The sequence below is a fragment of the Streptomyces sp. NPDC002994 genome (genome assembly GCF_040611155.1).
GTDB lineage: Bacteria > Actinomycetota > Actinomycetes > Streptomycetales > Streptomycetaceae > Streptomyces.
This window is the reverse complement of record NZ_JBEXNQ010000028.1, coordinates 1-112,402: the sequence shown is the minus strand read 5'-3', so window position 1 is coordinate 112,402 and position 112,402 is coordinate 1. Positions and strand designations below refer to the sequence as shown.

96 protein-coding genes, 1 tRNA gene, 1 other RNA gene and 3 pseudogenes are annotated in these 112,402 nt (G+C 70.1%); 32 read left to right on the top strand and 69 right to left on the bottom strand.

Going from position 1 to position 112,402, the window contains the following annotated elements; all coding sequences use genetic code 11:
• Both ABZX79_RS30255 and ABZX79_RS30250 read right to left on the bottom strand, forming a co-directional pair.
• Positions 1 to 155: pseudogene (locus tag ABZX79_RS30255) on the bottom strand (IS5/IS1182 family transposase); the annotation flags it as partial.
• 92 nt (positions 156 to 247) lie between these two features.
• Positions 248 to 676 (bottom strand): VOC family protein, encoded by a 429-nt coding sequence (locus ABZX79_RS30250; RefSeq protein ID WP_355264629.1) that lies wholly within the window; start codon positions 674 to 676, stop codon positions 248 to 250.
• Positions 677 to 737: 61 nt separating this feature from the next.
• On the opposite strand from ABZX79_RS30250, the gene ABZX79_RS30245 reads away from it, so the two are divergent.
• Positions 738 to 1,709, top strand: a complete 972-nt coding sequence (locus ABZX79_RS30245; protein ID WP_355264626.1) for a DJ-1/PfpI family protein — start codon at positions 738 to 740, stop codon at positions 1,707 to 1,709.
• On the opposite strand, the gene ABZX79_RS30240 is transcribed toward ABZX79_RS30245, so the two are convergent.
• The 4 genes from ABZX79_RS30240 to clpS all read right to left on the bottom strand — a co-directional run bounded on the left by ABZX79_RS30240 (position 1,693) and on the right by clpS (position 4,923).
• The gene (locus ABZX79_RS30240; protein WP_355264623.1) at positions 1,693 to 2,109 is read right to left on the bottom strand and encodes a M67 family metallopeptidase; all 417 of its coding nucleotides are present in this window, start codon (positions 2,107 to 2,109) and stop codon (positions 1,693 to 1,695) included. The genes ABZX79_RS30245 and ABZX79_RS30240 overlap by 17 nt on opposite strands.
• 83 nt (positions 2,110 to 2,192) lie before the next feature.
• The gene (locus ABZX79_RS30235) at positions 2,193 to 3,647 is read right to left on the bottom strand and encodes an amino acid permease (protein WP_355264620.1); all 1,455 of its coding nucleotides are present in this window, start codon (positions 3,645 to 3,647) and stop codon (positions 2,193 to 2,195) included.
• Positions 3,648 to 4,006: 359 nt separating this feature from the next.
• The gene (locus tag ABZX79_RS30230) at positions 4,007 to 4,609 is read right to left on the bottom strand and encodes a DUF2017 domain-containing protein (RefSeq protein WP_355264617.1); all 603 of its coding nucleotides are present in this window, start codon (positions 4,607 to 4,609) and stop codon (positions 4,007 to 4,009) included.
• Positions 4,609 to 4,923 carry an ATP-dependent Clp protease adapter ClpS gene (clpS, locus tag ABZX79_RS30225; protein ID WP_214969284.1) on the bottom strand — a complete coding sequence of 105 codons (315 nt, stop codon included), beginning with the start codon at positions 4,921 to 4,923 and terminating at the stop codon, positions 4,609 to 4,611. Before clpS ends, ABZX79_RS30230 begins: the two co-directional genes overlap by 1 nt.
• An 82-nt stretch (positions 4,924 to 5,005) precedes the next feature.
• On the opposite strand from clpS, the gene ABZX79_RS30220 reads away from it, so the two are divergent.
• The gene (locus ABZX79_RS30220) at positions 5,006 to 6,334 is read left to right on the top strand and encodes a nicotinate phosphoribosyltransferase (protein ID WP_355264614.1); all 1,329 of its coding nucleotides are present in this window, start codon (positions 5,006 to 5,008) and stop codon (positions 6,332 to 6,334) included.
• Between the two features lie 218 nt (positions 6,335 to 6,552).
• A complete protein-coding gene (locus ABZX79_RS30215) occupies positions 6,553 to 7,137 on the top strand; it encodes an isochorismatase family protein (RefSeq protein ID WP_355264611.1) in 585 nt (194 codons plus the stop codon).
• 173 nt (positions 7,138 to 7,310) lie between these two features.
• On the opposite strand, the gene ABZX79_RS30210 is transcribed toward ABZX79_RS30215, so the two are convergent.
• Both ABZX79_RS30210 and ABZX79_RS30205 read right to left on the bottom strand, forming a co-directional pair.
• Positions 7,311 to 7,625 carry a hypothetical protein gene (locus ABZX79_RS30210; protein WP_355264608.1) on the bottom strand — a complete coding sequence of 105 codons (315 nt, stop codon included), beginning with the start codon at positions 7,623 to 7,625 and terminating at the stop codon, positions 7,311 to 7,313.
• Between the two features lie 122 nt (positions 7,626 to 7,747).
• Positions 7,748 to 10,108: an immune inhibitor A domain-containing protein gene (locus tag ABZX79_RS30205; protein ID WP_355264652.1), complete on the bottom strand. Its 2,361-nt coding sequence runs from the start codon at positions 10,106 to 10,108 to the stop codon at positions 7,748 to 7,750.
• A gap of 417 nt (positions 10,109 to 10,525) precedes the next feature.
• On the opposite strand from ABZX79_RS30205, the gene ABZX79_RS30200 reads away from it, so the two are divergent.
• Positions 10,526 to 10,804, top strand: a complete 279-nt coding sequence (locus ABZX79_RS30200) for a hypothetical protein (RefSeq protein ID WP_355264605.1) — start codon at positions 10,526 to 10,528, stop codon at positions 10,802 to 10,804.
• Here ABZX79_RS30200 and ABZX79_RS30195 read toward each other — a convergent pair.
• Both ABZX79_RS30195 and ABZX79_RS30190 read right to left on the bottom strand, forming a co-directional pair.
• A complete protein-coding gene (locus tag ABZX79_RS30195) occupies positions 10,793 to 11,617 on the bottom strand; it encodes an RDD family protein (RefSeq protein WP_355264602.1) in 825 nt (274 codons plus the stop codon). The two genes, ABZX79_RS30200 and ABZX79_RS30195, sit on opposite strands and share 12 nt — an antisense overlap.
• A gap of 71 nt (positions 11,618 to 11,688) precedes the next feature.
• Entirely contained in the window at positions 11,689 to 13,287 is a 1,599-nt protein-coding gene (locus ABZX79_RS30190) for an RDD family protein (protein ID WP_355264599.1), read from the bottom strand.
• Between the two features lie 267 nt (positions 13,288 to 13,554).
• Between ABZX79_RS30190 and ABZX79_RS30185 the strand changes: the two genes are divergently transcribed.
• Positions 13,555 to 14,031 (top strand): SsgA family sporulation/cell division regulator, encoded by a 477-nt coding sequence (locus ABZX79_RS30185; protein ID WP_355264596.1) that lies wholly within the window; start codon positions 13,555 to 13,557, stop codon positions 14,029 to 14,031.
• 17 nt (positions 14,032 to 14,048) lie between these two features.
• Here ABZX79_RS30185 and ABZX79_RS30180 read toward each other — a convergent pair whose 3' ends face one another.
• Both ABZX79_RS30180 and ABZX79_RS30175 read right to left on the bottom strand, forming a co-directional pair.
• The gene (locus tag ABZX79_RS30180; protein ID WP_355264593.1) at positions 14,049 to 14,432 is read right to left on the bottom strand and encodes a VOC family protein; all 384 of its coding nucleotides are present in this window, start codon (positions 14,430 to 14,432) and stop codon (positions 14,049 to 14,051) included.
• A 93-nt stretch (positions 14,433 to 14,525) separates the two neighbouring features.
• Positions 14,526 to 15,893, bottom strand: a complete 1,368-nt coding sequence (locus ABZX79_RS30175; protein ID WP_355264590.1) for an FAD-linked oxidase C-terminal domain-containing protein — start codon at positions 15,891 to 15,893, stop codon at positions 14,526 to 14,528.
• 97 nt (positions 15,894 to 15,990) lie between these two features.
• Between ABZX79_RS30175 and ABZX79_RS30170 the strand changes: the two genes are divergently transcribed.
• The gene (locus ABZX79_RS30170; RefSeq protein ID WP_355264587.1) at positions 15,991 to 17,388 is read left to right on the top strand and encodes a tetratricopeptide repeat protein; all 1,398 of its coding nucleotides are present in this window, start codon (positions 15,991 to 15,993) and stop codon (positions 17,386 to 17,388) included.
• Positions 17,389 to 17,668: 280 nt separating this feature from the next.
• On the opposite strand, the gene nthA is transcribed toward ABZX79_RS30170, so the two are convergent.
• The 5 genes from nthA to hppD all read right to left on the bottom strand — a co-directional run bounded on the left by nthA (position 17,669) and on the right by hppD (position 21,052).
• Entirely contained in the window at positions 17,669 to 18,262 is a 594-nt protein-coding gene (gene nthA / locus ABZX79_RS30165; RefSeq protein ID WP_355264584.1) for a nitrile hydratase subunit alpha, read from the bottom strand.
• Positions 18,259 to 18,543 (bottom strand): SH3-like domain-containing protein, encoded by a 285-nt coding sequence (locus ABZX79_RS30160; protein WP_355264581.1) that lies wholly within the window; start codon positions 18,541 to 18,543, stop codon positions 18,259 to 18,261. Before ABZX79_RS30160 ends, nthA begins: the two co-directional genes overlap by 4 nt.
• A complete protein-coding gene (locus ABZX79_RS30155; protein WP_214969307.1) occupies positions 18,536 to 18,817 on the bottom strand; it encodes an SH3-like domain-containing protein in 282 nt (93 codons plus the stop codon). The genes ABZX79_RS30160 and ABZX79_RS30155 overlap by 8 nt, the downstream gene beginning before the upstream one ends.
• 9 nt (positions 18,818 to 18,826) lie before the next feature.
• Complete coding sequence (locus ABZX79_RS30150) at positions 18,827 to 19,759, bottom strand: Teichoic acid biosynthesis protein C (Precursor) (protein WP_355264577.1); 933 nt, start codon at positions 19,757 to 19,759, stop codon at positions 18,827 to 18,829.
• A gap of 144 nt (positions 19,760 to 19,903) precedes the next feature.
• On the bottom strand, positions 19,904 to 21,052 hold the full coding sequence (hppD, locus tag ABZX79_RS30145) for a 4-hydroxyphenylpyruvate dioxygenase (RefSeq protein WP_355264574.1): 1,149 nt from the start codon (positions 21,050 to 21,052) through the stop codon (positions 19,904 to 19,906).
• Between the two features lie 154 nt (positions 21,053 to 21,206).
• On the opposite strand from hppD, the gene ABZX79_RS30140 reads away from it, so the two are divergent.
• From ABZX79_RS30140 to ABZX79_RS30115, 6 genes and pseudogenes are all read left to right on the top strand, one after another.
• Positions 21,207 to 21,692, top strand: a complete 486-nt coding sequence (locus ABZX79_RS30140) for an Lrp/AsnC family transcriptional regulator (protein WP_214969326.1) — start codon at positions 21,207 to 21,209, stop codon at positions 21,690 to 21,692.
• Between the two features lie 40 nt (positions 21,693 to 21,732).
• Positions 21,733 to 21,948 (top strand): annotated as a pseudogene (locus tag ABZX79_RS30135) (ABC transporter permease); the annotation flags it as partial.
• A gap of 9 nt (positions 21,949 to 21,957) precedes the next feature.
• Positions 21,958 to 22,172 (top strand): annotated as a pseudogene (locus ABZX79_RS30130) (glycine betaine ABC transporter substrate-binding protein); the annotation flags it as partial.
• 66 nt (positions 22,173 to 22,238) lie between these two features.
• On the top strand, positions 22,239 to 22,808 hold the full coding sequence (locus tag ABZX79_RS30125) for a winged helix-turn-helix domain-containing protein (protein WP_355264569.1): 570 nt from the start codon (positions 22,239 to 22,241) through the stop codon (positions 22,806 to 22,808).
• Between the two features lie 16 nt (positions 22,809 to 22,824).
• Positions 22,825 to 23,016, top strand: coding sequence for a hypothetical protein (locus ABZX79_RS30120; RefSeq protein ID WP_355264567.1), 192 nt, complete (start codon positions 22,825 to 22,827; stop codon positions 23,014 to 23,016).
• On the top strand, positions 23,013 to 24,323 hold the full coding sequence (locus ABZX79_RS30115; protein ID WP_355264564.1) for an MFS transporter: 1,311 nt from the start codon (positions 23,013 to 23,015) through the stop codon (positions 24,321 to 24,323). The genes ABZX79_RS30120 and ABZX79_RS30115 overlap by 4 nt, the downstream gene beginning before the upstream one ends.
• Here ABZX79_RS30115 and ABZX79_RS30110 read toward each other — a convergent pair.
• From ABZX79_RS30110 to ABZX79_RS30085, 6 genes are all read right to left on the bottom strand, one after another.
• Entirely contained in the window at positions 24,259 to 25,050 is a 792-nt protein-coding gene (locus ABZX79_RS30110) for a S16 family serine protease (protein WP_355264561.1), read from the bottom strand. The genes ABZX79_RS30115 and ABZX79_RS30110 overlap by 65 nt on opposite strands.
• 123 nt (positions 25,051 to 25,173) lie before the next feature.
• Positions 25,174 to 25,815: a helix-turn-helix domain-containing protein gene (locus ABZX79_RS30105; RefSeq protein WP_214969334.1), complete on the bottom strand. Its 642-nt coding sequence runs from the start codon at positions 25,813 to 25,815 to the stop codon at positions 25,174 to 25,176.
• Between the two features lie 325 nt (positions 25,816 to 26,140).
• A complete protein-coding gene (locus ABZX79_RS30100) occupies positions 26,141 to 27,922 on the bottom strand; it encodes a DEAD/DEAH box helicase (protein WP_355264649.1) in 1,782 nt (593 codons plus the stop codon).
• 169 nt (positions 27,923 to 28,091) lie between these two features.
• Positions 28,092 to 28,475 carry a type II toxin-antitoxin system death-on-curing family toxin gene (locus tag ABZX79_RS30095; RefSeq protein ID WP_355264558.1) on the bottom strand — a complete coding sequence of 128 codons (384 nt, stop codon included), beginning with the start codon at positions 28,473 to 28,475 and terminating at the stop codon, positions 28,092 to 28,094.
• Positions 28,472 to 28,672: a CopG family transcriptional regulator gene (locus tag ABZX79_RS30090; RefSeq protein ID WP_355264555.1), complete on the bottom strand. Its 201-nt coding sequence runs from the start codon at positions 28,670 to 28,672 to the stop codon at positions 28,472 to 28,474. Before ABZX79_RS30090 ends, ABZX79_RS30095 begins: the two co-directional genes overlap by 4 nt.
• Before the next feature lie 42 nt (positions 28,673 to 28,714).
• On the bottom strand, positions 28,715 to 30,175 hold the full coding sequence (locus ABZX79_RS30085) for an MFS transporter (protein ID WP_355264552.1): 1,461 nt from the start codon (positions 30,173 to 30,175) through the stop codon (positions 28,715 to 28,717).
• 178 nt (positions 30,176 to 30,353) lie between these two features.
• Here ABZX79_RS30085 and ABZX79_RS30080 point away from each other — a divergent pair.
• Positions 30,354 to 30,425 (top strand) — tRNA-Cys (locus ABZX79_RS30080).
• A gap of 12 nt (positions 30,426 to 30,437) precedes the next feature.
• On the opposite strand, the gene ABZX79_RS30075 is transcribed toward ABZX79_RS30080, so the two are convergent.
• From ABZX79_RS30075 to ABZX79_RS30030, 10 genes are all read right to left on the bottom strand, one after another.
• Positions 30,438 to 31,595, bottom strand: a complete 1,158-nt coding sequence (locus ABZX79_RS30075) for a lactonase family protein (protein ID WP_355264549.1) — start codon at positions 31,593 to 31,595, stop codon at positions 30,438 to 30,440.
• A 724-nt stretch (positions 31,596 to 32,319) separates the two neighbouring features.
• Positions 32,320 to 34,647 (bottom strand): xanthine dehydrogenase family protein molybdopterin-binding subunit, encoded by a 2,328-nt coding sequence (locus ABZX79_RS30070; protein WP_355264546.1) that lies wholly within the window; start codon positions 34,645 to 34,647, stop codon positions 32,320 to 32,322.
• Positions 34,644 to 36,332: a 2Fe-2S iron-sulfur cluster-binding protein gene (locus ABZX79_RS30065; RefSeq protein ID WP_355264543.1), complete on the bottom strand. Its 1,689-nt coding sequence runs from the start codon at positions 36,330 to 36,332 to the stop codon at positions 34,644 to 34,646. The genes ABZX79_RS30070 and ABZX79_RS30065 overlap by 4 nt, the downstream gene beginning before the upstream one ends.
• The gene (locus tag ABZX79_RS30060) at positions 36,329 to 37,228 is read right to left on the bottom strand and encodes an FAD binding domain-containing protein (protein WP_355264540.1); all 900 of its coding nucleotides are present in this window, start codon (positions 37,226 to 37,228) and stop codon (positions 36,329 to 36,331) included. Before ABZX79_RS30060 ends, ABZX79_RS30065 begins: the two co-directional genes overlap by 4 nt.
• 290 nt (positions 37,229 to 37,518) lie before the next feature.
• Positions 37,519 to 39,192 (bottom strand): beta-N-acetylhexosaminidase, encoded by a 1,674-nt coding sequence (locus tag ABZX79_RS30055; protein ID WP_355264537.1) that lies wholly within the window; start codon positions 39,190 to 39,192, stop codon positions 37,519 to 37,521.
• 4 nt (positions 39,193 to 39,196) lie between these two features.
• The gene (locus ABZX79_RS30050; protein WP_355264534.1) at positions 39,197 to 40,030 is read right to left on the bottom strand and encodes a carbohydrate ABC transporter permease; all 834 of its coding nucleotides are present in this window, start codon (positions 40,028 to 40,030) and stop codon (positions 39,197 to 39,199) included.
• Entirely contained in the window at positions 40,027 to 40,932 is a 906-nt protein-coding gene (locus ABZX79_RS30045; protein WP_355264531.1) for a sugar ABC transporter permease, read from the bottom strand. Before ABZX79_RS30045 ends, ABZX79_RS30050 begins: the two co-directional genes overlap by 4 nt.
• Entirely contained in the window at positions 40,929 to 42,254 is a 1,326-nt protein-coding gene (locus tag ABZX79_RS30040; protein WP_355264528.1) for an extracellular solute-binding protein, read from the bottom strand. Before ABZX79_RS30040 ends, ABZX79_RS30045 begins: the two co-directional genes overlap by 4 nt.
• A 228-nt stretch (positions 42,255 to 42,482) precedes the next feature.
• Complete coding sequence (locus tag ABZX79_RS30035; RefSeq protein ID WP_214969355.1) at positions 42,483 to 42,794, bottom strand: DUF3039 domain-containing protein; 312 nt, start codon at positions 42,792 to 42,794, stop codon at positions 42,483 to 42,485.
• Positions 42,795 to 42,824: 30 nt separating this feature from the next.
• A complete protein-coding gene (locus tag ABZX79_RS30030; protein WP_355264646.1) occupies positions 42,825 to 43,385 on the bottom strand; it encodes a YqgE/AlgH family protein in 561 nt (186 codons plus the stop codon).
• A 253-nt stretch (positions 43,386 to 43,638) separates the two neighbouring features.
• Between ABZX79_RS30030 and murA the strand changes: the two genes are divergently transcribed.
• The gene (gene murA / locus ABZX79_RS30025) at positions 43,639 to 44,979 is read left to right on the top strand and encodes a UDP-N-acetylglucosamine 1-carboxyvinyltransferase (protein ID WP_215133448.1); all 1,341 of its coding nucleotides are present in this window, start codon (positions 43,639 to 43,641) and stop codon (positions 44,977 to 44,979) included.
• Between the two features lie 107 nt (positions 44,980 to 45,086).
• Here murA and ABZX79_RS30020 read toward each other — a convergent pair whose 3' ends face one another.
• The 14 genes from ABZX79_RS30020 to ABZX79_RS29955 all read right to left on the bottom strand — a co-directional run bounded on the left by ABZX79_RS30020 (position 45,087) and on the right by ABZX79_RS29955 (position 62,176).
• Positions 45,087 to 45,248, bottom strand: a complete 162-nt coding sequence (locus tag ABZX79_RS30020) for a hypothetical protein (protein ID WP_355264523.1) — start codon at positions 45,246 to 45,248, stop codon at positions 45,087 to 45,089.
• Positions 45,249 to 45,498: 250 nt separating this feature from the next.
• On the bottom strand, positions 45,499 to 45,780 hold the full coding sequence (locus ABZX79_RS30015; protein ID WP_028815325.1) for an HU family DNA-binding protein: 282 nt from the start codon (positions 45,778 to 45,780) through the stop codon (positions 45,499 to 45,501).
• 337 nt (positions 45,781 to 46,117) lie between these two features.
• The gene (locus ABZX79_RS30010; protein WP_355264519.1) at positions 46,118 to 47,551 is read right to left on the bottom strand and encodes an NAD-dependent malic enzyme; all 1,434 of its coding nucleotides are present in this window, start codon (positions 47,549 to 47,551) and stop codon (positions 46,118 to 46,120) included.
• A gap of 372 nt (positions 47,552 to 47,923) precedes the next feature.
• Positions 47,924 to 50,326 carry a UvrD-helicase domain-containing protein gene (locus tag ABZX79_RS30005; RefSeq protein ID WP_355264643.1) on the bottom strand — a complete coding sequence of 801 codons (2,403 nt, stop codon included), beginning with the start codon at positions 50,324 to 50,326 and terminating at the stop codon, positions 47,924 to 47,926.
• 126 nt (positions 50,327 to 50,452) lie between these two features.
• A complete protein-coding gene (locus tag ABZX79_RS30000) occupies positions 50,453 to 51,211 on the bottom strand; it encodes a zf-HC2 domain-containing protein (protein ID WP_355264516.1) in 759 nt (252 codons plus the stop codon).
• Positions 51,208 to 51,837 (bottom strand): sigma-70 family RNA polymerase sigma factor, encoded by a 630-nt coding sequence (locus ABZX79_RS29995; protein WP_355264513.1) that lies wholly within the window; start codon positions 51,835 to 51,837, stop codon positions 51,208 to 51,210. The genes ABZX79_RS30000 and ABZX79_RS29995 overlap by 4 nt, the downstream gene beginning before the upstream one ends.
• Before the next feature lie 48 nt (positions 51,838 to 51,885).
• Positions 51,886 to 52,476, bottom strand: coding sequence for an ABATE domain-containing protein (locus tag ABZX79_RS29990; RefSeq protein WP_355264510.1), 591 nt, complete (start codon positions 52,474 to 52,476; stop codon positions 51,886 to 51,888).
• 84 nt (positions 52,477 to 52,560) lie between these two features.
• Positions 52,561 to 53,073, bottom strand: a complete 513-nt coding sequence (locus ABZX79_RS29985) for a GNAT family protein (protein ID WP_355264640.1) — start codon at positions 53,071 to 53,073, stop codon at positions 52,561 to 52,563.
• Positions 53,074 to 53,711: 638 nt separating this feature from the next.
• The gene (locus tag ABZX79_RS29980) at positions 53,712 to 54,881 is read right to left on the bottom strand and encodes a uroporphyrinogen-III synthase (RefSeq protein ID WP_355264637.1); all 1,170 of its coding nucleotides are present in this window, start codon (positions 54,879 to 54,881) and stop codon (positions 53,712 to 53,714) included.
• A gap of 113 nt (positions 54,882 to 54,994) precedes the next feature.
• Positions 54,995 to 56,326, bottom strand: coding sequence for a nitrate/nitrite transporter (locus ABZX79_RS29975; protein WP_355264507.1), 1,332 nt, complete (start codon positions 56,324 to 56,326; stop codon positions 54,995 to 54,997).
• 106 nt (positions 56,327 to 56,432) lie between these two features.
• Positions 56,433 to 57,629: an acyltransferase gene (locus tag ABZX79_RS29970; RefSeq protein ID WP_355264634.1), complete on the bottom strand. Its 1,197-nt coding sequence runs from the start codon at positions 57,627 to 57,629 to the stop codon at positions 56,433 to 56,435.
• A gap of 323 nt (positions 57,630 to 57,952) precedes the next feature.
• Positions 57,953 to 60,076, bottom strand: coding sequence for a glycosyltransferase (locus tag ABZX79_RS29965; RefSeq protein WP_355264632.1), 2,124 nt, complete (start codon positions 60,074 to 60,076; stop codon positions 57,953 to 57,955).
• Positions 60,077 to 60,186: 110 nt separating this feature from the next.
• The gene (locus ABZX79_RS29960; RefSeq protein WP_355264504.1) at positions 60,187 to 61,053 is read right to left on the bottom strand and encodes a hypothetical protein; all 867 of its coding nucleotides are present in this window, start codon (positions 61,051 to 61,053) and stop codon (positions 60,187 to 60,189) included.
• A gap of 157 nt (positions 61,054 to 61,210) precedes the next feature.
• On the bottom strand, positions 61,211 to 62,176 hold the full coding sequence (locus tag ABZX79_RS29955) for a LysR family transcriptional regulator (RefSeq protein WP_355264501.1): 966 nt from the start codon (positions 62,174 to 62,176) through the stop codon (positions 61,211 to 61,213).
• Between the two features lie 83 nt (positions 62,177 to 62,259).
• On the opposite strand from ABZX79_RS29955, the gene ABZX79_RS29950 reads away from it, so the two are divergent.
• Positions 62,260 to 63,582 (top strand): MFS transporter, encoded by a 1,323-nt coding sequence (locus tag ABZX79_RS29950; protein WP_355264498.1) that lies wholly within the window; start codon positions 62,260 to 62,262, stop codon positions 63,580 to 63,582.
• Positions 63,583 to 63,769: 187 nt separating this feature from the next.
• Here ABZX79_RS29950 and ABZX79_RS29945 read toward each other — a convergent pair whose 3' ends face one another.
• The 6 genes from ABZX79_RS29945 to ftsE form a co-directional block, all read right to left on the bottom strand.
• Positions 63,770 to 64,123: a hypothetical protein gene (locus tag ABZX79_RS29945; protein WP_355264495.1), complete on the bottom strand. Its 354-nt coding sequence runs from the start codon at positions 64,121 to 64,123 to the stop codon at positions 63,770 to 63,772.
• A gap of 121 nt (positions 64,124 to 64,244) precedes the next feature.
• Positions 64,245 to 64,615: a transfer-messenger RNA gene (ssrA, locus tag ABZX79_RS29940) on the bottom strand.
• Between the two features lie 107 nt (positions 64,616 to 64,722).
• Entirely contained in the window at positions 64,723 to 65,208 is a 486-nt protein-coding gene (smpB, locus tag ABZX79_RS29935; RefSeq protein WP_214969401.1) for an SsrA-binding protein SmpB, read from the bottom strand.
• An 18-nt stretch (positions 65,209 to 65,226) separates the two neighbouring features.
• Complete coding sequence (locus ABZX79_RS29930) at positions 65,227 to 66,393, bottom strand: S41 family peptidase (protein ID WP_355264492.1); 1,167 nt, start codon at positions 66,391 to 66,393, stop codon at positions 65,227 to 65,229.
• A gap of 68 nt (positions 66,394 to 66,461) precedes the next feature.
• A complete protein-coding gene (gene ftsX, locus ABZX79_RS29925; RefSeq protein WP_355264489.1) occupies positions 66,462 to 67,379 on the bottom strand; it encodes a permease-like cell division protein FtsX in 918 nt (305 codons plus the stop codon).
• 9 nt (positions 67,380 to 67,388) lie between these two features.
• On the bottom strand, positions 67,389 to 68,078 hold the full coding sequence (gene ftsE / locus ABZX79_RS29920; protein WP_028815006.1) for a cell division ATP-binding protein FtsE: 690 nt from the start codon (positions 68,076 to 68,078) through the stop codon (positions 67,389 to 67,391).
• Positions 68,079 to 68,334: 256 nt separating this feature from the next.
• Between ftsE and ABZX79_RS29915 the strand changes: the two genes are divergently transcribed.
• Positions 68,335 to 68,529, top strand: coding sequence for a hypothetical protein (locus ABZX79_RS29915; protein WP_355264485.1), 195 nt, complete (start codon positions 68,335 to 68,337; stop codon positions 68,527 to 68,529).
• Positions 68,530 to 68,669: 140 nt separating this feature from the next.
• Here the strand turns inward: ABZX79_RS29915 and ABZX79_RS29910 are convergent, their stop codons facing one another.
• The 4 genes from ABZX79_RS29910 to ABZX79_RS29895 form a co-directional block, all read right to left on the bottom strand.
• Complete coding sequence (locus ABZX79_RS29910) at positions 68,670 to 69,539, bottom strand: hypothetical protein (RefSeq protein WP_355264483.1); 870 nt, start codon at positions 69,537 to 69,539, stop codon at positions 68,670 to 68,672.
• A 267-nt stretch (positions 69,540 to 69,806) separates the two neighbouring features.
• Positions 69,807 to 70,913 carry a peptide chain release factor 2 gene (gene prfB, locus ABZX79_RS29905; protein WP_355264480.1) on the bottom strand — a complete coding sequence of 369 codons (1,107 nt, stop codon included), beginning with the start codon at positions 70,911 to 70,913 and terminating at the stop codon, positions 69,807 to 69,809.
• A gap of 71 nt (positions 70,914 to 70,984) precedes the next feature.
• Positions 70,985 to 72,241 carry a serine/threonine-protein kinase gene (locus tag ABZX79_RS29900; RefSeq protein ID WP_355264478.1) on the bottom strand — a complete coding sequence of 419 codons (1,257 nt, stop codon included), beginning with the start codon at positions 72,239 to 72,241 and terminating at the stop codon, positions 70,985 to 70,987.
• Between the two features lie 137 nt (positions 72,242 to 72,378).
• Positions 72,379 to 73,998, bottom strand: a complete 1,620-nt coding sequence (locus ABZX79_RS29895; protein WP_355264475.1) for a serine/threonine-protein kinase — start codon at positions 73,996 to 73,998, stop codon at positions 72,379 to 72,381.
• Positions 73,999 to 74,416: 418 nt separating this feature from the next.
• On the opposite strand from ABZX79_RS29895, the gene ABZX79_RS29890 reads away from it, so the two are divergent.
• The 4 genes from ABZX79_RS29890 (at position 74,417) to ABZX79_RS29875 (ending at position 81,412) form a co-directional block, all read left to right on the top strand.
• Entirely contained in the window at positions 74,417 to 77,626 is a 3,210-nt protein-coding gene (locus ABZX79_RS29890) for an FtsK/SpoIIIE domain-containing protein (RefSeq protein ID WP_355264472.1), read from the top strand.
• 229 nt (positions 77,627 to 77,855) lie between these two features.
• Positions 77,856 to 79,172 (top strand): ABC transporter substrate-binding protein, encoded by a 1,317-nt coding sequence (locus ABZX79_RS29885; protein WP_355264469.1) that lies wholly within the window; start codon positions 77,856 to 77,858, stop codon positions 79,170 to 79,172.
• Positions 79,173 to 79,184: 12 nt separating this feature from the next.
• Entirely contained in the window at positions 79,185 to 80,540 is a 1,356-nt protein-coding gene (locus ABZX79_RS29880; protein ID WP_355264466.1) for a sugar ABC transporter permease, read from the top strand.
• Positions 80,537 to 81,412, top strand: a complete 876-nt coding sequence (locus ABZX79_RS29875; RefSeq protein ID WP_355264464.1) for a carbohydrate ABC transporter permease — start codon at positions 80,537 to 80,539, stop codon at positions 81,410 to 81,412. Before ABZX79_RS29880 ends, ABZX79_RS29875 begins: the two co-directional genes overlap by 4 nt.
• An 83-nt stretch (positions 81,413 to 81,495) precedes the next feature.
• On the opposite strand, the gene ABZX79_RS29870 is transcribed toward ABZX79_RS29875, so the two are convergent.
• Positions 81,496 to 82,110 (bottom strand): TetR/AcrR family transcriptional regulator, encoded by a 615-nt coding sequence (locus tag ABZX79_RS29870; protein ID WP_355264461.1) that lies wholly within the window; start codon positions 82,108 to 82,110, stop codon positions 81,496 to 81,498.
• A gap of 117 nt (positions 82,111 to 82,227) precedes the next feature.
• Here ABZX79_RS29870 and ABZX79_RS29865 point away from each other — a divergent pair, with 117 nt between their 5' ends.
• The 3 genes from ABZX79_RS29865 to ABZX79_RS29855 are packed head-to-tail and all read left to right on the top strand — an operon-like array spanning position 82,228 to position 85,084.
• A complete protein-coding gene (locus tag ABZX79_RS29865) occupies positions 82,228 to 83,103 on the top strand; it encodes an ABC transporter permease (protein WP_355264458.1) in 876 nt (291 codons plus the stop codon).
• Positions 83,096 to 83,815, top strand: a complete 720-nt coding sequence (locus ABZX79_RS29860; RefSeq protein WP_355264455.1) for an ABC transporter ATP-binding protein — start codon at positions 83,096 to 83,098, stop codon at positions 83,813 to 83,815. Before ABZX79_RS29865 ends, ABZX79_RS29860 begins: the two co-directional genes overlap by 8 nt.
• A gap of 27 nt (positions 83,816 to 83,842) precedes the next feature.
• Positions 83,843 to 85,084 (top strand): glycosyltransferase family 87 protein, encoded by a 1,242-nt coding sequence (locus ABZX79_RS29855; protein WP_355264452.1) that lies wholly within the window; start codon positions 83,843 to 83,845, stop codon positions 85,082 to 85,084.
• A gap of 64 nt (positions 85,085 to 85,148) precedes the next feature.
• On the opposite strand, the gene ABZX79_RS29850 is transcribed toward ABZX79_RS29855, so the two are convergent.
• Positions 85,149 to 90,110, bottom strand: a complete 4,962-nt coding sequence (locus tag ABZX79_RS29850; RefSeq protein ID WP_355264449.1) for an NAD-glutamate dehydrogenase — start codon at positions 90,108 to 90,110, stop codon at positions 85,149 to 85,151.
• Positions 90,111 to 90,527: 417 nt separating this feature from the next.
• On the opposite strand from ABZX79_RS29850, the gene ABZX79_RS29845 reads away from it, so the two are divergent.
• A complete protein-coding gene (locus ABZX79_RS29845; RefSeq protein WP_355264446.1) occupies positions 90,528 to 91,094 on the top strand; it encodes a DJ-1/PfpI family protein in 567 nt (188 codons plus the stop codon).
• Positions 91,095 to 91,229: 135 nt separating this feature from the next.
• Here ABZX79_RS29845 and ABZX79_RS29840 read toward each other — a convergent pair whose 3' ends face one another.
• Together ABZX79_RS29840 and ABZX79_RS29835 are read right to left on the bottom strand one after the other, a co-directional pair.
• Positions 91,230 to 91,895, bottom strand: coding sequence for an HAD family hydrolase (locus ABZX79_RS29840; RefSeq protein WP_355264443.1), 666 nt, complete (start codon positions 91,893 to 91,895; stop codon positions 91,230 to 91,232).
• Positions 91,896 to 91,949: 54 nt separating this feature from the next.
• Complete coding sequence (locus ABZX79_RS29835) at positions 91,950 to 92,456, bottom strand: hypothetical protein (protein WP_355264440.1); 507 nt, start codon at positions 92,454 to 92,456, stop codon at positions 91,950 to 91,952.
• Between the two features lie 278 nt (positions 92,457 to 92,734).
• On the opposite strand from ABZX79_RS29835, the gene ABZX79_RS29830 reads away from it, so the two are divergent.
• On the top strand, positions 92,735 to 93,241 hold the full coding sequence (locus tag ABZX79_RS29830; protein ID WP_355264437.1) for an Rv3235 family protein: 507 nt from the start codon (positions 92,735 to 92,737) through the stop codon (positions 93,239 to 93,241).
• Between the two features lie 76 nt (positions 93,242 to 93,317).
• Here the strand turns inward: ABZX79_RS29830 and secA are convergent, their stop codons facing one another.
• Positions 93,318 to 96,152, bottom strand: coding sequence for a preprotein translocase subunit SecA (gene secA / locus ABZX79_RS29825; RefSeq protein WP_355264434.1), 2,835 nt, complete (start codon positions 96,150 to 96,152; stop codon positions 93,318 to 93,320).
• A 238-nt stretch (positions 96,153 to 96,390) separates the two neighbouring features.
• Between secA and ABZX79_RS29820 the strand changes: the two genes are divergently transcribed.
• Both ABZX79_RS29820 and ABZX79_RS29815 read left to right on the top strand, forming a co-directional pair.
• Positions 96,391 to 97,014: a GNAT family N-acetyltransferase gene (locus tag ABZX79_RS29820; RefSeq protein WP_355264431.1), complete on the top strand. Its 624-nt coding sequence runs from the start codon at positions 96,391 to 96,393 to the stop codon at positions 97,012 to 97,014.
• A 9-nt stretch (positions 97,015 to 97,023) separates the two neighbouring features.
• Positions 97,024 to 98,196 (top strand): crosslink repair DNA glycosylase YcaQ family protein, encoded by a 1,173-nt coding sequence (locus ABZX79_RS29815; protein WP_355264428.1) that lies wholly within the window; start codon positions 97,024 to 97,026, stop codon positions 98,194 to 98,196.
• On the opposite strand, the gene ABZX79_RS29810 is transcribed toward ABZX79_RS29815, so the two are convergent.
• The 7 genes from ABZX79_RS29810 to mtnA form a co-directional block, all read right to left on the bottom strand.
• Entirely contained in the window at positions 98,189 to 98,944 is a 756-nt protein-coding gene (locus tag ABZX79_RS29810) for a response regulator transcription factor (protein ID WP_355264425.1), read from the bottom strand. The genes ABZX79_RS29815 and ABZX79_RS29810 overlap by 8 nt on opposite strands.
• A gap of 222 nt (positions 98,945 to 99,166) precedes the next feature.
• Positions 99,167 to 99,856 carry a ribosome-associated translation inhibitor RaiA gene (raiA, locus tag ABZX79_RS29805; RefSeq protein ID WP_214969517.1) on the bottom strand — a complete coding sequence of 230 codons (690 nt, stop codon included), beginning with the start codon at positions 99,854 to 99,856 and terminating at the stop codon, positions 99,167 to 99,169.
• Positions 99,857 to 100,171: 315 nt separating this feature from the next.
• Positions 100,172 to 100,900 carry a ComF family protein gene (locus tag ABZX79_RS29800; protein WP_355264421.1) on the bottom strand — a complete coding sequence of 243 codons (729 nt, stop codon included), beginning with the start codon at positions 100,898 to 100,900 and terminating at the stop codon, positions 100,172 to 100,174.
• Positions 100,901 to 100,972: 72 nt separating this feature from the next.
• On the bottom strand, positions 100,973 to 102,868 hold the full coding sequence (locus ABZX79_RS29795; RefSeq protein ID WP_355264418.1) for an LpqB family beta-propeller domain-containing protein: 1,896 nt from the start codon (positions 102,866 to 102,868) through the stop codon (positions 100,973 to 100,975).
• Positions 102,858 to 104,849 carry an MtrAB system histidine kinase MtrB gene (gene mtrB, locus ABZX79_RS29790; RefSeq protein ID WP_355264415.1) on the bottom strand — a complete coding sequence of 664 codons (1,992 nt, stop codon included), beginning with the start codon at positions 104,847 to 104,849 and terminating at the stop codon, positions 102,858 to 102,860. The genes ABZX79_RS29795 and mtrB overlap by 11 nt, the downstream gene beginning before the upstream one ends.
• 1 nt (position 104,850) lies before the next feature.
• Complete coding sequence (gene mtrA / locus ABZX79_RS29785; protein ID WP_187281934.1) at positions 104,851 to 105,540, bottom strand: two-component system response regulator MtrA; 690 nt, start codon at positions 105,538 to 105,540, stop codon at positions 104,851 to 104,853.
• Positions 105,541 to 105,544: 4 nt separating this feature from the next.
• Positions 105,545 to 106,699, bottom strand: a complete 1,155-nt coding sequence (gene mtnA / locus ABZX79_RS29780; protein WP_355264411.1) for an S-methyl-5-thioribose-1-phosphate isomerase — start codon at positions 106,697 to 106,699, stop codon at positions 105,545 to 105,547.
• A gap of 140 nt (positions 106,700 to 106,839) precedes the next feature.
• Here mtnA and ABZX79_RS29775 point away from each other — a divergent pair, with 140 nt between their 5' ends.
• The 5 genes from ABZX79_RS29775 to ABZX79_RS29755 are packed head-to-tail and all read left to right on the top strand — an operon-like array spanning position 106,840 to position 112,248.
• Positions 106,840 to 108,078 (top strand): glycerophosphoryl diester phosphodiesterase membrane domain-containing protein, encoded by a 1,239-nt coding sequence (locus ABZX79_RS29775; protein ID WP_355264408.1) that lies wholly within the window; start codon positions 106,840 to 106,842, stop codon positions 108,076 to 108,078.
• A gap of 4 nt (positions 108,079 to 108,082) precedes the next feature.
• Complete coding sequence (locus ABZX79_RS29770; RefSeq protein WP_355264405.1) at positions 108,083 to 108,772, top strand: DUF4129 domain-containing protein; 690 nt, start codon at positions 108,083 to 108,085, stop codon at positions 108,770 to 108,772.
• Positions 108,769 to 109,953, top strand: a complete 1,185-nt coding sequence (locus tag ABZX79_RS29765; protein ID WP_355264402.1) for a DUF4350 domain-containing protein — start codon at positions 108,769 to 108,771, stop codon at positions 109,951 to 109,953. Before ABZX79_RS29770 ends, ABZX79_RS29765 begins: the two co-directional genes overlap by 4 nt.
• Positions 109,950 to 110,924 carry a MoxR family ATPase gene (locus ABZX79_RS29760; RefSeq protein WP_355264399.1) on the top strand — a complete coding sequence of 325 codons (975 nt, stop codon included), beginning with the start codon at positions 109,950 to 109,952 and terminating at the stop codon, positions 110,922 to 110,924. The genes ABZX79_RS29765 and ABZX79_RS29760 overlap by 4 nt, the downstream gene beginning before the upstream one ends.
• 13 nt (positions 110,925 to 110,937) lie before the next feature.
• Complete coding sequence (locus ABZX79_RS29755; RefSeq protein WP_355264396.1) at positions 110,938 to 112,248, top strand: DUF58 domain-containing protein; 1,311 nt, start codon at positions 110,938 to 110,940, stop codon at positions 112,246 to 112,248.
• Positions 112,249 to 112,402: the final 154 nt, after the last annotated feature.

The window sequence follows — 112,402 nt, the reverse complement described above, 5'->3', positions numbered from 1 at the left end:
AGAGTGTCATGCCTGCGTAGGTACACGAGGCCGACCAGGGCACGCTGGTGCGGCGGGAGCTTGCAGCGGCGGTCACCCTCGCGGGTGACGATGAGCATGGTGACCCACTCGACCAAAGCATGGGACAGGTCGAGTGCGGCAGGATAGGGAACCAACGTGGCTCCTGGGCCGATGAGTTGAGAAGTCGAACACCTCTCTCAACGGCACGGGAGCCTCGTGCGTTGCAGACACCGACCCCTTCACCCGATCAGTGGCCACTCTGAAAGAGCTCATTGCCCTCCGGGTCGACCATCACAATGTGGTGCCCGTCGAACTCCTCCAGGACGATCCCGCCCGCCTTCACCAGCCACTCAGACTCGGCCCTGATCCGCGCCCACCGCTCATCGGGGCTGCCTTGTCCTGGCACCCTGACGTCGATATGCAGTCGGTTCTTCGCCGTCTTCGGCTCGGGGACCTTGAGGATGGCGAGCCGGAGGCCGACGCCGTTGGGATCGCACAGCCACGCTCCGTCGCCCACCAAGTCGTCCTCCGGCAGGTTGAAACTCGCGTGCCACTCCTCGCGGGTTCTGAAGGGAGCGGGCGGCGGCTCGTCGACATAGCCCAGCGCCGTCTTCCAGAACTCGCCGAGGCGCTTCGCGTCCTTGCAGTCGAGGGTCAGACTGATTCTGGTTGCCATGACGGGACCGTACTGCGCACCTCTGACAGTACGGCGGAGCCAACGCGCCTAACCTCGCAGGATGACTCACTCCGTGGTGGTGTTCGCGTTCGACGGTGTGCGGCTCATGGATGTTTCCGCTCCGCTTGAGGTCTTCACCACCGCCGGGAACGGCTACGCCGTGCGCGTCTGCACGCCCGACGGGCGTGACGTCACCACCTCCACCGGGCTGCGGATCGGCGCGGACCTCGCCGCCGGGGACGTGGGCCGGGCCGACACCCTCGTCGTGCCGGGGGCCGCCGATATAGACGGGTTCCTCCGTACGCCGGGGCCCGTCGGCCAAGTCGCCTCGCTCGCAGCAGTGTCGGGGCGGGTCGCCGCCGTCTGTACGGGCGCTTTCGCGCTTGCCGCCGCCGGGCTGCTCAAAGGGCGGCGGGCTACCACGCACTGGCAGCATGCCGCCGAGCTCGCCCGCCGGTTTCCCGAGGTCGCGGTCACGCCGGACGCCATCTATGTCCAGGACGGGCCGGTCTTCACCTCGGCCGGGGTGACCGCCGGCATAGACGTGTGCCTGGCCCTGGTCGAGCAGGACCGGGGGCCCGAGGAGGCCCGGCGCGTGGCGCGCGACCTGGTGGTGTTTCTGCAGCGGCCGGGCGGGCAGTCGCAGTTCTCCGCCGCGTCCCGTACGCCGCCGACCCGCCATCCGCTCGTACGCCCGCTGCTCGACGCCGTGGTCGCCGACCCGGCGGCCGATCACAGCCTGCGGGCGATGGCGCGCAGCGCCGGCGTGAGCACGCGCCACCTGACGCGGCTGTTCCGGGACCAGACGGGTACCTCGCCCGCCGGGTTCGTGGAGGGCGTACGGCTGGAGGCGGCGCGCATCCTGCTGGAGGGCGGCGCCGGGGTCACCGGGGCGGCCGCGCGCAGTGGTATCGGCAGCGACGAGAGCCTGCGCCGGGCTTTCGCCCGGCACTTCGGGGTGACCCCGTCGGCGTACGCCGCGCGCTTCCGCGGTACGGGCGTAAACGCCGTATCCGCTACTCCCCGACCTTGACCTCTTCCTCCGTGATCACGCCGTCCACGATGCGGAACGAGCGGAACTGGAAGGGACCCGCGTCGTCCTTGTCGGCGGTGGAGACCAGGACGTAGTGGGCGCCGGGTTCGTTCGCGTAACTGATGTCCGTGCGCGACGGGTAGGCCTCGGTCGCCGTGTGCGAGTGGTAGATGACCACGGGCTCTTCGTCCCGGTCGTCCATGTCGCGGTACAGCTTCAGCAGGTCCGACGAGTCGAACTCGTAGAACGTGGGCGAGCGGGCGGCGTTCAGCATCGGGATGAAGCGCTCGGGGCGCCCGGACCCTGCCGGACCCGCGACCACACCGCACGCCTCGTCGGGGTGGTCGGCGCGGGCGTGCGCGACGATCTGGTCGTACAGGGCCTGGGAAATGGTCAGCATAGGCCCCAGGATAAGCAGACAGTCCCGCCCGTACCGAAGGATGGTACGAACGGGACCGAATGCTGGACTCGCAAGCGGAGCGGTTACGCCTTGGGTGAGGCGCTCTGCGACGCGGTGGTGGCCCGCTTCTTCAGGACCAGCCACGAGACGCCCAGCAGCAGCGCCCACAGCGGCGCGCAGTAGAGGGAGATTCGCGCGTCCCTGTCGATGCCCATCATCACGATGACCATGCCGATGAAGCACAGGGCGAACCAGCTGGTGTACGGCGCTCCCGGCGCCCGGAAGCTGGACTTCGGCAGCTCGCCGCGGTCGGACTTGGCGCGGTAGCGGATCTGGCTGACCAGGATCATGATCCAGGCCCACATGCCGGAGATGGTCGCGAAGGAGACGACGTAGTTGAACGCCTCGCCGGGCCACTGGTAGTTGATCCACACGCCGACCAGCATCAGGGCGGCGGAGAAGGACGTGCCCGCCAGCGGCAGGCCGTTCTTGGTCAGCTTGGTGAAGAACTTCGGGCCCTGGCCGTTGAGCGCGAGGTCGCGCAGCATGCGGCCGGTGGAGTACATGCCCGAGTTGCAGGAGGACAGGGCGGCGGTGAGGACCACGAAGTTGACGATGGCCGCGCCGACGCCGAGGCCCATCTTCTCGAAGGCCGCCACGAACGGCGAGACGCCCGGCTGGAAGTGGGTCCACGGGACGACCGACAGGATCATGATCAGCGCGCCGACGTAGAAGACGGCGATGCGCCACGGGACGGTGTTGATGGCCTTCGGCAGGACCGTCTTCGGGTCCTTGGCCTCGCCCGCCGTGACGCCGACCAGCTCGACGGCGAGGAAGGCGAACATGACCAGCTGGAGGGTCATCAGCGTCTGGCCGATGCCGTTGGGGAAGAAGCCGCCCTGGTCCCAGAGCATGGTCACCGAGGCGGTGTCGCCGGCGTCGGAGAAGCCGAGGGTGAGGATGCCTGCGCAGATCAGGATCATGCCGACGATCGCGGTCACCTTGATCATCGAGAACCAGAACTCCAGCTCACCGAAGAGCTTGACCGAGATCAGGTTCACGCAGAAGAGGAGGACCGTGAAGATCAGAGCGAAGACCCACTGCGGCTGGTCGGTCCAGCCGTCCGTGTTCTTGGTCCAGTACTGCATGTACTCGGAGGCCGCGGTGACCTCGGTGATGCCGGTGACGACCCAGAAGAGCCAGTACGTCCAGCCGGTCACGAAGCCCGCGAAGGGGCCGACGAACTCGCGGGCGTACTCCGAGAAGGACCCGGAGACCGGGCGGTACATGAGGAGCTCGCCGAGCGCCCGCATGATGAAGAAGATGACGAGGCCGGCCATGGCGTAGGCGAGGATCAGGCTGGGGCCGGCGATGGAGATGCCCTTGCCGGCGCCGAGGAAGAGGCCGGTGCCGATGGCGCCGCCGATCGCGATCATCTGGATCTGGCGGGCGCCGAGTCCGCGCTGGTAACCCTCGCCGGATGTCGCGCCTTCGGCCTCACTGCCGTCGTGCTTGTTGTCGACCTGCACTGAGGTCATGGTGTATCGCGCCTTTCTCCATGCCGATCCGGCCTTCAGCGGCTCGGATCGACTGTGACGATCCTTTGAGGGGCGGAGACCCCCGGATGTGGAATGGAGTGCGTGCCGGCGGTCAGCCGACGTCAGCGCCCCCGGGGACAGGGGTGGCGTCCCCGGGCGGTCGTGAAGATCTATCACGCTCGCGACAGTGATCCACTGCGCCCAATGTGGCGCACGCCACGGCGAAATGGGGACAAAAAACGCCTGGGGCTGCAAAGGAGCCCCAAGCGTTAATGCGATCGTTATCCGGATTTGAGTGTCCGTTGAGCGAACGCCATGATCAATTCGTGATCGATATGTCCGGACAGGTCAGGTCATAGTCACGGCATAAGCGTTTCGACGAGGCTCTCCTGGAGCGCGCCGAGCCACAGATACGCCATCACCATGGGCTTCCGCGGGTCGGAGTCCGGCAGCCGGTAGAGCTCGCCGGTCTCATCCTCGTCGGTGACCTCCAGGCGGGTCCCGATCGTCAGCCGCAGATCGTTGAGTGTGCCGAGCCAGCGCTTGCACTCGTCGTCCGTGAGCTTGAGTACGGCGCCGCCCTCACCGGCGGTGGTCAGCGAATCGAGGCTGCGTACGACCGCGAGGGCGTCCTCGCGCTTGCGCTCGCGCAGGTCGTTCTCGGTGAAGCGCCGGAACTCGGCCGAGTTGGCGCGCACCTCGCGCTCGTGCGCGTCGTCGGGATCGGCCTGCGGATCGCCGTACGCGTCGGGGAAGAGCCGCGCCAGGGCCGGGTCGGAGGGTGCCTCGCTCGGCCCCTGCGCGAACAGCGCGGCCAGCGGGTCGCCGCCCGCCGTCGGCTGCTCGCCGGGTCCGACCAGCTCAAGCAGCTGTACGGCCAGACTGCGCAGGATCGAGACCTCGACCTCGTCGAGCACGACGGCCGCGCCGCCGCCCGGGATCTCCTCGAAGAGCCCGGCCATCAGCCGCGGTCCTGCGTGAGCGTCGCCCAGAGTCCGAAGCCGTGCATCGCCTGCACGTCGCGCTCCATCTCCTCGCGGCTGCCGCTGGATACGACCGCGCGGCCTTTGTGATGGACGTCGAGCATCAGCTTGTGCGCCTTGTCCTTGGAGTAGCCGAAGTAGCTCTGGAAGACGTACTCGACATAGCTCATGAGATTGACGGGGTCGTTGTGGACCAGCGTCACCCAGGGGACGTCCGGTTCGGGGACGGCGGAGGTTTCCTCGGCCGACTCTGGGCGTTCGATCTCTACGGGAGCCGTACTCACTTGTCCCATGGTGCCACCGGTCAGGGGCCATCGCACAAACGACGGCCTAGAAATCGTCACTCTGACGAGATGAGGAGGTAGCATCCTCTGCATGAACACTGCGGACCTTGGGCTGCCGGTGGATGTGCCGTCGACAGCGCTCTTCACCGACCAGTACGAGTTCACGATGCTGCAGGCCGCCCTCAGGGCCGGCACCGCCGACCGGCGCTCGGTCTTCGAGGTCTTCACCCGCAGACTGCCCGAAGGGCGCCGCTACGGCGTCGTCGCGGGCACCGGGCGGGTCCTGGACGCCGTGGAGAACTTCCGCTTCGACGCGGGCGTGCTGGGCTTTCTGCGCGAGTACGCGATCGTCGACGAGCCGACGCTGGAGTGGCTCGCCTCGTACCGCTTCTCGGGCGACATCTGGGGCTATCCCGAGGGCGAGGTCTACTTCCCGGGCTCTCCGATCCTGCGGGTCGAGGGCAGCTTCGCCGAGTGCGTGCTGCTGGAGACCGTGATCCTTTCGATCCTCAACCACGACTCCGCCATCGCGGCCGCGGCCTCCCGGATGGCCGCCGCGGCGGGAGACCGGCCGCTGATCGAGATGGGCGCCCGGCGTACGCACGAGCTGTCCGCCGTGGCCTCGTCGCGCGCGGCGTACGTCGGCGGCTTCAGTTCGACCTCGGACCTCGCGGCCGGTTTCCGGTACAACATCCCGACCGTCGGCACCAGCGCGCACGCGTTCACCCTGCTGCACGACAGCGAGCGTGACGCCTTCCAGGCGCAGGTCGCCTCGCTCGGCAGCGGTACGACGCTGCTGGTCGACACGTACGACGTCGCACAGGCCGTCCGTACTGCCGTGGAGGTGGCCGGGACGGGCCTGGGCGCGGTCCGTATCGACTCGGGTGACCTGCTGCTGGTCGCGCACCGGGTGCGGCAGCAGCTGGACGAGCTGGGGGCCACCGGGACCCGGATCGTGGTGACCAGCGACCTCGACGAGTACGCCATCGCCTCGCTGGCGGCGGCTCCGGTCGACGCGTACGGCGTGGGCACGCAGCTGGTCACGGGCAGCGGGCACCCCACCTGCTCCATGGTCTACAAGCTGGTCGCCAGGGCCGACTCGGCGGACCCGAACGCTCCGCTCCAGCCGGTCGCGAAGAAGTCGACGGGCGGGAAGACGTCGATCGGTGGCCGCAAGTGGGCGGCGCGGCGGCTGGACGCGCACGGCGTCGCGGAGGCGGAGGTCGTCGGCACCGGCCTTGTGCCGCCCGAGCTGGCGGACCGGCAGCTGCTGGTCGAGCTGGTCAAGGGCGGCGAGGTCGTGGCGCGCGAGCCGCTGGACGACGTACGGCAGCGGCATATCGCGGCGCGCGGGGCCCTGCCGATGTCCGCGGTGCAGCTGTCCAGGGGCGAGCCGGTGATCCCCACGGAGTACGCATGAACGCGGGGTGAGCGGGCAGCGGGAAGCGAGAGGGCGGGCGACGGGGGTCCGGTCGGCCCTCGCCGGTCCACGCTGACCCTCGCCCCGGCCCTCGCTGACCGTCGTCGGCCGCCTAGCAGCCAAAGGCCCCCTGCCGCAAGGCCGTTGGAATCTCTACTCTCGAACCATCACCCCACAGCGGACACCCGCCCGCCGAACCCCCACCGAAGGGCCCCGCCATGCACCGCGCCTTGATCGTCGTGGACGTTCAGAACGACTTCTGCGAGGGCGGGAGTCTCGCGGTGGCGGGCGGCGCCGATGTCGCCGCCGCCGTCACCGACCTGATCGGCGAGGCCCCGGCCGGCTACCGCCACGTCGTCGCCACCCGCGATCACCATGTCGATCCCGGCGACCACTTCTCGCCCAACCCGGACTACGTCCACTCCTGGCCGGTGCACTGCGTCGCCGGTACGGAGGGCGTGGGCTTCCACCCGAACTTCGCGCCGGCCGTCGCGTCGGGCGCCATCGCCGCCGTGTTCGACAAGGGCGCGCACGCGGCGGCGTACAGCGGCTTCGAGGGAGCCGACGAGAACGGCGTCGGGCTGGCCGACTGGCTGCGGGCGCGCGGCGTCACCGAGGTCGACGTGGTCGGCATCGCGACGGACCACTGTGTGCGGGCGACCGCGCTGGACGCGGTCCGCGAGGGTTTCACGACGCACGTACTGCTCGACCTGACGGCGGGCGTGTCGGAGGCGACGACGGAGCGGGCGCTGGAGGAGATGCGCGAGGCGGGGGTCGAGCTGTCCGGCAAGCCGGTGGTCTAGGCGCGGGCGCGGGCTCCGCTGCGCGGGCCTTTCCGAACGCCGGACGGGCTGGATGTGCCGCGCAGCGGCAACTCTCAGCCCCTCCGGCGTTTGAGGAGCGGGGTCTCTGGGGCAGCGCCCCAGAGGCCCCGCGCAGCGGCCCACCCGCCCGCACCCGCCGCCTACGCCTACGCCTACGCCGGGCGTACAGGCCTGAGCAGCGCCCGTATCGGATGCCAGAGCTCCGCCGTCTCCTGCGGCGCCGTGCGCCACAGCAGGCCGTCCGGATGGTGCAGGACCGCCGTGATCTCGTCCAGCGTCGGCGGGTGGGCGTTGCCCCGCAGGTAGACCGCCCGCAGGCCGAGGTTGCGCAGCCGCGTCAGCGCGCGGGCCCGGTTCAGGGAGTGGACCAGGACGCGGACCTTGTGGCCTTCGGCCGTCGGGCTGGGCAGCGTGAGAGCTACCACCACACTGCCGCCGGGCAGCCGTACGAAACCTCCACCGGACATGCCGATCAATCCCCCATAAGACGTGGTGTCAACAAGAGCTGGTCAAGAGGCATCTAAACGTGAACGGCCGCCGCCCGCTAGAGGGCGACGGCCGATCATGCTCTGACCTGCGGTGTTACGAATTACTTACCGGAGGGACCGACCTTCACCGTGATCGTCGAGCCGCTCTTCGGCTCGCTCACGATCGAGATCTTGGTGTTGGTGTCAGTGACCTGCACCCCACCGGTCGGGTTCTCCTTGTACCAGTACGTCCCCTTGCGGTCGTCGAAGACCGAGACGCCCTTCTGCGACGCCAGCTTCAGCGGCACGTCCGCGTTGTGCAGCGTGAAGCCGTCCGTGCGGTAGCGGCTGAAGGTGGAGTCGAAGGACTGGATCTTGTTCCGCAGCAGCTTGCCGTCCGCCCACTTCAGCGGCTTGGCGTGCGCGTCGACCGGCAGGATCAGGCCCTTGCCGTGGTGCTGGCTGGTGTTGTTGTCCTTCTGGGAGGTGTCCCAGAGCCAGACCATCAGGCCGTTCTGGTACGGGTAGTGCTCGACCCAGCTGGGACGGGTCGTGGCGAAGCCGAAGTTGTACGGGCCGACGGCGAGCGTCTTGTCGTACGACACGTACTGGCGGTTCTCGGCCAGGTAGTACTGCTCGTACTCCTTGGTGAAGGACTCACCGATGCGCGAGAAACCCTTGGCGGTCCAGCCGTTGTCGTCGGCGCCCTCGGCGTTGTCCGTGAAGAGCGGAGCGCCGTCGGCCGTCACCGTGATCGCGTCGGCCGCGAAGCCCTTGCCGCCCGCGCCGCCGTCCGTCTGGTAGCGGAAGCGGAGGTCGACCTTCTTGCCGGCGTACGCGTCGAGCGGGAAGGCCAGCTTCTTGTACGCGCCGCCCACACCGGTCAGCCCCGGGTTGCCGGCGGCGTCGCGCGCGAGCGCCTTGCCGTCGGCCGTGCCGTCGACGACGGTCCACGTCTTGCCCGCGTCGGCCGAGACCTCGGCGTACAGCCAGTCGTACTCGGCCTCGATGTCCCACCAGCCCTGGAGCGACAGCTCCGCCTTGGCCTTGCCGGTGAGGTCGACCGACCGGGTGAGGGTGTTCTTGAGGTCGTCACCCATGCCGCTCCACCACTGCTTGGAGCCCTCGGCGGGCTTCACGACAGAAGTGGTGACGGCCTTCTTGGGCAGCTCGACGACGAGCGCCTGCGGGTTCTTGGTGTTGTACGCCGAGACGCCCAGCTTGTGCTTCGACTTCGTCGCGGCCTTGGCCTTGTCGTAGTCGAGCCAGCCCAGCTGGAGCTTGTCCCAGGCGGTCATGTCACCGGGCAGGTCGCCGATTTCGTTCTTGCCCTTGCCGAGCCAGGAACCGGCCGACATCAACGACCAGAAGCCGACGCCGTTCTCGCCGCCGCCGGAGGTGTCGTACAGGTCGGGCAGGCCGAGGTCGTGGCCGTACTCGTGCGCGAAGACACCGAGGCCGCCGTTCTCCGGCTGCATGGTGTAGTCGCCGACCCAGATGCCGGTCTTGCCGATCTGGGCGCCGCCGGCCGGGTTGCCAGCGGGGCCGGTCTTGCCGGCGTCCGTGCCGTACGCGTACCAGCGGTGCGCCCACAGGGCGTTCTCGCCCTGGTCGCCGCCGCCCGCCGACTCGTCCTCGCCCGCGTGGACGATCTGGAAGTGGTCGATGTAGCCGTCGGACTCGTTGAAGTTGCCGTCTGAGTCGAAGTCGTAGCGGTCCCACTGGTCGTAACCGGCGAGCTGCGCCTTGATCTCGGCGTCCGTCTTGCCCTTGGCCTTCTGGTCGGCGGCCCAGGCGGCCACGCCGTCGCGGACGGTGTCCCACACGTTGGAGCAGTTGCTGCTGCCGCAGTAGTTGGAGCCGTAACGGGCCTCGTTGTAGTCGACCTTGACCCAGTCGGAGACTTCGCCGTCGACCGAGTAGCGGCCGGACGAGGTCTTCTCGTAGTACGTCTTGAGGGAGTCCTTGCCCTTGCCCTCGCCGAAGTACAGCTCCTGGAAGTGCTTCTGGTCGTAGTCCTTCTGCCAGGCCGTGGAGTTGTCCTCTCCACGGTCCGGCTCGGCTATCCGGTTGTGCGCCGGGCCGGGCTCGCCGCCGTACTTCTTCACCGGCGGCTTCGGGCCGTCGCCGTCCGGGTCGAACATGGTCGTGCTGTCGACCTTGTCGCCGAACTCCACCAGGATCGTGAAGATCTTGTCGGTCTTCTCCCGGCCCAGTTCGACGTACTTCTTGTCGTCGAGCTTCACGACCTTGGAAGCGCCGCGCTTTTGCACCGTGGCGTCGCCGGCTATGACCTGTTCGAGCGCCGCCTTGCGCTCCAGTTCCTGCTGCTTGCTGAACGGGCCTTCGAGATCGTGCTCGACATGGCCCTTGGCGGGCGCCGGGTCGCGGCGCTCGATGTTGGCCTTGCCCCCTGTGCCCGTCGGCTTCTCGTCAGCCTGGGCCGTGGCGAAACCGGATGCCGTCGCGGCGGTCGCGGCCATGGCCACGACTACGGCGGCGGCTCTGATCCGCCCTCTGTTGGTGGTCACTTGATGATGTCCTCCCCCGCGGGCCGCGTCAGCACGGAAGAGGGTGAGGGGTATCCGGGCGCGGCGCGCGTCTCAAGTGACGACATTCGACCGGAGTTACCGAAGAAAAGACAGATCTTGACTTGAGCAGCTCAAGTGCACTATGTAGTTGTTCGGTTCCGGATAGCGGACACTCCCGATGGGCAGGCAGGCGCGTCGATCTCACCTGATGAGATACGGAATGACTCCGTGCGCCCCCGATGCACCGGCACCGTGGGTTAGGTCACGCTTACTACCCGTTCCGTGCGGGCACTCACCGTCGTAGAGTCGCCTGCAGTGCGACCTGGTTGAGAGAGACCCCCTATCGCTGCTCCGAGGACGGAAATCGCCATGCCGCGTCCGACTGCCGCACAGTTCGCATACGGTTCAGCCACCGTCGTCTTCTCGACCCTCGCCATGCTGCTGCTGTCCCAGACGGCGTCGGGCATCGGCGTCGCGATCATCGCCCTCGCCGCGCTCGCGCTGGGGCTGCTGGTCGCGCTGACGGTGCCGATGCCGAAGACGGCGCGCACGGTTCGTCGTACGAACGATGCGGCCGTCTCCGAGACGGTCACCGCGCGGCCCTCGCGGGCCCACTCCACGGTCGGCGGGCACTCGCTACGTGGTTGAGACCACCACCGTCTTTGCCGCCTTGTCGTGCAACCCCTGTCTGTAGGGCTTGTCGACCAGGATCATCACCAGGTTGATGAGCCACCACAGGCAGAAGCAGCAGATCAGAGCCGGCACCCACAGGACCACGGCGCGCAGCAGCGACGCGTTCATCTCCGGGACCATGCCGTTGTTGAGCATCGCGACGCGCAGGTTCATCAGCCGCTTGCCGACGGTCTGGCCGTCCTTGGCCGTCAGGTAGGTGTCGTAGCCGATGTACACGACCATGCTGACGAGCTGCCAGGTCAGCGACTTGCCGTCGGACATGGTCGAGACTTCGTCCCAGTCGTCGCTGTTGTAGCTGCCGAACATGCCGAGCGCCCAGCCGATGAGCCCCAGCGGGATGCCGACGATCAGTGCGTCGATGATGCGGGCCGCGATGCGCTTGCCGGTGGGGGCGAGCGGTGGCATCCCCGCGAGAGGGTCGGCGGCGCCGCCGCTGTAGGGCGGGGGCGGGGTGCCGTACGGGCCGCCGCCGTACGGGGAGCCACCGTAGGGGGAGCCGGGGCCGGGTGGGGTGGGGCCGCCGGGATCACCGGGGCCGCCCGGACCGCCGGTGCCGCCTTCCCCGTACGGTCCGCCGCCGGGCGGGGTCGGGCCGCCGGGCTGACCAGGTTCCGCCGGCCCGCCCGGACCGCCGGTGCCGCCTTGCCCGTACGGTCCGCCACCGGACGGAGGTGGCGGCGGCGGCGTCGACGGCGGCTCCTGCGGCGGCTTCTTGCGGAACGGGTCGTCATCGGGCGGCGGACCGGTCGGCGGCTGATCGTTGCTCATAACCGCAGTCGACCGCGCCCGCCCGCCGCCCGCATCCGGTCGGGTGCCGTTCGGGGGACCTTGCGGGTCCCTCAGTCCCCCGCCACGAACGTACGGGCCGCCTTGTCGTGCCAGCACTGCCGCCACGGGCGGTCGAACAGGCACCACGCGGCGTTGACGATCCCGATGGCGAGGACGCCGAGCACCCCGTAGACCAGCCAGCGGCGCAGCGCGGCGCCGAACGTCGGGGGTTCGTGCGCCTCGATGTCCCGCACGTGCATCCGGCACAGCTTCTTGCCGAGCGTACGGCCCCACTTGGCGGTCGGCAGCACCTCGTACACCACTCCGAGGAGGAGGTACGCGCCGAGCACGATGCCGAAGTACCCGGCGGTGGTTCCGTCGAGGAGCCATACGGTCACGGTCTCGCCGGAGAGCTTCGCCGCCTCGATCTTGTCGTCGATGTGCGCGAGTGCGGCGGATACCAGCGGTACGGCGACCGCGCTGACGCCTGCGCCGAGGACGACGGTGTCGATCAGCCGGGCGGCCAGCCGCTTGGCGAGGCCGGCGGGCCTGGCCGCGGCCTGGGCCTGGGCGGCTTGTAGGAACGGATCGCTGACCGGCGGCTTCCAGGGCACGACGGGCGGCGCGCCGGCCTCGTCCTGGTCCGGCTGCGCGAGCTGGTGCACCTGCTGCGCCCAGGACGCGGCCCCGCCGCCCGCCCCGGAAGAAACAGGAGCGGGAGCGGCAGCGGCAGCGACCCCACCGCCGGCCTGCGGTCCCGGCGCACCCGGCGCCTGGCCCTGGCCGGGGCTCTGGGCCCGCCCGGGAGCATGCGGCTGCGCGGGCGCCTGGCCCTGGGACTGCGCTTGAGCGGGGGCGGGTGCCTGGGGGGCGCCAGGTGTTTGTCCCTGGCCCGGGCGGGTCTGGCCCGGGACTTGGGGGCGGCCGGCTCCCGGGGTCATGGTCCTGATGGCCATGGTGCCGTCGGCCTGGGCCGTGCGCGGGGACTCCGCGTCGCCGCGGCGCAGGGCGCGGATGGTGACCGTGCCGTCGTGGGGAGGCGGCGTACGGACGCCGGGAAGCGCACCGCCGCTGGGGTCCGCGCCGCCGGTGCCGCGCGGGCCGGTCTCGGCCGGGGCTGCGGGCGTACCGCCACGGGGTGCCGCGCCCGAGGCGGCTTCCGGCGCGGAGCCGCCCGTACGCCGGAGGTCGATCCCGCCGCCTCCGCGGCGCTGATCGCCCGATGCCTCACCCGGCGCCGCCGCAGCGCGCCGGGGGTCCTCCGACATACCGCCGACGGCCGGAGGTGTGGTGCCCGGGGCGGGGTCCGGCTGGGGGGAGCCCCACGAGACGCGGCGGTCGCGTTCGCCGCCGAAGCCGGTCTGGCGGGACGTGTCCGCCTGCCACGCCGACGCAGGTTCCGGGGGGCTGCCGTGCAGGTGCGCGCCCTCGGGTTCCTCGTCGAAGAAGAGCGGACCGGTCTCCTCGACGGAGGCAGTGGGGGCAGGGGCGGGGGGCGCCGTGGCCGCGGGCGCGGCCGGCAGTCCCTCGCCGTCCGACGGGGCGGGGCGACTGGTTCCGGGCACCCATGAGGCCCCGTTCCAGAACCGGACGTAACCGGGGATGGACGGGTCGGGATAGTAGCCAGGAGTGGGGCTGCTGTCGCCGCTGGCCGGGGTGGGGGCGCTCATCACCGTGTCCCGTATCTAGTCGATGGCCTCGTTATCGAGGTCCACATCTATCAGACCGCCGCGACGCGCCGGGCCGGTCCCAATGGAAGCACTTCTTTCCGGGCATCCCCACACCCTCCCCGTGGCCTCCCCCGGGCCTCCCCACGGCCGCCCGAAAGACTTTGAAGTCATGGAGGAAAGTCGCGTAATGAACCGCCGCAAAGTCCCTCTCTCCCTCTGAGGCCCGCTCGAAGGCGCAGGCCCGTACCTGGAGAGAAAGGCACCCTCATGCACACCGTGGTGGAACGCGAACTCGAACTCAACCTGGTGCTGTCGCCCGAGCGCAGCGTCGCCGTCCCGGCCCGGCTGACCTACCGCACCCAGGACCCGTACGCCGTGCACATCAGCTTCCACATCGGCTCGGACTCCCCGGTGAACTGGACGTTCGCCCGCGAGCTGCTCGTCGAGGGCGTGTTCCGGCCGTGCGGCCACGGTGACGTCCGGGTCTGGCCGACCAAGATCGACTCGCGCAGCGTGCTCTGCGTGGCCCTGACGTCGCCCGACGGCGACGCCCTCCTGGAGGTACCGTCCCCGGCCGTGTCCGCCTGGCTGGAGCGGACGCTGCGCGCGGTCCCGCCCGGGACGGAGTCCGGGCGCCTCGGGATGGACGAGGCGCTGGCCGAACTGCTGACGCCGACCCCGGCCGACGACCTGTGGCTGCGCGACCCGTGGCCGTCGGACGAGTCGAAGGACGGCGAGGCATGACCGAGGACCAGAGAGCTTCAGTCGCTCACGTACGTATGGGTGATGAACTCGACGGAGTGGCCGTCGGGGTCGTCGATGTAGAACCCGCGCCCCTGGAAGAGGTGGTTGATCTGCTGCGACGTCTCGTGGTGCGGGTCGGCCCAGTAAGGAAGTTCGCGCTCCTTCACCCGCGCGAGGATCTCGTCGAATTCGCTGTCCGGCACCAGGAACGCCAGATGCTGCGAGACGATCCGCGCGCTGTCGGAGTCCATGTAGTCGAGCGTGACGCCGTTCTCCAGCGGCACGCTCGCGAAGGGGCCGAAGGGCTTCGGCTCCGGGGCGCCGATCAGCTCCGTGAGGAACCGGGCGGCGGCGAAGCGGTCGCGGCTGTGGACGATGGTGTGGTCGAGGCGCGCGGGCACGGTTCCTCCTCGTTGAGGCTGCTTGACCTGCCTCCCCACGCTATGCGCAGCACCGCGCCCGGGCCATCGGGCTTTGGCCGTACGTCTCGGGCCTCAGAGGACCTTGCCCGGATTGAGGAGCCCGAGCGGATCGAAGGCCGCCTTGACGGCCTGCTGCAACTCGACTCCCACAGAGCCGAGTTCGCGCGCCAGCCATTCCTTCTTCAGTACGCCGACACCGTGCTCGCCGGTGATCGTGCCGCCGAGTTCCAAGCCGAGCGCCATGATTTCGTCGAAGGATTCACGGGCGCGCCGCGACTCGTCCTCGTCCAGATGGTCGAAGCACACCACGGGATGCGTATTGCCGTCACCCGCGTGCGCGCACACCCCGATGACGAGGTCGTACTTCTCGGCGATGACAGCCGTCCCCTCCAGCATCGCGCCGAGCTTCGAGCGCGGCACGCACACATCGTCGATCATCGTCGCGGACTTCACGGCTTCCAGCGCCGTAAGGGACATCCGCCGCGCCTTCAGCAGCAGTTCGGACTCGGCGACGTCGTCGGCGGGGACGACCCCGGAAGCGCCGGCCGCGGTGCACAGCTCACCGACCACCGCCAGGTCGGCGGCCGGGTCCGGGGTGTCGAAGGCGGCCAGCAGCAGCGCCTCGGTGGACTCGGGAAGACCCATGTTCGCCATCTTGTTGACGGCGCGCAGTGTCGTACGGTCCATGAGCTCAAGCAGCGAAGGGGCATGCCCGCGCGCCATGATCTCGCAGACGGCGTCGCAGGCGGCGGCCACGGTCGGGAACTCGGCGGCGAGGACGAGCTGGCGCGGTGGTGCGGGCTTCAGCGCGAGCACCGCCTTGACAACGATGCCGAGGGTGCCTTCGGAGCCGACGAAGAGCCGGGTGAGGTCGTAGCCCGCGACCCCCTTGGCCGTGCGCCGCCCCGTCGTGAGAAGCCTCCCGTCGGCAAGCACGACATCCAGCCCCAGCACGTACTCAGCGGTCACGCCGTACTTCACACAGCACAGCCCACCGGCAGCCGTGCCGATGTTGCCGCCGATGGTGCACATCTCCCAACTCGACGGATCCGGCGGGTAATAGAGCCCTTCCTCACCCACAGCACGCGACAGCACCGCGTTGATCACCCCCGGCTCGACCACGGCGATCCGATCAACCGCACTGATCTCCAGAATCCGGTCCATCTTCACCAGCGACAGCACGATGCAGCCGTCCGTCGCGTTGGCGGCGCCGGACAGCCCCGTCCGCGCGCCCTGCGGCACGACGGGGACGCGCAGCGCGGTCGCGGTGCGCATGACGTGCTGGACCTGCTCGACGGTGCGCGGCAGGACCACCACGGCCGGGGCTCCGGCCTCGCAGAATCCGGCCATGTCATGGGCGTACGACGCCATGATGTCCGGGTCGGTGATCAAAGCCTCGGCCGGGAGGCCCGCGCGCAGCTGTACGAGAAGATCGTCCATGGTCCCAGCGTGGCACTCGGGGCCATCGGTGTGAACCCGTCTGCGATCCACTTCGCGCGTCCGGACGAGCTCCTGGCGCTGGCGCACAGTGAGCGGCATGCGGAAGGAATTGCAGGTGAAGCGGCGGTGGCCCCGGGTCGCCGCGTTCACGGTCACGGTGGTGCTCGCGGCCGGCGCCGCAGGGGTGCTCACGTCGGGGTGGCTGGACGAGGAAGCGCCGGCGCCGGGCCCCGTCGGGCGGGCGATGGCCGCCGTCGAGGCCGTGGGCGCCGGGGTGCCGGCCTCCGCCGCCGACCTGACCGCACTCATCGGCGACCGCGAGTCGTGGCTGCGCGCGCACCCCGAGGACGACCATTCCTGGTCGGTGCTCGGCTCGGCGTACCTGGAGCGGGGCCGCTGGACGGCCGACCCGGAGGACTTCCCCCGCGCGGAGATGGCGCTGCGGCACTCGCTGTCCGTACGCCCCGAGAAGAGCGGCAATCCTGACGCCCTGGTCGGTCTCGCGGCGCTCGCCCATGCCCGGGGGGACCACCGTGCGGCGAAGAAGTGGGGCGAGGCGGTACGGAAGCAGTCCCCGAGGCGCTGGACGGCGTACCCGGTGCTGATCGGCGTGTACACGCGGCTGGGCGACCAGAACGCGGCCGCCGAGGCGCTGAAGAAGCTGGAGGCGCTGCACCCCGGCCCCTCGGTGCGGCGGCTCGCGGCGGAGGTGTACCGCGACCGGGGCTGGCGGGAGGACGCGGCGGCGACTCTGGCCGACGCGACGGCGCGTGCGGGCTCCGCCGCGGAGAAGGTGACCGGGCTTCACCTGATGGGTGAGCTGGCGTGGGAACGGGGCGAGCTGGAGGAGGCCCTGAGCCACTACGAGGCGGCCCTGCGGACGGACCCCGGCTACGCGAGAGCCCAGGCGGGGCGTGCCCGGGTCCTGGCGGCGCTGGGCCTCACGGCCGACGCGGAACGCGATTACCAGACCGCGCTGGCGGTCACCCCGCTTCCTGAGCTCCACCTGGAGTACGGCGAGCTGTTGCAGTCCCTGGGCCGCGAGGCGCAGGCGCAGGCGCAGTACACCCTCGTACGGGAAGGGGTGGCCCTGCGGCAGCGTCGCGGGGGCGGCGGGAACGAACTCCTCCTCGGGCAGCTCGACGCGGATCACGGTGATCCGGCCTCGGCGGTGCGGCGGTTGCGGGCGGAGTGGCAGCGGCATCCGAACGCGCATGTCGCGGACGCGCTGGCCTGGGCCCTGTTCCGGTCCGGTGAGAAGCGCACCGAGGCCCTCAAGTACGCCCGGAAAGCCACGAACTACGGCTTGCGCAACGCGCAGTTCTTCTACCACTTGGCCACGATCGAACGAGACGTGCGCAAGTACGGCGCGGCCAGGCGCCACTTGGAGGAGGCGTTGCGCATCAACCCGGCGTTCTCCCCGCTGCTGGGGCCGAAGGCGCGGGAGGCGCTGAACGCCCTGGGTGAGCCCTCGGGGGTTGGGCTCCGCCGCTGAGCGCTTCGCAGGCCACGGTGCCAGGAGGGGCCGTGTCGGGGCGCTCCCCGCAGGGTGTCGAACGCAACGCGCCCGAACGTGCCCGGTGCCCGAACGTTCGGCACCCGAGGAGACGCCCCGGCGCGGCACCGACCCCCCAGGGGTGGCAGAGCGGTGGCGCCCCCGGCGGAGTGGGGCTCCGCCCCAGACCCCGGTCCTCAAACGCCGGACGGGCTGAATGCGGCCGGACGGGCTGGAAGGGGCCGGAGGCAGGGGCTGCGGCGGCGGTAGGGGCCGGGAGCTAGAGCGCTGCCGTGCCGATCAGGGCGTTGCGGGTGATCAGGGCTGCCAGGGACGGTTCGTCCAGGCCCTCCGTGCCCGCCGGCCGACGCGGCAGGACCATGTAGCGCGTCTCCGACGTGGAGTCCCACACCGTCACGGCGACATCATCCGGCAGCACCAGGCCGAATTCCGCCAGCACCGCCCGCGGCTCCCGCACCACCCGCGACCGGTACGCCTCGCTCTTGTACCAGCTCGGCGACGGCCCCAGCAGCCGGATCGGGTAGCAGGAGCAGAGCGTGCAGACCACGACGTTGTGCGTGTCGGCCGTGTTCTCGACGACGCGCAGCCGCTGCGGCTGCACTCCCCCGGCCGACAGCCCCAGCTCCGCGACGGCCGTGGTCCCGTCGGCCAGCAGCCGCGCCCGAAACTCCGGGTCCGTCCACGCCCGGGCCACGACGCGCGCGCCCCCGGCCGCCGAGGCGCCCGTAAGAAACGCGTCGATGGCTTCGTCGACCGCGGCGCCGGTGACGATGCCACGGTCCTCCAGCAGCGTCTCCAGGCGCCGCACCTGGCGGGAGATCAGCGCATCGGAGTGGGAGGTGGTTCCGGTCACGACTGGTCGTCCTCCAAGTAGCTTTCGAACAGGTCCAGAACCACGTAATGATCACCTTCACCCCACAGGTCCCGCGCCGCGAACCGCACCGCGTACACCTGCTCCACGGGACAGTCCGTACGCCCCTGGGAGCGGACATCGGCCAGCGGCGCCCGCCCCTCCGGCTCGATGACCGTGCCGCGCTTGCCGCGGGCGTACCGCGGCAGGCGGGTGTGGTGAGGAGGGTCGTGGTGGACGGTACGGACACGCGCGCCCGGCGCGTAGCGGTCGGCGTCAGTCATCCAGCTCGCCCGCCGCGACAACGCCCTTGCGCTCCAGGAGCGTACGGATGGCGAAGAACCACCGCTCGTAGTACGACGCCGCGAGGTACTCCGCGGGCGGCATCGTCTCGACGGCGTCGCGGAACTCGTCGAGGTTGTAGACCTTCTGGGCGATGAGTGCGCCGTTGAGGGCGAAGACCCGCGCCTCCCAGTCGGCATGGAAGGGCTCTGTGTCGTCGGTGGTGTCGACGGGCCCGAAGCCCTGCATGCCGCCCACGTCGTTGATCCTGGCCATGCCAGGAGCTTATGCGTGCTGCTTGTAGTAGATCGAGTACCTGCGCGCGCCCGGCTCCCCCGAGGCGAAGCCCATGCACAGCTGCGGCTTGCTGGTGCGCCGTACGGCGAGGCCTTCCGGCTCCCGGTAGTCGAGGGAGTAACCGGCCTCGGTGCGGCTCCGCTGGACCAGGCTGCCGGTGCGGATGTCGATGCAGGAGACGTACGTGTTGCCGTGCCCGGAGGGCGGATTGGTGGTTCCGTACGGCTCGCCGGCCAGCTGGTACAGGTAGTTGCCGTGCAGCGCGAAGCCCTGGAAGTCGACGTCCGCGTCGGGGTGCGCGGCGGGCTGCGCGAAGTCGTGCAGGGGCTTCGAGAAGTTGCCCGCGACGGCGTGGGACAGGGAGAAGACGCGGTAGCGGACCTTGCCGCCGATGCGGTGGCGGACGGCGATCCGTTTGCGGCTCATGTCCACGGACGGCTGGTTGGCGGTGGACCCGGGGACGGGGTAGCGAGTGGATTCCGCCGAGCTGCGGCGTACCTTCCGGTCCACGAACCGGAACCGCGCGATGCCGCGCCCGAACGCCCCGGACTCGGCGACCCGCCCGTCCGACTCGGTCCAGATCCAGGTCGCCCCGGCCGCGTCCCGCTCGACGCCCATGCCGACGCCGTGCCCGTGCCCCAGCAGGTACATGTGCCCCAACCGGGTGCCGCTGAGGTCCAGTTGGTTGAGGCACATGTCGCCGCGCTGTCGCCGCTCCGTGCCGCTGTACGCCCGGGACTCGCCCGGAAGCTTGATTCCGCCCTGCATCACCTGGACGACGTACAGCCGCTTGCGGGAGTCGTCGAAGGCGAAGGACTGGAGGACGGTGGTATGTCTGAGCTGCTTCTTCCAGTGCCATCTCTTCGACGGCACGGCTAAGTTGATGCGCTCGTCACTCGTGCTCGCGCTGATACTAGTCATGGCCATGACTCACGATAGCGACCCTGCGCCCCCATGGTCAGGGGCGCGCAGGGCCGCGCACGCAGCACACGCAGTGCACGCAGCACGCGCAGCACACGCGGCACGCGCGGCACGCACGGCGCGCGCACTCACCCGCGGGCAGGCTCAGAGGTTGCCGCGCTTCTCCTGCTCGCGCTCGATCGCCTCGAAGAGCGCCTTGAAGTTGCCCTTGCCGAAGCCCATCGACCCGTGCCGCTCGATCATCTCGAAGAAGACGGTCGGCCGGTCCTGGACGGGCTTGGTGAAGATCTGCAGCAGGTAGCCGTCCTCATCGCGGTCCACCAGGATCTTCAGCTCGCGCAGGGTCTCGACCGGCACCCGGGTCTCGCCCGCCCAGTCGCCGAGGGTGTCGTAGTACGAGTCGGGCGTGTCCAGGAAGGAAACGCCCGCCGCCCGCATGCTGCGCACGGTCGCGACGATGTCGTTCGTGGCCAGCGCGATGTGCTGGACGCCGGCGCCGCCGTAGAACTCCAGGTACTCGTCGATCTGCGACTTCTTCTTCGCGATCGCGGGCTCGTTGATCGGGAACTTCACCTTCAGGGTGCCGTCCGCGACGACCTTCGACATGAGCGCGGAGTACTCGGTGGCGATGTCGTCGCCCACGAACTCCTTCATGTTGGTGAAGCCCATGACCTTGTTGTAGAAGGCGACCCACTCGTTCATCTTGCCGAGCTCGACATTGCCGACGCAGTGGTCAATCGCCTGGAAGGTGCGCTTGGCCGGCGGCTCGACGATCGGCTTCGCGGCGACGAAGCCGGGGAGGTACGGGCCGTCGTAACGGGACCGCTCGACGAGGGTGTGCCGGGTGTTGCCGTACGTCGCGATCGCGGCCAGGACGACAACCCCGTGATCGTCCTTGACCTCGTGCGGCTCCTCGAGGCCGCGCGCTCCGTGCTCGACGGCGTAGGCGTACGCGGCACGGGCGTCCGGGACCTCGATGGCGAGGTCGACGACGCCGTCGCCGTGCTCGGCCACGTGGTCGGCCAGGAAGCGCCCGCGGTCCGTGGAGGGCTTGATGACGGAGGTGAGGACGAACCGCGCGGCGCCGTTGGCCAGGACGTAACTCGCGGTCTCGCGGCTGCCGTTCTCCGGTCCGGAGTAGGCGACGAGCTTCATGCCGAAGGCGGTCGAGTAGTAGTGCGCGGCCTGCTTGGCATTGCCGACGGCGAAGACGACCGCGTCCATTCCCTTGACCGGGAAGGGATCGGCCTCACGCGCGGTGCTGGGGGTGGTGTGATGCGTGGTCTCAGTCATATCGGCAGAGTCTCTCCGTATCGCAAGCTGCGCAATAGTTCGCTGAAAGGCTGGGCAATATGCCCACTGATTCGCGAGAATGAGCGAGCGATCTGTACAGGATGCTCAGGGTCGTCGCGAGGCATCGGAAGCATCAGAAGGCGGGGGGTACCCCATGTCCACGGACGGTATCGACGAACTCGACGGCCGGCTCATCGTGCTGCTGGCGCGCGAGCCGAGGATCGGGGTGCTGGAGGCGTCGCGCCGCCTGGGCGTGGCGCGCGGGACCGTACAGGCGCGGATGGACCGCCTTCAGTCCAATGGAGTCATCCGCGGGTTCGGCCCGGACGTCGATCCGGCCGCGCTCGGCTATCCGGTGACGGCGTTCGCGACGCTGGAGATCAAACAGGGCCAGGGGGCCGACGTACGGGCGCATCTGACGACCGTCCCGGAGGTCCTGGAGCTGCACACCACCACCGGGCACGGCGACATGCTCTGCCGCCTCGTCGCCCGCTCCAACGCCGATCTTCAACGTGTGATCGACCGCGTTGTCGGTTTTGATGGCATTGTGCGGGCCTCCACGGCGATCGTCATGGAGAACCCCGTGCCGCTGCGGATCATCCCGCTGGTGGAGCAGGCCGCGGCGGACCGACCGGGCTGACCGGCCCGACCGGGCCGACGAGGGAGCACGAGGAGCACGCGTGAGCTTCTGGGAGTACCTGGGAAACCGGCACCAGCAACTGCTCACCGACGCCCTCCAGCACGTCAGCGCGGTCTTCCAGTGCATGGTGATCGCCACCGTGCTGGGCATCGCCATCGGCGTGCTCACCTACCGCAGCGACTGGGCCGGAAATCTGGCCATCACGTCCACGGCGACCGTCCTCACGATCCCCTCCCTCGCACTGATCGGCCTGCTGGCGATCAGCGACGCCGGGATCATCTACACCCAGGTCTCCGAGTCGGGGTCGTGCCTGCTGGGCGAGGTGTTCACCACCGACGGCCGGATCGAGGCGAACTGAGCGCGCGCCTGAACACCGAGGTCGCGCGGGAGCTGAACGGCAAGGTGGACGTGGACGGCGAGGACCCGCACGCGGTGGCGAAGGACTGGCTGGTGAAGGAGGGCTTCATCAGGGAGGGCTGAGAGTTGCAAAGGAAATATTGCAACGAACCACTTGCAAAGCATTCTTTGCAAGCCTAGGGTCAGGTCATGCCTGAGGCACCCAACCCCCGTATCCTCGACGCCCGTTCACTGCGCGGCCTCGCCCACCCCCTCCGCATCCAGCTGCTGAAGTCCCTCCGCCACGACGGCCCCGCCACCGCCTCCCAGCTGGCCGACCGGCTGGGCGAGTCCAGCGGCGCCACCAGCTATCACCTGCGCCAGCTCGCCGCGCACGGCTTCGTCGAGGACGACCCGGAGCGCGGCAAGGGCCGCGAGCGGTGGTGGAAGGCGGCACAGGAAGGGACCACCTTCAGCAGGGAGTTGCACCGCAGCCCCGATCCCGCCGTACGCGGAGCCGCGGACCTCTTCCTGCACGAGATCGCGAACATTCACACCCAGGAGCTCGGCACCTGGCTCGCCACCTCCCGCGAATGGCCCGAGGAATGGGCCGGCAGCTCGGACATGAGCGACTTCACACTCCAGCTCACCCCTGAGCAGCTGAAGGAGCTGAACGAGAAGATGCACGCGCTCATCAACAGCTACCACGGACGCTCCGACGAAGGCTCCGCCCAAGTCCGCCTGCATACGCACTCGTTCCCCCGCCGCCCCACGGACTGAGAGGAACCCGCCCACCATGCACCCCGACACACACCTCCATCTCCACCACCAGCGCGCCGCCGAACTGCACGCCCAGGCAGCCGAGTACGCCCGCATCCCCCGCCCCGCACCCCGCCGCGCCCTGCGCACCCGCCTCGGCTGGACCATGGTCGAGATCGGCCTGCGCCTCGCCCAGCACCCTCCCGCCCGGTCGGCCCGTATCGCATGACCGCCCAGGGGGGACGAAAACCATTCGCCGCCGTACTGGCGGCCAACACCATCTCCATAGCCGGTACTTCACTCACCATGATCGGCGTCCCGTGGTTCGTGCTCGAGACCACGGGCAGTGCCGGCCGCGCCGGTGTCGTCGCCTTCTGCGCGACGCTGCCGGTCGTCGTCTCCGCGCTCGTCGGCGGCCCCCTCATCGACCGGATCGGCCGTCGCCGGGTCTCCGTCGCCTCCGACCTGGTGTGCGGCCTCGCCGTCGGCGCGATCCCGCTGCTGCACTACGCCGGCGCGCTGGAGTTCTGGATGCTGTGCGCCCTGATGGCGCTCGGCGGCCTCGCCCATACGCCCGGCATGACCGCCCGTTACGTCCTGGTCCCCGACCTCGCCACCCACGCCGGCACCACCCTCGCCCGCGCCGCCAGCCTCTTCGAGGGCGTCTCGCGCGGGGCCCGCATGATCGGGGCCGCGCTGGCGGGCGTACTGATCGCGCTGTTCGGCGCCGAGGCGGTGCTGCTGCTCGACGCGGCGACGTTCGCGGTGTCCGCACTGCTGGTCGCGGCGGGGGTACGGGGCGTACAGGCGGCCGAGCCGCAGAAGGCGGCGGCGCCGGTGTCGTTCACGACGTACCGCACGGAACTCCGCGAGGGGTACGTCTTCCTCCTCCGCCACCGCCTCCTCCTGGCCATGGTGCTGATGGTGATGCTCACCAACGGCCTCGACCAGGGCTGGAGTGCGGTCCTCCTGCCCGTGCACGCCAAGGACAACCTGGGCGGCGCGACCGACCTCGGCCTGCTCGCCGCGGTCTTCGGCGGCTGCGCGCTGCTCGGCGCCCTGCTCTACGGCGCGGTCGGCGAGCGTTTCCCGCGCCGGGTGGTCTTCACGGTCGCGTTCCTGCTCTGCGGGCTGCCGCGCTTCGTCGTCGCCGCGCTCGTGGACGGAACGGCCGCGCTGGCCGTGACGATGGCGGCGGGCGGTCTGGCCGCCGGGATGCTCAACCCGATCCTGACGACGGTGACGTACGAACGCGTCCCGCAGGAGCTGCGCAGCCGCGTCGGCGGCGTCGCCACGGCCGGCTGCGAGCTGACGATGCCGCTCGGCGGGCTCGCGGCGGGCCTGCTGGTCGAGGAGGCAGGGCTGGTGACGGCGCTCCTGGTGGTCGGCGGGGCGTACTTCCTGGCGACGCTGAGCCCGGTGGTCTTCCCGTCCTGGCGGACGATGGACGACGTAAAACCACCAACGGCTGCTAGCAGCTCGGAACCTTCCCGCCCCTCTTCTCCAGCTCCACCAGAGCCCGCACCGCGTCCTTGAGCGTCGTGACGGGCACGAGCCGCAGCCCGTCCGGCAGCTCGGCCTGAGCCTGCGAGCACTCGTCCTTCGGCACGAGGAAGACCGTCGCCCCGTCGCGCCTGGCCGCCTGCGTCTTGAGCGGTACGCCGCCGACGGGGCCCACGTCTCCGCCGGAGGTGATCGTGCCCGTACCGGCGATGTTGCGGCCGCCGGTGAGGTCGCCGCCCGAACCGTCGCCGTCCAGCTTGTTCACGATGCCGAGCGAGAAGAGGAGTCCGGCGCTGGGGCCGCCGATGTCGGCGAGGTTGAGATCGACCTTGACCCGGTCGGGGCTCTTGCCGAGGTAGCCGAGCGCCGCGTCGACGGCGGTCTCCTGCGACTGCTCCATCTCCGCGACGTTGTGCTTCTCGATCTCGGCGTCGGTGCCGCCGGTCGGGTAGACCGCTTCCTTCGGCAGGACGGCCCGGTCGGTCCTGAACCACGCGTCGGCGACCTGCCCCAGGTCGACGTCGACGGACGGTCCGGTCGCCACGATCGTCGTCATCCGCAGCTGCCCGGTGGTCTCGCGGACCGGCGCCCCGGTGATGGTGATCACCGGCTTGCCCTTGTCGTCGCCCAGGACGTTCGCGGTACTGCCGGGCTGCGCGAGGACGTACGGCAGCGGCGCGAACCCGGCCACGGCGAGGAGCGCGAGCACGGAGGTCCCGCAAAGGGCGAGGACGCGGGGACGGGAGAGACGTGAGAGCACGCCCCTAATCTAGTGGGCTCGCACCCCTCTCCCCCGTGCACCGCTCCTCCCCCGTGCACCACTCGCACCGCTCCGCGGGCTTCGAGGCGCTGCGCCGGCCTCCGGCCGCCGGGCGCGCACCTCTCACCTCAGCGCGTCGGCGACCTCCCGCGCGGCGTCGACCACACGCGGCCCGACCCGCTCCGGGACGGAGTCGGCGAGCATGACGACCCCGACGCTGCCCTCCAGCCCGGTTATGCCGACCAGGGGTGCGGCCGCGCCGCTCGCGCCCGCCTCCAGTTCGCCGTGCGTGAGGGTGAAGCCGTCGACCGCCAGCGCGCCCTGACGGGCCGCGAGGATGGCCTTGCCGGCCGCACCCCGGTCGAGCGGATGACGAAACCCTGTGCGGTACGCCACGTGATAGTCGGTCCACGTCGGCTCGACGACCGCGACCGCGAGCGCCTCCGCGCCGTCGACCAGGGTCAGGTGCGCCGTGGCGCCTATGTCCTCGGCGAGCGAGCGCAGCGCGGGCAGGGCGGCTTCCCGTACGAGCGGATGGACCTGACGGCCCAGGCGCAGCACGCCGAGGCCGACGCGGGCACGTCCGCCCAGGTCGCGGCGTACGAGTGCGTGCTGCTCGAGGGTGGCGAGCAGCCGGTAGACGACGGTCCGGTTGACCCCGAGCTTGTTGGAGAGCTCGGTGACGGTCAGACCGTGGTCCGTGTCGGAAAGCAGCTTGAGGACACGAAGTCCTCGGTCGAGCGTCTGGGAGGTTTCCGCGGTCACGACGCCCACTCCTCTGTGGTGAGTGCGGCGGCTCTCTCACGCTGTGCGTCGCCAGTCCCTTCGGCGGCGCGCGCTGAGGCCGCCGGCAGGCCATGGCACCGGCTGCGCTCCGAGGCGGGTCTGCCACGGGGCGTATGCGTTGCGGGAAAGGTAGCGATCGACTCCGCTCAGCGGAAGACCTCGTCCAGAATCCGGGCGCCGGAGGAGAGTTGATCCCCATTCGGGACCAATCCCGCGCAGGCCCGGAACTGGAGCTACGGACACCAACAGCCGAGCGGGGCCCGGAGACAATCCTCCAAGCCCCGCTCCCCACCTCATTGGGGCGTCACCGCATCCGGGTGGCCCACTCCTGAACCTTCTTGATGCGTTCCTGGAGCTGCCCGGCCGTGGCCTCCGCGCTGGGCGGCCCGCCGCAGACGCGCCGCAGCTCGGTGTGGATCACGCCGTGCGGCTTGCCGGTCTGGTGGACGTACGCGCCGACCATGGTGTTCAGCGACTTCCGCAGCTCCAGCAGCTGCTTGTGCGTGACGACGGGCCGCGATTCGGCGGGCTTCTCCAGCAGGTCCGCCTCCGCCGCCGGCTTCTGCCGACTGTGCGCGATCTGCCGCGTCTGCCGCTTCTGAAGGAGGAGCTGCACCTGATCGGGCTCGAGCAACCCAGGAATCCCGAGGTAGTCCTGCTCCTCCTCACTCCCCGGGTGGGCCTGCATGCCGAATTCGGCGCCGTCGTACAGCACCCGGTCGAAAACCGCGTCGGACTCAAGAGCCTCGAAGGGCAACTGCTCCTCGGTCTCCTCGTCCTCCAGCTTCTCGGCATCGGCGAGAAGCTTGTCCTCCTCGCTGAACGGGTTCTCGTCCTCTCCAGCCTTCTTGGGCTTGTCGAGGACGTGATCCCGCTCGACCTCCATCTCATTGGCGAACTCAAGAAGCATCGGAATCGTAGGAACGAACACAGAAGCGGTCTCTCCCCGCCTCCTCGATCGCACGAATCGCCCGACGGCCTGGGCGAAGAAGAGCGGCGTCGAAATGGTCGTCGCGTACACCCCGACAGCGAGCCGCGGTACGTCGACGCCTTCCGACACCATCCGCACAGCGACCATCCAGCGCGATTCGTCCGCACTGAACTGGTCGATTTTCTTCGAGGCGGCCTTCTCATCAGAGAGAACAACAGTCGGCCGGTCCCCGGTGATCTTCTTCAGAATCTTGGCGTACTCGCGCGCGCTGTCCTGGTCGGAAGCGATCACCAGCCCGCCGGCGTCCGGAATCCCCTTCCGCACCTCGGTCAGCCGGGTGTCGGCGGCCGCCAGCACATTCGGGATCCACTCGCCCGTCGGCGCGAGCGCCGTCCGCCAGGCCTGCCCGATCGCGTCCCGGGTCATCGGCTCGCCGAGCCGGGCGGCGATCTCGTCACCAGCCTTGGTGCGCCAGCGCATGTTGCCGCTGTAGGACAGAAAGATGACGGGCCGCACGACACCATCGGCAAGGGCATTCCCATACCCATACGTGTAATCGGCGGAAGACCGCCGAATCCCGTCATTCCCTTCCTCATACGCAACAAAAGGGATGGGATTGGTGTCGGACCGAAACGGCGTACCCGTCAGGGCGAGCCGCCGGGTCGCCGGGTCGAACGCCTCCTGGCAGGCCTCGCCCCAGGACTTCGAGTCACCGGCATGGTGAATCTCGTCCAGAATCACCAGCGTCTTGCGCTGCTCGCACCGGTTCCGGTGGAGCATCGGGCGTACACCGACACCGGCATAGGTGACGGCGACCCCGTGGTACTCCTTGCTGAGCGGCCCGGCGCTGTAGTCCGGGTCGAGCTTGATGCCTATCCGGGCCGCGGCCTCCGCCCACTGCTTCTTGAGGTGCTCGGTCGGCGCGACGACGGTGATCTGCTGCACGACGTGGTGGTGCATCAGCCACGAGGCGAGCGTCAGCGCGAAGGTCGTCTTTCCGGCGCCGGGCGTCGCGACCGCGAGGAAGTCGCGCGGCTGGTCCTGGATGTACTTCTCCAGCGCCCCCTGCTGCCAGGCACGCAGCTTGTTGGCGGTGCCCCAGGGGGCGCGGCCGGGGAAGGCGGGTGAGAGGTGGTGGGAGGCGGTAGTAGTCACGGTCTCCGGTGGAATCCTAGGGGCCGCGCGCAGCGCGTCGGGCAGGGCGGCGGCGGGCGACGGGTGGGCTCTCGGGGGGCGGTAAGACAACCGGGCCACCCTACCGGCGCGCAGCATACGGGCCCGGCCGAACTCGGCCGGGCCCGCCGCAATTGCGATCCAGCTCACATCATGGGAGTGCCAGCTCCCGCAGGGCTTGCGAGATCATCTTCACTTCCTCCAGCTCCCCGGTGGCCACGGTGATCACGAGACGCTCGGCCGTGTCGATGTCCGGGCGCAGCTGCACGTCGTTCATGGCCAGAAAGACGACGCAGGACACCCAAGCGGTGCGCTTGTTGCCGTCGACAAAGGGATGGTTGATGACCAGCGACTGGAGCAGCGCGGCCGCCTTGTCGAACAGGTCGGCGTACGCCTCCTGCCCGAACATGGACGCCGACGGACGGTGCACAGCCGATTCCAGGAGCCCCGCGTCACGCACGACGACGACTTGGTCGTCCACGGCATCCTCGGCAATGGCCAGCACGTCCTCGGAATCCAGGTAGACGTACGTCACTTCAGCCGCTCCAGCAGCTCGGCCCACTTGGCGACCTGCTCCTTGGACGTCTTGCGGACGATGGCCTGGTGGGCTGTCCTGGCCAGGTAGTCGTCCACGGCCTTGAGCAGTATGGCGTGCATGCTCGTCCCCTCCTCCTCGGCGCGCTGCTTGAGAGCTTCGGTCTGGTCGTCGCGGAGACGCAGGTTCATAGCCATACCAAAACGGTACCAGCCGCTGGTGCCGAAGTGGTACCACATTCACTCTTCCGGGTTCACCCGCAACCGCGTAGCCACCCAAGCCCCCACCAGCGCCACCCCCGCCATCGGCAGGAACACCGCCGCGAAGGCCGCCGGATGTGATCCAGACGCCCCCGAGGCCGCCACGTGGCCCACCGCTCCGCCACCGAGCGCCGCGAAGACCGCACCCCCGATCGCCAGCAGCATGACATTGGACAGCCCGTCGGAGATCTGGAGGGCGGCGGAGTTGGCGCCCGCCTCCTTCGGCGGCGAGAGCTTGAGCAGCAGCACACTCGTCGAAGCGATGACCGTGCCCATACCGAAGCAGCCGACGCCCCAGGCGACCGCCACCACCCACACCGGGACGCCGGGAATGAGCACGCTCGGCGCGGTGGCGATGGCAGCCGCGACCAGCACCATGCCCCCGGAAACCATCCGCTCCCGGTACGGCTCCACGCGCGGCCGCGACTGTACGTACGACCCGAGCGCCCACGTCGCACCGCCGACCGCGAGCGAGAGCCCGGCCATGGTCGGCGACATCCCGCGCTGCGTAACCAGCATGAGCGGTACGAACGACTCGGCGGCAATGAACGAGCCGGCAGCGATCCCCCGCAGCAGCACCACCGAAGGCAGCCCGCGCGCCGCGACATACGTGCCACGCGGCAACAGCCCCAGCACGGCCGGCACGAGCAGCGCACCCCCCACCACCGCCGGAACCAACGACAGCCACCGCAGCTCCTGTCCGGCGTACTGAAGCAGCCCGGCCCCCAGCGAGATACCGAGCGCGAGCCGGATCCGCCGCCGGTCGAAGGCCGGAACGGGAGCACCGGCGTCAGCAGGGCCGCCCGCCATCCGCCGTATGGCGGGCAGAGCAAGAGCAAGCGGAAAAACAACCAGCACCGGAATACCGACAAAAACCCACCGCCACCCCAGCTGCTCCGTAACAGTCCCGGACACCAACGGCCCGACAACCGACGGCACAACCCAACTCGCGGCGAAGGCAGCCAGGATCGCCGGCTGCAACCGAGCCGGATACGCCCGGCTGACGACGACGTACAGCGCGACGATCACCAGCCCACCCCCCAGCCCCTGGACGGCCCGCCCAACGATGAACAGCCACATGGCATCCGCCGTGCCGGAGAGCAGCAGCCCAACCCCGAACGCACTGATACCGGCAGCGAGCGGCCCAAGCGGACCCCTCCGGTCGGCCCACTGCCCGGACAGGACCATGGCGAAGAGGCTGGTGGTGAAGTACGAGGAGAAGGCGAAGGCGTACAGCGAAACACCCCGCAGCTCCCGCGCGGCGACGGGCATGGCCGTACCGACGGCGGTCGCTTCGAACGCGATGAGCAGGACGACGGCGATGATGCCGATGCTGAGCGCGCGATGGGTCTTGCCAAGAACGCCGCTCTGATCTGCGGGTACGCCAGGTATCTCGGCTTCGGGCGCGACCTCGGCGTCGCGCGGCTCCAGGGCGGTCATCCGCCAAGAGTAAGGGGCGTAGCTCGCAATGACCCCTGTCTGAAGGAGGTCCCGCCGTCGGCCATTGGCCCTACGCCCGAGGTCGGCATATGAACACAACATGGCAGTCACATTGCGCCCCGACCTGATCCCTTGAAGTCGCGGACGCCACCGCCTTACGGTCGTGACATCACCACACGGCCGTGTACCCGAGTGGCTCAGGGACTTGCCTGCAAAGCAAGCGACGTCGGTTCGATTCCGATCACGGCCTCCCATCCCGCAACTAGACGGGCAGCACGCACACCGGAACCGGCGCGGCAAGCACCGCCCCCGCCGGCGAGAGCCGCCCTGTCCCCCGGTCCACGCGGAAAACCGCAACCGTGCCCGACTTCTGATTGGCGGCGAACAACAACACACCGGACGGGTCCAGAGCGATGTGCCGCGGGTACGAGCCCCCCGACGGCACCACAGACACCAGCCGCAGCGCCGCGCCCCCGCGCTCAACGCCGAAGACGGCGATGCTGTCGTGCCCCCGGTTGGAGACGTACACGAACCGCCCGTCGGGCGAAACGAGCACCCCCGCCGGGTAGTTGCGCTCGTCGAGCTCAGTGCCGGGCCCCAGAGTGGACTGGGGAGCGCCGGGGGTCAGGACCCCACTGCGCCGCTCGTAACCGCACACGACCACCGAGCTGTCCAGCTCGTTGACGACGTACGCGTGCCGCCCGGAGGGATGAAAGGCGAGGTGGCGAGGCCCGGCTCCGGGCTTCATCGCGGCGCGTTGACGCTCCCGGAGCTTTCCGCTGCGCGGGTCGAGCCAATAAGTGTGGACGGTGTCCGTACCCAGGTCGACGGCGACGACGTACCGTCCGCCGGGATCCGTGACGACCATGTGCGCGTGAGGCCCCTCCTGCCGCCCGGGGTCGGGCCCGGACCCCGTGTGCCGTACGACATCGGCGACCTCCCCCAGCACGCCCCCACGCCCAATGGGGTGTACGGACAAGCTGCCGCCGGTGTAGTTGGCGGTCAGCAGGAACCGCCCGTCGGGGTGCACGGACAGGTGGCAGGGATCAGCGCCCCCCGTGCCACGGGCACGCCCCAGCACCTCGGGCGCCCCGCCCCCGACGCGCACGGCGGCAACCGCACCCTTGGCGCGCTCGTCGACGGCGTACAGGGTCCGGCGGTCGGGCGAGAGCGCGAGGAAGGAAGGATTCTGCACACCGGTGAGCACCCCGGTGGAGGCCAACTGTCCGCTGCGCGGCCGGTACGACGCGAGCCCGATGCCGGTGCCACCGCCGGGCTGGGTGGTGTACGTACCGAGGTACGCGCGGCGTACAGCAGGTGCGGTGGCCAACGCATCACCTCTAGTGAGCGCGACGGCAGCCCCCGCACCGGCGAGCAGCCCGAACCCTCGTCGGCTCACGCCACGCGTCGCATCACTCATGAGGCCCCTCACGCATCCGAGAGTTCGAGAGTCGGCACTGCGCTCGCATAGTCGCCCGGCCCAATACACCGACACAAGGGGCCGCGCGGACTTACCCCCCATCCCCTTGAACACTCACCCCGCTGCTCGGGTACTGCGACGAACCCCGCACATGACGCAAATCCAAGCCACCCAAATACCTCAAAGCCGGGCAAATCAGCCGCCCCTCTTCGCCATCTGCTGGTTTCGTCCCACCCACCAGGACCAGCCACGCGCCTGCGGCCCAACCAACCACCAGCCGGGGCGGACGCCACACCCACCCGAGTCCCCCCATCCAACTCACGCGCCCCACCCGCAGACCCATGAGTGTGCAGGTCGACCCGCCAGCCTCGCCGTCCGCTCACCTGGGTGCTCGCGTGCGCAGGAATGGGAATGCCGCACCAACGACCGTCCCCGCACCCGCCGAGACTGGGGCCGAGCCGCCCCCTAGACCTGCCGCGCCCCACCCACTCACCCGACAGCCACCGAGCCGACCCGCGCCCATCCCGCACCTAGCGTGCAGGGCGTTTTTCTTTGGGCCGTCCCCGTACAAGCGTTAGCGGTGGGCCGGGGCGGCGGGTCAAGGGGAGCCCGAAGGGCTCTCGCGCAGCGACGCGACCGTAGGGAGCGCCCTTGACGCGCCGCCCCGGCCCACCGACACTCGAGCGCTCGGGACGGCCCGCCCCCCAGAAGCAAGCCTTGGTTGTTACCCCCCCGCCACCGCAACCGCCGCCTGCGGCCTGATCGGCAGCCGGTTCACCGGGCGGCCCGTAGCCGCCCGCACCGCCGAGGCCACCGCCGCCGGGGATGTCACCACCGGCACCGCGCTGACCGGCTTCGCGCCGAACGGGGCCACCACGTCCCGCTCCTCCACCAGCTTCACGATCCGGATGTCCGGTGCGTCCAGCGCCGTCGGCAGGGCGTAATGCGTGAGGTCCGGATGCCGGATCAGCCCCCTCGGCGTACGCAGGTTCTCCGTCAGTGCCGCCCCCACGCCCTGCGTGACGCCCGCCTCGATGCGGGTCGCCAGCTGCGCCGGGTTCAGGACGCGTCCCACATCCTGCGCCACCGCCATCTCGACCACCCGAATCGAGCCCAGCTCAATATCGACGTCCACGATCGCGCGGATCGCACAGAACGCCAGCCCCACAAACGCGTCCCCCTGACCCGCATCGTCCAGCGGCTCGGTCGGATGCGGCCGGCACTGCGCCGTGGCCCACAGCTCCTTGCCCTCCATCGCCTCCATCACCGTCGTCGACAGGACTCCGTCGTACGACGTGATCTTGCCGTCCGCGATCTGGAGCAGCTCGGTCGACATCCCGAACTTGTGCGCCAGCGGCTGGAGCAGCTGCGTACGCACCATCTTCGCCGCCCGCTCCACCGCGCCGCCCGACACCCACGTGTGGCGTCCATGCGTCGCGGGGCCCGCCGGAGGCTGGTCGGTGTCCACCGACGCGACGTGCACCTCTTCGACGCCCAGGACCTCCTGGACGATCTGGCGCGCCAGCGTCGAAAACCCGCCGCCCGTCTCGACCGCCGCGCAGATCACCGTAGCGACCCCGCCCTGGACCTTCACCGTGGCCGTCGAGACCTCGTCCGTCCCCTCCGCGCCCAGCATGTGCACCATGCCGACCGCGTATCCGACTCCCCTACGCACCGCGCTCGGCTCGCCCGCGCCCTCCGGGCCGCCCGGCAGCAGCCACTCGTCCTGGGGGGTGTCCTTGGGCAGCGCGGGAAGCGGGAAGTCGCGTACCGACCGCAGCAGCTCGGCCACCGGGGCCGGGCACGTCACCGTCTGCCCCGTAGGCAGCAGATCACCCGTCGCCAGCACATTGCGCAGCCGCAGTTCCGCCGGGTCGAGCCCGAGCTTCGCCGCGAGCTTGTCCATCTGGCCCTCGTACGCCGCGCACACCTGGAGGGCGCCTTCACCACGCACGTGTCCCGACGGCGGGTTATTCGTACGGACGGCCCAACCCTCAATAAATGCGTGCGGCACGACGTACGGACCGCACGCGAATGCCACCGCCGCCGCCAGCGATTCCGACGAGGCGTCGGCGTACGCACCCGCATCCAGAAGAATCTGCGCCTCCACCTTCACCAGCCGGCCCTCCGCGTCCGCGTGGTGGCGGTAGCGCAGCAGAGTCGGGTGCCGGTGAGCGTGGCCGAGGAAAGACTCCTCCCGCGTAGCTGCCAGCTTGACCGGGCAGCCGGTCTTCAAAGCAAGCAGCCCCAGCGGGATCTGGAAGCTGCCGTCCTCACGATCACCCGTCGCGCCCGGAACTCCCGTCACCACGACCTTCACGCGCTCCGGCTCCAGCCCGAAACAGGCCGCCGCGCGGTCGCGATCCGTATGGGGATCCGTCGACGCCGTATAGATCTCCACGCCACCGTCCGGGCGCGGGACCGCGAGGCCGGCCTCGGCGCCGATGGGCGCCGGGTCCTGGCGGCCGATGCGGTACAGGCCCTCGACGATCACCTCGCCCGCGACCTCCGGGTCGCCGTAGCTCAGCGGGATGTGCCGGATCAGGTTGCCGTCGGGGTGCAGCGGCTCCGCCGCGAAGGCCTGCTCGGGGTCGGTGACCGGTTCGAGGATCTCGTACTCGACCGCGATGGCGGCGGCGGCCAGGCGAGCCGTGTCCGGGTGGTCGGCGGCCACGGCGGCAATGGCCTCGCCGTGGTGGCGGACCAGGTCTGAGGCGAAAACGGGGCGGTCGGCGACGCTGCGGCCGTGGGCGGGGTCGCCCGGCACGTCCTGGTGGGTCACTACAGCCCGTACGCCTGGCATTTCGGACGCTGCGGACGTGTCGATGGAGGCGATACGGGCGTGGGCGTGCGGCGAGCGCAGTACGGCGGCCCACAACAGGCCCTCCGCCCACAGGTCGGCCGCGTACGGGAACGTGCCCTCCGTCTTCGCGCGCGCGTCGGCCGGGGCGAGGGACGCGCCGAGGCCGTGGCTGGGCGCGTCGGGGCGGTGCTCGGGCTGGATGCCGTCGACCGCCGTGGTACTGGTCGCGGTGGCCGCGTCGTTGCTCACGCCATGCCTCCGTCGTGCGGGTTCTCGCGGGGGTGCTCGTGGGGGTGCTGGTGGGGCTGCTGGACGCTGCCGGCGCCGGGGGGTGCCTGGTGCGGGATGCGGGCTTCTTCCGACGCGGCGGTCGCTTCGCGCTCGGCCACGACCTCGCGTACCGCTTCCAGCACACCCCGGTAGCCGGAGCAGCGGCAGAGGTTGCCGCACAGCGCCTGGCGGGTCTCGAGCTCGCTCGGGGCGTGGTTGCCTTCGAGCAGATCGTGGACGGTCATCGCCATGCCGGGTACGCAGAAACCGCACTGGACCGCGCCGCAGTTGGCGAGGGCGCGCTGGACGTCGGACGGTTCGCCGTCGGTGGCCAGGCCTTCTACCGTACGGACCTCGCTGCCGGCGGTGGTGGCGGCGGGCACGAGGCAGGAGGCGACCAGGCGGCCGTCGACCTGGACGGCGCAGGCGCCGCATTCGCCCTGGGAGCAGCCGTCCTTGGCGCCGGCCAGGCCGAGGCGCTCGCGCAGGACGTAGAGGAGGGACTCGCCGATCCAGGCGTCCGTGACGGGGCGGTCGGCGCCGTTCACCCTGAGGACGTAGGAGGCATGGGGGTGCTCGCTGTGGGCGTCTTCCGGGGTTTCCGGAGCGTCGGCGACGGCGTCGGGACCGGCACCCAGAGCATCGGGACCGGTGCCGGGGGCGTCGGAATCCGTGTCCTGACCGTCGGGCTCGCTGCCCAGGGCGGCGGGCTCGGTGCCAGTGCCAGTGCCAGTGCCGGTGCCCAGGGCGCCGGGCTCGGTGCCAGTGCCAGTGCCCGGGGCGTCGGGCTCGGTGCCGGCGTCGGGCTCAGTGCCCGGGGCGTCCGGGTCGGTCCCGCCCCGTGGCGTCTCCTCGGGCGTCGAACGTTCGGGTACTGCGTTTTCTTCGGGTTCTTCGGGCTCGTTGCGTTCAACGCCCTGCGGGGAGCGCCCCGGTACGTCCCCTCCTGGCACCGTGGACTGCGAGGCGGCGTCCGTCGCGTCCTGCGGGGCGATGGGCTGCGGCTCGAAGTCGTGCGTCAGGTGGGACGCCTGTGGCGGCTGCGCCGCCCATGGGGCGGGGGCGCCACCCGGCAGGGTCGGGCTCGCCTCGGTCGTGTTCGCCCAGGGGGCCGCCGCGCCGCCCGGCAGGGTCGCCGGGGGGTGGGTGCTGCTCCAGTGGGACGCCAGGGCGGAGGTCGTGAACTCGCCGGATTCGTCCGGGAGGTCCCCGTCCGCCACCGGGATCGTCCACTGGCCCGTGAGCTCGGACGCGACCGGCGGCGTCGGCTCCGGGGCCGATTCGAAGCTCCACTGGCCCGTCGTCCCGGGCTCGTGCGCCGGTGCGGGCGCCTGCGGGCTTTCCGGTTCCGGCCAGCGCATTTCGCCCGGCGCCGAAGCCGGCACGGTCCAGGTCCCGGTCGCGCCGGGGTCGGTCGCGGCCGCGCTCGACGGCGTCTGTGGGATCTGCGGGGTTACGTGCGGAGCGATCTGCGGCGGTACGTAGTCGTGGCCGGGCGCGGCCAGTGGGTCGCCGTAATCGCCGTAGCCACCGAAGTCCGTCATGCCCTCGGGCAGCTGCACGAACGCCGTGGCCTCCGCGTCGTACTCACCGCCCTGCGGGATCGGCTGCCAGCCGCCGGGGTTCGTACCGGCGTTCGTACCGGGGTTCTCGTTCTCGCTCACGACAGTGCCCTCCCCAGCGCTCGTCGGGCCAGCGCGGCGACCGTGCGCCGCAGGTGCAGAACGGCGGGCGGCAGGGCGGGGACCGGCTCCGCCCCGTCCGGCGCCGGAGCCGGGTCCGGGATGCAGGCGGCGGCGACGTACTCGCCGAACGCCGCACACGCGTCGGGCGCCAGCTTGCGGTCCGCGTCCCACTCGATCAGCGAGGCGATCCAGCGCTCCGCCTCCAGGGGCCGCAGCGGCATCGGCGCGATGGCGCCCACCGCGCACCGCACCTCGCGCCGCGCCGGGTCGAGGACGAGTGCCACGGACGCGGTCGCGCGGCCGGGGCCGGTGCGTCCGGTGGCCTTGAAGAAGACCTGGGGGGCGTGCAGCAGCGGTACGCGCACGAAGCCGATCAGCTCGCCGGCGCCCAGCATGTCGCGGCCGGCGAGGAGGTGGGAGACGGGCGTCTCGCGGCGTGCGCCGCCCGGTCCCGCGATCACCAGCGTCGCTTCCATCGCGGCCAGTACGGGCAGGGTGTCGCCGGTGGGCGCGGCGGTGACGATGTTGCCGCCGAGCGTTCCGGCGTTACGGATCTGGGGCGGGCCCGCGGCGCGCGCGGCCGCGGCGAGGGCGGGGATGAGCGCCGCGAAGTCGGGGCGGCCCATCCGGGCATGGGTGAGGCCGGCGCCGAGCAGGGCGTTTCCGTCCTGGTACTGCCAGCCCCTGATCTCACTGATCCGGCCCAGCCCGACCAGGGCGGCGGGCCGCAGTTGCCCGGAGTTCACGGATGCCATCAGGTCCGTACCGCCCGCGACGGGCACGGCGGCAGGCATGGCGGTGAGTGCCGCCACGGCCTCGTCGAGCGAGGCCGGGAGCGTCACGGACTGCGCCGCCCGCGGTGCGTGCGTGGTCAACCCAGCTGCCCCTTCCCGGTGTCCCGGCTGTCCCGTCTGCTGCGCCGTACGGTACGTGCTCACAGTCCGGACGAGGCAACTCTGGCACATCTTGCGAACCGGCCGACGCGAGGGTCCACTAGGGGCCCCTCGTCCCCGGCCAGGGCATTGGTCCGCTTTCGTGCATCATTGGTGCTGAGTTCGGATTGACACTCTTCAGCGCCTCTTGGGTGACTTACGGCTTATGCCGAGCCGGGGCTCTTCCACGCTCCCAGGCCCGGCACAGCGCGGCACGCTCCTTCCCTCACGGCTCACACGTTTGGGGGCGACCCGTCGATCGGGCGTCCGAGCGTGGCTGGATTTCCGTCGGGCGACGGGCGCTTGTGCCAGGGCAACGGACCGCCCGGTGGCCGGTAGTCGACCCCCAGAGCATCAAGCCGCCGGTAGTGCGCCGCCATTCGCGCCTCGAAACCGGCGAAGTCCCGTTCGGCAGGTGCCGGCAGGTCCGCCCAGGCGACCTCGGCGAACGCCGCCAGGCGGGGGAACGTCTGGTAGTCGACGCGGCTCTGGTTCTCCATCACCTCGGTCCAGACGTTGGCCTGGGTGCCGATGACGTGCCGCGCCTCCTCGGGGGTCAGCTCCGCCGGTACGGGCTCGAAGCGGTAGACGTCCTCCAGCGTGCGGACGTACCCGATGGGCATCGGCTCGTCCGGGCCACCGTCCTGGCGGTGGTCCAAGTACACCTCCTGCTGGGGGCACATGACGACGTCGTGGCCGGCTTTGGCCGCGGCGATTCCGCCCGCGTAACCGCGCCAGGACGAGACCGCCGCTCCCGGCGCGAGGCCGCCCTGGAGGATCTCGTCCCAGCCGATGAGGCGGCGGCCGCGGGCGGTGAGCCACGTGTCGAAGTGGCCGATGAACCACGACTGGAGCTCTTCCTCGTCGGCCAGGCCGAGTTCCTTGATACGTGCCTGTGCCGTCGGGGATTCCTTCCACTGGACCTTCAGAGCCTCGTCGCCGCCCACGTGGATGAAGGTGGAGGGGAAGAGGTCGAGGACCTCCTCGAAGACGCCTTCGAAGAAGCGGAGGGTGTTGTCAGTGGGGGCGAGTACGTTCGTGTTGATGCCCCAGGTGTCCCAGACGGAAAGGGTGGTCGTGTCAATGACGTCTGTATTGCCCAGCTCCGGATACGCGGCGATCGCGGCCTGGGAGTGGCCCGGGATGTCGATCTCCGGGACGACGGTGATGTGCCGCTCGGCGGCGTACGCGACGATCTCGCGGATGTCGTCCTGCGTGTAGTAACCGCCGTGCGGTGCCTCGGTCCACAGGTCCGACGACCGGTGGCCGTATTTGGTGCGCGCCCGCCACGCACCGGTCTCCGTCAGTTTCGGGTGGCGTTTGATCTCGATCCGCCAGCCCTGATCGTCAGTGAGGTGGAAGTGGAAGACGTTGAGCTTGTGCGCGGCGAGGAGGTCCAGATAGCGCAGTACGCCGTCCTTGGGCATGAAGTGGCGTGACACGTCGAGCATCAGGCCGCGCCAGGCGAAGCGCGGCTTGTCCTCGATGGCCACCATCGGTACGGACCACTGGCGAGTCGGGTCGATGGGCGCCCGCCGGAAAGCGTCCGGGCCGAGCAGCTGACGCAGCGTCTGCGCGCCCCAGAAGACGCCCGCCGTGCTGCCGCTCTCGATGAGGACGAGGTAGCCGTCGACGACCAGGCGGTAGCCCTCCGGGCCGAGGTCCTGCCCGATCTCGGGGTCGATGCGCAGCTCGATGCGGTTGCTGCCGCTGTCGCGTTCGTTGTCGCTGTCGGTGCCGTCCGCCAGCGGCAGCCCGGTGGCGGCACCGACCGTGGCGCGCAGCCAGCGGGCCACGGCCTCGGTGCCGGGGCGGGCGAACAGGGCGGTGTCGCGGCCGATGGGGTAGTGGCCCTGGGCGGGCGGCGCCCAGGCGGCGGCTCCGGGAGCCGGTACCAGATCGAGCATGGCGTCAGTCCTTAACCGCTCCGCCCAGTCCGGAGACCAGGCGTCGCTGTACGAGTACGAAGAAAACCAGCACCGGGACAGTCATCACCGTCGAGGCTGCCATGATCCCTCCCCAATCGTTTTCCTCCGGCTTGAAGAAAACCAGCAATGCCATGGGGAGTGTCGACTGTGAGGTGTCGCTGATGATGAAGGACTTGGCGAAGAGGAAGTCGTTCCACGTCGAGATGAAGGAGAAGACGCTCGTCGCGACCAGCCCCGGGAAGACGAGCGGGAAAAGGATCTGCCACAGGAAGCGGGAGCGGCTCGCGCCGTCGATGTACGCCGCCTCCTCCAGCGCCTCGGGAACGGCCTTGACGAAGCCGCGCAGCATCCACACCGCGAACGGCAGCGAGAAGGCGATGTGCGGCAGGATCAGCGAGCCGAGCGTATTGAGCTGTCCGAAGTCCCTCATCAGGAAGAACAGAGGGATCGTCAGCGCCTCGATCGGCACCATCTGGGCGACCAGGAACATGATCAGGAGTGTGGTGCGGAACGTGAAGCGGAAGCGGGTTACCGCTGTCGCCGCCAGGAATGCGATCAGTGCGGAGGCGATCACCACGACGGACGCGACCAGCAGGCTGTTGAGGAAATAGCGGCCGAATTCCTGCTGCTCGAAGACGCGCCGGAAGGAGTCGAGCGACGGCGAAAGCGTCCATGGCCTGGCCTCCGTGGACTGGATCTCGCCCGCCGGTTTGAAGGCGGAAAGGACCATCCAGTACAGCGGGAAGGCCACGGCCGCGGCGATCAGCAGCGCCGCCGCCTCCGCGGCCAGGCGCCATGGGCGGCGTACAAGAGTCATAGTTCTTCTGCTCCCTGACGTCGCAGCAACCGCAAGTACACGAGCGTGACCGCGAGCAGAATCACCAGCATCACGACGCCGATCGCCGAGCCCAGGCTGTACTGCGAGGACGCGAAGGCCTTCTGGTAGGCGTAGACGTTGAGGACGAGGTTCTGGCCGGCGATGCCGCCGCCGTTGGTCATGACGTAGATCTGGGTGAAGATCTTGAAGTCCCAGATGATCGACTGGATGGTGACGACCACCAGGATCGGCCGCAGCATCGGCGCCGTCACCGACCGCCAGATCCGCCACTGCGAAGCCCCGTCGAGGGACGCCGCCTCCAGCACCTCCCCCGGGATCGCCCTGATGCCCGCGTAGACCGTCACCATCACGAACGGGAACGAGCACCACACCACTTCGAGGAGTACGAGCGCGAAGGCGCTGTAGCGGTCGTACGTCCACGAGTAGTCGCCAAGGCCCAGGAGTTTGTTGACCGGGCCGAAGTCCGGGTCGAAGAGAAACACCCAGACGGTGGACCCGGTGATCGCCGGAGTTGCCCACGCGCCGAGCGCCGCCATCATCAGCGCGAGCCGCGGCACGGCCCGTACGCGGGTCAGCAGCACGGCGAGCGCGCAGCCGAGCGACAGGGTGGCGATGACGCAGGCCGCCGCGAAGACGACGGTCGCGAGGAGCACCTGACAGAACTGCGGGTCGCCGAAGAGCGTGGCGTAGTTCCCCAGGCCCTTGAAGGTGGTCGGCTCACCGCCGCTGACCTGCGCCTGGGTGTACTCCAGGAAGGAGATCAGGCCGAGCTGGTAGATCGGGTAGACGAGCAGTCCGCCGAGTACGACGAGGGCGGGCGCGAGGTAGAGCCACGGCGTCCAGCCGGAGCCTCGCCGCAGGCTCGCGCTCGACGCGCTCAACCCGCCGCGCCGAACGCGTCGTTCATCTTCTTCGCCGCGTCGCCGGATGCCGCCGCCACGTCCTTCCGGCCGCTGACGACTTCCTGGAACATCGTCGGAAGTACGAGGGAGGAGTCGATCTGCGCCCAGCCCGGCGAGGCCGGAGCCGCCTTCGCACCCGCCGCGAGCGTCTTGATGAAGGGCTCGATGAACGGCTCCTTCTTCGCCGCCGCCTCCCGCACATCGGTGTACGTCGGCAGGAACCCCATCGCGTCGAAGAACTCCGCCTGCGTCTTCTTCCCCGCCAGCTCCTTCATCAGGTCGACAGCGAGGGTGCGGTGCGAACTGCTCTTCAGCACGCCGATGTTGTTGCCGCCCGCGAAAGCCGGCGCGATCTCGCCCGCCTTCACGCCGGGCAGCGGCACCACCGCGTACTTGCCCTTCACCTTGCCCGCCTCGACCGCCGCATGGCTGAAGTCGCCGCCGATCGCCATGCCCGCCTTGCCGGACGCGAAGGCGGTGACGGTGTCGTTGCCGCCCATCTCGGCGCACTTGGCGGCCGGGCAGTTGTCGGAGCCGAAGAGCGAGGTGTACGCCTTGATGCCCTTCTGGGCGGCCGGGCTGTCGATGGCGGAGGTGTACGTTCCCTCGCTTCCGCCGCTCTCCTCGGCGAGTTCGCCGCCGTTGGCCCAGATGAACGGCATCGCGCCGTACGTGTACGCGCCGCCGACCGCGAGCCCGTACATGGCGGGCTTCGCTTTGCGGATCTTCTTTGCGGTGGTGATCATTTCGGCCTGGGACCTGGGCGGCTTCAGCCCCAAGTCCTTGAAGACGTCGGTGCGGTAGTACAGCGCGCGTACGCCGACGAAGAGCGGGGCTCCGTACACCTTGCCGTCGACCGTCACCGACTGCCTGGCCGCCGGGTCGGTGTCCTTGGCTTCGGCCCAGGCCCCGAACTCCTCACTCACATCGGCGAGTCCGCCGTCCTTGACGTAACCGGCGGTGTCGGTGTTTCCGTACTCGATCAGGTCGGGGGCGCTCTTCGGGTCGTTGAAGGCGGCCTTGATCCTCTGGGCGCGGGTCTCGACCGGTATGTACTCGATCTCGACGTCGACGTCGGCCTCCGCGCCCTTGTGCCGCGCGCGGAAGGCGTCGACGGCGCGGTCGACAACCTTCCGCTTGGGCTCGTTGCTGACCTCCTGGAAGAGCCAGACACGCAGCGTGCCGCTCTTCTCGTCCTTCTTCGCGCTGTTGTCGGACGTCTGCGGGGCGCAGGCGGTGGCGGTGAGGCCGGCCAGTACAAGAGCGGCCGTCGGCACGGCAATTCGGGCAGAGAGCTTCATCCGGGACTCCTGTTGAGTCAGCGTTGCAACATACGCAACGTCGGTTTCGCGCTGCACAACAGGCAGGAATCTAGATCGGCTTGCCACGAGCCGACAAGAGGTCTGAACCACTCTGGGCCGGCTCTCCACCACCTTGTGACCAGCCGAAGCGTCCCGTGCAACGCGAACGGCCCCCGCGGCGCGCCGATGCGCACCGCGGGGGCCGTCCCCGTACCTACGGACTACTGCCTACTTCTTGCCGCTGCTGTCCTTGCCGCCCTTGCCACCCTTGTCCTTGTCGCCGCCCGCACCCAGAGACTCGAAGATCTCCTTGCACATCGGACAGACCGGATACTTCTTCGGGTCACGGCCCGGAACCCAGACCTTGCCGCAGAGCGCGACGACGGGCGTACCGTCGAGGGCGCTCGCCATGATCTTGTCCTTCTGGACGTAATGGGCGTACCGCTCGTGGTCTCCGTCGCCGTGCGAGGTCTGCGGCGTCGGCTCGACGAGGGTCCCCGTACCTGCCCCGCGCTCGGGCTCGGGCTCAAGAGTGCTCATGGCGTCCAAGGGTACCCACCCCGGGCCCGTTCAGTTCAGGCTCGGATCGTCCGGGTACGTCGCGATCATCGCCAGTCTGCTGCGCTGCCTGCGCAGTACGGCCCGCCACAGGCTCTCCGGCTCCGGTGAGGACACGTCGCCGGGCTCCGACTCGACGACGTACCAGGCGCCGCTCTTCAGCTCCTCCTCCAGCTGACCGGGGCCCCACCCCGAGTACCCGGCGAAGATCCGCAGCGAGCCGAGCGCCGCCGCGAGGAGTTCCGGCGGGGCCTCCAGGTCGACCAGGCCGATCGCGCCGTACACCCGCCGCCAGCCGAGCGGGCCCTCGTCACCGGGGATCACCGCGACCCCGAGGGCCGAGTCGAGCGAGACCGGGCCGCCCTGGAAGACGACGTCGGGATCACCCGCGAGGCCGGCCCAGGGCAGCAGGATGTCCCGGACTCCGACCGGCGTCGGCCGGTTGAGGACCACGCCGAGCGAGCCCTCCTCGTCGTGGTCGATGAGGAGCACCACCGCGCGGTCGAAATTCGGGTCCGCGAGGGCCGGGCTGGCCACCAGCAGCCGTCCTGTGAGCGAGGACACCTCCGTCATGGCAGACATGATCCCGCACATTCGCCCTCCGGGGGGAGCGGACGGCAGTCTGTGAGGCTGCGCAGCTCAGGGCGCACCGGAGCAACGGGAGCGCGCACCGCCGGAACGTCACCCTCCGCAGAGGCCGCTGTGCGGAGCGTGTTGTGTCTGATTCATGACATACGTGAACCCCGCTTGGCCTTATGGCACAGGGGTAGTCGCCCCTTACTCTTTTCTCTGGCCACCTGTCCGACAACTCCGGAACGCGAGATCCATGACCGGCACTGAAGATGTACTGCTCGTCCACGGCGGCACCCCGCTCGAGGGCGAGATCCGCGTCCGCGGCGCGAAGAACCTGGTGCCGAAGGCGATGGTCGCCGCGTTGCTCGGCAGCGGTCCGAGCCGACTGCGCAACGTGCCCGACATCCGTGACGTGCGCGTCGTACGCGGACTGCTCCAGCTGCACGGCGTGACGGTCCGCCCCGGGGAGGAACCGGGTGAGCTGATCCTCGACCCGTCCCACGTCGAGTCGGCCAACGTCGCCGACATCGACGCCCACGCGGGCTCCTCGCGCATCCCGATCTTGTTCTGCGGCCCGCTGCTGCACCGGCTCGGCCACGCCTTCATCCCGGGCCTGGGCGGCTGTGACATCGGCGGCCGGCCGATCGACTTCCACTTCGAGGTGTTGCGGCAGTTCGGCGCGACGATCGAGAAGCGGGCGGACGGCCAGTACCTGGAGGCCCCGCAGCGGCTGCGCGGCTGCAAGATCCGGCTGCCGTACCCGTCGGTCGGCTCGACGGAGCAGGTGCTGCTGACGGCCGTACTGGCGGAAGGCGTGACGGAGCTCTCCAACGCCGCCGTGGAGCCGGAGATCGAGGACCTCATCTGCGTACTGCAGAAAATGGGCGCGATCATCTCCATGGACACCGACCGGACCATCCGGATCACCGGTGTCGACTCGCTCGGCGGCTACAACCACCGCGCGCTCCCGGACCGCCTGGAGGCGGCCTCCTGGGCGTCGGCGGCGCTCGCGACCGAGGGCAACATCTACGTGCGCGGCGCGCAGCAGCGCTCGATGATGACGTTCCTGAACACGTTCCGCCGGGTCGGCGGCGCCTTCGAGATCGACGACGAGGGCATCCGCTTCTGGCACCCGGGCGGCCCGCTCAACGCGATCGCCCTGGAGACCGACGTACACCCCGGTTTCCAGACCGACTGGCAGCAGCCGCTGGTCGTCGCCCTGACGCAGGCCTCGGGCCTGTCCATCGTCCACGAGACGGTGTACGAGTCGCGCCTGGGCTTCACCTCCGCGCTGAACCAGATGGGCGCGCACATCCAGCTCTACCGCGAGTGCCTGGGCGGCTCCGACTGCCGCTTCGGCCAGCGCAACTTCCTGCACTCGGCGGTCGTCAGCGGCCCCACGAAGCTCCAGGGCGCCGATCTGGTCATCCCCGACCTGCGCGGCGGCTTCTCGTACCTGATCGCGGCGCTCGCGGCGCAGGGCACGTCCCGGGTCCACGGCATCGACCTGATCAACCGCGGCTACGAGAACTTCATGGAGAAGCTCGTGGAACTCGGTGCGAAGGTCGAGCTGCCGGGCGGCGCGCTCGTGTGATCGTTTGACCTACGCCGAAGGGGCGGCCGTCCGGATTACCGGGTGGCCGCCCCTTTCGCTGTGCTCGTATGCGCTGTGCTCGTATGCGCTGTGCTCGTACGCCCGGCTCAGTCCCGTTCCGCGGAGACCGAGGAGCTCTTCGACGCCTGGCCGCCGTCGCCGGACGAGGCGGGGGCCGATCCCATGCTGGCGGCGAGCGTCGCGGTCAGGAGTACGGCGCCCACCACAAGCAGGGAGCGGCTCGGTCGGGCCTGGTTCGATACGCGCACGTCTTACTCCTGGGTCGCTGACTCGGCGACCGCGCGCCTTACCAGTTTCCGGGGACGTAAACCTCTTGTGTTGGAGAATGCTTCAGCTGCTGGAAGCCCTGAGCGCGCTTCTGCGGGGATACGGCGCCCCACCCGGCCCCCTGGGAGCTCGTCGCCGTCGCGCGGCCTCCACCGGCCCCTCAGGGACGCCGAAGGGGGCGGCCACCCGGCGTATTCCGGATGACCGCCCCCTTCGGGTCTGCCTTGGGTGTTACTTGCCCTTGGCGGCTTCCTTGAGCTTGGAGCCCGCGGAGACCTTCACGCTGTAGCCGGCCGGGATCTGGATCGGGTCGCCGGTCTGCGGGTTACGAGCGGTGCGAGCGGCACGGTGGGTGCGCTCGAAGGTCAGGAAGCCGGGGATGGTGACCTTCTCGTCGCCCTTGGCGACAATCTCGCCGACGGTCTCGGCGAGCGCGGCCAGCACGGCGTCGGCGTCCTTGCGGGTCACGTCGGCGCGGTCGGCCAGGGCGGCCACCAGCTCACTGCGGTTCATGTTTGTACTCCCGTGTTCTTCTTGCCTGTAAGGCGTGAGATCGAAGCCGATGCTGCCAGGGCCCTCGGACAGTCCCCGGACCCGGGTCTGTCGTCAGACCCTCGCGCCCAAATACGCATCCTGCCCCCACCAGCGGCGGGAAAGCCAATCCGGCACCCTCCGGAGTCACACGAAAAGCGCCACAGGCTCGACTTGGTGACGCTCCGTCCGCTGCCGGAAGCGGACCGCAGGGCCCTACAGGACTCTGCAGGGGCCCCGCGGGCTCATTGCCCGCCACCCTAGAGGGGGCCGCGAGGCCCTGCGACCCGCGACGCGCCGGGTGGGCGGCCGGGAAAGATCAGGCGGACGTGGAACCCGTCACAGCGGATCCCACGGACTTCGCGGCCGTACGGACGGCTCCCGCGACCGCGCCCGCCACCTTGTCGTTGAAGACCGACGGGATGATGTAGTTCGCGTTGAGCTCGTCCTCGGTGACGACGTCCGCGAGGGCGGCCGCGGCGGCCAGCATCATCTCCGTGTTGACGGTCCGGGACTGGGCGTCCAGGAGGCCTCGGAAGACGCCGGGGAAGACCAGCACGTTGTTGATCTGGTTCGGGAAGTCAGAGCGGCCCGTGGCCACAACAGCCGCCGTCTGACGGGCGATTGCCGGCTCGACCTCGGGGTCCGGGTTCGCGAGCGCGAAGACGATCGCGCCGTCCGCCATGGCCGCGACGTCGTCGCCGTTCAGGACGTTCGGAGCCGAGACGCCGATGAAGACGTCCGCGTCGACCACGGCCTCCTTGAGGGTGCCCGTGACACCTTCAGGGTTGGTGTTGTCGGCGATCCAGCGCAGCGGCGACTCGGGGGCGGCGTCGACGAGGTCCTCGCGGCCCGCGTGCACCACGCCGTGGATGTCGGCGACGACCGCGTGCTTCACGCCCGCCGCGATCAGGAGCTTGAGGATGGCCGTACCGGCCGCACCGGCGCCGGACATGACGACCCGTACGTCACCGATCGACTTGCCGACCACGCGCAGCGCGTTGGTCAGTGAGGCGAGCACCACAATGGCCGTGCCGTGCTGGTCGTCGTGGAAGACGGGGATGTCGAGGGCCTCGCGCAGGCGCGCCTCGATCTCGAAGCAGCGGGGCGCTGAGATGTCTTCGAGGTTGATGCCCGCGAAGCCGGGAGCGATGGCTTTGACGATCGCGACGATCTCGTCGGAGTCCTGCGTGTCCAGGCAGATCGGCCACGCGTCGATGCCGGCGAAGCGCTTGAAGAGGGCCGCCTTGCCCTCCATGACCGGCAGCGCGGCCATCGGGCCGATGTTGCCCAGGCCGAGCACCGCGGAGCCGTCCGTGACCACGGCGACGGAGTTGCGCTTGATGGTGAGGCGGCGGGCGTCCTCGGGGTTCTCGGCGATCGCCATGCACACACGGGCGACGCCCGGGGTGTAGATCATCGAGAGATCGTCACGGTTGCGGATGGGGTGCTTGGACGCCATCTCGATCTTGCCGCCGAGGTGCATCAGGAAGGTACGGTCGGAGACCTTGCCCAGTGTCACGCCCTCGATGCCGCGCAGGCCCTCGACGATCTCGTCGGCGTGCGCGGTCGAGCTGGCCGCGATCGTGACGTCGATCCGCAGCTTCTCGTGGCCGGAGGCGGTCACGTCGAGGCCGGTCACCGACCCGCCGTGGGACTCGACGGCCGTGGTGAGCTGGCTGACCGCGGTCCCGCTCGCGGGGACCTCCAGCCGGACCGTCATCGAGTACGAGACGCTGGGCGCCGTTGCCATGGCCAACTTCCTCTGCTTTCCCTAGCTTCATTGCTACGTGGCCGTGGCTGTTGCCCGGCGACGCCTTCCGATGGTCGCACCTACCTGCGGGTAGCAGGTAATGCGGTCATTTTGTTTTCGGAAAGTGTTTTCCACCATACGAGAAGTGCTGGTGGAACAAAAGAGGTCCGCGGCACCCGGGGGTGCCGCGGACCTCTTCTTTGTATGTACGCACTAAAACTAGGTGGCACCGACCCGCCATGCTCGCCTCGCGGCAAGTGGTCGCTCGAAGCGACGAAGGTTGGGCCCGGGGGCTTGGATCGAGCCGGTGCCACCCCCAGGCTAACAAACCACCCCGGGAAGTGATTCCCCGATGGCATGTTGACCCCGGATTCAGCGCAAGAGCGCCGGAACCCCGTCCCCACCGGGCTTGTCCCGCTCCCCCGAGACGACCGTGAGCTGCTGCGTCGCGCGTGTCAGCGCCACGTACAGCACCCGCAGGCCCGCCGGGGACTCCTCCGCGATCTCGGCCGGCGATACGACGACCGTCGCGTCGTACTCCAGCCCCTTCGCCTCCAGGCTGCCGAGCGCCACCACACGCTCGCCGAGCGGCGCGAGCCACTTGCGGGCCTGCGCGCGACGATTCATCGCGACCACTACGCCAACCGTGCCGTCCACGCGGTCCAAGAGGCGCTGTGCCTCCTCACGGGTGGTCCGGGGCATGTCGTTGTCCCGTACGACGCTGCTGTGCTCATTGTTCGTGGTCACAAAACGTGGCTCCACGCCCGTGGAGCGGACAGCGGCGGGCGACTCCATGCCGGGCATGGCCCGCTCGAGGACCTTGGCGGCCAGGGCGGCGATCTCCGCCGGGTTGCGGTAGTTCACGGTGAGCGTGAAACGGCGGCGCGGGCGGCCGCCGAGGGCCTCGTCGCGGGCCGCGGCCGCCTCGTCGGGGTCGGTCCACGAGGACTGCGCCGCGTCACCGACGATCGTCCAGGTCGCGTGCCGGCCCCGGCGGCCGACCATCCGCCACTGCATGGGCGTGAGGTCCTGCGCCTCGTCGACGATCACGTGCGCGTACTCGGTGCGCTCCAGCGCGAGCCGCTCGGCCCGCTCCCACTGCGTCTCCTCGCGCTGCGGCATGAGCTCTTCCAGACCGCTGAGCTGGTCCAGCGGGTCGTACTCGCGCTTGCGCTTGGGGCGGGCCGGCGTACCGAGCAGCGTCTGGAGCTCGTCCAGGAGTGCCACGTCGTGCACGGACAGCGGACCGTTGCCCTCGCCGTCCAGGCGGCGCAGCGAGCGGGCCAGCTGGCGGGTCTCGCGCGGGTTCAGTACGCGGCGGGCCCAGCGGCCGAGGCGCCTGTCGTCGGCCATGGCGGCGAGCACCCGGCGAGGCGTGAGCTCGGGCCACCAGGCGTCCATGAACTCGATGAACTCGGACTCGGTCGAGATGTCCTCGTCGAAGCCGGAGCGCAGCTCTGCGATCAGCTCCTGGTCGGTGTATCTGCCCCGGCCGCTGGACTTCGACCACAGGGCGTCCAGGAGCAGCTTGCGGGCGCGGGGGCGCAGCAGGTTGACGGGGGCTGTGCCGCTGAGGACGTTGTGGCGGATGCGGTTCAGGTCGTCGGCGTTCAGCTCCACGCGCTGGCCGAAGGCGACTACGCGCAGGCGGGTGGGGGTCTGAGCGGCCTCCCGGGACTCCTGCGGCTCCTCGTCGCCGAAGCTCAGCTGGCCGTCCTCGGCGGGGGCCGCCGGGGCGGGCGGCGCGTCCAGGGCGCCGCGCGCCGCGTTGCGCAGCACCTTGAGCATGCGCGAGGAGCCCTTGATGCGGGAGATGTTCGGTTCGTCGTACGTCGATGCCTCCGCGCCGTCGACCAGCGAGCCGACCGCGCGGATCGCGACCTGGCCCTCCTCGCCGAGCGAGGGCAGCACGCCTTCGGTGTACGCGACGAGCAGCGGCGTGGGGGACACGATGAGGATGCCGCCCGCGTACTTCCGCCGGTTCTGGTAGAGCAGGTACGCGGCGCGGTGCAGGGCCACGGCGGTCTTGCCGGTGCCCGGGCCGCCGGAGACCTCCGTGACGGAGGCGGCGGGGGCGCGGATGACCAGGTCCTGCTCGGCCTGGATCGACGACACGATGTCGCGCATCGTGTGGCTTCGGGCCTGCCCGAGCGCCGCCATGAGCGCGCCGTCACCGATGACGGGCAGCGGCTCGCCGCCCAGGGTCGCGGTCAGCTCCGGGCGCATCAGGTCGTCCTCGACACCGAGCACCTTGCGGCCCTTGGAGCGGATGACCCGGCGGCGTACGACGCGGCCCGGCTCCTTGGGCGTGGAGCGGTAGAACGGCGCGGCGGCCGGCGCGCGCCAGTCGATGACCAGCGGGCTGTAGTCGGAGTCGAGTACGCCGATACGCCCGATGTGCAGCGTCTCCCCGATGTCCGCGGTGAGGTCGGGGCGTACCGCGTCGTCGGCCGGGTCCACCGAGGTGAACGCGCCGTCCGGGCCCTTCTCGCCGTCCTTGCCCCGGAGCAGGTCGATGCGTCCGAAGAGGAAGTCCTCGAATTCGTTGTTGAGCCGGTTGAGGTGAATCCCGGCGCGGAAAACCTGCGCGTCGCGTTCTGCGAGCGCGCCGGGAGTACCGACCTGGCCGCGCTTGGCGGCGTCGTTCATGAGGAATTCCGCCTCGTGGATCTTCTCCTCCAGACGGCGGTACACCTGATCCAGATGATCCTGTTCCACACCGATTTCGCGGGTCCGTGCCGACTCCTGCGAGGAGGAGTCGGCAACGGAATTCACGGAATCGACAGCGGCATCCTGCGCGGCCACCGAGGCCCCCTTCTGACGTGCTGCGGGCAGCCGTCAACCGTACGCGACGGGGGGCCGCGACCGCACCTGTCAGAAGCGGAGAATTGTGCTGATCTGTCAGGCTTCTACCTCGACGAGGCGCTTTCCGTCGAAGGTCCGGACCTCGAAGTGGTCGATTTCGTTACGGTTCATCGCCGCCCCGCCGTGGACGTACAGCGGGTTCTTCGCCATCTCGTTCGTGCTGTCCGCGATGCCGTATCCCCATTTCGGGACGGCCCAGCTCGTCACTGTCTCTTCCTGGCCGTCCTTCGATACGGCGATCAGGCTGCACTTCAGCGGGCCCTTGACGTTCTTGAGCTCCAGGACGGTGTGGGTGCCCCAGGCCTTCTTCTCCATGCCGACCGTCGCGCTGACCTTCGTGCTCGCGTCGGTCGCGACGATCTTCTCCTCCATGTGGTTGAAGAAGGCGTCCTCGGCGGGGCTGGTGGGGTGGGGCTCGCCCGCGATGTTGCCGCCCTTGTCGTCGTTGCCCGATGTGGCGACGACGGCGATCGTGGGGCCGCCGACCACCAGTACCGCCGCTGCCGCGACCAGGTAGAACCCGCGTCGGCGGCGCTGCGCGCGGCCTGCGGCGACCTCGTCGGTGAGCCGGCTCAGCAGTTGCGGGCTCGGCTCGGTCAGCCGCGGAGGCGGGCCCGGGGATTCGGCCAGCGCGGCCATCATCGGCTCCATGCCCGCGAAGTCGTCCAGCTGCGCGGCGCAGTACTCGCAGTAGGCCAGGTGGGCCTCGAAGGCGGTGGCATCCGCGTCGTCCAGGATGCCGAGCACATAGGCGCCGACGGCGTCATGCTCGGAGTGCCGGTCGTGCGTCGTCATGCCGTCACCCCTCGTTCCTCCAGCGCGAGCTTCATGGACCGCAGTGCGTAGAAGACCCGGGACCTGACGGTCCCGCTGGGTATGCCGAGCACTTCGGCCGCCTCATTGACCGTACGCCCTCTGAAGTACGTCTCGACAAGTGCTTCCCGGTGAGCGGGAGTCAAATCGTCGAGCGCGTCGGAGAGCGTCATCAGCCACAACGCCTTGTCGATCTCGTCCTCCGCGGGCATGACCTCCAGCGGCGACGGATCGACCTCCTGCGGCCGGGACTGTCGGCTGCGGTGGTTGTCGATGACGATGCGTCTTGCGACCGTCACGAGCCAGGGGCGTACAGAACCGGTCGCCCGGTTGAGCTGACCGGCGTTCTTCCAGGCACGGATGAGCGTCTCCTGTACGACGTCCTCGGCGCGCTGGCGGTCGCCGGCGACGAGGCGGAGTACGTAGGCGAGCAGTGGTCCGGCGTGTTCTCGGTAGAGAGCGCGCATCAACTCCTCGTCCGGCGTCGGTTTTTCGGCGCGCGGTCGCTCGCTTCGATGTCGAGCCCTGTGCTGACGGCTATCGGCCACGGCCGCATCCTCGCGCACCCGAACCTCCTGGTCGAGACCCTGTGTGGCTCCCTCCCCCATCACTACGCAGGGGTTCGGCGATCGACTCAACGCGATCCGAAAAACTTTTCAGGCGCGGGCCGCGGCTGTCGCCCGGCGCCGGTGCCGGGCCACTCGTTCCCGGTTGCCGCACACCTCGCTGGAGCACCAGCGCCTGCGGCGGCCCCTGGACGTGTCGAGGTACAGGCGGGCGCAGTTGTCGCCCTCGCACTGGCGCAGCAGGGCGCGGGCGGCGGGGTCCGTGAGGAGGTCCACCGTGTCGCGGGCGACGGTGGCGAGCAGCGGGGTGCATTGGGGGGCGTCGCTGAGGGCTCTGATCCAGGCGCCGTCCGGGGTACGTACGGCTCTGACGCCGGGGGGCGGGGTGGCGGCGAGGTTGTTGATGTGGTCGAGGGCGCGGGCGGCGGGGCGTCCCTTGAGCTGTGCGTGCACCAATTCGGCGACGTACGCCCGCACTTCGGCGAATCTGCTGACCCACTCGTCGTCCACGGCGTCCAGCACCGCGTCGCCGGGCACGAGTTTCGCACCCACGAGCCACTCCCGGAGGCGTCGGGGGCCGCTCAACTGCTCGGTGGGATGCGCGCCTGTCGCCACCAGGTCCAGACAGACCCGTCCGGAATCGAACCGCAACTCGCACGAGCCTGCGCTGCCCGCTGCCATGCGTCTGTCACCCGCCTTCGCCGTCCCGTCCAGAGTGCCCGGCGACGGTCCCCGCCGGAACCCCTCCTGCCGGTCCTACCGGTCCTACCGGTGCAGGATGCGCTGAAAGAGCCTGTGGTCGCGCCACTCGCCGTTGATGTGGAGGTAGTTCGGGGCGATTCCGATCTCTTCGAAGCCGTTCTTGGCGAGTACGCGCTGCGAGGCGGCGTTGTTGAGCAGCGTGCCGGCGGCGACCCGGTGCAGGCCGAGGTCGTCGCGGGCCGCGCGGCAGACTTCCGCCACGGCGGCGGTGGCGAGGCCGCGGCCGGTGCGGGTTACGTCGATCCAGTAGCCGAGGTTGGCGCTCTGGAAGGGGCCGAGGACGATGTTGGAGAGCGTGAACGCGCCGATGACGGCTCCGCCCTCGGCGAGGACCCAGGGCACGGCCCGCCCCGCCGCCATCTCCTCCAACTGTGCGGCCAGCCGGTCGACCTGGCCCTCGGCCGTGTAGAAGGCGTCGGGCCGGTCGGGCTCGAAGGGCCGCAGGTACGCCCGACTGCGGGCCAGGGCTTCACCAAGAGGGCGGGCATCGTCAAGGGTCACGGGCCGCAACACGATCCCGCGGGCGACCGTACGGGGGTAAATAATCACCCACGTACGGTACGAGGGGTCGGTCCCGCGCCGGGGCGGCCCCCCTCGGACGCCACACTCGCACCGCTCGGCCCCAGGGGGCCTCCCCGGCTTCGCGCAGCTGCGCCGGACTCCGTCCGCCCGACGGTGCACTGAGCACTGCCTCTGGGCGGTGACCTTGCGGGGGCGCTGGGGTCGGTCCCGCGCCGGGGCGTCTCCTCGGGTGCCGAACGTTCGGGTACTGGGTTTCCATTCGCGGTGGTTGCGTTCGACACCCTGCGGGGAGCGCCCCGCCACGTCCCCTCCTGCCACCGTGACCTGCGAAGCGACGCGGAGCGCATCCTGGCCAAGCGGCACTTCCAGCCCGTCCGGCGTCTGAGGACCGAGATCTGGGGCCGCACCCCAGGTGCCCACCCCCGCCACTCCAGCCCGTCCGGCGTTTGAGGACCGGGGTCTGGGGCGGAGCCCCAGGTGCCCACCCCCGCCACCTCAGCCCGTCCGGCGCTTGAGGACCGGGGTCTGGGGCAGCGCCCCAGTTCGGGAAGGGGCGGGGCGGGGGAAGAAAGGTGCCCCCTGCGCCGCCGCCGGCCATTGCCACGCGGCAGCGCACCGGCCGGCGGCGGCGGTTACGCGTCCGCGTACTTCGTGTCCGCCGACGGGTCCAGCGCCAAGCGGTAGCCCCGCTTGACCACGGTCTGGATCAGGTTCGGCGCGCCGAGGGACGTGCGCAGGCGGGCCATCGCCGTTTCCACGGCGTGCTCGTCCCGGCCGGAGCCCGGCAGCGCCCGCAGGAGGTCCGCCCGGGAGACGACCCAGCCGGGGCGGCGGACCAGGGCCCGCAGCAGGGACATGCCGGCGGGCGGCACGGGGCGGAGCTCGCCGTCGACCACGACCGCGTGGCCCCGGATCTCGATGCTGCGGCCGGCCACCGGCAGGGTACGCGCGCGGCCCGGGAGTTCGCGGCAGACGAGCTGGACCAGCGGGCCGAGGCGGAAGCGGTCGGGCTGGACCGTGTCGATGCCGAGCGCCTGGAGGGGGAGCGCGGTGACCGGGCCGACACACGCCGCCAGTACGTCGTGGTTGAGCGCCTCCAGGAAGTCGGGCAGCTGCCCTCGCTCCTCGGCCCGGGAGAGCAGCGACGCCGCGGCCGGGGCGCTGGTGAAGGCCAGGGCGTCCACCCCGCGCCCCACCGTCGCGTCGATGAGTCGGTCCAGCGGCGCGATGTCCTCCGGCGGCATCCAGCGGTAGACGGGAACGCCGACCACCTCCGCGCCGCCCGCCCGCAACGCCTCCACGAAGCCGGGCAGCGGTTCCCCGTGCAACTGGATCGCGATACGGCGGTCCGCCACCCCCTCGGCGAGGAGGCGGTCGAGGACCTCGGCCATGGACTCCGAGGTGGGCGACCACTCCTCGGTGAGGCCGGCCGCACGAATGGCGCCTTTCACCTTGGGCCCGCGGGCCAGAAGTTCGACGCCCCCGAGCCGGGCCAGAAGCGCCTCGCCCAGGCCCCAGCCGTCCGCCGCCTCCACCCAGCCCCGGAAGCCGATCGCCGTCGTGGCGATCACTACGTCGGGCGCGTTGTCGATCAGCTGCTTCGTGGTGGCCAGGAGCTCGCTGTCGTCGGCCAGCGGCACGATCCGCAGCGCGGGCGCGTGCATGACCGCCGCGCCGCGCCGCGTCAGCAGCGTGCCCAGCTCGTCGGCTCGCCGGGCGGCGGTGACACCGACGGTGAAGCCCGCTAGCGGGCCGTGCTGGGGCTCTGGCTGTACTTCTTGCGTGGCGTTGTTCACGGACATCGCGTACCCGGCTCTCATACCGCTGTGCTGGTGGTGCGGAGGACCGAGCCTGTCAACACCACGTGACAGACTCGGTTCCTTCATATTTCCCGGCCGTTACGGAGCCGCGCGCCTCACACCTCCGCATACGTGAGCTGCGGCTTCGCCGGTACGGCCACCGGACGCCGAAGGTATACCGCCCACGTGACGGTGAAGCACGCGGCGTAGAAGGCCAGGAAGGCGCTGAAGGCCGCCGTGCCTGTTCCCGCTGTGAGGAAAGACTGGCGGAAGGCGAGGTTGATCGCGAGTCCGCCGACCGCGCCGACCGCGCCGATCAGACCCATGGACGCCCCGGACAGCCGCCGCCCGTACGCCGCGGCCGCCTCGCCCTCCATGCCCTTCGCGAGCGCCTTCGTCTGGAAGATCGCGGGGATCATCTTGTACGTCGAACCATTGCCGAGGCCGCTCAGGACGAAGAGCGCGGTGAAGCCGGTCAGGAAGATCGGGAGGGATTTCGTGGTGGAGGCGTAGATCACTACCGAGGTCGCCGCCGCCATCGCCGCGAAGTTCCACAAGGTGATGCGCGCGCCGCCGAAGCGGTCCGCCAGGGAGCCGCCGAGGGGGCGGATCAGCGAGCCGAGGAGCGGGCCGATGAAGGTGAGCGAGGCTGCCTGGAGCGGCGTACGGCCGAACTGGGTCTGGAGGACCAGACCGAAGGCGAAGCTGTATCCGATGAAGGAGCCGAACGTCCCGATGTAGAGGAAGGCCATGATCCAGGTGTGCGGGTCGCGCACGGCCGCCTTCGCCGCCCCCGTGTCGTTGCGTACGGGCGCCAGGTTGTCCATCCACACGGCGGCGCACACCGCCGCGATGATGATCAGTGGGATGTACGCGGCCAGGAGGATGCGGGGGTGGTTCGCGCCCGCCACCGCGATGACGAGCAGGCCCACGAGCTGCACCACCGGTACGCCGATGTTGCCGCCGCCCGCGTTCAGGCCGAGCGCCCAGCCCTTCTTGCGGAGAGGAAAGAAGGAGTTGATGTTCGTCATGGAGGAGGCGAAGTTGCCGCCTCCGACGCCGGTGAGCGCCGCTACCACCATGAAGGTGGTGTACGACGTGCCCGGTTCCATGACGGCGTACGCCGCGCCCGTCGGCAGGAGCAGCATCAGCGCGCTGAAGATGGTCCAGTTCCGGCCACCGAAGCGGGCGACGGCGAAGGTGTACGGGACCCGGACGACGGCTCCGACGAGCGTGGCGGTGGCGATCAGGAAGAACTTGCCGGCCGGGTCGATGCCGTACTCCGGGCCCATGAAGAGCACCATCACGGACCACAGGGTCCAGATCGAGAAGCCGATGTGCTCGGAAAACACCGAGAAGAGCAGGTTGCGGCGGGCGATCCGCTCTCCTGATTCCCTCCAGAAGGTGTCGTCCTCGGGGTCCCACTGTTCGATCCACCGGCCTGCCATGACGCGCCTCCACGAGTATTCGGGTCGTAGAGGCGACGCTAGGGACAGTGGATTTCAGGCCCGTGCCGTGAGGTGACCGGCGCGCAACCTTGCTCTCACCCTGCGGTCATGGCGTGTGTGAGCGGTTTCGCCGGCGGGGCGCGCCATTGGGCCACAGGCGCGGCTTGCGTTGGGCCGCCACGTCTTCCAGCCAGCCGACCGCCATGATCATCAGGCCGATCAGCGGCCAGACGACGATGAGCATGAGGGTGGTGTACGCGCTCTCGATGTAGCCGGAGTACGTCGGCCAGACACCCGGGATCTGGAAGAGCAGGTCGATGACCGGGATGGTCGCCATGATCAGGAGGTTGTGCCAGAGGTAGATCGTCACGGCCCGGTTGTTGGCGAGGGTGATGACCGTGTCGAAGCCCTTGAGCCTGGGTGGAAGTTCTTTCCAGGCCGGGGAGTACTGGAGGAGGATCACGCAGAAGCCGAACGACCAGGCCGCCTGCGCGAGCGGGATGTCGTTGAGATCCCAGCCGTCCGCCGTCAGGTGCCAGGAGGCCCACCACAGGCCGAACGCCATGATCAGCGTCGACACGGACACCGAGATGTAACGCGGAACCTTCTCGAACAGGCCGTCGTTGTGGGCGAACCCGAGCACCCAGCAGGATCCGTAGACCGCGAAGTCGGTGATGGCGTTGCCGGCTTCACCGGGGATGGTCACCAGCCCGGAGCCGATGACCGCGGTGACGCCGAGCGGTCCGAGCAGGGTCACCCACGGCAGCTTGCGGAACGCCCAGAGGAGGACGGGCGACGCGATGACGAACCAGAGGTACGCGCGGATGTACCAGAGGGGACCCGCGGCCTGGACCGCCCAGGTGTCCTCCAGGAGGCCGGGCTGGTCACCGCTGTGCCAGGGGAACGGCGGGGCGCCGACGGGGAAGATGTAGTTGGCGAGTTTCAGGAACCACCAGATGCCTTCCTCCTTCAGCGGCTCCCAGCCGAAATAGAACATGATCGGTACGACGGTGAGCGAGAACGCCCACATGGGCGGCAGCAGCCGTCGGACACGGCCGCGGATCACGCCGGCGGCCGGCCGCTTCAGCGAGCGGGCCATCAGCGATCCGGCCAGCGCGAACATCACGCCCATGGACGGGAAGAGGATCGTCAGCCAGGCCCAGCCGAAGATGTGGTAGACGACTACGCGGACGAGCGCGATGGTCCGCAGCACGTCGAGGTAGCGGTCGCGGCCCGGGCGCGCCGCCGCGGGAGCGGGCCCTCCGGACGGCGCGGCGGCCGCCTTGTGCCTGGCGCGGGGTATCTGTGCGGTGGCGCCGGTGCCGGCTCCGAACTCGCCCTCGTGGGTGGTGGCCGTGCTGCCTTGGGCACGGATGGTGCCGAACACGGAGTCAGTACCGTATGCAGGCTCGGTTCCGTACGCGGGCTCCGTGCCGTACGCCGGCTCCGTGCCGTACGCCGACTCCGTGCCGTACGCCGACTCCGTGCCGTACGCCGACTCCGTACCGTACGCGGGCTCCCTGCCGTAGGTCGGCTCAGTGCCGTGCGCGGACTCGGTTCCGTACGCCGGCTCGCTGCCGAACGCGGGCTCGCTGCCGTAAGCGGGGCCAGGTGTGGTGCCGGAGGTCATGCGACGGGCCTCTTCTCGTTGCTCCGCTGGCGCTGGCCGGGTATGGAGCCGGGCGCCTCGACCGCGCCGGTCCGCCGCAGCTTCTGCCAGCGCAGCCGGCCACCGGTGAGCGCGGTGATCCAGGACTGGAGCAGCACGACGTACATCAGCTGCCGGTAGAGGATCTGCTGGAGGGGCAGCGAGATCAGGTGGGTCATCTTCTCCCGGTCGAGCCGGAAGGCGTACGCCGCGCAGACCGCCTGGATGGCCAGGACGCCGAGCCAGGCCACGACGGTGTCCTGGGTGGGGCCGAAGACAAGGCCGTACAGGAGGAATACGTCGATGAGGGGCGCCAGCAGCGGGAACAGCACCATGAAGAGGGAGACCAGCGGCAGGCCGACCCGGCCGAAGCGGCCCGACGGGCCGCGCTCGATGACCGCGCGGCGGTGCTTCCAGATCGCCTGCATGGTGCCGTAGCTCCAGCGGTAGCGCTGGGACCACAGCTGCTGCACGCTCTCCGGGGCCTCGGTCCAGGCACGCGCCTTCTCGGCGTACACGACCCGCCAGCCGTCGCGGTGCAGCGCCATCGTGACGTCGGTGTCCTCGGCGAGGGTGTCCTCGCTCATGCCGCCGAAGCGCTCCAGCGCGTCGGCGCGGAAGGCGCCGACCGCGCCGGGGATCGTCGGCATGCAGCCCAGCAGGTCGTACATGCGCCGGTCGAGGTTGAAGCCCATCACGTACTCGATGTGCTGCCACGCGCCGATCAGCGAATCGCGGTTGCCGACCTTGGCGTTGCCCGCGACGGCGCCGACGCGCGGGTCGCCGAAGGGCTGGACCAGCTCGCGGACGGTGGCGGGCTCGAAGACCGTGTCGCCGTCCATCATGACGACGATGTCGAAACGGGCGTTCGCGAGACCGTTGTTGAGCGCGGCGGGCTTGCCCGCGTTCTCCTGGCGTACGACGCGTACGTTCGGCAGGCGCATCGCCTCGACGATGTCCGCGGTGCCGTCCGTCGAACCGTCGTCGATGACGATGATCTCGATGGGGTGCTCACTGGACATCAGCGAGCGGACCGTATTGGCGATGCACTCGCGTTCGTTGTACGCCGGGACGAGCACCGAGACGGGCTCCGTGTACGGCGCGCCCCAACTGAAGTCGCGCTTGCGGACCTTGCGCGCGTGCAGGAACGACAGCAGCAGCATCATCACGAAGCGCAGCATCACCAGGAAACCGATGACGGCGAGGCCGACGACGAGAACGCTGGTGGTCTTCTCCGAGACGGCCACGGCCCAGACCCAGGCCTTGCCCTTCCACAGCTCGGGGCCGGTGACCTGGGTGTGCGCGCTGGGCGCGCCCAGGGCCTCGGTGAGGCTGGTGAACGTGTAGCCGCGCTCCTGCATCGAGGGCAGGAAACGGTCGAGGGCCGCCACCGTCTGCGAGCGGTCGCCGCCGGAGTCGTGCATCAGCACGATCGATCCCTCGGTGCCCTTGGGGGTGGCGCGCTTGATGATCGCGTCGACGCCGGGGCGCTTCCAGTCCTCGGAGTCGGTGTTGTTGAACGCAGTGATGTAGCCGCGGCTGCCTATGTACTGCGTGACCGGCCAGGACTTGTCGTCGAGGGCGTCGGAGAACGAGGAGTACGGCGGACGGAAGAGCGAGGTCCGGATGCCGGCCGCGCCCGCGATCGCCAGCTGGTTCTGGGACAGCTCCCAGTCGATCCGGGACTTGGTCTGGAAAGAGAGGTCAGGGTGGTTGAACGTGTGCAGCCCGATCTCGTGGCCCTCCTCCACCATGCGCTCGACCAGGTCGGGGTGGCGGGAGGCCATCGTGCCGGTGACGAAGAAGACGCCGTGTGCGTCGTACTGCTTGAGTTTGTCGAGGACCTTCGGCGTCCACTCGGGGTCGGGGCCGTCATCGAAGGTCAGCACGAGCTTGCGGTCGGGAACGCTGAGCGCCTGGGGCGACTGCGCGCTACGCGCGTCGATCACAGGGCCACCCTTGAGGATGTGCTCGGGCACCGTGCCGATGGGCGCCGGAGGACGCACCCGGTGGTCGGCGAGGATCTCGCTGTGTACGTAGCCGCGCAGCATCAGCATCGCGAGCAGTGCGACCAGGAAGAGCGAGGGCAGCAGATAGCGCATGGGGATGCGCCGCCGCACGGTACGTCGGCCGCGGGCCCCGCGCCGCGGGGCCCCGGTGGGGCGCTGGGCGCGGTTGGCGCGGTTGGCGCGCCTGCCGTGGGATGCCATCTCTACTGCGTGCCTTTCGCGGCAAACTGACTGGTGGTGCCGCCTGAGGCGGGGTCTGTCTGCGGGTCTGCGGGCTCTGCGCCCGGGTCGGTGGGGCCTGGGTCGGTGCCGGGGTCCGGTTCCGTGCCCGGGTCGGTGTCACCGGGGTCCGGTTCCGTGCCGGGGTCGGGGCCGGGGTCCGGTTCCGTGCCCGGGTCGGTGCCCGTACCGGGGTCGGTAGCGGGGTCCGGTTGCGTACCGGGGTCGGTGCCGGGGTCCGGATTCGTGCCGGGGCCGGTGCCGCCGGTGGCCGGCGGCAGGGGGTTGCCCTTCGGGGGCGGGGAGCTCTTCGGGGCGGACTTGCCCGGCTCGGGCGGGAGGGGCTGGGTGCTGGGCTGCCCGTCGGCGGACGGCAGCACGGTGGCGTCGGCCGGGACCACGGGCGTCGCGCCCGGTGTCAGCGGGGGCGTCTCTCCGGGCGGCAGTGAACCCTCCGGGGCGGGCGATATCCCGACCGTGTCCGGCTTCTTCTTGTCGTCGGCGAGGCCCGGTATCTGGAGCCAGGGCGCGGTGGAGTTGCCGCCGGCCAGGGCGACGATCAGCGTGACGGCGTAACAGGCGCAGGCGAAGGCGAGAACCCAGCCGATGCGGCGCAGCTTCTTGCTCCTGCGGCCGCTCTCGTCGACGAAGACCGGCCCGTCGGAGACCTCCTGAGGCTCCGGGGGTCCGGGTATCTCCGACAGCCGACCGTCGAGGCGGTCCAAGCCGCCGAGGCCGTCATGGCCGTCGAAGCCGTCATGGCCGCCGAGGCGCACGGTGTCGAGCTGGACCGTGATGTCATTCGGATCTTCGGGATACCCAAATCGGGCATCGTCTCGCCAATTGTCCACAGTTGTACGCACATCCCCCACTGAAGTGAATCGGGTGCGCACGCGACTGCCTGGCTACCTACCGTCGGAACGGGCCCCCACCCACTCCGAGCGCCCCCTATCACACCGCACCCAGGCGATGAATGTAGCGCACGCCGCTGACAGCGAGGCTGTCGAGTCAGGTGTTGTTGAGCATCAGTGACATATCGGCTTCCGGGAGCCAGCCGTCTGCGGGCAAATCCAGCCACTGATGCCGCTCCACGAACTCGCCAATCGTCCCTTTTAGCACCTCAAGCCCCTTATGACGGAGACCTTTTCGCCACACAAGTGAGATGGGCGACAGTGGTACGGGGCCCACGATCGGCCGCAGCTCCATGCCCGGCACCGCGATGAATTCGGTACTCGCCAGTACCGACCAGCGCCGTTTACGGACCACCCGTACGAACTCCTCCGCACCTTCGATCTCCGGGAACGGCGCCGCCACCTCGATGCCCCGCCCCGCGAAGAGCCGCAGCGCCAGATCGGTCCACTCGGCGGTGGCCGGATTCCCCGCACCCGCGTAAAGGGTCTCCCCCGCGAGCGCGTCCAGCGGCACCTCGTCCAGCGCGGCCAGCGGATGGTCCTCGGCGAGCAGTACGGCCATCCGCTCGAAACGCACCGGCCGGTGCTCCAGCCGGTCGAGCACCGCGGGATCGAGCCCGGCGACCCGGCCCGAGGACACGTCGAGCCGGCCGGCGACGATCTCGGCCGCCGCGCCGGTGAGGCCGCTGTGAAAGCGCGCGACGAACTCGACGTCGGGCGCGGCCGCCCGCGCCGCCTCCAGCACCTGGTACGCGGTACCGACGTGCGCACTGACATCGACGACGAGCGGCCGCTCGTCGAGTGCCCAGGCCGCGCCCATCTCGTCGTACGCCGCCAGTACGCGTCGCGCGTACGGCAGGAGTCGCCGGCCGTCCGCCGTCAGCGACACACTGCGGGTGGACCGTACGAACAGCTCGGAGCCCAACTCCCGCTCAAGGCGCCGGATGTCGCGGCTGAGCGCCTGCTGGGCGACGTACAGCCTGGCGGCCGCGCGGGTGAAGTGAAGATCCGCGGCGACCGCCTCGAAGGCGCGCAGCAGGCGGGGTTCGATGTCATGGGGCACGCCGTGAACTTACAACGCACGTGCGTGAATCGACGCCCAGAAGGTGTTGGACCGCCGGAGCCCCCCGCAGTGAAGCTTGATCCATGCCCCTCCAAGAACCCCCCTCTCCTCTGCTGGCCATGTCCGGCGACGTCCTGATAGCCACCGACCGCCCCACCCGCTACGCACACGAACCGCGCCGCCGCGGGCCCGGCCGCTTCTCCCCCTACCGCCGCCTCTTCGCCACTCCCGGAGCCCGCGCCTTCACCGCGGGCAATCTCCTCGCCCGCCTCCCGATGGGCATGTTCAGCGTGAGCGCGGTCATGATGATCGCCGGTTCGCGCGGCTCGTACGCCCTGGCAGGCGCGGTCACCGCGACCGGCCTCGCCGTCACCGCCCTGGTGGCGCCGTGGACGGCCCGGCTCGTCGACCGGTACGGCCAGGCCCGCGTCGCGGTGCCGGCCGCTGCCATCGCGGTACTGGCGTCCCTCGCCCTCCTGCTCTGCGTCCATTACGACGCACCGAACTGGACTCTCTTCGCCGCGTACGCCGCTACCGCCACCACCCCCAACACGGGCGGCATGTCCCGCGCCCGCTGGGCGCACCTGCACCGGGACGATCCGGCGGCCCAGCACACCGCCAACTCCTTCGAGCAGGCCGCCGACGAGCTGTGCTTCATGCTCGGCCCGGTCGCCGCCGCCTTCCTCTGCTCGGCGCTCTTTCCCGAGGCCGGCACGCTGACCGGCGCGATCCTCCTGATGACGGGCATCCTGATCTTCGCCGCCCAGCGCACCACGGAACCGCCCGTCGCCCCTCGCACAACGACCGCCCACTCCCCCCTCCGCCTCCCCGGCGTGCCCGCCCTGCTCGCCGTCTTCCTCGCCACGGGCGCGGTCTTCGGCTCCATGGAGGTCGTCACCCTCGCCTTCGCCGACGGCCTGGGCCACGGCGCCGCGGCGGGCCCGGTCCTCGCCCTCCAGGCGGGCGGATCGTGCGTGGCGGGCCTGCTGTACGGCTCCGCCCGCCCGGCAACGAACCCGCACGCCCGCCTGCGCGCGTGCGTCGCGGCGATGACGCTGCTGATGTCCCTGCCCCTGCTGGCGGCCTCGACGGGCTCGCTGGTCGCGGTCGCCGGAGCGCTGCTCCTCGCGGGCGCGGCGACGGCGCCCACGATGGTCACGGGCATGACCCTGCTCCAACGCGTGGTCCCACCGGCCCAGTTGAACGAGGGCATGACCCTGGCTGTCACAGCCATCCTGGGCGGAATCGCCGCAGGCTCGGCAACGGGCGGCTGGCTGGTGGAGTATGCGGGCGCGCAGTGCGGATACGTCGTGCCAGTCACCGCAGCCGCACTCGCCACGCTGGTGGCGTCGGCCGGTGCCAGGGCCGTACGCCGGGTTCACGAACCGGCATTCACCCAGACGTGATCTGCAGGATGTAGACGCGCTCGTGGCGCGGGATCACGGTTGTCCCCCTGCCAGGCGACACCGTGAACGTAGAGGGCCTCGGCCGCTCGCAGAATCTCCCCGGCCTTCTGCTCCACTTCCGCAACGAATGCGGGCGGAGCGTCACCGACCACGTACTCCTCCGTCGGCTCGTACTCCCAGGCCCAGGTCACGCGTCGGCCGCCTGCCGGGCCTCGTTCACCACAGCCCGCAGCTCCTCGACGGCCACTTTCCATGCCGGATCATCCCGGTCCAGGGTCTGGCAGGCATGCTCGGCATTCCGCCTTCGCCACGTGAGGTCAGGGCGGCGCTCGATCTCCACCTCGCCCGCCCAGATGACGAGCCACTGGTGGATCGGCGTCAGGCTGTCATGCCCGGCGGCCAGCGCGAACGCCTCGTCCTTCTGCCGCTCCATCTCCGCAAGGCGGTGCGGAGCAATGCGAGCGAGCGCCAGACGCAGCGCCTGAGGGGTCCGCTCCGGCCGGGGAAACAGCTCGGCGTTCGGGTCTGGCACGGTGCTCATCGTTACGCTCCTCCGGATGCGGCCTCAGTTATGCACGGTACTCGTAGCCGCCGAAGGTACGCCTGGGAACGACGAAGGCCCCACCGTCCTAGGACAGCGGGGCCTCGGCCTCACATGGGAATTGTGGAGATGGCGGGAATCGAACCCGCGTCCAACGGTGCAGAAACAGGGCTTCTCCGAGTGCAGTCCGCTGCGATTTTCTCGGCCCCGGAGATCACACGGACAAGTCTCCGACGGGCTCAGTCACTGTTTGATTTCCCACCCGATCCCGTGACCGGACCGAGTGGTTTAGTTCCCTTGATGATGCCAGGATCCGGGTCGGGAACACCCCCGGGCTGACACTTCACGCAGTCGCTACTTAGGCAGCGAGGGCGAAGGAATCGCGCTTGGAATCGGCGATTATTGGTTGCGACATATGGTTAACGAGATCATTGCCGCTTCCTCGACTCGCTTCCCCTGCCTCGACATCCGCTGTCGAAACCGATCATCCCCATGTTTTTTTATCAAGGTGGTACGTGTGCCCCGAGGAGCACAAGCGCCATCGTACGTGAACAACGCACGACCGTGCCAGCCTATTCCTCACGGCCGGCGCTCAGCCATCAGACCCGCCCGCGCTCCCGGCGCTTCACCGCCGAGATCGCCCGGTTCGTCTCCCGCAGGTCCTGCTTCTCGCGCAGCGTCTGCCGCTTGTCGTACTCCTTCTTACCCTTGGCCAGCGCGATCTCGATCTTGGCCCGGCCGTCCTTGAAGTACATCGCGAGCGGCACGATCGTGTGACCCGTCTCCTGGGACTTGCTCGCGAGCTTGTCGATCTCCACCCGGTTCAGCAGCAGCTTGCGCTTGCGGCGCGCGGAGTGGTTGGTCCACGTCCCCTGTGTGTACTCCGGTACGTGCACGTTGTGCAGCCACGCCTCGCCCCCGTCGAGCTGCACGAAGCCGTCCACCAGCGAGGCGCGTCCCTGGCGCAGGGACTTCACCTCGGTGCCGGTCAGGACCATGCCGGCCTCGTAGGTGTCGATGATGAGGTAGTCGTGTCGCGCCTTCTTGTTCTGCGCGATCATCTTGCGCCCTTTTTCCTTAGCCATAGTGCGTTCATTTTCGCACTACGACCCTCCCCCGAGGCCACTCAATACTGTCCGGGCCCGCTCTTCGGCCCGTTCGCTCACCGCGAGGTCCGGGCTGATGCCCCTGCCGTCGACGCTGTGCCCCGCCGGGGTCCGGTAATGGCCGACGGTGAGCTCGGCCACGGAGCCGTCCGGCAGCCGGCTCGGCATCTGGACGGAGCCCTTCCCGAACGTACGCGAACCCACAGTGACCGCCCGGCCACGGTCCTTGAGCGCACCCGTGACGAGCTCCGCCGCGCTCATGGTGCCGCCGTCGACGAGCGCCACGACGGGCCGGTCGGTGTCCCCGCCCGGCTCGGCGTACAGCGCGCGCTGCTCGCCCTCCATGTCGTACGTCGCGACCAGGCCGCCGTCAAGGAAGGCGGACGCGGCGGTGACGGCCTCGGTGACGAGCCCGCCGCCGTTGCCGCGCAGATCCAGCAGTACGCCGTGATCCTCGGGCACCGCGCGGACCGCGTCCCGTACCTGCTCGCCCGAGCCCTTGGTGAAGGACGCCACCTTGATCAGCGTGGCACCGTCCGCGAGCTGCTCGACGGTGACGGCCTCGGTGGCCAACCGCGCCCGCCGCAGCCTCTCGCTCCACTGCCGGGCGCCGCGCTCCAGGCCGAGTACGACCGAGCTGCCGGCCTCCGCCACGCCGTCGCCGCGCAGGAGCTGGACGACCTCGGTGACGGGCCGGTTCTCCACCGGGCGCCCGTCGATCGTACGGAGCCGGTCTCCCGCCCTCACGCCCGCCCGCTCGGCGGGGCCGCCGCGCTGCACCCTGGACACCTCGATGCGGCCGTCCTGGGCGCGCTCGGCCCAGAGGCCGACGCCGGTGTACTCGCCGCCGAGTGCCTGCTCGAACTCCTCGTACTCCGCCGGGTCGTAGACCGCGCCCCACCGGTCCCCGCTGCGGCTGACGACCTCTTCGGCCGCCTCCTTGCCGGACTTGCCGTCGGCCATCGCCTCGGCGGCGGCCTCGGCGACCGCCTGGCGGTCGGTGGCGGCCGCGACGGAACGGGCAGAGAGCGAAGGGGACTTCTCGGCGTCGCTCTGCCAGGAATCGGTGGCGGCGGCGGTGACGAGTACGGTCGCGAAAACCAATGTCAGGACCGCCCCGCGGCGAACACCGCGGGGATGAAGGGTTACTTCCGGGCCCGGCATGGCGCCGAGTCTAGGACAAACAAAGAGCGCCGTACGGTCGGTTGACCGTACGGCGCCAGGGGCTCATGTCACACCTTGAGGTACTTGCGCAGTGCTACGAAGCCCGCCATCGCGGGCATCAGCAGGGCGATCGCGAGGACCAGCGGCAGCTTGGCCAGCACCGCGTCCCAGCCGATGAAGTTGACGAGGGTCAGCTTCTCGGACAGCGCCAGGCCGTGATCGATCAGGAAGTACCGCCCGGCGAGCAGCATCACGCAGGCGAACACGCCGCCGATCAGCCCCGCGACCGCGGCCTCCATGATGAACGGCATCTGGATGTAGAAGCTCGACGCGCCGACGAGCCGCATGATGCCCGTCTCACGCCGACGGCTGAAGGCGGAAACGCGCACGGTGTTGACGATCAGCATCAGCGCGATGACAAGCATCAGGGCCATCACGTAGAGCGCGACGACGTTCATGCCGTTCATGAGGTTGAAGAGGTTGTCGAGGATGCCGCGTTGGTCCTGGACGGACTGCACGCCGTCGCGGCCCGCGAAGGCGGTGGCGACCACCTTGTACTTCTCCGGGTCGTCGAGCTTGACGCGGTACGACTCCTGCATCTGGTCCGGGGTGATGGTGTCGGCCATCGAGGAGTCCCCGAACTGCTCCTTGTAGTGCTTGAACGCCTCGTCGGCCGACTCGTAGTCGATGCTCTTGACGATGTCCATCTTGTCGAGGTCGGCGTAGACCTGCTTCTTCTGCTCGGCGGTGACCGCCCCCTTGGCGCACTTGGGGATGGTCTCCGCGTCGTTCTTGTTGCAGAAGAAGATGGAGACGTTGACCTTGTCGTACCAGTAGCCCTTCATCGTGCTCACCTGCTCGCGCATGAGCAGCGCCCCGCCGAAAAGGGCGAGGGAGAGGGCGACGGAGATGACCACTGCGAAGGTCATGGTGAGGTTCCGGCGGAGACCGACGCCGATCTCCGACAGGACGAACTGGGCGCGCATGGCGTCCTTTCAGTGCTGGTAGCCGTAGACGCCGCGAGACTGGTCGCGCACGAGGCGGCCACCCTCGAGTTCGATGACGCGCTTGCGCATCTGGTCGACGATCTGCTGGTCGTGGGTCGCCATCACCACAGTGGTGCCGGTGCGGTTGATGCGGTCCAGCAGCTTCATGATGCCGACGGAGGTCTGCGGGTCGAGGTTGCCGGTCGGCTCGTCCGCGATCAGCAGCATCGGGCGGTTGACGAACGCCCTCGCGATCGCCACGCGCTGCTGCTCACCACCGGAGAGCTCGCCGGGCATCCGGTCCTCTTTGCCGCCGAGGCCGACGAGATCGAGGACCTGGGGCACGGACTTGCGGATCTCTCCGCGCGACTTGCCGATGACTTCCTGCGCGAACGCGACGTTTTCCCCAACGGTCTTGTTGGGAAGAAGACGGAAGTCCTGGAAGACGGTGCCGAGCTGGCGCCGCATCTGCGGCACCTTCCAGTTGGACAGGCGCGCGAGGTCCTTGCCGAGGACGTGCACCATGCCGTGGCTGGCGCGCTCCTCACGCAGCAGCAGCCGCAGGAAGGTTGACTTACCGGAGCCGGAAGAGCCCACGAGGAAGACGAATTCGCCCTTCTCGACCTCCAGGGAAACATCCCTGAGGGCGGGGCGGCTCTGCTTCGGGTAGGTCTTGGAGACGTTGTCGAATCGGATCACGGGTGCACCACGGTCGCCGGGAGTAGGTGTGCGTGACCATACGCGACGCGGGCAGGGGCGCGCAGTCGGCGTCCTGGGATGGGCGTTTTATCACGGATCGCCGACCACTTCTGAGCGGAACGGAACGGCCGTAACCCGGCGGGGCGCGCCGGAACGCGTGGGAGCTGGCACAGTGGGAAAGGGAACAGTCACGTTCCCCTGAGCGTTGGGCGAGAGAACCGCAAAGCGGCTCCGCCGCGCGGGAGGAGGAAAGCGCATGACCTATGACCGACTGGTGTGCGCGAACTGCGCGGCCCCTGTGAGCGAGGGCCGCTGCCGGATCTGCCGGGCGCACCTGGCCAGGATGCAGCAGGAGGGCGGCCCCCTGGGCGGGCTGAGTCCTGCGGCGCTGCTGGCGCTCCTGGTGCTGCTGGTGGCCGCGGTGGCCCTGCTGGCGCACCGGGCCGCGTAAGAACCCGGCGCCCCTACCGCTCGGTACGGCGGCTTTTGCCGCTCATATCGCTTCCACGGCCCCTCTGAGGGCCGGCGGGGACCAAAGAGAGGGGCCGGGAGCGCTCAGCGCTCCCGGCCCCTCTTGTGCGCCTAGGTGGTTCAGGCGATCGTGCGGCCGCCGGCCAGACGCGGCAGCATGCGGAAGCCGATGCCACCGGCGATCATCGTCGCGGCACCGACCAGCAGGAACGTGGTCCCGGCGGCGCCCGTCTCGGCGAGCTCCTCCTTGGCCTTGCCCTGCGCTACCGGCTGGGAGCCGGCGCTGTCGGTGTCGGTGTTGTCCTCGCACTCGGCACCGTCGAGGTCGAGGGTGCAGGTACCGGCGTCGTCGCCGCCGCCACCGGTCGAGGAGCCACCGGTGTCGTTGCCACCGTTGCCACCACCAGTGTCGTTGCCGCCGTTGCCACCACCGTTGCCGTTACCGCCGTTGCCGCCGGTGCCGTTGGTGGTGTTGCCCGGGTCGGTGGGCGGGTCGACCGGGTCGGTCGGGTCGGTCGGCGGGTCGACCGGGTCGGTCGGGTCCGTCGGCGGGTCGACCGGGTCAGTCGGGTCGGTGGGCGGGTCGACCGGGTCGGTCGGGTCCGTCGGCGGGTCGACCGGGTCGGTCGGGTCCGTCGGCGGGTCAACCGGGTCGGTCGGGTCGGTGGGCGGGTCGACCGGGTCGGTCGGGTCCGTCGGCGGGTCAATCGGGTCCAGCGGGTCCGTCGGGTCCGCAGGGTCGGCCGGGTCCGCGGGATCGGCCGGGTCGGCCGGGTCCGCGGGGTCAGCCGGGTCGGCAGGGTCGGCCGGGTCGGCGGCGAGGGAGATGTCGACGCCCTCCTGGTCGACGCTGGCGTCGGCGCTGAGGCCGGCCACGTCGACACCGATGCCGACGGCCGAAGCGGCGCCCGCGGCGGTCAGCGAAGCACCTGCGGCGATCACCGCACCGGCTGCTATACGCGCAACGCGGATCCGCGTCTTCTTGGTCATATGGCTGCTACCCCCAGTAGCTGAATTCGTCAGTGGAGCAGCGCAAGGGGCTACGGACACTGGGGGTTTGTGAATTCCCCCCGGTCACACACGCCCCAGAGATACGCATGCCGCGCGTCAGCTTTGCCACTTTTAAAGGGAGCGTCAAGGTCATTCCGCGCGCCATGTCCGTATTGCAGGCACTTGCCCGCCGTACGGGATGCGACTGTGACACAAAACGCAACTGCCGCCTCGGAGGCGGCAGTTACTGTGTCGACAAAGCGAGCTTTACCTCTCCTGCTGCTTGCGCCAGCGGATTCCGGCTTCCAGGAAGCCGTCGATCTCGCCGTCGAGGACCGCCTGCGGGTTGCCGACCTCGAACTCCGTACGCAGGTCCTTGACCATCTGGTAGGGGTGCAGGACGTACGAACGCATCTGGTTGCCCCAGGAGTTGCCGCCGTCGCCCTTGAGCGAGTCCATCAGCGCCTGCTCCTCCTGGCGGCGGCGCTCGAGGAGCTTCGCCTGGAGGACGTTCATGGCGCTCGCCTTGTTCTGGATCTGGGAGCGCTCGTTCTGGCAGGAGACGACAATGCCGGTCGGAACGTGCGTCAGACGGACGGCCGAGTCAGTCGTGTTGACGCCCTGACCACCGGGACCCGACGCGCGGTAGACGTCGACCCGCAGCTCGGACTCGTCGATCTCGATGTGGTCGGTCTTCTCGACGACCGGCAGCACCTCGACGCCCGCGAAGGACGTCTGACGGCGGCCCTGGTTGTCGAAGGGAGAGATCCGGACCAGACGGTGCGTGCCCTGCTCCACGGAGAGCGTTCCGTAGGCGTACGGCGCCTTGACGACGAAGGTGGCGGACTTGATGCCGGCCTCTTCCGCGTACGACGTCTCGTAGACCTCGGTGGAGTACCCGTGGCGCTCGGCCCAGCGCAGATACATGCGCATCAGCCGCTCGGCGAAGTCGGAGGCGTCGACGCCACCGGCCTCGGCGCGGATGTTGACCAGGGCCTCGCGCTCGTCGTACTTGCCGGACAGGAGCGTACGTACTTCCATCTCGTCCAGCGCCTTGCGCACGGAGATGAGCTCGGTCTCCGCCTCCACCAGCGTGTCGGCGTCGTCCTCCATCTCGGCGAGCTCGAAGAGCACCGAAAGATCGTCGATCCGGCTGCGGAGCGCCTCGGTCTTGCGGAGCTCGGCCTGGAGATGGGACAGCTTGCTCGTGATCTTCTGAGCGGCGTCCGGGTCGTCCCACAGGGACGGGGCCGCGGCCTGCTCCTCGAGCACGGCGATATCGGCCCTCATCCTGTCGAGGTCCAGGACGGCCTCGATCGACCCCATGGTCGAGGAGAGGGACTTGAGCTCTTCGGATACATCGACGACTGCCACGGGTCCAGCGTAACGGCATGGCGGCCGTACGTTCCCCTCGCCCGGGGGAGCGCCTTATCACTCCCGCCGCCCTACGGCTGCGACGGAGCCGACTGCTCGGTGTCCTGCGGGGGCTGGTCCGACCCCTCCGCCGTCGCCGCCAGCCAGCCGCCCACGCCTATCGCGGCGGCGACCAGGACGGCGGCCCCGCCGAGCACGAGGCGCCGCCTGCGCACGGCGTCCGACTTGTTGCGCGCCGAACCGGGGCGGCGCTGTCCGGCGGCCCGGGGGGCGCGCGCCGTGCCGCGGGCGCCGCCGGCCAGCTCGTCGGGGGCCGGGACGCGCATGCTCGTGTGGGTGTCGCGGTTGGAGTCCGGGGCGGATCCCCGCACCAGGGGAACGGCCCCCCGGCGGCGCGGCTCGTCGGTGGCAACGGGCTGCGACTCCTCGTACGCCTGATACGCCGGATACTCGGCCGCCTCCTCGTCGTCCGAGCCAGGCTCGTCCACGTCCAGCGGCGGCATCCCGGCAAGAAGCGGCAGCTGGTCACGCAGCCGGGCGGAGAGCTCAGAAGCGCGCAGCCGCGACGCCGGAGCCTTCGCCAGGCACTGCACCAGCAGCTGCCACAGCTCCTCCGGGATGCCCGGCAGCGGTACGACGGTCTCGGTCACATGGCGGCGCAACACAGCGCCCGGGTGGCCGCCGCCGAAGGGCGTGAAGCCCGCGAGCAGCTCGTACAACACGGTCGCCAGGGCGTAGATGTCGACGGCCGCGCGGGGCGGCAAGCCTTCGACGATCTCGGGGGCGAGGTAGTCGGGCGTACCGATGATCTTCGTGGCGCGGGTGCGGCGCGGGGTGTCGATGAGCTTGGCGACGCCGAAGTCGGTCAGCAGCGCGGGGTGCGCGCCGCCGGGCCCGAGCGGCCCCTCCATGTCCAGGAGGATGTTCTCGGGCTTCACGTCCCGGTGTACGACACCGGCAGCGTGCGCCACGGCGAGCCCGTCGGCGACATCAGCGGCGATCGCGACGGCTGCCTCAGGGGCGAGCCGTCGCTCGCGATCGAGCCGCGTACGCAGATCCGTACCCCGCACAAGGTCCATCACGAGCGCGAGGTCGGTGCCGTCCACAACGAGATCACGGACGCCGACGACGCGGGGGTGGTCGAGTCCGAGCAGCGCGGTGCGCTCCTGGACGAAGCGTCCGACGAGCTCCTGGTCGGACGCGAGGTCCTCGCGCAGGAGCTTGATGGCGACAGGCCCCTCGGGCCCCTCACCGAGCCACACCGTGCCGGCACTGCCCCGCCCAAGGATCTGGTGGGCCGTGTACCGGCTGCCGATTTTCCGTGCCAAGACTGCTCCCTCAGCGGCTGACGGTCGCCCTGAGGCTACGCGGCTGGCAGGGCGTCCGGTGCCCCGTATGGCGCCAACCTCGACTTCTGGGGGCGAAATCCACCCCCAGAAGTCGACAAATCAACGAACTGGGCGTCTCAAGCGCCCGTAGAGCTGCCGAGATCCTTCACGAACTTCGAAATGCTGTCGATCACGTCACCGATCTGGGCGAAGAAGCCCTTCGTGGTGCCGATCCACTCCTGAAGCCCGGAGAACTCCCAGATCAGCCAGGACGCCACGAACAACAGAACGATCGTGAACAGACAGCCCTTAAGGCAGCCGAGGCCGGGAATCCGCATCGGGTTGGCGCTGCGGCGGCGCGGCTCGCGGGGCTCGCGCGGCGGGCGCGGGGCCGGCTGGGCGGGCTGCTGCGGCGGCGCGTACCGCTGCTGCGGGGGCGGCGCCTGGGGCTGCTGGTACTGCGGCGGGGGCGGCGGGGCGTACCGCTGAGGCTGCTGCGGACGCTGCTGCTGCGGACGCTGCTGCGGCTGGCGCTGGGGCCGGCGGCGCAGCGGGTCCTCGCTCGGGTCGAGGTACTGGACCTGCGTCTGCTCGTTCCGGTCGCGGGCCGCCCGCAGCTGGTTCTGCCAGGGGTGCGGGTCCTCGGGACCGGGTGCGCCGTCGGGGCGCGGCGGCACGGGCGGCATGACGGCGGTCGGGTCGGCGTGCTGTCCTCCGCCGCCGTACTGGGGTGCGCCGGTCGAGGGCAGGACGCTGGTCGCGGCACTCGGGTCGTACGATCCGGCGTTGCTCGGCAGGACCTGCGTCGGGTCGGCGGCTCCGGGCGTACCGGGGACCGGCGCGGGGGCGGGGTCGGGCGCCAGCAGCGCGCCGACGCCCATGGCCGCCTCGACCTGGGCGGACGACGAATGCACGCCGACGCCGGCCGCGACGGTGCGCAGCGCGCGGGCGAGGTTCTCGGCGCTGGGCCGCTCGTCCGGTTCCTTGCGCAGGCAGCGCTCTATGACCGTCCACAGCGGCTCGGGAACGGTGGTGGGCCGACGGGGCTCCTCGCTCAGGTGCCGGTGAAGCACCTCCAGCGCGCTCCCACCCGCAAAGGGCGGCCTCCCCGTCACCAGCTCGTACAGCAAAATCCCCGCGCCATAGATATCGACGGCGGACGTCTGCGGACGCCCCTCGGCCGACTCCGGGGCGACATACGCCGGCGTACCGACAAACTCGTGCGTCCTGGTCAGACCCGGCGAGTCCGCCAGTCGCGCGATGCCGAAGTCGGTGAGCATCGGATGCATCTGACCGTCGCGCTCGTCGAGCAGGACGTTCGCGGGCTTGAGGTCGCGATGGACGACGCCGTCGGCGTGACTGGCGGCGAGAGCGTCAGCGATCTGCGCGGTGAGCAGCGAAGCGGCAACCGGCGAGAAGGGACCGTTCTCCCGCAGATACCGATGCAGGTCGGGCCCGTCGATGAGATCCATCACCAGAGCGAGCAGATCCCCCTCAACGACCAGGTCGCGGGTCCGCACGATGTTGGGATGCGTAAGGCGCAAAAGAACTGACCGCTCGCGCAAGAACCGCATCACGACATCGGCGTCGTTGGCGAGCTCCTCCTTGAGGACCTTGATCGCGACGGTCTCGCCGGGCTGACCGGCCACGGCCGCCTCGGCGCCCGCGGTCTCACGCTGGCGGGCTCGCCAGACGGTGCCCGTGGCGCCGCGTCCGAGCGGCTCCTCGAGCAGGTATTTACTGCCGACCGGCCGCACGTGATGCGCTCCCTGCTGCTCGTGTCCTCATGGTCTTACGTCGTCCAGGGCGCTCGGGCCCGTAGTTCCGATCCACTGTAATGCCGCCCGGCGCCTCGCACCGGGGCGCGGACGGACCGGGTACCGGGGGAAGACGCCCGCACCACACACATGGTTGCCGAACATGCGTACCGCACATGTCACTGGTGAACCCAAGCCTGCACTTTTACGCCCACAGCCGACCATTCAAGATCACTTGGCGGTGGCCGCCGGGCGTGTTGTCAGTGGCAGGTGCGAGGATGCCTGCAGCACGGACTGTGGGGTCGGGAGCCCCTCGTCACGTGCCGACCTGTACCGGACGACGCGTCCGTGCCGGGTGGGGGGAATCACAGGGCGGCACCCCTGCCGGGCACTTCGCGCAGAAGGGACCGCTGACGCGATGCAGATCCGGCTGACCGTCCTCGCGCCGCGCAGCGGCCAGAGCCCGCACCGTGCGTGCGACGTGCTCGTCACCGCGCCCGCGGGAACCGCGCTGGCCGCGGTCGCCTCCGGCCTGGCCACGGCCGTCTCGGCCCCCGGGTCGGCCCCGGAGACCACGGGCGCCGTGGTGGTGTACGCGGGCCAGGAGCGCCTCGACGCCCAGCGCTGCGCCCTGGGCGAGCCGCCACTGGTCGACGGAGCGGTGCTGTCCCTCTACACACCCGCGCCCGACGGAGCGTCCCAGACCCCAACCCAACTGCACGTAGTGGCGGGCCCTGACGCGGGCGGGGTCCACTTCCTCCACGGCGGCCAGATCCGCATCGGCCGCTCGGCGGACGCGGACATCCCTCTGGACGACCCGGACGTCTCGCGACTGCACTGCGCGGTAACCCTGTCGGAGGACGGCAGGATCTCGGTAGCGGACCTCGGCTCGACCAACGGCACGACCCTGGACGGCAAGGACCTCACCGCCCACCCGGTCCCCTTCCCTCCCCGTGCACTGCTGCGCGTGGGCGAATCGGCCCTGCGCCTGGCCCAGGGCGACCAAGCCCCTGCCCTGCCCACCACCCCCGACGGCGAGGGCCACCTGCGCCTGACCCGCACCACGGAAGCCCGAAACGCACCCCCCAAACCCCTGGCCGGCCGCCGAGTCTCCGGCCACACGGCACCAGCAGCACCCCCCGCGTCGCACGTCACGGTGCCAGGAGGGGACGTGTCGGGGCGCTCCCCGCAGGGTGTCGAACACAACACGCCCGAAGACCCTCAGTGCCCGAACGTTCGGCACCCGAGGAGACGCCCCGACGCGGCACCGACCCCGGAGCCCCCGCTGCCGCACCCCCCGGAAGCGACACCGCCCCCGGAACCGAGCCGACGCGGCGGCATAGGGGCTTGGGCCCGCCGGCTCACCGGCGGCCGCCCCGAGCCCCTGGACGAGTACGCGCCCGCCCAGGCCACCCCGCTCGGCATGCCCCCGGCCGCCGCAGGCGCGCCGCCCGTAACCCCGCTGCCCGACGCCTGGCCCGACCCCGCCTCGCTCCTGCTGACCGCGCTCGGCCCCGGCCCCCGCCTGTGGGAGCGCGGCCCCGCCCACCCCGAGGCACTCGTGCTGCGCCTGGGCACAGCCGACCGCCCCGCACCCGACGGCGGACGGCCACTGCCGGCAGTCCCCGTAACAGTGGGGCTCCGCGAGGTCGGCTCACTGGGCCTGGCCGGCCCCCGAGCCCGCCTGTCCGGCCTGGCCAGATCGGCCATCGCGCAGCTCACCGCGCTGCACTCCCCCACCGACCTGGAAATCGTCCTGATCAGCACCGACAGGGCAAGGCCGGCCCAAGAGCGCACCGCCGAATGGGCCTGGCTCGGCTGGCTGCCGCACCTGCGCCCCGCCCACGGCCAGGACTGCCGGCTGCTCCTCGCGTACGACCGCGACCAGGCCACCGCCCGGATCGCCGAACTGGCGCGCCGTACCCAAGACGCCCCCCACACACAGGGCCCGTACACGGTAGTGATCGTCGACGGCGACCCGGGCTCGGCGGCCCTCCGCGAGTCCGTCACCCGCCTGGCCGCCACCGGCGCGGCCTCCGGCATCCACCTCATCTGCCTGGCCGAGACCCCCGCCGCATCCCCCCTGTCTCCCGTAGCGGCGACGTACGAGGCGGCCTGCGCCGCGTCACCGGCGTTCCGCGAGTGCGGCGCGGCAGCCCTGCTCAGCGGCGACGTCGCCACAGCCCTGCGCCTGCTGCGTACGGCAGCGGGCGAGCCCGCGGGCCACGGCACACTGGCCGCGGTGGACGCCGTATCCGGGGCCTGGGCGGAGCGCTTCGCCCGCGCCCTGGCGCCACTGCGCACGGACGCGCAGCCGGCAGGCGGCAGCCCGGACCCCACCGCCCGCCCCGGCCGCGCCGTCGCCCTCCCCTCGTCCTCCCGCCTCCTCGACGAGCTGGGCCTGGCCAGAGCCACCCCCGCCTCCCTGATGGCCCGTTGGGCGGCAGCCGCCGACGACGGCCAGGCACCCGGCGCCACCCGCGCCTGGGCGGTCCTCGGCGCGGGCCCGCACGGCCCGCTCTGCGTAGACCTGACCGCGGACGGCCCGCACCTCCTGATCGAGGGCCCGGCAGGCAGCGGCCGCACCGAGCTGCTGCGCTCCGTAGCGGCGTCACTGGCGGCGGCGGCCCGCCCGGACCGCCTGGGCCTCGTCCTGGTCGACGGCGCCGGCGGCGAGCGAGGCGAGGGCCTGCGCGCCTGCACAGAACTGCCGCACGTCTCCACGCACCTCACCGCATCCGACCCGGTCCGGATGCGAGAGTTCGCCCAAGCCCTGAACGCCGAACTGAAGCGCCGCCACGAACTGCTCGGCAGCCTCGGCTTCGCCGAATGGCACACGCACCGCGAGGTCTCGGGCCGGATGATCGGCCAGCGCCCACCCAGCGCCGCCGAGCAGAACGGCGACCTCGACTCACCCCCCAGCGGCACCCTGCGCCTGCGCACGACCACATCCCGCGAGCGCCAGGCCCGCGCCGACACCGCGCCCTCGCCCCTCCCCCGCCTGGTCGTCCTGGTCGACGACCTGGACGCGCTGGTCGCCCCCGCCCTCGGCAGTACGGGCCGCCCCGCGGCCGGTTCGGTCGTACGGGCGCTGGAAGCCGTGGCCAGAGAGGGCGAGCGGCTGGGCGTACACCTGGTGGCAACCTCCGCCAGACCGGACCGTACGGCGGACACCGAGCTGGCGCGCGCCGCACACCTGCGGGTCGTACTGGACCCCCCGCCGTCCGCACCCGACGACCCCGCCCCGGGACGCGGCAGACTGCTGCATCACGGAGCCGGGACCGAAACCGGAACCGGGACCAGGACCGGAACCGGGACCGGAACCGGGACCGGAACCGGGACCGGGACCGAAACCGGAGCCGGAGCCGGAGCCGGAAACAGAGACGGCACCGCGACCCCATTCCAGGCCGGCCGAGTAACCGGCCGCATCCCCCGTACGGCGACCCTGCGCCCCACCGTCGTCCCGCTGGAGTGGGAGCGGATGGGCGATCCGCCGGCCCGCCGCCCGGTGCGCGAACTGGGCAACGGGCCAACCGACCTCGCGCTGCTGGCCAGCGCCCTGGACCGCGCCGCCCGCACCGTCAACGCGACCCCGCTGCCGCCCCTCGATGTCCCCCCTGAGGCCTGACGTAACGTCACGAGCCCATCACGATCACCCGGTTGACACGGAAGGCACTATTGCCGGGGCCGACCACCGGGCGTAGGACTGACCCACGGGACAGCTAGACCGGCATCGGCGTCGCCAGCGTTCTCCGAGGGCTGCGCCGAATCCGCACGCGCACAGGAGAGACGGGGCAGTAATGCGCACAACTCTTCGCACACACCGGGGTCGCAGGGCTCGAAGGGCCGCCCTGGCGATGATCGCCGCGAGTACGCTCGCCCTCACCGCCTGCGGCGGCAACGAGGACAAGGACAAGGGGAACGAGGGAAGCGGGCCCACCACAGATCCCTCGGCCTCCGTAGAGCTCCCCAAACTGAACGGCGAGGAGGTCCAGGTCGCCGCGGTCTGGACGGGCCCCGAGCAGGAGAACTTCACCAAGGTCCTCGACGAGTTCGAGAAGCGCACGGGCGCGAAGGTCACCTTCGTCCCGGCCCAGGACCCCATCGTGAACTTCCTCGGCACCAAGATCGCAGGGGGCTCACCCCCCGACGTGGCGATGCTGCCGCAGGTCGGCGCGCTCCAGCAGGCGGTCACGCGCAAGTGGGCGAAGCCGGTCGACGCGGCGACCCAAGCGCAGCTGGACAAGAACTACTCGCAGGGCTGGAAGGACATCGGCGCGGTCGACGGCACTCAGTACGGCGTGTACTTCAAGGCCGCCAACAAGTCCCTGATCTGGTACAACGCCCAGGTCTTCGAGGACGCCGGCGCCGAAGAACCGAAGACGTGGAAAGAATTCCTTTCCACCGCCGAGACGATCTCCGCCTCCGGCGTCCCCCCGGTGTCGATCGGCGGCGCGGACGGCTGGACCCTCACCGACTGGTTCGAGAACATCTATCTCTCCCAGGCGGGCCCGGAGAAGTACGACCAGCTGGCCCAGCACGAGATCAAGTGGACGGACCCGTCCGTCAAGAACGCGCTGACCACCCTCGCGGAGCTGTTCGGCAAGAAGGAGCTCATCGCGGGTGGCCAGGACGGCGCGCTGCAGACGGAGTTCCCCGCGTCCGTCACCCAGACGTTCGCCGAGGACCCCAAGGCCGCGATGGTCTTCGAGGGTGACTTCGTGTCCGTCAACATCGCGCAGACGAAGGCGAAGATCGGCACCGACGCCAAGGTGTTCCCGTTCCCCGCGGTGGGCAGCGAGTCCCCCGTGGTGACCGGCGGCGACGCGGCGGTGGCGCTCAAGGACTCCAAGGGCGCCAAGGCGCTGCTGACGTTCCTGGCCTCCACCGACGCGGCGAAGATCTGGGCCGGGGCGGGCGGGTTCGTATCGCCGAACAAGTCCCTGGACGTGGCGGCGTACCCCAATGACGTGCAGCGCGACATCGCGAAGGCGCTGATCGCGGCGGGCGACGACTTCCGCTTCGACATGTCGGACCAGGCCCCGCAGTCGTTCGGCGGCACGCCGGGCAAGGGCGAGTGGAAGGCGCTCCAGGACTTCCTGAAGAACCCGAGGGACATCGCGGGGACCCAGCAGCAGCTGGAGTCCGACGCGGCCAAGGCGTTCAAGAGCTGACGGGTTGACGCGATGACGTCAGCGAGCGCGGGGGGCGCCGCGAAGATCACGCCGCCCCCCGCCGACAAGGGCACACGCAAGAGCGTGACAGGCACACGCAAAACCATCGCGGTCGGCTTCCTGCTGCCCGCGCTGGTGCTGCTCGGCGCGCTCGTGGTCTACCCGATCGGGTACTCGGTCTACCGGAGCTTCTTCGACAAGTCCGGCGACAGCTTCGCCGGGCTCGACAACTTCGTAGAGATCTTCACCGACGACACCATCCTGACGGCCGTCAAGAACAACGCGATCTGGGTGGTCGTCGCCCCGGCCGTCTCGACCGCGCTGGGTCTGATATTCGCCGTACTGACCGAGCGCATCCGCTGGGGCACGGCGTTCAAGCTGCTGGTCTTCATGCCGATGGCGATCTCGATGCTCGCCGCGGGCATCATTTTCCGCCTGGTGTACGAGCAGAATCCGGAGCGCGGGGTCGCCAACGCCGTGGCGGTGAGCGTCCACGACACCTTCTCCGAATCGGCCGGCTTCCCGAAGGCCCGCCCACTGCCCGTCCATCCGCTGGAGGCGGGCGGCGGCGGTTCCTTCATCACGAAGGAACCGGTGAAAGCGGGCGAGCAGGTCCTCCTCCCCCTGATCGGCGTACCGCCGGCCAAGATGCCGGGCGACGCCGAGATCGCCGCGCCGGCCAAGACCGAGCCCGACAAGGTCACCGGCACAGCCTGGCTGGACTTCACGAAGGGCGGCGGCGGCAAGCCCAACGCCATCGACCCCAAGGAGTTCGGCCTCAAGGGCATCAAGGTGGAGGCGGTCAAGGACGGCAAGGTGGTCGACTCGGCCAAGGCAGGAGCCGACGGTACGTTCACGCTCTCCGCCGAGGCCGACGGAGCGGACCTGCGCTTCCCGGCCTCGAACTTCCGGGAGCCGTACAACGGCGTCGACTGGCTCGGCCCGAGCCTGGTGACCCCGGCCATCATCGGCAGTTACGTGTGGATGTGGGCGGGCTTCGCGATGGTGCTGATCGCGGCCGGGCTCGCGGGCCTGCCGCGCGAGCTGCTGGAGGCGGCCCGCGTCGACGGCGCCAACGAGTGGCAGGTCTTCCGCCGCGTCACGGTCCCGCTGCTGGCACCCGTCCTCGCAGTCGTACTGGTCACCCTGATGATCAACGTACTGAAGATCTTCGACCTGGTGTTCATCATCGCGCCGGGGTCGTCCCAGGACGACGCGAACGTGCTGGCGCTCCAGCTCTACCGCTCGTCGTTCGGTACGGACGCGGACCCGGGCATCGGCAGCGCCATCGCCGTACTGCTCCTGCTGCTGGTGGTGCCGGTGATGCTCTTCAACATCCGCAGGATGCGAAAGGAGAGCCGCCGATGACCGTAACGAGCTCGAAGCCCAAGCAGTCCTTCCCCGCCCGGATAGTGGCGCGCGCGGGCAGCGGCGTGGTGAGCGTCTTCCTCATCCTGGTCGCGCTGTTCTGGCTGATGCCGACGATCGGGCTGCTGTTCTCGTCCCTGCGCGACCCCACCGACATCGCGGAGACGGGCTGGTGGAAGGTCTTCTCCGCCCCCTCCGAGCTCACCCTCGACAACTACGCCAATCTCCTCGACAACAACACCATCGTCGACTCCCTGCTCAGTACGATCATGATCACCGTCCCGTCGACCGTCCTGGTCGTCGTGATCGGCTCACTGGCCGGGTACGCCTTCGCGTGGATGGACTTCCCGGGCCGCGACTGGTGGTTCCTGGTGGTCGTCGGTCTGCTGGTGGTTCCGGTGCAGGTGGCTCTCGTCCCCGTGTCCGAACTCTTCGGCAAGATCGGCATCTTCGAGACCACGGCGGGCGTGGTTCTCTTCCACGTCGCCTTCGGCCTGCCCTTCGCGATCTTCCTCCTCCGCAACTTCTTCGCGGAGATCCCGAGGGAACTCCTGGAGGCGGGGCGGCTCGACGGCGCGGGCGAGATCCGCCTCTTCACCCGCGTCGTGATGCCGCTCGGCGGCCCCGCCATCGCGTCGCTCGGCATCTTCCAGTTCCTGTGGGTCTGGAACGACATGCTGGTCGCGCTGATCTTCGCCGACTCGGCCAACCCGCCGATCACGGTGGCGCTCCAGCGCCAGGTACGGCAGTTCGGCAACAACATCGACATCCTGGCGCCGGGCGCCTTCATCTCGATGGTCATCCCGCTGATCGTCTTCTTCGCGTTCCAGCGGCAGTTCGTGTCCGGCGTGATGGCCGGCGCGGTGAAGTAACCGCCCCCCGACCGCCCACGACCGCCCACGACGGCGGCCCGGTCCCCGCGACCGGGCCGCCGTTCCGCTGCCCGGGCGGACCGTCAGGCCTTGAGCGCGGCGACCGCCGACGCCGCGAGGTCGTCGAGATATCCGGCGGGCAGGTCGGTACGTACGACCACGAGCCGCCAGTACAGCGGGCCGACGATGAGGTCGAGGGCGCGGTCCACGTCCGTCCCCTCGGGCAGCTCGCCGCGCGCGACGGCGTCCCGTACGACACCGGCGGCGACGCCCTGCTGTCCGTCGAGGAGGGCCGACTTGATGGCGTCGGCGATCTCGGGGTGACGTGCGGCCTCGACCAGCAGATCCGGGATGACCTGTGAGGCGACGGGGTGCCGCAGCGCGTGGGCGGCCACTTCGAGCAGGGCGCGTACGTCGCCGTACAGCGAACCGGTGGCGGGGGCCGGCAACCCCTCGGCCGCGACGGCGGAGACGAGGTCGAGCACGAGCGCGAGCTTGGACTTCCAGCGCCGGTAGACGGCGGTCTTGCCGACGCCTGCCCTGCGGGCGATGCCCTCGATCGACATCCGGGCGTACCCGACGGCGGCCAGCTCGCCGAAGACGGCGGTGCGGATGGCGTCGGTGACGTCCTCCCGGAGCACGGCGGCTCCGGCGGGGGCGCGGCGGGGCGGCGTGGTCGGTCGCGGGTCGGAGCTCATGCGGGACAGCTTAGCGCCGCGACGCAACGGTTGCGTTTCGACGTACGAGCGCCCTACTGTCACCGTAGCGACGATACGGACCCGTCCCGTCGTACCGCACTACTGAAAGCGACCGATGTGAGCTCCCCCGACCTCGCCGCACTCGCCGCCCGCCACGGCCTCACCGAGAGCGGCGCCCGCCCCTCGCTCCCCGCGTACACGCGCCGCCTGTGGGGCCGCCGCCACTTCGTCACCGCGTTCGCCACCGCCCGGCTGACCGCCCAGTACAGCCAGGCCAGGCTGGGTCAGATCTGGCAGATCATGACTCCACTCCTCAACGCCACGGTCTTCTACTTCATCTTCGGCGTCCTGCTGCACACCAAGGACGACGTCCCCGACTTCGTCCCCTTCCTGGTCACCGGCGTCTTCGTCTGGACCTTCACCAGCAGCACCGTCCTGGCCGGCACCCGCGCCCTCACCGGCAACCTCGGCCTGGTCCGCGCCCTGCACTTCCCACGCGCCGCGCTCCCCGTCGCGTACGCCGTCCAGCAACTCCAGCAGCTTCTCTTCTCGATGGCCGCGCTTTTGGCGATCCTCTGCTGCTTCGGACAGCTCCCCCGGCCGTCCTGGCTGCTGGCGCTGCCCGCACTCGCGCTCCAGTCGCTGTTCAACACGGGCCTGGCGCTGGTCATGGCCCGACTGGCGTCCCGGACACCGGACATCGCCCAGCTGATGCCGTTCGCCCTGCGCACCTGGATGTACGTCTCGGGCGTCATGTGGAGCGTCGGCCATGTCCTCGGGAGCGACAAGCTGCCGCACCTGGCGGCCGTGGCGCTGGAGTGCAATCCGGCCGCCGTCTACATCGGCCTGATGCGCTTCGCCCTCATCGACAGCTTCGCCGACGCCCAGCTGCCGCCGCACGCATGGCTCGTCGCCACGGGCTGGGCGCTGCTCGCGGGCGTGGGCGGTTTCATCTACTTCTGGCAGGCAGAGGAGACGTACGGCCGTGGCTGAACAGCCCGAACAAACCCCCACCGTCATCGCTGACAACGTCCACGTCACCTACAAGGTCCACTCAGGGGCCGGCATCCGCGAAGTGCACGCCGTCAAGGGCGTCACCTTCGTCGCCCACAAAGGCGAAGCCGTCGGCCTCATCGGCTCCAACGGCTCCGGCAAGTCCACCCTCCTCAAGGCGGTCGCCGGCCTGCTCCCGCCCGCACGCGGCCACATCTACACCCGGGGTCAACCGTCCCTGCTCGGCGTCAACGCCGCCCTGATGAACGACCTGAGCGGCGAACGCAATGTCGTCCTCGGCGGCCTGGCGATGGGCATGACCCGCCGCCAGATCCGCGAGCGCTACCAGCAGATCGTCGATTTCTCCGGCATCGACGACAAGGGCGACTTCATCACGCTGCCGATGCGCACGTACTCCTCCGGCATGGCGGCCCGTCTGCGCTTCTCGATCGCCGCCGCCAGGACCCACGACGTACTGATGATCGACGAGGCGCTCGCCACCGGCGACGCCGCCTTCCAGCGCCGCAGCAAGGCCCGTATCGCCGAGCTCCGCGCGAAGGCGGGCACCGTCTTCCTGGTCAGCCACAACAACAAGACCGTCACCGAGACGTGCGACCGGGCGATCTGGCTGGAGGCCGGGACGCTGCGGATGGACGGCCCCGCGCAGGACGTCGTCGCCGCGTACGAGCAGCACACAAAGGCGAAGAAATAGCACAAAAGGTGGCTAAAGTGCGCCTTGATGACGACCGACCAGATCGCGGCCGACGCGAACACCGCCCCCGGCTCCCCCACTTCCGCGGCCGCCGCGCGCCGCCGCGCCCGCGCACTCGCCGCCGTCTGGCTCACCACCCGCCTGCTCATGCTCGCCCTGCTCGCGCAGCCCCTCGCCGCCTTCGATGTGGGAACGATCAGCGGCGAGGTCCACCACATCTACTACGGCTGGTACGCACAGCTCGCCCGGGGCGACTTCCCCCTCGACGACGCCATGTGGCAGTACCCGCCCGGCGCGGCCCTGGTGATTCTCGCGCCGGGCACCCTGCCCTGGCTCACGTACTTCCAGGGGTTCCTCGTCCTCACCCTCGCCGCCGACGCGCACGTCGCCCTGGCCCTCACCCGCGCGGGACGGCGCACCGGACGCAGCACGGCCGGCGCCTGGATGTGGGTGTGCGCTCTGCCGCTGCTCCTGCATCTGCCCCTCGTCCGGTACGACGTCCAGGTCACCGCCCTGGGCGCACTGGCCCTGCTCTGCCTGCGCCACCGGCCCCGCGTCGGGGGTGCGCTGGCCGCGCTCGGCGCGACGGTGAAGGTGTGGCCGGTCCTCACGCTCCTGGGCGCCCCCCGTGGACGTACCACCAGGGACGCCTGGCTGTCCGCCGCCGCCAGTGCGGCCGCGCTGCTCGCCGTGCTCGCGTTCGCCTTCTCGCACACCCTCGGCTTCCTGCGCCAGCAGGGCAGCCGAGGCGTTCAGATCGAGTCACTGGCCGGGACGGCGCTGTCCCTGGCGCGGCTGGTGGGCTGGCCGGGCACGGTCGCATACCGGTACGGCGCCATGGAGCTCACCGGGCCGTACGTCTCGTCCCTCGCCCACGCGTCCCTCCTCCTCACGGCCGCCGCCTTCTGCTGGCTGCTGGTGTGGCGGATCAGGGCGCGGCGCTGGACACCGGCGACCCCCTTCGACGCCGCGCTGGCCGCCGTGCTCCTGTTCACCGTCACCAGCCGCGTGATCAGCCCCCAGTACCTGGTCTGGCTGCTCGGCCTGGCCGCCGTCTGCCTCACCTCGCGGGCCACCACGCAGCGCCCGGTCGCGGCGCTGCTGCTGCCGGCGGCCGCGATGAGCGCGCTCGCGTATCCGGTGCTGTACGAGGAAGTGGTGTCGGGCACGCCGCTGGGCTGCGCGCTCATGGTCGTACGCAACGGCCTGCTGCTCGCGGCGGCGCTGCTGTCCTGCCGCAGGCTGTGGACGTCAGCGAGAGGTACGTGAAAGGGGCGCCCCGCACCGAGTCGTTCCGGTGCAGGGCGCCCCTCCTACGTACAGACGTACAGACTCACACGCGCGTACGCAGCATCGTCCGCATCGTGCGCATGGCCACCGACAGGTTCGCCAGGTCGAACGCGTCCGACCCGTGGATCTCCTCCAGCGTGGTCCGCGCCCGGCCCAGGATCGCCGCGTTCTTCTCCTCCCACGCCTTGAAGCGCTGCTCCGGCGTCGATTCCCCGTTGCCCACGGACAGCACGTCCTGCGTCAGGCCGGCGTGCGCCGCGTACAGGTCCTCGCGGATGGAGGCGCGGGCCATGGACTGCCAGCGGTCGGCCCGCGGCAGCTCGATGATCCGGTCCATCAGCTGGGTGATCGCCAGGCGGTCGGCGAGGTCGTAGTACACCTCGGCGACCTGCATCGCGGTCTTGCCGGTGCGCTCCGCGATAGCGACGATGTCGAGCGTCGGGAAGGCGGACGAGAACCCTGCCACCCGCAGCGCCAGTTCCTGCGGAACGCCCGCGTCGGTCAGCTCGTCGAGGATGCCCTGGTACCACTCCAGGTCCGCGCCGCGCAGCAGCTTCGGCAGCTCGTCCCAGACCCGCGCCACACCGGCTTCGAAGAACTCGATGGTCTCGGCGAGCTCCAGCGGCTGCGGCCGGTTGCCCAGCAGCCAGCGCGTACCGCGCTCGACGAGGCGCCGCGAGTGCAGCCGGATCCGGGTCTGGACGTCGGCGGCGACCGTGTTGTCGAGCGCCTCGACGGCGTCCCACACCTCGCTCAGCCCAAAGATCGCGCGGGCCGCGAACTGCGCCCGTACGATCTCCTCGATCGACGCCCCGGTCTCCTCCCGCAGCCGGTGCAGGAAGGTCGAGCCACCGGTGTTTACGGTGTCGTTCACCAGCACCGTCGTGATGATCTCGCGGCGCAGCGCGTGCGCGTCAATCTGCTCACCGAACTTCTCGCGCAGCGCCTTCGGGAAGTACGCGTGCAGCAGGCCCCGCAGGTGCGGGTCGTCCGGCAGGCCGGTGTGGATCAGCTCGTCCGCCACCGTGATCTTGGTGTACGCCATGAGGACGGCGAGCTCGGGCTGGCTCAGCCCGCGGCCCGCGCTCAGCAGTTCGCGGATCTGCCGGTCGGTGGGCAGGAACTCCAGCGGGCGGTTCAGGTGCCCGTCACGCTCCAGCCGGCGCATGAAGCGCTGGTGGGCGTGGAGCAGGGAGGGCGCCTGCGTGACGGCGTTCGCCAGGGCCGTGTTCTGCGCGTAGTTGTTGCGCAGGACGAGCGTGCCGACCTCGTCGGTCATCGTGGCGAGCAGCTTGTTGCGCTGCTTTACGGTCATGTCGCCGTCCGCGACGAGCCCGTTCAGCAGGATCTTGATGTTCACCTCGTGGTCGGAGGTGTCCACGCCCGCGCTGTTGTCGATGGCGTCGGTGTTGATCCGGCCGCCTTCGCCACCCGCACCCCGCCGGGCGAACTCGATGCGGCCGAGCTGGGTCGCGCCGAGGTTGCCGCCCTCGCCGACGACCTTGACCCGCAGGTCCTCGCCGTTGACGCGGATGGCGTCGTTCGCCTTGTCGCCGACGTCGGCGTTCGACTCCGCCGAGGACTTGACGTACGTACCGATGCCGCCGTTCCACAGCAGGTCGACCGGCGCCTGGAGGATCGTCTTCATCAGCTCGGCCGGGGTCATCTTGGTGATGCCCCGCTCGATGCCGAGCGCCTCGCGGATGTGCGAGTTGATCGGGATGGCCTTGGCGCTGCGCGGGTGGATGCCACCACCGGCGGACAGCAGCTCGGTGTTGTAGTCGGCCCACGAGGAGCGCGGCAGCTCGAAGAGGCGGCGGCGCTCGGCGTACGACGTGGCCGCGTCCGGGTTCGGGTCGATGAAGATGTGCCGGTGGTCGAAGGCCGCGACGAGGCGGATGTGCTCGGAGAGCAGCATTCCGTTACCGAAGACGTCGCCGGACATGTCACCCACACCGACGACCGTGAACCCGCTTTCATCGTGCTGGGTGTCGTGGCCGAGCTCGCGGAAGTGCCGCTTGACGGACTCCCAGGCGCCACGGGCGGTGATGCCCATGCCCTTGTGGTCGTAGCCGACCGAACCACCGGACGCGAAGGCGTCACCGAGCCAGAAGTTGTAGTCGATCGCGATCTCGTTGGCGATGTCGGAGAAGGTCGCGGTGCCCTTGTCGGCGGCGACGACGAGGTACGTGTCGTCCTCGTCGTGGCGCACGACGTCCTTCGGCGCCACGACCTGCCCCGCCACCATGTTGTCGGTGATGTCGAGCAGCGCCGAGATGAAGGTCTTGTACGAGGCGATGCCCTCGGCCATCCACGCGTCACGGTCGACGGACGGGTCCGGCAGGTTCTTGGCGACGAAGCCACCCTTGGCGCCGACCGGCACGATGACGGTGTTCTTGACCATCTGCGCCTTGACCAGGCCCAGCACCTCGGTCCGGAAGTCTTCCCTCCGGTCCGACCAGCGCAGACCACCGCGCGCGACCTTGCCGAAGCGCAGGTGGACGCCCTCGACACGCGGCGAGTACACCCAGATCTCGTACGCCGGGCGGGGCGCGGGGAGGTCCGGAATCGCCTGCGGGTCGAACTTCATCGACACGTAGGAGTGCGGCTCACCGCTCGCGGCCTTCTGGAAGAAGTTGGTCCGCAGAGTCGCCTTGATGACCGTCAGGAAGGACCGCAGGATCCGGTCCTCATCGAGGGAGGCGACCTGGTCGAGCGCGCCGTCGAGCTCTTCGAGCAGCCCTTCGGTCAGCTCATTGCCCGCGCTCTGGCGCTTCGGCGACATCCGGGCCTCGAAGAGCGAGACCAGCAGCCGGGTGGTGTGGACGTTGTTGCGGAGGGTGTCCTCCATGTAGTCCTGGCTGAACGTCGAACCGGCCTGGCGCAGGTACTTCGCGTACGCGCGCAGCACCATGGCCTGCCGCCAGTGCAGTCCGGCGCTCAGCACCAGGGCGTTGAAGCCGTCGTTCTCGGCCTGTCCGGTCCATACGGCGGAGAAGGCGTCCTGGAAACGCTCACGCGCGTCGTCGGCGAGGTAGCCGTCGTTGCCGTTCGACTTGGGCATGCGCAGGCCGAAGTCGTAGATCCACGCGTGCGTACGGTCGGCGCAGCGCAGCTCGTACGGACGCTCGTCGACGACCTCGACGCCGAGCCGCTGGAGCACGGGCAGGACGGCGGACAGGGAGACCTGCTCGCCGATCCGGTAGATCTTGAAGCGGCGCTCGTTGGGTCCGGCGCCCACCGGCTCGTACAGCGAGAGCGAGAAGCTGTTGCGGCCGTGCGTCAGCTGTTCGAGGTGGACGAGGTCGGCGACGGCGGAGCGCGGCGAGTGGTCGGCCTTGTAGCCCTCGGGGAAGGCGTGACCGTACCGGCGCAGCAGCTCGGCGGCGCGCTCCTCGCCCAGCTCGGCGTTCATGGCCTCGGCGAAACCGTCGGCCCAGGAGCGGGCGGCCTCGACCAGGCGGGCCTCGATGCGCTCGGTGTCGGCGTCGGTGAGGGCCGGCAGCTCGGTGCCGGCCGCGACGCGTACGACGAAGTGCAGGCGGGAGAGGATCGACTCGGTGTTCCAGGCGGTGAAGTCGACGCTGACGCCGCCGAGCTCCTCCTTGAGGATGTCGATGAGCCGCAGCCGCACGGCGGTGGTGTAGCGGTCGCGGGGCAGGTAGACGAGGGCGGAGTAGTAGCGCCCGTACTCGTCCTGTCGCAGGTAGAGGCGCAGCCGGCGCCGCTCCTGGAGGTAGAGCACGCTCGTCACGATGGACGTCAGCTGGTCGACGGGCGTCTGGAAGAGCTCGTCGCGCGGGTACGTCTCCAGGATCTGGAGCAGGTCGCGGCCGTCGTGGCTGTTGGGCGAGAAGCCGGCGGTCTCCAGGACCTCTTCGACCTTGCGGCGGACGACGGGGACACGGCGTACGGACTCGGTGTACGCGGCCGAGGAGAACAGGCCGAGGAAGCGCCGCTCGCCAACGACATTCCCCTCGGCGTCGAACTTCTTCACACCGACGTAGTCGAGGTAGCTGGGCCGGTGCACGGTCGAGCGGCTGTTGGCCTTCGTCAGTACGAGCAGCTTGTGCTCGCGGGCCTTGGCCCGGACGTCGGCGGGCAGCCGGCTGAAGGACGGGCTGACCGGGTGGTCCTCGTTGCCGCTGTGGTGCGGGTCGGAGCGCAGGATGCCGAGGCCGGTGCCGGGGACGGCGGACAGCGCGTCGTCCGGCGTCAGCTCGTATTCGCGGTAGCCGAGGAAGGTGAAGTGGTCGGCGGCCAGCCAGCGCAGCAGCTCGCGGGCCTCGTCGACCTCCTGGTCGCGCAGGTCGTCGGCGGTGGGCTCGCTCGGCAGCTCGTCGGCGATACGCAGCGCCGAGTCGCGCATCTTCTCCCAGTCCTCGACGGCCTCGCGGACGTCGTTCAGGACGCGCAGCAGGTCGGCGGTGATCTGCTTGAGGTCGGAGCGGTCGGTCTCACGGTCGATCTCGACATGGATCCAGGACTCGACGCACGCGTCGTGCGGCAGCTTCTCGTCACGGCGCCCGCCGTCGGCGGACAGCACCTCGATGAGCTTGCCGGTTACGTCACGCCGCACGGTGACCTGCGGGTGGATCACGACATGGATGCCGCGCCCCTGGCGGGACAGCTCGTTCGTGACGGAGTCCACGAGGAAGGGCATGTCGTCGGTGACCACCTCGACGACGGAGTGGCTGCAGGTCCAGCCGTTCTCCTCGACGGTCGGGGTGTGCACCCGGACGTTGGCGGTGCCCTGCGGGCGGTTCTCCGCCAGCCGGTAGTGCGAGAGAGCCGCGCCGAACACATCGACCGGGTCGCGGTCCGCGAGGTCTTCGGGGGCCGTGTGCAGGTAGTAGCGCTGGAGGTACGCGAGGAGCGTGTCCCGGTCGGGAGTGCCTTCGCTCGTGGACCCAGTCGAAGGTTGCCCCCCGGCCGGGCTGTTCTCAGCTACCCGGGCCGCCCGTACGAGCAGCTCGGCCTTGGCTTCGTCCAGCTTGGTCTGCATGTCCTCTGGCTCCTGTCGCGCGCCGTTGCGTGACGTAGGTGAAGAAAGATGACACAACGCCACGACGCGGGGTATCCGGTCGGGTCGACGTTATGCCGCGATGAGAGATACCCATGACGTTATTGGCCAATTTTGACGGCCGGTCGGGGTTTCGGGGACCAGCGATCGCCCGGGCACGGTAGTGCTCCGGGCGCATGCCGGGGGCTTCACTGCCCCCGAGGGCTATAGCGCTGATCACGGCACCAGGCTATCTCCCCGCACGGGGGGCCCGTCATGTCCGATCGGTGTACAAAACCAGCCCCGAAGTTTGACACTCTGGACAGCGACAGCCGCCGCTACCGGCCCGGCGCCTTGGCAATCGTCACCCGCGGGTGCACGTTGAGACTGACGGCACAGATCCGAGGGGAGCACACAGCCATGGCACCCAAGATCCTCATCGTGACCGGCGACGCAGCAGAATCGCTGGAAGTCCTCTACCCGTACCAACGCCTGCGGGAGGAGGGGTACGAAGTCCACATCGCCGCCCCGACCCGCAAGAAGCTCCAGTTCGTGGTCCACGACTTCGAACCCGGCTTCGATACGTACACCGAGAAGCCCGGCTACACGTGGCCCGCCGACCTGGCGTTCTCCGAAGTCGAGCCGAGCCAGTACGCCGCCCTGGTGATCCCCGGCGGGCGGGCCCCGGAGTACCTGCGCAACGACCTGGAGCTACGCAAGATCCTCAAGGCTTTCTTCGACTCGGACAAACCGGTGGCGCAGATCTGCCACGGCCCTCTCCTGACGGCGGCCATCGACGGGCTGGCAGGCCGCAGGGTCACGGCCTACCCGGCCCTGGAGCTGGACATGCAGGCGGCGGGGGCGAGGTTCCAGGACACGGAGACGGTGGTCGACGGCACGCTGGTCTCGGCCCGCGCCTGGCCGGACCACTCAGCCTGGATGCGCGAGTTCCTGAAAGTCCTGCGCGCCAAAAACCCGGTGACGTAGCCCGTCCGCCAATCCCAGCCCCTCCGGCGTTTGAGGAGCGGGGTCTGGGGCAGCGCCCCAGTTCGGGAAGGGGTGGGTAGGGGAACAGCGCCGCAGGCCCGGCACCGCGGAGCGATGGGGGGAGGGGGGCTCCCCTCACCCCATCCACCGCTCCGCCAGCTCCACCGCCTCCGCCAGCGTGTCCACCACCGGCACCCCGGCCGGCTCCAGGCTGGCCCGGCTGTGCGAGCCCCCCGTATAGAGCACCGCCCGAGCCCCCACATGCGCAGCCGCCACAGCGTCATCGACCGCGTCGCCAATAACAACCACCCGATCCGGCGAGACACCGCCCAGCGCCGCGACATGCCGGGCCATGTGCGCGGCCTTGCTGCCCCCGGAAGGCCCGGTCCGCCCGTCGACCCGTACGAAGTGCCGCTCGATGCCGTACTGCCGCACCACCGGCAGCAGCTGCTCATGCCCGTACATGCTCAGCAGTGACTGGCTGCGCCCCCCGGCCCGCCACTCCACGAGCAGCTCCTCGACCCCCTGGGCGAGCGCGCACACCACCCGCAGCTCGGTGTAATGCCGATGGAACGCCTCGTCCATGACCAGCCACTCCGCGTCGGTCGGCAGCCGCCCCATCAGCCGCTCGTAGAAGCGGGGTATGGGCACGCAGTACAGCTCCCGGTATTGCGCCAGCGTGATCGGCTCGATCCCGATCTCCGCGAAGGCGGCGTTGGTCGCCCCGATGACCGCACTGATGTCATCGAGCAGCGTGCCGTTCCAGTCCCAGACGAGATGCGTGGTCGTGTGCTTCCCCATTCCAAGAAGGTACCCACTGACTACGACAACGCAGCCACCACACCGCAGCCCGGCTCAGCCGATCAGATTCGGGATCTCCTGCACCCCGAACCACAGCAGCTCGTGGTCCTCCGCCCCGTCCACCGTGAACTGCGCGTCGTCGTCCCCGTGGTCCGCCGCGCCCAGCGCCGAGGCCGCCGCCGTCACGTCCGCCTCCGCGTCGTCCGCGTCGACGTGCACCGCCGCCGCCTTCTTCAGCGGCACCGCGGCGGCGATCCGGACCTCGCCGAGCCCCGCCGCGTCCAGACCCCGGTCCGGGTCCGCGACCGCGTCCCCGTCCGGTACGTCGACGGCCACGACGACGCGGCGGCGTGCGGCGCCCGGGTCCCCGGCGAGCAGCCGCAGGGACGCTGCCGCGGCCCGGTTGAGCGCGGCGTACTCCAGCTCCTCGATGTCGTCCGAGACGTACCACTCGCGCAGACCGGGCGTCACGGCGTAGGCGGTCAGCGGGCCGGGCCCGAGCTGTCCGGCCTTGTGCGCCTCAGCGAGACCGGAAAGGGTCAGAGGGACGTAGACGCGCATTGGCAGGCCGCTTTCGTAGTCGGGAGGCGGACTCAAGGATACGTACGGAGTCCCCCTTCGGGGCGGTGGTCCCCGGCCTCCACGACGTCCACCTGATGAGCCGCCCGTCGGCCGGCCGCCGCCCCACGACTGCCTCCCGTCACCCGGATAGGTGATTCGGTCGGCCGCTGCCGCCCCCGGTCGCCTCGCCTTGCCGCCGTCTCTCACCCCCGTAGAAGATCACCGCAGAAGTTACCGCCCGGTATCACAGCCGGGCCCGCAGAGCGGGGGGCACACAGATGAGCAAGGACAGGACCCGGCCGCAAGGACGCCACGACGCGCGCAGGCCCGGCACCCCCACGTCCCGGGCGGCCACGACCAGCCCCAGAAACGCAACCACACCCGCACCCACACCTACACCCACAGCACTCCGTCGGCACCACCACCGCCCCGCCCCCCACGAACAGTTCGCCGAGCGCCTGCTGGCCGTACTCAGCGGCCGGCGCCCGGTGCACTGGATGCTCGGACACACCATCGGCGCGGCGTACGAGCAGCTCGTCCAGCTCGCCCCCAGGACCCCGCTGCGCACCCGCGGCACCCTCCCCGTCGTACGCACCTGCGGCAGCTTCCACCCGCGCCCCGGCGTGGTCGAGGCCTTCGCGAGCATCGCGGCCGGCGAGCAGGTACGGGCGATGGCCTTCCGCCTCGAGCAGGGCAGCGACCTGCGCTGGCGGTGCGCCGCCGTCGAGCTGGGCGGCAACCGCGGCGACCCGGTGGCGGCCTCCTGCGCCCCCGCCCAGCCATAGGCGAAACACGGCCGGGGCCGGACACCCGTCGGTGTCCGGCCCCGGCCGCGCTGCAAGCGCCCTTAATCCCTCATACCTACTTCTTGCGGCGACGGCCGCCGCTGCCGCCGCCCTTCTGCGCCTTGCGCCGCTCGGCCCGCGTCATGCCGTCCGACTCGGACCGCGCAGGCCCTTCACCGTTCTCGAAGTCACCCTCGACGACACTGCCCTCACCGTCCACCTTGGGGGCGGAGAAGTGCAGCCGGTCGGGCCGCTGCGGAGCGTCGAGGCCCTTCGCCCGGATCTCCGGACGCGGCGCACCCGCGGGAACCGCGTCTTCCTTGCGCAGCGACGGCTTCTGGGACGCGTCCTGCGCCGGAACCGGAACTTCCTCGACCTGCTGTTCGACCTGGACCTCCAGGTTGAACAGGTAGCCGACGGACTCTTCCTTGATGCCGTCCATCATGGCGTTGAACATGTCGAAGCCCTCGCGCTGGTACTCGACCAGCGGGTCCTTCTGGGCCATCGCGCGCAGGCCGATGCCCTCCTGGAGATAGTCCATCTCGTAGAGGTGCTCGCGCCACTTGCGGTCCAGGACGGACAGCACCACGCGCCGCTCCAGCTCACGCATGATGTCGGAGCCGAGCTGCGCCTCCCGCTCGGCGTACTGCTCGTAGATGTCGTCCTTGATGGACTCGGCGATGAACTCGGCGGTGATCCCCGCCCGGTCGCCCGCCGCTTCCTCCAGCTCCTCCACCGTGACCTTCACCGGGTAGAGCTGCTTGAACGCGCTCCACAGCCGGTCGAGGTCCCACTCCTCGGCGAAGCCCTCGACGGTCTCCGCCTGGATGTACGCGTCGATGGTGTCGTCCATGAAGTGACGGATCTGCTCCTGCAGGTCCTCACCCTCCAGGACCCGGCGGCGCTCGCCGTAGATGACCTCGCGCTGCCGGTTGAGCACCTCGTCGTACTTCAGGACGTTCTTACGCGTCTCGAAGTTCTGCTGCTCGACCTGCGACTGCGCGGACGCGATCGCCCGCGTCACCATCTTGTTCTCGATCGGTACGTCGTCGGGCACATTGGCCATCGACATCACGCGCTCGACCATGGCGGCCTTGAACAGGCGCATCAGATCGTCGCCCAGCGACAGGTAGAAGCGGGACTCGCCCGGGTCACCCTGACGGCCGGAACGACCGCGCAGCTGGTTGTCGATACGCCGCGACTCGTGCCGCTCCGTACCCAGCACGTACAGCCCGCCGAGCGCCTTGACCTCTTCGAACTCCGCCTTTACTGCCTGCTCGGCCTTCTCCAGCGCGCCGGGCAGGGCCGCGGCCCACTCCTCGATGTGCTCCTCCGGGTCGAGGCCGCGCTGGCGCAGCTCCGCCTCGGCGAGGTCGTCCGGGTTTCCGCCGAGCTTGATGTCCGTACCGCGACCGGCCATGTTCGTGGCGACGGTGACGGCGCCCTTGCGGCCGGCCTGGGCGATGATCGGCGCCTCACGGTCGTGCTGCTTGGCGTTGAGGACCTCGTGCTGGACGCCGCGCTTGGAGAGCTGCTGCGAGAGGTACTCCGACTTCTCCACGGAAGTCGTGCCGACCAGGATCGGCTGGCCCTTCTCGTGCTTCTCCGCGATGTCGTCGACGACGGCGGCGAACTTCGCGACCTCGGTGCGGTAGATCAGGTCGGACTGGTCGGCGCGGACCATCGGCCGGTTCGTCGGGATCGGCACGACGCCCAGCTTGTAGATCTGGTGGAACTCGGCGGCCTCGGTCATGGCCGTACCGGTCATGCCGGAGAGCTTGTCGTAGAGGCGGAAGAAGTTCTGCAGGGTGATCGTGGCGAGCGTCTGGTTCTCGTCCTTGATGTCCACCCCTTCCTTCGCCTCGATGGCCTGGTGCATGCCCTCGTTGTAGCGGCGGCCGGCGAGGATACGGCCGGTGTGCTCGTCGACGATCATGACTTCGCCGTCGATGACGACGTAGTCCTTGTCCTTCTTGAAGAGTTCCTTGGCCTTGATGGCGTTGTTCAGGTATCCGACGAGCGGCGTGTTGACCGACTCGTAGAGGTTGTCGATACCCAGCCAGTCCTCGACCTTGGCGACACCGGGCTCGTGGATGGCGACGGTGCGCTTCTTCTCGTCGACCTCGTAGTCGCCGGTCTCCTCGATGCCCTTGAGCGGGTTGCCCGGCTCGCCCTTCTTCAGGCGGACGACGAGCTTGGCGAAGTCGCCGTACCACTTGGTGGCCTGGTCGGCCGGACCCGAAATGATCAGCGGCGTACGGGCCTCGTCGACCAGGATCGAGTCGACCTCGTCGACGATCGCGAAGTTGTGACCGCGCTGGACGAGCTCGTCCTTGGACCACGCCATGTTGTCGCGCAGATAGTCGAAGCCGAATTCGTTGTTCGTGCCGTACGTGATGTCGCAGGCGTACATCTCACGGCGCTGCGCCGGCGACATGTTGGCGAGAATGCAGCCGACCTCGAGGCCGAGGAATTTGTGCACCCGGCCCATCATCTCGGAGTCGCGCTCGGCCAGGTAGTCGTTCACCGTGATCAGATGGACGCCCTTGCCGGACAGCGCGTTCAGATACGCGGGAAGCGTGCCGACGAGGGTCTTGCCCTCACCGGTCTTCATCTCGGCGACAAAACCGAGATGCAGGGCGGCGCCACCCATCATCTGGACGTCGTAATGGCGCTGACCGAGAACACGCTTCGCTGCCTCGCGGACGGTCGCGAAAGCCTCGGGAAGCAGGTCGTCCAGGCTCTCGCCGTCGGCGTACCGCTCCTTGTACTCATCGGTGAGCGCCCGCAACTCGGCGTCGGAGAGGTTGATGAAGTCCTCTTCGATGGAGTTGACCTGGTCCGCGATGCGGTGCAGTTTGCGCAGGATCTTGCCTTCGCCTGCACGCATGAGCTTGTTGAAGACGGACACTGAGGCTGGTCTCCTTGCCGGTCGGGCCTGTGCACTGGGTCGTGTGGACTCTGGCGCGGGCACGGCAGGTGGTCCCCACCGCATCGGCCATCGTAAGCGAGGACCCCGCCGCGCCGGGAGGTCCGCCCGCAGGAAGGCCCACTGTTACCCGCAAAGAGAACGGACAGGGAGCCCGGAAGGTGCCGGGCCATCCCAAAAAGGTCTGGCGCACCCTGCCCCCCGAGCCGAGAATCAGCCGATGGAGCCCACCATCCTCACCACCGAGCGTCTGCTGCTGCGTCCCTTCGAGCCCGCCGACACGGACGCCGTCCTCCATGCCTGTCAGGACCCCGACATCCAGCGCTGGACGCCGATCCCCTCGCCGTACGAACGTGAGCACGCGGAGGGCTTCGTCCACCGGATCGTGCCGGACGGCTGGCGCTTCGACACCGTGTACGCCTTCGCGGTGCTCACCCGGGACGGCGGGGAACTGGTGGCGGCGATCTCGTCGATCACCCGCGGCGAGGGCGCTGCGGAAATCGGCTACTGGGCGGCGAAGGAGCACCGCGGCCGCGGCTACGTCACGGAAGCGGTGAGGGCCGTCGCCCACTGGGCCTTCACCACGGCGGGCGTGGAACGCCTGGAGTGGCGCGCCGAGGTCGGCAACGACGCGTCACGCGCGGTCGCCGAGAAGGCCGGTTTCGTGATCGAGGGCGTCCAGCGCTCCGGCATCGCGAACAAGGGCGTACGCCGCGACGGCTGGACCGGGGCTCTGCTCCCGTCCGATCTCGGCCTGCCCACAGTGCGCCCGTACCTACCCGCCAAGAACCTGAATGGCCTGAATCCCCGCAGGCCAGGGCCTGTTGTCAGTGGCGGCGCCTAGGCTGCGGCCATGACGAGTCTGCTGCCGCCCGCCGCCTCCCTGTCCGCCGACGAAGCCCGCAGGATCGCTCTGCGCGCGCAGGGATTCCTGGGCGCGCCGGACCGGCGGGCCGGGGTGCGCGGCGTGCTGCGCCATCTGGGCGCGGTGCAGCTCGACACGATCTCCGTGCTGGCCCGCTCGCACGAGCTGATCGCGTACGCCCGGCTCGGCGCCGTAGGCCGTACGACGGTCGACGCCGCCTACTGGACCGACGCTCACGCCTTCGAGTACTGGTCGCACGCCGCCTGCATCCTGCCCATGGAGGAATGGCCGCACTTCGCGTTCCGCCGCCGCGCCTACCGCGACCGGCCGCACTGGCACCACGACCTGCCGGACGGCGCGTACGACGCGGTGATCAAGCAGCTGAGCGCCGAAGGTCCACTGACGGCGACGGAGTTGGGCGGCGCCAAGAACGGCGGCGAGTGGTGGGACTGGTCGGCGTCGAAGGTGGCCGTCGAGCGGGCGCTGATGTACGGCGAGGTCGTGTGCACCGAGCGGCGCGGCTGGAAGCGGGTCTACGACCTGGCCGAGCGCGCCGTCCCGGACGCCGTCTACCACGACGACCTGGATGACACCGAGTGCCTTCGCCGCCTCGTGCGGCTGGCCGGGCAGTCCCTGGGCGTCGGCACGCGCGCCGACATCGCGGACTACCACCGCCTCAGGGGCGAGCAGGTCGAGGCCGTGATCGCCGAGTCGGGCCTGGTCCCGGTCGAGGTCGAGGGCTGGGGCAAGCCCGCCTGGGCCGACCCCGAGGCGCTGGCGGCCACCCCGCGCGGCCGCCACCGCACGACACTCCTGTCGCCCTTCGACTCCCTCATCTGGGACCGTCCGCGCACCGAGCGCCTCTTCGGCTTCACTCACCGCCTGGAGGCGTACGTCCCCAAACCGAAGCGGATACACGGGTACTTCGCGATGCCACTGCTCGCGGGCGGCCGGCTGCTGGGCCGCGTCGACCCGGCGCGTGAGGGAAAGACCCTGGTGGCGCGCCAGGTCTCGCTGGAGAGCCGGAAGGCGGTCCGGCCGATGGCCGAGGCGCTGGTCGAGGCCGCCCAGTGGGTCGGCTGCACGGACGTACGCCTGGAGCGCGTCGACGCACCCGACCTGCGCACCGCGCTGACCACGGAACTGGCCCGCCTCACCTGATCTCCAGGATCTTCTCCCGCATCGCGTAGACCACCGCCTCCATCCTGGAGTGCAGCTGCAGCTTCTCCAGGATGTTCCGGACATGGTTCTTCACCGTGTTCTCGGAAATGAACAACTCCTTGGCGATGTCACGGTTGTTCATGCCCGTCGCGACGAGCTTGAGGACCTCCAGCTCCCGCTCGGTGAGCCGCGGCGCCGGTACGAGCCGGCGCTCGTCGGTGCGCTGGATCATCGACTTGAACTCGGTGAGCAGCTTCGACGCCATCGACGGGCTGATCTGGGACTGGCCGTCGGCCACCGCCCGGATCGCGGTGGCCACCTCGTCCGTGGAGATCTCCTTGAGGAGATACCCCGTCGCCCCCGCCTTGATCGCGTCGTAGAGGTCCGCCTCCTCGTCGCTGATCGTCAGCATGATGATCTTCGCGCTGGGCGCCACCTCCTTGATCGAGGTGCACGCCTCAATACCCCCGCGCTTGGGCATCCGTACATCCATCAGCACGATGTCGGGCAGCAGATCGGCGGCCTTGTCCACGGCCTCCGCCCCGTCCGCCGCCTCGCCGACAACCTGAATGTCCTCCTCCTGCGCGAGGACGATCTCCAGCCCCCGGCGAAACAGGGCGTGATCGTCCACGACCAGCACCCTGATGGGCTCCTTGCGCGTCCCCCCGGTGTCCGTACCGGAACCGCCGACCCCGTCGGCATCCCCCATGTCGGACTCGTCCTGCACCGGACCGAAGCTGTCCGCCATCGTTCCTCCCCCTGAAGGCCGTGGCCCGAAATTCATGAGCTGCCCCAACCACAGTGTGGTGAGCACCGATTGGCTTGCGACGCCATGATTTCATGCCCGGACGACGGAGCGGTGATCCTGTGGTCGCACGATGGTGCCCCTGGGGGCGCACAGGCGCTCCAGGGGCCACCACCACAGATGGGTACGGCGCGCTGCCCGCCTTGGTTCAGCGTGCCCGGCGAATCACCCGCCGAGTGCACCGCCGGCGCCGCCCGCCTCGGTTTCCGCGAGGGGGTCGGTTGTAAGGCGGATAACTCCGTAGTCGTAGGCGTGCCGCCGGTAGACGACACTGGGCTCCTTTGTCTCGGAGTCGACGTAGAGGTAGAAGTCGTGCCCGACCAGCTCCATTTCGTAGAGCGCCTGGTCGAGCGACATCGGGGCCGCGACGTGTGTCTTCTCGCGGACCACCAGCGGTCCTTCGCCCTGTACTTCGAGCGGCCCGATCCTGGTGGTGGGAATGGTGGGCGGCGCCTCCTCGGCGACCAGCAGCCCATTGCCGTTGATGGCCGCGGCACCCGGCACTGCCGCACCGACCTCGGCGGCGGACAGCCTGCCGTTGCCACGACGCGTGTGGCGCTTGTCGTGCTGCCTCCGCAGCCGCGCCTCCAGCTTCCCCGTGGCCAGGTCCAGCGCTGCGTACGGGTCGCCGGCCGAAGCCTCGGCCCGGATCACCGGGCCACGCGAGCGAAGCGTGATCTCCACGCGATCGGAACGGTCCGCCTGCCGCGGGTTGGGCTCCTTGGACACCTCGACGTCAAGGCTCATCACCTTGGCGTCAATTTTCTGGATCTTCTCCAGGTTCAACTTCTCGGCCACGTGCTTGCGGAACCTCTCGGGCACCTCGGTCTTGCGGCCCTTGACGACGATGTCCACGCAGAACTCCGTTCCCGGATAGCCCCGCTTCAGCTGCGGAGCGTCTCCCTTTCGCACCAGGTTCCGGTGAACACCGGAACCTCGGACTTGGTGACTTTCACCTCCTCCTCCCCAGTCGACAAGATCCCCACCCCATCGACTTCGGGCTGAAGGGAAAACCCGAAGCGCAGCCGTCCCAATACGTGAGGCACAGGGTCTGCTTTTCCTCACAACCGAACATAGCTCGCTCGGACGCTTGTCGGCACCCGCTACCGGCGCGTACCTCCGTTGAAGTGCATTTCCCCTCTCTCCACCTGCAACGATCCAAGTTCCCCATCAGTTCCGGTTTATTTCGAACGAGAGCGCCGGCGCCGCGACCACGGCCGCGTCCACCTGTGCGGATACGGAAATCAGCCGTTCCTGCGTGGCACTCAGTGCACGGGCCGCCTCCGCAAGGGAAGCCCCCGTCGTCATGAGATCGTCCACCAGTACGGTCCGGCCGCCTTCCAGGAGCCGCCCGCCGCCCGCGACGACCTCCAGGGCCCCCGCCAGGTTCGCCGCCCGCTCCCGGGCGCTCAGGCCCGCCTGGTCACTCACCGCCCGCCGCTGCCTGAGCACGGCGAGCACTCGGGCAGGCACTCCGGCGCGCCGCAGCTCCCCGGCAGCGGCCAGTGCGATCCGGCGCGCCGGATCATGCCCGCGCGCCCTGACCGCGCCGCGCGCGGACGGTACGGGCACGAGCAGCAGCGGCGCCGCCGCCCCGGCCCGCGGCCTGGTCACCGCGGCCCGCACCGCGCCCGCCAGCGCGCTGCCGAGCGCCCCCGCGAGCCCCAGTGCGCCCCGCTCCTTGTGCCCGAGCAGCACGGCCCGTACCGCGTCCTCGTACGGAGCGGCGGCATGGACCACCGGCAGCCCCGGCGGCTCCGGCGACGGGCGCACCCGACGCGCCCCGGCGCCGTACAAGGCCTGCCCGCACTCGGCGCACAGCAGCGTGCGCGGCCTGCCGCAGCCGCCGCACGCGACCGGCAGCACCAGACCGGCGACCTCCTGCCACCACCCGTGCATGGACTCCACTGTGCCCAGCGAAGCGCGCCGCAACCACCCCTGTGGAAAACCCGGTTGCCGGGTCGTACCCGGCTATCCCGGATAGACCGGGTACGACCCCTTGCTGACCACCGTCTTCCAGTTCGCGCCGGGCGGCAGCCGCACAATGCCGTCCTCCACCGAGTGCGCCAGCAGCGGCAGCCGGTCGTCGTCCGCCGAAGCGACCGCCGTCACCCGGTTCACGCCCGGCACCGACTGGGCGTCCGACGTCGAACCGTCCGTCTGCAGATACCGCAGCTGCTGCACCCCGCCGGACTCGCGGCCGACGACCACCAGGCGGCTGCGTCCGGCCCACGACACGGCCGTCACTTCTTCCATCTGAGGAGCGATGGGCCGCAGGTCGACGACGGACACCTCCGGCTTGTGGTGCTTGCCGTCGGACTCGTGCCGCTCGACCCGGCCGAGCTTCAGGGTCGTCCGGCCGTCCTGCGTCACCAGAAGCGCGATCCGTACGCCGTCCGCCGACACCTTCAGCGCCTCGATACGGGCCCCGTCGAGGCCGTCGACGACCTTGACCTCTTCCGCCTTCCCCTCGCCGCCCGCCAGCCGCAGCAGCCGCGGCTGACGCGGGTCCCGGTCGGCCACCCACAGATCGCCCCGCCCGTCCCAGCTCGGCGCCGAGAGGCGGTCCTTCCCCTGCTTGCCGCTGCTGGTCAGCACCGGCTCCCCGGGCTCGCTGTCCGAAACGACGGACGCCACATACAGCGAGCGTGCGTCCAGCGAGACCCCTGCCGCGTGCCGTTCGTTGCGCGCCACCGCGACCGCGCTCAGACGCCGTTCGCCGTTGCCGAGCGGGCCCGGCACGGGGTCGGCCTCATCGTCGGCGCCAGTGATCTCGGTGCTTGCCACCATCCGTACGAGACGCTGCTTGGGGTCGAGGAAATACTGGTAGTCCGGGCTCCCCGAGGCCCGTTCCGGAGCAAAGTCCTCCGCCTGGTCCCCGCCGAGCACGCACAGCGTCGAGCCGTCCGACCGCTGCAACTCCACTTGGCCGACCCGGTACGACGTCAGATCCCGCAGTGTGAAGAGCAGTTGGGCGGCCATCTCCCTGCACCGCTTCTGGCCGACATTGGACGCCTTCCCGTTGAGCGGCACCGTGAGAGCGTTCCGGTCGTCGAACGCCAGGGACTTGGCGCCGTCCTCGAGCTTCAGCGCCGTACCCGTGGGGAAGCTCGAACCGACCACCGGCTTCAGCCAGTTGGTCGGTCCGCTCAGCAACGCCTCGACCGTCTGCGTCACCGGATCCATCTGAGTCTGCGGGTCCATGCGTTTGCGTACGTACACCGGGTCGGCGACCAGCCACGGGTGAGCCGCGCCGGCCCCCTCCGACGACGTACCGGAAGCGAAGTAGTACTTGTTGACGGAGCGGTAGATGCGCTCGAAGTCCGACTCGCCGAGCACCAGCCCCTGCGGCAGGCCGTCGATGCGCCACTCCTTGCCGTCCGGACCGTTCTGCCTGCTGAGATGGAGCGTCTCGTGATACGAGCGGTTGACCGGCTGGTACGCGCGCTGCCCGTTCACCTCGGCGATCTTCGTGCCGGTCAGCGCGTACGTATAGGCGCCGCCCTCACGGTCATTGGCCCGCTGGTCCTGCGGCACCGGGCCGTCGTCCAGCACCGTGACCTGCGTCGGGTTCCACTTCTGCGACGCCTTCTTCGTCAGGTACTTACGGGCCGTGGCGAATTGGGGGTCGTCGCCCGTCATCGCCTCCAGGAAGCCCTCGACGATCTCGTTCGGCTGGGCCCCCTTCCTCGGCGCCATCCCGTACACCCGCACCTGCGAGTCGCCCCGCGGGGACGCCTCCACCGCCTCCACGTCGCCGCTGTCCGGCATGGACGCGCAGCCGGCCAGCAGCAGACCGCCGCACCCCAGCAGCACCGTCGTCCGCGGCACCCGCCACCGGCCGCCGCGCAATCGCTCAGTGCCCACGGGTGCTGTCCTTCCGCTCCATCTGCGATGAACTGTCACCGTCGCCCGACGATCGCGCCACGACCCGGGCACCACTGCCCGGCAGCGCCGTCGGATCCGCCGCCGGCGCCGCCCGCGTCGCCGCGGGCAGTGGCGAGCGCTCGGCGCTCGGCTGTGCGGGCACCCTCGCGAGCCGGTTCCCGCCGCCGCCCGGCCGGTCGCCCGTCACCCGGCTGTCCGCTTCCGCGCGCTCGCGCGCGCGCCGCGAATCCTCGGGCTCCAGCGGAATGGGCGAACCGCGCAGCGACTCGTCCGCCGTACGCGGCAGGGTGAGCCTGAACTGCGATCCGCCGCCCGGCTCTCCCCACGCCTGAAGCCAGCCGCCGTGCAGCCGCGCGTCTTCCACGGCGATGGACAGGCCGAGGCCGGTACCACCCGTGTGGCGCGCACGCGCCGGATCGGCCCGCCAGAACCGGTTGAACACCCGCGTCGCCTCCCCCGGCTTCAGCCCGACGCCGTAGTCACGGACCGCCACGGCGACAGCTCCACCCGCGGCGCCCAGCCGGACCACGACATCCCGGCCCTCACCGTGCTCGACGGCATTGACCACAAGATTTCGAAGTACGCGCTCCACCCGCCGTGCATCGGCCTCGGCAACCACGGGCTGCTCATCACCGGTCACCCGTATCCGGGTCCCCTTGCGCTCGGCCAGCGGTTCGGCGCCCTCGATGACCCGGCGTACGACCTCACGCAGGTCTATCGGCTCCGCTTCCAGAGCCGCCGCACCCGCGTCGAACCGGCTGATCTCCAGCAGGTCGGCGAGCAGCGACTCGAAGCGGTCGAGCTGCCCGGCGAGCAGCTCGGCGGACCGCGCGGTCACCGGATCAAAATCAGCCCGCGCCTCATGAATCACATCAGCGGCCATCCGTACCGTCGTCAGCGGCGTACGCAGCTCGTGCGAGACGTCCGACACGAAGCGCCGCTGGAGCCGGGACAGCTCCTCCAGCTGCTGGATCTTGACCTGCAAGTTCTGCGCCATCTTGTTGAAGGCCTCGCCGAGCCGCGCGATGTCGTCCTCGCCCGTGACCTTCATACGCTCCTGGAGCCGGCCGGCGGACAGCCGCTCGGCGACCCCGGCGGCCATCCGCACAGGCGTGACGACCTGCCGCACGACCAGCCAGGCGATGCCGCCGAACAGAACGACGACGAACACCCCTGCGGTGGCGAGCGTGGTCTTCACCAGGCTGAGCGACTCCTCCTCCTGCGTCAGCGGAAAGAGGTAGTAGAGCTGATACGGCTGGCCGCTGTTGTCATTGAGCTGCTTCCCGATGACCAGACCGGGCTCGGACGGCTCCTGCGCGTCCGTGTACGTGATCCGGACAAAAGCCTTGTGCGCCTTGCCGGTCCCCTGGTCGATCGCGTCCCGCAGCTTCTGCGGCACGCTCGCGCTCTGGTTCACGCCGCCGGACGCACGCGGCCCGCGATTGCTGGAACTCTCGTCGTCCGAATCGGCACTGAGTGCCACCACGTGGAATGCCTGCCGACCGCCGCTGGCGAGCTGCTCCACGAGCTCGGTCCTCCAGTTGGTGGAGTTGCGAGCGGTGGCCCTGGCCTGCGAGCTGTCGCCGGCACCCGTTCCCGCGACGGTACGGGCCTTCTCCTCCGCCACGTCGAATCCACCGGCCGCCTGGCTCTGGGCAGCCTCCTGCTTCGCGTCGAGCAGGCCATTGCGCACCTGCCACATCACCACGAAGCCGAGCAGCAGCACCACACCGAGCGACATCAGCAGCGAGCCGACGACCACGCGCAGCTGAATGTTCCGCCGCCACAGCCGCAGCGATGGCAGCAGCGGCCGCCGCACCCAGCGCGCGAAGAGACGCAGGGCCGGGCCGCTCTGCACGAAACGTCCAATCCTGGACGCCCTTCGCCGAGGACCGGCAGCCCGCCCCGTACGGACTCCCGGCTCCCCCCCGGGCATCGGAGCAGCGCTGCCTCGGCTCATATCAGCTCGGTCCGGCCTTGTAACCGACCCCGCGGACGGTCACAACGATCTCCGGGCGCTCCGGGTCCTTCTCGACCTTCGACCGCAGCCGCTGGACATGGACATTGACCAGCCGGGTGTCCGCGGCATGGCGATAACCCCATACCTGCTCCAGCAGCACCTCGCGGGTGAACACCTGCCAGGGCTTACGGGCGAGCGCGACCAGCAGGTCGAACTCGAGCGGCGTCAGGGCGATGGACTGCCCCTCCCGCTTCACGGAATGACCGGCCACGTCAATGACCAGGTCCCCGATTGCCAGCTGTTCCGGCGCCGGCTCCTCCGACCTCCTCAGTCGCGCCCTGATACGGGCGACGAGCTCCTTGGGCTTGAACGGCTTGACGATGTAGTCGTCAGCGCCGGACTCCAGCCCCACCACCACATCTACGGTGTCGCTCTTGGCGGTGAGCATGACGATCGGCACCCCGGACTCGGCCCGGATCAGCCGGCAGACTTCGATGCCGTCCCGTCCGGGCAGCATGAGATCCAGCAGCACCAGGTCAGGCTTGGCCTCCCTGAATGCGGCAAGTGCCTTGTCGCCATCCGCTACGAACGACGGCTCAAATCCTTCACCACGCAGCACAATGCCGAGCATCTCGGCCAGTGCGGTGTCGTCGTCGACGACAAGGACGCGTCCCTTCATAAACGACATCATCCCATTAGCTAATCGTTACCTGGCGTGACCTGGCACACAGGTCCGCCAGTGCGGCCCCCGTGACCGGGGAAATTGCACCCTGCTCCGTGACGATCGCGGTCACCAGTTCTGGCGGCGTTACGTCGAAGGCCGGGTTGTACGCCTGTGTCCCCAGCGGCGCCACAGGCATCCCGGCCCCGATCCCGGCATCAGATCCAGCCACCGGGACCGACGGCACCGTGAACTCTGTCACCTCCTGCCCCGGCCGCTGCTCCACCTCGATGGAAGCACCGTCCGGGGTGCCCAGATCCACCGTGGTCACGGGCGCGACCACGATGAACGGAACGTGGTGGTACTTGGCCAGCACCGCGAGCGGATAGCTCCCCACCTTGTTCGCCACCGAACCGTCGGCCGCGATCCGGTCGGCGCCGATGAGTACGGCGTCCACCTCACCGGCGGCGAAGAGCGAACCCGCCGCATTGTCCGTGAGCAGCGTGTACGCCATGCCGTGCCGTGCTGCCTCGTACGTCGTGAGCCGGGCGCCCTGCAGCAGCGGGCGGGTCTCGTCCACCCACAGCCGCCGCAGCCTGCCGGTCCGGTGCGCGGCCAGCGCCACCGCGAACGCCGTGCCCTCACCGCCCGAGACCAGCGCCCCGGTATTGCAGTGAGTCAGTACGCGGTGCCCCCCTCCCGGCAGCAGTTCCTCCAGCAGAGCCAGCCCGTGCGCAGCCATCCGCGCACTGGCTTCGGCATCGGCCCGGTGCAGCTCCCGCGCGGCGACCAGCGCCGACGCGGCCGCCCGCTCGGCGCCTGCCCCCTTCTCGAGGGCAACCCGGTACGCCGCTGCCGCGTGCCGCACCCCGTACCCGAGGTTCACGGCGGTGGGCCGCGCCCGCTCCAGCAGCCCGACGGCCTCGTCCACGTCGTACCCCCGCGCGGCGGCCAGCGCCACCCCGTAGGCGCCGGCGAGCCCCAGCACAGGCGCTCCACGAACAGCGAGCGTCTGGATGGCCTGCACCAGCGCGGGCACATCCGTACAGACCAGCTCGACCTCCTCCGAGGGCAGCCGCGTCTGGTCGAGCAGCACCAGCACGGGGCCCTCGGGCGGCTCCTCCCACCGCAGCGTAGGGAGCGGGGGCGGCTCGGCGCCCGCTGGGAATTGCGCGTCCTGATCAGCCATCTGCCCAGTCTGCCCGCTGAGGCACCGACAATTGAAGGTGCACAGGAGATACGGGGCCCGGTCCGCCGACAGATGCCCCATGACACGATGGCTGCCAACCTGCCGCCGCAACCGCGGACGGGCACCGTGAAGGAGCGACGATGAACGACTCTCCGGGCTGGGCCTCGCCCGGATCTGCCCCCTCCGACGGCCAGAAGCCGGCCGTGCCACGGCCCGCCCAGCCGGCCGAGCCCGCCGATCAGAGCGATCCCGCATCGAAGTGGTCGAAGGAGCAGCCTCCGGCAGCCCAGTGGTCCGCCCCCAGCGGCCCTGGCGGGCACGCCGGCCCCCCTCAGCAGCAGCCGGCACCGAAGTGGGGCGGCAGGCCCCAGGGCGGCGGCTGGGGCGGTCCTGCGCCCGTAGCCAAGCCCGGAGTGATCCCGCTGCGCCCGCTCGGCATCGGTGAGATCCTCGACGGAGCGGTGTCGACGCTGCGCGCCCACTGGCGCACGGTCCTCGGCATCACGGTCACCGTCGCGGTGATCACGCAGATCTGCGACATCCTGATCCAGCGCCACCTGCTCCCCGCGCCGCCCGAGGTCGACCCGAACGCCACGCCGTCCGAAGCCCTCAGCCAGTCCTTCGACGCGATGCAGAGCACCGTGATCAACGCGGCCCCCACGTTCGCGATCGCTCTCATCGGCACGCTCTTCACCACGGCCCTGCTGACCATGGTGATCAGCCGCTCCGTGCTCGGCCGCCCGGTCACACTCGCCGACGCCTGGCGCGAGGCCAAGCCCCAGCTGCCCCAGCTGCTCGGCCTGGCCCTGCTGCTCCCCCTCCTCGCCGCCGCGATCATGACAGTCGGCATCCTCCCCGGCCTCCTGCTGGGTGGCGCGGCAGGCATCGCCCTCGCGCTCCTCCTCGGTACGGCGGCCTTCGTCGCCGTCCTGTGGCTGATGGTCCGCTTCAGCCTCGCCTCGCCCGCCCTGATGCTGGAGAGGCAGAGCATCAAGAAGTCGCTGAGCCGCTCGGCCAAGCTGGTCAGCGGCGCCTGGTGGCGGGTCTTCGGCATCATGCTGCTCACGATGCTGCTCACCTTCATCGTGTCGATGATCATCGCTGTGCCGTTCGGCCTCATCGCCTACGCCGCCGACGACGGCCTGGACGGACTGTTCACCGGACAGACTCCGGAGTTCGGCTGGCCCTTCCTGATCATCACCGGCATCGGCGCCGTGATCGCCGCCTCGATCACCTACCCGATCAACGCCGGCGTGACGGTCCTGCTCTACATCGACCAGCGCATCCGCCGCGAGGCTCTCGACCTCGAACTCGCCCGCGCCGCAGGCATCCCCGGCTACGGCCCCCAGCAGCCCACCGACACCACACCCGGGAGCTGATGCGGTGTCCACAGCGGGGGGCAGGACAGCAGCGAGCCTCCGGGCTCGCACCAGTGACGACGTACCGGTGGACATTCCGCGTGTCCCGGCCCGAGAGGCCGCGGAACGCGAACTGTCCAAGCCGATGTACCACGAGAACGACCCGAGCTTCCTCGAACGCGCCATCGACCGCTTCTGGGAATGGGTCAACGACCTGTTCAGCGCGGCGTCCGGAGCCACACCCGGAGGCGCGGTGGGGCTCGTGGTCGTCGTCGTGCTCGTCCTGCTCCTCGCCGCCGGCCTGTGGCTACGGCTCGGCACGCCCCAACGCACCCCTCCCCCCGAAGGCACACTGTTCGACGAAGGCCCGCGCAGCGCGGCGGAACACCGCACCGCCGCCGAGGCACACGCCGCCGCACACCACTGGAACCAGGCCGTCCAGGAACGGATGCGGGCGGTCGTACGCTCCCTGGAAGAACGTGCACTCCTCGACCCACGCCCCGGCCGCACCGCGGACGAGGCCGCCGCGGAAGCCGGACAGTCCCTCCCCGGCCACGCCGACCGACTGCGCGCCGCCGCCCGCGAATTCGACGACGTCACATACGGCGGCCGCACCGCCGACCAACAGGCGTACCAGCGCCTGAGCGAGCTCGACTCCGCCGTCGAGCGCACAAAGCCGCTGCTCAGCGGCGCGGCCCAAGGAGCTGCGGAATGACCGGAGCTCCCACCGGCTCCACCTCGGCCTCCCTCACCGCCCGCCAGGTCTGGACACGCACCCGCGGCCTCCTCCTCGGCCTGGTCGTCATCCTGGTCGCCGGGATCGCCATCGCCGCCGTACGCTCCGGCGACCAGCACGGCCGACTCGACCCGCGCTCCGCGGACCCCCAAGGTAGCCGCGCCGCAGCCGAACTCCTCAAGGCCCGTGGCGTCAGCACCCAGGTGGTCACCACGCTCGACGAGGTCACGGCCGCCACGACCGCCGACAGCACTCTGCTCGTAACCGCCCCCAATCTCCTGACGCCCCGGCAGCAGAGCCAAGTCCGCACCACCATGCAGGAATCCGCGTCCCGTACGGTGCTCCTCGCCCCCGGCGCCCCCTCCGTCCCCACTCTCGCCCCCGGCGTGCGCGTCGAGCGGCGCACCACCGTGTCGCCGCGCTCCCCCCAGTGCTCGCTGCCCGCCGCGCTCCGCGCCGGCGACGCCGACACCGGCGGACTCCGCTACACCACCCAGGCCCCCGACGCCGACGCCTGCTACCCCAGCGATGGCCTGGCCACCCTCCTCCGCGTACCGGACACAACAGGCAGCGACACCGTCCTGCTCGGCGCACCGGACATCCTCTACAACGACCGCCTCGACAAGCAGGGCAACGCCTCGCTCGCGCTTCAACTCCTCGGCTCCCGGCCTCATCTCGTCTGGTACCTCCCCTCGCTCGGCGATGCCTCGGCCACCGACGGTGGCGAAAGCAGCTTCTACGACCTGGTCCCTTCCGGCTGGCTCTGGGGAACGCTCCAGCTCACCCTCGCCGCCGTACTCACCGCCATCTGGCGCGGCCGCCGACTGGGCCCCCTCGTCACCGAGCAGCTCCCGGTAGCCGTCCGGGCCTCCGAGACCACCGAGGGCCGCGCCCGTCTCTACCGCAGAGCCGACGCCCGCGACCGCGCGGCCTCGGCCCTCCGCTCGGCAACCCGCACTCGCCTGGCCCCCCTTCTCGGCGTGCCCGCCTCCCGGGCGCACGCCTCCGACGCCCTGATCCCAGCCGTCTCCGCCCACCTGCCGACGACCGGCCGGGACCTCCCCGCCCTCCTCTTCGGCACCGCACCCTCCAACGACGCCGGCCTCATCCGCCTGGCAGACGAACTCGACGCCCTCGAAAGAGAGGTACGCGCTTCATGAGCGCCCAGCCCGCAGAGAACCCAGACAGCGCCCGAGCCTCCCTCGAAGCCCTGCGCACCGAGATCGCGAAGGCCGTGGTCGGCCAGGATCCCGCTGTCACCGGACTCGTCGTAGCCCTGCTCTGCCGAGGCCACGTCCTGCTCGAAGGAGTCCCCGGAGTAGCCAAGACGCTGCTGGTCCGCGCCCTCGCGGCCTCACTCGAACTGGACACGAAGCGCGTCCAGTTCACCCCCGACCTCATGCCCAGCGACGTCACGGGCTCCCTGGTCTACGACGCCCGCACCGCCGAGTTCTCCTTCCAGCCCGGCCCCGTCTTCACGAACCTCCTCCTCGCGGACGAAATCAACCGCACGCCCCCCAAGACCCAGGCGTCCCTCCTGGAGGCAATGGAGGAGCGCCAGGTCACTGTCGACGGCACGCCCCGCCCCCTGCCCGATCCCTTCCTGGTCGCCGCGACCCAGAACCCCGTGGAGTACGAGGGCACTTACCCCCTCCCGGAGGCGCAACTGGACCGCTTCCTCCTCAAGCTCACCGTCCCGCTCCCGTCCCGCGAGGACGAGATCGGCGTCCTGACCCGCCACGCGGAGGGCTTCAACCCCCGCGACCTGCACGCAGCCGGCCTACGCCCCGCCGCCAACGCCGCCGACTTGGAAGCGGCCCGCGCTGCCGTGGCCAAGACCGCAGTCTCCGCCGAGATCACCGGCTACGTCGTCGATATCTGCCGTGCCACCCGAGAATCCCCCTCGCTCACTCTCGGCGTCTCACCCCGAGGCGCCACCGCTCTGCTCTCCACCGCCCGTGCCTGGGCCTGGCTCACCGGCCGGGACTACGTCATCCCCGACGACGTGAAAGCCCTCGCCCTGCCCACCCTGCGCCACCGCATTCAGCTCCGGCCCGAGGCGGAGATGGAAGGAGTCACCGCCGACTCCGTCATCACCGCGATCCTCGCCCACGTCCCCGTTCCCCGCTGACGAGGCGATGACCGTGGCCCTCACCGGACGAACCGCACTGCTCGCCGCTCTCGGCGCGATCCCCATCGGCGTCCTCGCGCCGAATTGGTCCGGGGTCCTCGCCGTGAACGCTCCCCTCACGCTCGCAATTCTGTGCGACTACGCCCTGGCCGCGCCAGTGCGAAAGCTCCGTTTCACCCGAAGTGGTGACACGTCAGTTCGATTGGGTGACGGTGCCGAGATCCAGTTGACCGTCACGAACCCTTCGGGCCGCCCTCTGCGCGCCCAACTGCGCGACGCCTGGCCGCCCAGCAGCTGGCCCACGGGCACCGAGCAGGCCGCCTCACGCCACGAGCTGACCATCCCCGCCGGAGAGCGCCGCCGCCTCACCACCGCCCTGCGGCCCACCCGCCGCGGCGACCGCCACTCCGAACGGATCATTGTCCGCTCCTACGGCCCGCTCGGCCTGGCAGCCCGCCAGGGCAGTCACCGAGTCCCCTGGACCATCCGCGTCCTGCCGCCCTTCACAAGCCGCAAGCACCTCCCGTCCAAGCTGGCCCGCCTACGCGAGCTCGACGGCCGCACCAGCGTCCTGACCCGCGGCGAAGGCACGGAATTCGACAGCCTCCGCGACTACGTTCCCGGCGACGACACCCGCTCCATCGACTGGCGCGCCACCGCCCGGCAGAACACCGTCGCCGTACGCACCTGGCGCCCGGAACGCGACCGGCACATCCTGGTCGTCCTCGACACCGGCCGCACCTCGGCCGGCCGCGTCGGCGACGTACCGCGCCTGGACGCCTCCATGGACGCCGCCCTTCTCCTCGCCGCCCTGGCCTCACGGGCGGGCGACCGCGTCGACCTTCTGGCCTACGATCGCCGCATCCGCGCCCAGGTTCAGGGCCGCACCGCGGGCGACGTCCTGCCGGCCCTGGTCAACGCCTTGGCCCCGCTGGAACCCGCGCTGGTCGAAACCGACGCCCGGGGCCTCAGCGCCGCAGCACTGGCCAACGCCCCCCGCCGTTCCCTGATCGTGCTGCTGACCGGCCTGGACGCCGCCCCGGTTGAGGAAGGCATCCTTCCCGTACTCCCACAGCTGACCCAGCGCCACACCGTCCTGGTGGCCTCAGTAGCCGATCCCCGCGTCGAGCAAATGGCAACTGGCCGCGGCACAGTCGACGCGGTCTACGAAGCCGCCGCCGCGACTCAGTCCCAGGAACAGCGCCGCCGCACAGCGGAGAAACTCACCCGCCACAACGTCACAGTCGTCGACGCAACCCCGGACGACCTGGCCCCGGCTCTCGCTGACGCATACCTCGCCCTGAAAGCGGCAGGCCGCCTGTAAGGAGCAAGGACCCGCCCCTACGAAAAAAGAAAGGCCCTGCCGACGGGCGGCAGGGCCTTGAACGCAGAAAAGCCCCGCACCATGAATGGTGCGGGGCTAGTCCACAATGATTGTTCGGCGGCGTCCTACTCTCCCACAGGGTCCCCCCTGCAGT

Bases quoted from the DNA above. Each gene is read 5' to 3' on its own strand.
- ABZX79_RS30175 (WP_355264590.1), bottom strand. From the start codon at position 15,893: ATGGACGATCTTCTCGTACAGCTGCGCGCGGGCCTCCCGGCCGAGGCT.
- ABZX79_RS30185 (WP_355264596.1), top strand. From the start codon at position 13,555: ATGCACACCGTGGTGGAACGCGAACTCGAACTCAACCTGGTGCTGTCG.
- ABZX79_RS29885 (WP_355264469.1), top strand. From the start codon at position 77,856: ATGATCGCCGCGAGTACGCTCGCCCTCACCGCCTGCGGCGGCAACGAG.
- ABZX79_RS30115 (WP_355264564.1), top strand. From the start codon at position 23,013: ATGACCGCCCAGGGGGGACGAAAACCATTCGCCGCCGTACTGGCGGCC.
- ABZX79_RS30205 (WP_355264652.1), bottom strand. From the start codon at position 10,108: ATGGCCGCGACCGCCGCGACGGCATCCGGTTTCGCCACGGCCCAGGCT.
- ABZX79_RS30010 (WP_355264519.1), bottom strand. From the start codon at position 47,551: ATGGCAACGGCGCCCAGCGTCTCGTACTCGATGACGGTCCGGCTGGAG.
- ABZX79_RS29995 (WP_355264513.1), bottom strand. From the start codon at position 51,837: ATGGGGGAGGGAGCCACACAGGGTCTCGACCAGGAGGTTCGGGTGCGC.
- mtrB (WP_355264415.1), bottom strand. From the start codon at position 104,849: ATGAGCCGAGGCAGCGCTGCTCCGATGCCCGGGGGGGAGCCGGGAGTC.
- ABZX79_RS30035 (WP_214969355.1), bottom strand. From the start codon at position 42,794: ATGAGCACTCTTGAGCCCGAGCCCGAGCGCGGGGCAGGTACGGGGACC.
- mtrA (WP_187281934.1), bottom strand. From the start codon at position 105,540: ATGATGTCGTTTATGAAGGGACGCGTCCTTGTCGTCGACGACGACACC.
- ABZX79_RS30170 (WP_355264587.1), top strand. From the start codon at position 15,991: ATGCGGAAGGAATTGCAGGTGAAGCGGCGGTGGCCCCGGGTCGCCGCG.
- ABZX79_RS30120 (WP_355264567.1), top strand. From the start codon at position 22,825: ATGCACCCCGACACACACCTCCATCTCCACCACCAGCGCGCCGCCGAA.
- ABZX79_RS29775 (WP_355264408.1), top strand. From the start codon at position 106,840: ATGAACGACTCTCCGGGCTGGGCCTCGCCCGGATCTGCCCCCTCCGAC.
- ABZX79_RS30160 (WP_355264581.1), bottom strand. From the start codon at position 18,543: ATGACTGACGCCGACCGCTACGCGCCGGGCGCGCGTGTCCGTACCGTC.
- ABZX79_RS30030 (WP_355264646.1), bottom strand. From the start codon at position 43,385: ATGACGGAGGTGTCCTCGCTCACAGGACGGCTGCTGGTGGCCAGCCCG.
- hppD (WP_355264574.1), bottom strand. From the start codon at position 21,052: ATGACTGAGACCACGCATCACACCACCCCCAGCACCGCGCGTGAGGCC.
- ABZX79_RS30190 (WP_355264599.1), bottom strand. From the start codon at position 13,287: ATGAGCGCCCCCACCCCGGCCAGCGGCGACAGCAGCCCCACTCCTGGC.
- ABZX79_RS29965 (WP_355264632.1), bottom strand. From the start codon at position 60,076: ATGCGCTATCTGCTGCCCTCGCTCTTCCTGGTCGCACTGCTCGCGATG.
- clpS (WP_214969284.1), bottom strand. From the start codon at position 4,923: ATGGGACAAGTGAGTACGGCTCCCGTAGAGATCGAACGCCCAGAGTCG.
- ABZX79_RS30235 (WP_355264620.1), bottom strand. From the start codon at position 3,647: ATGACCTCAGTGCAGGTCGACAACAAGCACGACGGCAGTGAGGCCGAA.
- ABZX79_RS30245 (WP_355264626.1), top strand. From the start codon at position 738: ATGACTCACTCCGTGGTGGTGTTCGCGTTCGACGGTGTGCGGCTCATG.
- ABZX79_RS29815 (WP_355264428.1), top strand. From the start codon at position 97,024: ATGACGAGTCTGCTGCCGCCCGCCGCCTCCCTGTCCGCCGACGAAGCC.
- murA (WP_215133448.1), top strand. From the start codon at position 43,639: ATGACCGGCACTGAAGATGTACTGCTCGTCCACGGCGGCACCCCGCTC.
- ABZX79_RS30210 (WP_355264608.1), bottom strand. From the start codon at position 7,625: ATGTCCGGTGGAGGTTTCGTACGGCTGCCCGGCGGCAGTGTGGTGGTA.
- ABZX79_RS29760 (WP_355264399.1), top strand. From the start codon at position 109,950: ATGAGCGCCCAGCCCGCAGAGAACCCAGACAGCGCCCGAGCCTCCCTC.
- ABZX79_RS29880 (WP_355264466.1), top strand. From the start codon at position 79,185: ATGACGTCAGCGAGCGCGGGGGGCGCCGCGAAGATCACGCCGCCCCCC.
- ABZX79_RS29875 (WP_355264464.1), top strand. From the start codon at position 80,537: ATGACCGTAACGAGCTCGAAGCCCAAGCAGTCCTTCCCCGCCCGGATA.
- ABZX79_RS29850 (WP_355264449.1), bottom strand. From the start codon at position 90,110: ATGCAGACCAAGCTGGACGAAGCCAAGGCCGAGCTGCTCGTACGGGCG.
- ABZX79_RS30055 (WP_355264537.1), bottom strand. From the start codon at position 39,192: ATGCTCGATCTGGTACCGGCTCCCGGAGCCGCCGCCTGGGCGCCGCCC.
- ABZX79_RS30250 (WP_355264629.1), bottom strand. From the start codon at position 676: ATGGCAACCAGAATCAGTCTGACCCTCGACTGCAAGGACGCGAAGCGC.
- ABZX79_RS30240 (WP_355264623.1), bottom strand. From the start codon at position 2,109: ATGCTGACCATTTCCCAGGCCCTGTACGACCAGATCGTCGCGCACGCC.
- ABZX79_RS30015 (WP_028815325.1), bottom strand. From the start codon at position 45,780: ATGAACCGCAGTGAGCTGGTGGCCGCCCTGGCCGACCGCGCCGACGTG.
- ABZX79_RS29910 (WP_355264483.1), bottom strand. From the start codon at position 69,539: ATGACCAAGAAGACGCGGATCCGCGTTGCGCGTATAGCAGCCGGTGCG.
- ABZX79_RS30150 (WP_355264577.1), bottom strand. From the start codon at position 19,759: ATGACTAGTATCAGCGCGAGCACGAGTGACGAGCGCATCAACTTAGCC.
- ABZX79_RS30040 (WP_355264528.1), bottom strand. From the start codon at position 42,254: ATGAAGCTCTCTGCCCGAATTGCCGTGCCGACGGCCGCTCTTGTACTG.
- ABZX79_RS30090 (WP_355264555.1), bottom strand. From the start codon at position 28,672: ATGGCTATGAACCTGCGTCTCCGCGACGACCAGACCGAAGCTCTCAAG.
- ABZX79_RS30075 (WP_355264549.1), bottom strand. From the start codon at position 31,595: ATGAGTGATGCGACGCGTGGCGTGAGCCGACGAGGGTTCGGGCTGCTC.
- ABZX79_RS29975 (WP_355264507.1), bottom strand. From the start codon at position 56,326: ATGGCAGGCCGGTGGATCGAACAGTGGGACCCCGAGGACGACACCTTC.
- ABZX79_RS30125 (WP_355264569.1), top strand. From the start codon at position 22,239: ATGCCTGAGGCACCCAACCCCCGTATCCTCGACGCCCGTTCACTGCGC.
- ABZX79_RS30215 (WP_355264611.1), top strand. From the start codon at position 6,553: ATGCACCGCGCCTTGATCGTCGTGGACGTTCAGAACGACTTCTGCGAG.
- ABZX79_RS29890 (WP_355264472.1), top strand. From the start codon at position 74,417: ATGCAGATCCGGCTGACCGTCCTCGCGCCGCGCAGCGGCCAGAGCCCG.
- ABZX79_RS29950 (WP_355264498.1), top strand. From the start codon at position 62,260: ATGCCCCTCCAAGAACCCCCCTCTCCTCTGCTGGCCATGTCCGGCGAC.
- ABZX79_RS30195 (WP_355264602.1), bottom strand. From the start codon at position 11,617: ATGAGCAACGATCAGCCGCCGACCGGTCCGCCGCCCGATGACGACCCG.
- ABZX79_RS30230 (WP_355264617.1), bottom strand. From the start codon at position 4,609: ATGGCCGGGCTCTTCGAGGAGATCCCGGGCGGCGGCGCGGCCGTCGTG.
- ABZX79_RS29840 (WP_355264443.1), bottom strand. From the start codon at position 91,895: ATGGGGAAGCACACGACCACGCATCTCGTCTGGGACTGGAACGGCACG.
- ABZX79_RS29830 (WP_355264437.1), top strand. From the start codon at position 92,735: ATGAGCAAGGACAGGACCCGGCCGCAAGGACGCCACGACGCGCGCAGG.
- ABZX79_RS29915 (WP_355264485.1), top strand. From the start codon at position 68,335: ATGACCTATGACCGACTGGTGTGCGCGAACTGCGCGGCCCCTGTGAGC.
- ABZX79_RS29945 (WP_355264495.1), bottom strand. From the start codon at position 64,123: ATGAGCACCGTGCCAGACCCGAACGCCGAGCTGTTTCCCCGGCCGGAG.
- ABZX79_RS30140 (WP_214969326.1), top strand. From the start codon at position 21,207: ATGTCCACGGACGGTATCGACGAACTCGACGGCCGGCTCATCGTGCTG.
- ABZX79_RS29990 (WP_355264510.1), bottom strand. From the start codon at position 52,476: ATGGCAGCGGGCAGCGCAGGCTCGTGCGAGTTGCGGTTCGATTCCGGA.
- smpB (WP_214969401.1), bottom strand. From the start codon at position 65,208: ATGGCTAAGGAAAAAGGGCGCAAGATGATCGCGCAGAACAAGAAGGCG.
- mtnA (WP_355264411.1), bottom strand. From the start codon at position 106,699: ATGGCTGATCAGGACGCGCAATTCCCAGCGGGCGCCGAGCCGCCCCCG.
- ABZX79_RS30200 (WP_355264605.1), top strand. From the start codon at position 10,526: ATGCCGCGTCCGACTGCCGCACAGTTCGCATACGGTTCAGCCACCGTC.
- ABZX79_RS29820 (WP_355264431.1), top strand. From the start codon at position 96,391: ATGGAGCCCACCATCCTCACCACCGAGCGTCTGCTGCTGCGTCCCTTC.
- ABZX79_RS29800 (WP_355264421.1), bottom strand. From the start codon at position 100,900: ATGCACGGGTGGTGGCAGGAGGTCGCCGGTCTGGTGCTGCCGGTCGCG.
- ABZX79_RS30000 (WP_355264516.1), bottom strand. From the start codon at position 51,211: ATGACGACGCACGACCGGCACTCCGAGCATGACGCCGTCGGCGCCTAT.
- ABZX79_RS30155 (WP_214969307.1), bottom strand. From the start codon at position 18,817: ATGGCCAGGATCAACGACGTGGGCGGCATGCAGGGCTTCGGGCCCGTC.
- ABZX79_RS30085 (WP_355264552.1), bottom strand. From the start codon at position 30,175: ATGACCGCCCTGGAGCCGCGCGACGCCGAGGTCGCGCCCGAAGCCGAG.
- ABZX79_RS29765 (WP_355264402.1), top strand. From the start codon at position 108,769: ATGACCGGAGCTCCCACCGGCTCCACCTCGGCCTCCCTCACCGCCCGC.
- ABZX79_RS29930 (WP_355264492.1), bottom strand. From the start codon at position 66,393: ATGCCGGGCCCGGAAGTAACCCTTCATCCCCGCGGTGTTCGCCGCGGG.
- ABZX79_RS29845 (WP_355264446.1), top strand. From the start codon at position 90,528: ATGGCACCCAAGATCCTCATCGTGACCGGCGACGCAGCAGAATCGCTG.
- ftsX (WP_355264489.1), bottom strand. From the start codon at position 67,379: ATGCGCGCCCAGTTCGTCCTGTCGGAGATCGGCGTCGGTCTCCGCCGG.
- ABZX79_RS29855 (WP_355264452.1), top strand. From the start codon at position 83,843: ATGACGACCGACCAGATCGCGGCCGACGCGAACACCGCCCCCGGCTCC.
- ABZX79_RS29835 (WP_355264440.1), bottom strand. From the start codon at position 92,456: ATGCGCGTCTACGTCCCTCTGACCCTTTCCGGTCTCGCTGAGGCGCAC.
- ABZX79_RS30220 (WP_355264614.1), top strand. From the start codon at position 5,006: ATGAACACTGCGGACCTTGGGCTGCCGGTGGATGTGCCGTCGACAGCG.
- ABZX79_RS29870 (WP_355264461.1), bottom strand. From the start codon at position 82,110: ATGAGCTCCGACCCGCGACCGACCACGCCGCCCCGCCGCGCCCCCGCC.
- ABZX79_RS29980 (WP_355264637.1), bottom strand. From the start codon at position 54,881: ATGTCCGTGAACAACGCCACGCAAGAAGTACAGCCAGAGCCCCAGCAC.
- ABZX79_RS29810 (WP_355264425.1), bottom strand. From the start codon at position 98,944: ATGGCGGACAGCTTCGGTCCGGTGCAGGACGAGTCCGACATGGGGGAT.
- ABZX79_RS30050 (WP_355264534.1), bottom strand. From the start codon at position 40,030: ATGACTCTTGTACGCCGCCCATGGCGCCTGGCCGCGGAGGCGGCGGCG.